This window comes from Streptomyces sp. NPDC002206 (assembly GCF_053593595.1).
Genome location: NZ_JBSFCW010000003.1, coordinates 1 through 114,658 on the forward strand (window position 1 = coordinate 1; position 114,658 = coordinate 114,658).

At 70.4% G+C, this 114,658-nt stretch carries 101 protein-coding genes, 1 pseudogene and 1 riboswitch (1 of these 103 cut by a window edge); of the genes and pseudogenes, 24 read left to right on the plus strand and 78 right to left on the minus strand.

The annotated features are described in order from the left end of the window. Nucleotides 1-130 precede the first annotated feature (130 nt). Nucleotides 131-1,630, minus strand: a complete 1,500-nt coding sequence (locus ACWCP8_RS08100; RefSeq protein ID WP_352266224.1) for an SCO1417 family MocR-like transcription factor — start codon at nt 1,628-1,630, stop codon at nt 131-133. A 102-nt stretch (nt 1,631-1,732) separates the two neighbouring features. Here ACWCP8_RS08100 and yczE point away from each other — a divergent pair, with 102 nt between their 5' ends. From yczE to ACWCP8_RS08120, 4 genes are all read left to right on the plus strand, one after another. Further along, complete coding sequence (gene yczE, locus ACWCP8_RS08105; protein ID WP_352266223.1) at nt 1,733-2,434, plus strand: membrane protein YczE; 702 nt, start codon at nt 1,733-1,735, stop codon at nt 2,432-2,434. Continuing rightward, entirely contained in the window at nt 2,431-3,195 is a 765-nt protein-coding gene (locus ACWCP8_RS08110; RefSeq protein ID WP_352266222.1) for a glycerophosphodiester phosphodiesterase family protein, read from the plus strand. Before yczE ends, ACWCP8_RS08110 begins: the two co-directional genes overlap by 4 nt. A 45-nt stretch (nt 3,196-3,240) precedes the next feature. Beyond that, nucleotides 3,241-4,617, plus strand: coding sequence for an MFS transporter (locus ACWCP8_RS08115; protein ID WP_382846002.1), 1,377 nt, complete (start codon nt 3,241-3,243; stop codon nt 4,615-4,617). A gap of 265 nt (nt 4,618-4,882) precedes the next feature. Then, nucleotides 4,883-5,257, plus strand: coding sequence for an RNA polymerase-binding protein RbpA (locus tag ACWCP8_RS08120; protein ID WP_007262928.1), 375 nt, complete (start codon nt 4,883-4,885; stop codon nt 5,255-5,257). A gap of 171 nt (nt 5,258-5,428) precedes the next feature. On the opposite strand, the gene fxsA is transcribed toward ACWCP8_RS08120, so the two are convergent. From fxsA to ACWCP8_RS08140, 4 genes are all read right to left on the minus strand, one after another. Beyond that, entirely contained in the window at nt 5,429-6,007 is a 579-nt protein-coding gene (gene fxsA / locus ACWCP8_RS08125; protein WP_352266220.1) for an FxsA family membrane protein, read from the minus strand. 56 nt (nt 6,008-6,063) lie between these two features. Then, nucleotides 6,064-6,831 (minus strand): polyprenol monophosphomannose synthase, encoded by a 768-nt coding sequence (locus tag ACWCP8_RS08130; RefSeq protein ID WP_352266219.1) that lies wholly within the window; start codon nt 6,829-6,831, stop codon nt 6,064-6,066. Between the two features lie 540 nt (nt 6,832-7,371). After that, on the minus strand, nt 7,372-9,018 hold the full coding sequence (locus ACWCP8_RS08135) for an amidohydrolase (protein ID WP_451114931.1): 1,647 nt from the start codon (nt 9,016-9,018) through the stop codon (nt 7,372-7,374). Between the two features lie 69 nt (nt 9,019-9,087). After that, on the minus strand, nt 9,088-9,528 hold the full coding sequence (locus ACWCP8_RS08140; protein ID WP_024493538.1) for an Lrp/AsnC family transcriptional regulator: 441 nt from the start codon (nt 9,526-9,528) through the stop codon (nt 9,088-9,090). 203 nt (nt 9,529-9,731) lie between these two features. Between ACWCP8_RS08140 and ACWCP8_RS08145 the strand changes: the two genes are divergently transcribed. After that, a complete protein-coding gene (locus ACWCP8_RS08145; protein ID WP_326602467.1) occupies nt 9,732-10,130 on the plus strand; it encodes a hypothetical protein in 399 nt (132 codons plus the stop codon). A gap of 450 nt (nt 10,131-10,580) precedes the next feature. Here ACWCP8_RS08145 and ACWCP8_RS08150 read toward each other — a convergent pair whose 3' ends face one another. Continuing rightward, nucleotides 10,581-11,753, minus strand: coding sequence for an acyl-CoA dehydrogenase family protein (locus tag ACWCP8_RS08150; protein ID WP_352266217.1), 1,173 nt, complete (start codon nt 11,751-11,753; stop codon nt 10,581-10,583). A gap of 244 nt (nt 11,754-11,997) precedes the next feature. On the opposite strand from ACWCP8_RS08150, the pseudogene ACWCP8_RS08155 reads away from it, so the two are divergent. Continuing rightward, a pseudogene (locus ACWCP8_RS08155) lies at nt 11,998-13,283 on the plus strand (glycoside hydrolase family 18 protein); the annotation flags it as partial. Nucleotides 13,284-13,358: 75 nt separating this feature from the next. Here the strand turns inward: ACWCP8_RS08155 and ACWCP8_RS08160 are convergent. Both ACWCP8_RS08160 and ACWCP8_RS08165 read right to left on the minus strand, forming a co-directional pair. Beyond that, complete coding sequence (locus ACWCP8_RS08160; RefSeq protein WP_451115325.1) at nt 13,359-13,508, minus strand: SCO1431 family membrane protein; 150 nt, start codon at nt 13,506-13,508, stop codon at nt 13,359-13,361. A 117-nt stretch (nt 13,509-13,625) separates the two neighbouring features. Next, nucleotides 13,626-14,996 (minus strand): peptidase C39 family protein, encoded by a 1,371-nt coding sequence (locus ACWCP8_RS08165; RefSeq protein ID WP_352266216.1) that lies wholly within the window; start codon nt 14,994-14,996, stop codon nt 13,626-13,628. A 174-nt stretch (nt 14,997-15,170) separates the two neighbouring features. Between ACWCP8_RS08165 and ACWCP8_RS08170 the strand changes: the two genes are divergently transcribed. Next, complete coding sequence (locus ACWCP8_RS08170) at nt 15,171-15,800, plus strand: uridine kinase family protein (protein WP_451114934.1); 630 nt, start codon at nt 15,171-15,173, stop codon at nt 15,798-15,800. A gap of 359 nt (nt 15,801-16,159) precedes the next feature. Further along, the gene (locus ACWCP8_RS08175) at nt 16,160-18,082 is read left to right on the plus strand and encodes an AAA family ATPase (protein WP_451115327.1); all 1,923 of its coding nucleotides are present in this window, start codon (nt 16,160-16,162) and stop codon (nt 18,080-18,082) included. 113 nt (nt 18,083-18,195) lie between these two features. Here ACWCP8_RS08175 and ACWCP8_RS08180 read toward each other — a convergent pair whose 3' ends face one another. The 10 genes from ACWCP8_RS08180 to ribD all read right to left on the minus strand — a co-directional run bounded on the left by ACWCP8_RS08180 (nt 18,196) and on the right by ribD (nt 26,772). After that, nucleotides 18,196-19,308, minus strand: coding sequence for a hemolysin family protein (locus tag ACWCP8_RS08180; RefSeq protein ID WP_451114936.1), 1,113 nt, complete (start codon nt 19,306-19,308; stop codon nt 18,196-18,198). Further along, complete coding sequence (locus tag ACWCP8_RS08185) at nt 19,305-20,675, minus strand: hemolysin family protein (protein WP_352266212.1); 1,371 nt, start codon at nt 20,673-20,675, stop codon at nt 19,305-19,307. Before ACWCP8_RS08185 ends, ACWCP8_RS08180 begins: the two co-directional genes overlap by 4 nt. Nucleotides 20,676-20,859: 184 nt before the next feature. Beyond that, nucleotides 20,860-21,324 (minus strand): PH domain-containing protein, encoded by a 465-nt coding sequence (locus ACWCP8_RS08190; protein WP_352266211.1) that lies wholly within the window; start codon nt 21,322-21,324, stop codon nt 20,860-20,862. A 58-nt stretch (nt 21,325-21,382) separates the two neighbouring features. Beyond that, nucleotides 21,383-22,231, minus strand: coding sequence for an ATP phosphoribosyltransferase (gene hisG, locus ACWCP8_RS08195; protein ID WP_451114939.1), 849 nt, complete (start codon nt 22,229-22,231; stop codon nt 21,383-21,385). A 72-nt stretch (nt 22,232-22,303) separates the two neighbouring features. Beyond that, entirely contained in the window at nt 22,304-22,576 is a 273-nt protein-coding gene (locus ACWCP8_RS08200; RefSeq protein WP_018524273.1) for a phosphoribosyl-ATP diphosphatase, read from the minus strand. A 35-nt stretch (nt 22,577-22,611) separates the two neighbouring features. Beyond that, nucleotides 22,612-23,097 carry a 6,7-dimethyl-8-ribityllumazine synthase gene (gene ribH / locus ACWCP8_RS08205; protein ID WP_030919009.1) on the minus strand — a complete coding sequence of 162 codons (486 nt, stop codon included), beginning with the start codon at nt 23,095-23,097 and terminating at the stop codon, nt 22,612-22,614. A gap of 29 nt (nt 23,098-23,126) precedes the next feature. Continuing rightward, a complete protein-coding gene (locus ACWCP8_RS08210; protein WP_352266209.1) occupies nt 23,127-24,425 on the minus strand; it encodes a bifunctional 3,4-dihydroxy-2-butanone-4-phosphate synthase/GTP cyclohydrolase II in 1,299 nt (432 codons plus the stop codon). Next, nucleotides 24,422-25,066 (minus strand): nicotinamide mononucleotide transporter family protein, encoded by a 645-nt coding sequence (locus tag ACWCP8_RS08215; RefSeq protein ID WP_352266208.1) that lies wholly within the window; start codon nt 25,064-25,066, stop codon nt 24,422-24,424. Before ACWCP8_RS08215 ends, ACWCP8_RS08210 begins: the two co-directional genes overlap by 4 nt. Next, nucleotides 25,063-25,671 (minus strand): riboflavin synthase, encoded by a 609-nt coding sequence (locus ACWCP8_RS08220; protein ID WP_352266207.1) that lies wholly within the window; start codon nt 25,669-25,671, stop codon nt 25,063-25,065. The genes ACWCP8_RS08215 and ACWCP8_RS08220 overlap by 4 nt, the downstream gene beginning before the upstream one ends. Next, entirely contained in the window at nt 25,672-26,772 is a 1,101-nt protein-coding gene (gene ribD / locus ACWCP8_RS08225) for a bifunctional diaminohydroxyphosphoribosylaminopyrimidine deaminase/5-amino-6-(5-phosphoribosylamino)uracil reductase RibD (RefSeq protein WP_451114942.1), read from the minus strand. It lies immediately after the preceding gene. Nucleotides 26,773-26,931: 159 nt separating this feature from the next. Beyond that, nucleotides 26,932-27,062, minus strand: a riboswitch (FMN riboswitch). Nucleotides 27,063-27,237: 175 nt separating this feature from the next. On the opposite strand from ribD, the gene ACWCP8_RS08230 reads away from it, so the two are divergent. Beyond that, complete coding sequence (locus ACWCP8_RS08230; protein WP_352266205.1) at nt 27,238-27,987, plus strand: SDR family oxidoreductase; 750 nt, start codon at nt 27,238-27,240, stop codon at nt 27,985-27,987. Here ACWCP8_RS08230 and ACWCP8_RS08235 read toward each other — a convergent pair. Then, nucleotides 27,956-29,161, minus strand: coding sequence for an ROK family protein (locus tag ACWCP8_RS08235; protein WP_451114944.1), 1,206 nt, complete (start codon nt 29,159-29,161; stop codon nt 27,956-27,958). The genes ACWCP8_RS08230 and ACWCP8_RS08235 overlap by 32 nt on opposite strands. 147 nt (nt 29,162-29,308) lie before the next feature. Here ACWCP8_RS08235 and ACWCP8_RS08240 point away from each other — a divergent pair, with 147 nt between their 5' ends. Then, nucleotides 29,309-30,538, plus strand: coding sequence for an MFS transporter (locus tag ACWCP8_RS08240; RefSeq protein ID WP_352266203.1), 1,230 nt, complete (start codon nt 29,309-29,311; stop codon nt 30,536-30,538). A 50-nt stretch (nt 30,539-30,588) separates the two neighbouring features. Here ACWCP8_RS08240 and ACWCP8_RS08245 read toward each other — a convergent pair whose 3' ends face one another. Then, nucleotides 30,589-31,884, minus strand: coding sequence for an alginate lyase family protein (locus ACWCP8_RS08245; RefSeq protein WP_451114946.1), 1,296 nt, complete (start codon nt 31,882-31,884; stop codon nt 30,589-30,591). 266 nt (nt 31,885-32,150) lie between these two features. Between ACWCP8_RS08245 and ACWCP8_RS08250 the strand changes: the two genes are divergently transcribed. From ACWCP8_RS08250 to ACWCP8_RS08260, 3 genes are all read left to right on the plus strand, one after another. Then, complete coding sequence (locus ACWCP8_RS08250) at nt 32,151-33,542, plus strand: uracil-xanthine permease family protein (RefSeq protein WP_352266201.1); 1,392 nt, start codon at nt 32,151-32,153, stop codon at nt 33,540-33,542. A 19-nt stretch (nt 33,543-33,561) separates the two neighbouring features. Further along, nucleotides 33,562-34,470, plus strand: coding sequence for a UTP--glucose-1-phosphate uridylyltransferase (locus tag ACWCP8_RS08255; RefSeq protein WP_352266200.1), 909 nt, complete (start codon nt 33,562-33,564; stop codon nt 34,468-34,470). A 151-nt stretch (nt 34,471-34,621) separates the two neighbouring features. Next, nucleotides 34,622-35,341: a DUF5995 family protein gene (locus tag ACWCP8_RS08260; protein WP_382832374.1), complete on the plus strand. Its 720-nt coding sequence runs from the start codon at nt 34,622-34,624 to the stop codon at nt 35,339-35,341. 106 nt (nt 35,342-35,447) lie between these two features. Here the strand turns inward: ACWCP8_RS08260 and ACWCP8_RS08265 are convergent, their stop codons facing one another. The 3 genes from ACWCP8_RS08265 to ACWCP8_RS08275 form a co-directional block, all read right to left on the minus strand. Further along, complete coding sequence (locus tag ACWCP8_RS08265) at nt 35,448-37,154, minus strand: flavin monoamine oxidase family protein (RefSeq protein WP_355995660.1); 1,707 nt, start codon at nt 37,152-37,154, stop codon at nt 35,448-35,450. A gap of 48 nt (nt 37,155-37,202) precedes the next feature. Next, nucleotides 37,203-38,000, minus strand: a complete 798-nt coding sequence (locus ACWCP8_RS08270; RefSeq protein WP_352266197.1) for a carbon-nitrogen hydrolase family protein — start codon at nt 37,998-38,000, stop codon at nt 37,203-37,205. A gap of 254 nt (nt 38,001-38,254) precedes the next feature. Beyond that, nucleotides 38,255-38,710, minus strand: coding sequence for an Lrp/AsnC family transcriptional regulator (locus ACWCP8_RS08275; RefSeq protein WP_266987999.1), 456 nt, complete (start codon nt 38,708-38,710; stop codon nt 38,255-38,257). A gap of 157 nt (nt 38,711-38,867) precedes the next feature. On the opposite strand from ACWCP8_RS08275, the gene ACWCP8_RS08280 reads away from it, so the two are divergent. After that, complete coding sequence (locus ACWCP8_RS08280) at nt 38,868-39,863, plus strand: GDSL-type esterase/lipase family protein (protein ID WP_451114950.1); 996 nt, start codon at nt 38,868-38,870, stop codon at nt 39,861-39,863. Nucleotides 39,864-39,957: 94 nt separating this feature from the next. On the opposite strand, the gene ACWCP8_RS08285 is transcribed toward ACWCP8_RS08280, so the two are convergent. Further along, nucleotides 39,958-41,424: a GuaB1 family IMP dehydrogenase-related protein gene (locus ACWCP8_RS08285; protein ID WP_352266195.1), complete on the minus strand. Its 1,467-nt coding sequence runs from the start codon at nt 41,422-41,424 to the stop codon at nt 39,958-39,960. A gap of 305 nt (nt 41,425-41,729) precedes the next feature. On the opposite strand from ACWCP8_RS08285, the gene ACWCP8_RS08290 reads away from it, so the two are divergent. Beyond that, the gene (locus ACWCP8_RS08290; protein WP_451114952.1) at nt 41,730-42,752 is read left to right on the plus strand and encodes a terpene synthase family protein; all 1,023 of its coding nucleotides are present in this window, start codon (nt 41,730-41,732) and stop codon (nt 42,750-42,752) included. A 107-nt stretch (nt 42,753-42,859) separates the two neighbouring features. Here the strand turns inward: ACWCP8_RS08290 and ACWCP8_RS08295 are convergent, their stop codons facing one another. From ACWCP8_RS08295 to fmt, 4 genes are all read right to left on the minus strand, one after another. Then, the gene (locus ACWCP8_RS08295; RefSeq protein ID WP_267008164.1) at nt 42,860-43,876 is read right to left on the minus strand and encodes a sugar-binding transcriptional regulator; all 1,017 of its coding nucleotides are present in this window, start codon (nt 43,874-43,876) and stop codon (nt 42,860-42,862) included. Between the two features lie 167 nt (nt 43,877-44,043). Next, on the minus strand, nt 44,044-44,727 hold the full coding sequence (rpe, locus tag ACWCP8_RS08300) for a ribulose-phosphate 3-epimerase (RefSeq protein ID WP_352266193.1): 684 nt from the start codon (nt 44,725-44,727) through the stop codon (nt 44,044-44,046). 322 nt (nt 44,728-45,049) lie between these two features. Beyond that, complete coding sequence (locus ACWCP8_RS08305; RefSeq protein ID WP_352266192.1) at nt 45,050-46,483, minus strand: RsmB/NOP family class I SAM-dependent RNA methyltransferase; 1,434 nt, start codon at nt 46,481-46,483, stop codon at nt 45,050-45,052. 145 nt (nt 46,484-46,628) lie between these two features. Then, nucleotides 46,629-47,561, minus strand: a complete 933-nt coding sequence (gene fmt, locus ACWCP8_RS08310) for a methionyl-tRNA formyltransferase (RefSeq protein WP_352266191.1) — start codon at nt 47,559-47,561, stop codon at nt 46,629-46,631. A 227-nt stretch (nt 47,562-47,788) separates the two neighbouring features. On the opposite strand from fmt, the gene ACWCP8_RS08315 reads away from it, so the two are divergent. Beyond that, nucleotides 47,789-48,337 carry a hypothetical protein gene (locus ACWCP8_RS08315; protein WP_352266190.1) on the plus strand — a complete coding sequence of 183 codons (549 nt, stop codon included), beginning with the start codon at nt 47,789-47,791 and terminating at the stop codon, nt 48,335-48,337. A 68-nt stretch (nt 48,338-48,405) separates the two neighbouring features. On the opposite strand, the gene ACWCP8_RS08320 is transcribed toward ACWCP8_RS08315, so the two are convergent. The 14 genes from ACWCP8_RS08320 to pyrR all read right to left on the minus strand — a co-directional run bounded on the left by ACWCP8_RS08320 (nt 48,406) and on the right by pyrR (nt 65,086). Next, nucleotides 48,406-50,550 (minus strand): primosomal protein N', encoded by a 2,145-nt coding sequence (locus tag ACWCP8_RS08320; RefSeq protein ID WP_451114955.1) that lies wholly within the window; start codon nt 50,548-50,550, stop codon nt 48,406-48,408. Nucleotides 50,551-50,688: 138 nt separating this feature from the next. Continuing rightward, entirely contained in the window at nt 50,689-51,897 is a 1,209-nt protein-coding gene (gene metK / locus ACWCP8_RS08325) for a methionine adenosyltransferase (RefSeq protein WP_352266188.1), read from the minus strand. 242 nt (nt 51,898-52,139) lie between these two features. Then, complete coding sequence (gene coaBC, locus ACWCP8_RS08330) at nt 52,140-53,342, minus strand: bifunctional phosphopantothenoylcysteine decarboxylase/phosphopantothenate--cysteine ligase CoaBC (RefSeq protein WP_352266187.1); 1,203 nt, start codon at nt 53,340-53,342, stop codon at nt 52,140-52,142. A gap of 144 nt (nt 53,343-53,486) precedes the next feature. Then, on the minus strand, nt 53,487-53,759 hold the full coding sequence (gene rpoZ, locus ACWCP8_RS08335) for a DNA-directed RNA polymerase subunit omega (protein ID WP_003970369.1): 273 nt from the start codon (nt 53,757-53,759) through the stop codon (nt 53,487-53,489). Between the two features lie 83 nt (nt 53,760-53,842). Then, on the minus strand, nt 53,843-54,460 hold the full coding sequence (gmk, locus tag ACWCP8_RS08340; RefSeq protein WP_326602506.1) for a guanylate kinase: 618 nt from the start codon (nt 54,458-54,460) through the stop codon (nt 53,843-53,845). A gap of 38 nt (nt 54,461-54,498) precedes the next feature. Continuing rightward, entirely contained in the window at nt 54,499-54,822 is a 324-nt protein-coding gene (locus ACWCP8_RS08345; protein WP_267006222.1) for an integration host factor, read from the minus strand. 244 nt (nt 54,823-55,066) lie between these two features. Then, on the minus strand, nt 55,067-55,906 hold the full coding sequence (pyrF, locus tag ACWCP8_RS08350) for an orotidine-5'-phosphate decarboxylase (protein WP_352266186.1): 840 nt from the start codon (nt 55,904-55,906) through the stop codon (nt 55,067-55,069). Further along, on the minus strand, nt 55,903-57,012 hold the full coding sequence (locus ACWCP8_RS08355; RefSeq protein WP_451114959.1) for a quinone-dependent dihydroorotate dehydrogenase: 1,110 nt from the start codon (nt 57,010-57,012) through the stop codon (nt 55,903-55,905). Before ACWCP8_RS08355 ends, pyrF begins: the two co-directional genes overlap by 4 nt. 65 nt (nt 57,013-57,077) lie before the next feature. Beyond that, nucleotides 57,078-60,386 carry a carbamoyl-phosphate synthase large subunit gene (gene carB, locus ACWCP8_RS08360; RefSeq protein ID WP_451114961.1) on the minus strand — a complete coding sequence of 1,103 codons (3,309 nt, stop codon included), beginning with the start codon at nt 60,384-60,386 and terminating at the stop codon, nt 57,078-57,080. Further along, nucleotides 60,379-61,521 carry a glutamine-hydrolyzing carbamoyl-phosphate synthase small subunit gene (carA, locus tag ACWCP8_RS08365; protein ID WP_352266183.1) on the minus strand — a complete coding sequence of 381 codons (1,143 nt, stop codon included), beginning with the start codon at nt 61,519-61,521 and terminating at the stop codon, nt 60,379-60,381. Before carA ends, carB begins: the two co-directional genes overlap by 8 nt. Then, on the minus strand, nt 61,518-62,099 hold the full coding sequence (locus ACWCP8_RS08370) for a PH-like domain-containing protein (protein WP_352266182.1): 582 nt from the start codon (nt 62,097-62,099) through the stop codon (nt 61,518-61,520). The genes carA and ACWCP8_RS08370 overlap by 4 nt, the downstream gene beginning before the upstream one ends. Beyond that, the gene (locus ACWCP8_RS08375; protein ID WP_352266181.1) at nt 62,096-63,382 is read right to left on the minus strand and encodes a dihydroorotase; all 1,287 of its coding nucleotides are present in this window, start codon (nt 63,380-63,382) and stop codon (nt 62,096-62,098) included. Before ACWCP8_RS08375 ends, ACWCP8_RS08370 begins: the two co-directional genes overlap by 4 nt. 2 nt (nt 63,383-63,384) lie before the next feature. Further along, on the minus strand, nt 63,385-64,410 hold the full coding sequence (locus ACWCP8_RS08380) for an aspartate carbamoyltransferase catalytic subunit (RefSeq protein WP_352266261.1): 1,026 nt from the start codon (nt 64,408-64,410) through the stop codon (nt 63,385-63,387). A 91-nt stretch (nt 64,411-64,501) separates the two neighbouring features. Further along, nucleotides 64,502-65,086, minus strand: a complete 585-nt coding sequence (gene pyrR, locus ACWCP8_RS08385; RefSeq protein ID WP_267006215.1) for a bifunctional pyr operon transcriptional regulator/uracil phosphoribosyltransferase PyrR — start codon at nt 65,084-65,086, stop codon at nt 64,502-64,504. A 197-nt stretch (nt 65,087-65,283) separates the two neighbouring features. Here pyrR and bldD point away from each other — a divergent pair, with 197 nt between their 5' ends. Continuing rightward, on the plus strand, nt 65,284-65,784 hold the full coding sequence (bldD, locus tag ACWCP8_RS08390; protein ID WP_014157378.1) for a transcriptional regulator BldD: 501 nt from the start codon (nt 65,284-65,286) through the stop codon (nt 65,782-65,784). Between the two features lie 461 nt (nt 65,785-66,245). Here the strand turns inward: bldD and nusB are convergent, their stop codons facing one another. From nusB to ACWCP8_RS08455, 13 genes are all read right to left on the minus strand, one after another. Beyond that, entirely contained in the window at nt 66,246-66,677 is a 432-nt protein-coding gene (gene nusB / locus ACWCP8_RS08395; RefSeq protein WP_267006214.1) for a transcription antitermination factor NusB, read from the minus strand. Nucleotides 66,678-66,679: 2 nt separating this feature from the next. Next, nucleotides 66,680-67,246 carry an elongation factor P gene (efp, locus tag ACWCP8_RS08400; RefSeq protein ID WP_030918902.1) on the minus strand — a complete coding sequence of 189 codons (567 nt, stop codon included), beginning with the start codon at nt 67,244-67,246 and terminating at the stop codon, nt 66,680-66,682. 49 nt (nt 67,247-67,295) lie between these two features. After that, nucleotides 67,296-68,402 carry an aminopeptidase P family protein gene (locus tag ACWCP8_RS08405; protein WP_352266180.1) on the minus strand — a complete coding sequence of 369 codons (1,107 nt, stop codon included), beginning with the start codon at nt 68,400-68,402 and terminating at the stop codon, nt 67,296-67,298. 110 nt (nt 68,403-68,512) lie between these two features. Further along, nucleotides 68,513-69,334 (minus strand): Pro-rich N-terminal domain-containing protein, encoded by an 822-nt coding sequence (locus ACWCP8_RS08410; RefSeq protein WP_382832403.1) that lies wholly within the window; start codon nt 69,332-69,334, stop codon nt 68,513-68,515. Nucleotides 69,335-69,458: 124 nt separating this feature from the next. Next, nucleotides 69,459-69,911 (minus strand): type II 3-dehydroquinate dehydratase, encoded by a 453-nt coding sequence (gene aroQ, locus ACWCP8_RS08415; protein WP_355995620.1) that lies wholly within the window; start codon nt 69,909-69,911, stop codon nt 69,459-69,461. After that, the gene (gene aroB, locus ACWCP8_RS08420) at nt 69,908-71,554 is read right to left on the minus strand and encodes a 3-dehydroquinate synthase (RefSeq protein ID WP_352266177.1); all 1,647 of its coding nucleotides are present in this window, start codon (nt 71,552-71,554) and stop codon (nt 69,908-69,910) included. Before aroB ends, aroQ begins: the two co-directional genes overlap by 4 nt. Next, nucleotides 71,551-72,735 carry a chorismate synthase gene (aroC, locus tag ACWCP8_RS08425; RefSeq protein WP_352266176.1) on the minus strand — a complete coding sequence of 395 codons (1,185 nt, stop codon included), beginning with the start codon at nt 72,733-72,735 and terminating at the stop codon, nt 71,551-71,553. Before aroC ends, aroB begins: the two co-directional genes overlap by 4 nt. A 149-nt stretch (nt 72,736-72,884) precedes the next feature. Continuing rightward, nucleotides 72,885-73,721, minus strand: a complete 837-nt coding sequence (locus tag ACWCP8_RS08430) for a shikimate dehydrogenase (RefSeq protein ID WP_451114966.1) — start codon at nt 73,719-73,721, stop codon at nt 72,885-72,887. Further along, nucleotides 73,708-75,501: an endolytic transglycosylase MltG gene (mltG, locus tag ACWCP8_RS08435; RefSeq protein WP_451114968.1), complete on the minus strand. Its 1,794-nt coding sequence runs from the start codon at nt 75,499-75,501 to the stop codon at nt 73,708-73,710. The genes ACWCP8_RS08430 and mltG overlap by 14 nt, the downstream gene beginning before the upstream one ends. Before the next feature lie 95 nt (nt 75,502-75,596). Then, nucleotides 75,597-76,061 (minus strand): Holliday junction resolvase RuvX, encoded by a 465-nt coding sequence (gene ruvX, locus ACWCP8_RS08440; RefSeq protein ID WP_451114970.1) that lies wholly within the window; start codon nt 76,059-76,061, stop codon nt 75,597-75,599. A gap of 17 nt (nt 76,062-76,078) precedes the next feature. After that, entirely contained in the window at nt 76,079-78,748 is a 2,670-nt protein-coding gene (gene alaS, locus ACWCP8_RS08445; protein WP_352266172.1) for an alanine--tRNA ligase, read from the minus strand. Further along, complete coding sequence (locus tag ACWCP8_RS08450; protein WP_352266171.1) at nt 78,748-79,116, minus strand: DUF6167 family protein; 369 nt, start codon at nt 79,114-79,116, stop codon at nt 78,748-78,750. The genes alaS and ACWCP8_RS08450 overlap by 1 nt, the downstream gene beginning before the upstream one ends. Before the next feature lie 7 nt (nt 79,117-79,123). After that, nucleotides 79,124-79,576 carry a DUF948 domain-containing protein gene (locus tag ACWCP8_RS08455; RefSeq protein ID WP_352266260.1) on the minus strand — a complete coding sequence of 151 codons (453 nt, stop codon included), beginning with the start codon at nt 79,574-79,576 and terminating at the stop codon, nt 79,124-79,126. Nucleotides 79,577-79,740: 164 nt separating this feature from the next. Between ACWCP8_RS08455 and ACWCP8_RS08460 the strand changes: the two genes are divergently transcribed. Next, nucleotides 79,741-81,954: an ATP-binding protein gene (locus ACWCP8_RS08460; RefSeq protein ID WP_352266170.1), complete on the plus strand. Its 2,214-nt coding sequence runs from the start codon at nt 79,741-79,743 to the stop codon at nt 81,952-81,954. Between the two features lie 17 nt (nt 81,955-81,971). Here ACWCP8_RS08460 and rpsD read toward each other — a convergent pair whose 3' ends face one another. Next, entirely contained in the window at nt 81,972-82,586 is a 615-nt protein-coding gene (gene rpsD / locus ACWCP8_RS08465) for a 30S ribosomal protein S4 (RefSeq protein ID WP_266987932.1), read from the minus strand. 188 nt (nt 82,587-82,774) lie between these two features. Between rpsD and ACWCP8_RS08470 the strand changes: the two genes are divergently transcribed. Then, a complete protein-coding gene (locus ACWCP8_RS08470; RefSeq protein WP_352266259.1) occupies nt 82,775-83,476 on the plus strand; it encodes a DUF2470 domain-containing protein in 702 nt (233 codons plus the stop codon). 30 nt (nt 83,477-83,506) lie between these two features. Here the strand turns inward: ACWCP8_RS08470 and ACWCP8_RS08475 are convergent, their stop codons facing one another. The 4 genes from ACWCP8_RS08475 to ACWCP8_RS08490 all read right to left on the minus strand — a co-directional run bounded on the left by ACWCP8_RS08475 (nt 83,507) and on the right by ACWCP8_RS08490 (nt 87,914). Further along, nucleotides 83,507-84,880: a replication-associated recombination protein A gene (locus ACWCP8_RS08475; protein WP_382832418.1), complete on the minus strand. Its 1,374-nt coding sequence runs from the start codon at nt 84,878-84,880 to the stop codon at nt 83,507-83,509. Nucleotides 84,881-84,946: 66 nt separating this feature from the next. Next, entirely contained in the window at nt 84,947-85,582 is a 636-nt protein-coding gene (locus tag ACWCP8_RS08480; protein ID WP_352266168.1) for a vitamin K epoxide reductase family protein, read from the minus strand. A 368-nt stretch (nt 85,583-85,950) separates the two neighbouring features. Further along, nucleotides 85,951-87,213 carry a histidine--tRNA ligase gene (gene hisS / locus ACWCP8_RS08485; RefSeq protein WP_352266167.1) on the minus strand — a complete coding sequence of 421 codons (1,263 nt, stop codon included), beginning with the start codon at nt 87,211-87,213 and terminating at the stop codon, nt 85,951-85,953. Nucleotides 87,214-87,227: 14 nt separating this feature from the next. Further along, the gene (locus ACWCP8_RS08490; RefSeq protein WP_267006199.1) at nt 87,228-87,914 is read right to left on the minus strand and encodes an MBL fold metallo-hydrolase; all 687 of its coding nucleotides are present in this window, start codon (nt 87,912-87,914) and stop codon (nt 87,228-87,230) included. Between the two features lie 159 nt (nt 87,915-88,073). Between ACWCP8_RS08490 and ACWCP8_RS08495 the strand changes: the two genes are divergently transcribed. Both ACWCP8_RS08495 and ACWCP8_RS08500 read left to right on the plus strand, forming a co-directional pair. Beyond that, entirely contained in the window at nt 88,074-88,865 is a 792-nt protein-coding gene (locus ACWCP8_RS08495; protein ID WP_451114975.1) for a peptidylprolyl isomerase, read from the plus strand. A gap of 203 nt (nt 88,866-89,068) precedes the next feature. After that, entirely contained in the window at nt 89,069-90,298 is a 1,230-nt protein-coding gene (locus ACWCP8_RS08500; RefSeq protein WP_267006197.1) for a DUF349 domain-containing protein, read from the plus strand. Nucleotides 90,299-90,374: 76 nt separating this feature from the next. Here ACWCP8_RS08500 and ACWCP8_RS08505 read toward each other — a convergent pair whose 3' ends face one another. The 15 genes from ACWCP8_RS08505 to pgsA all read right to left on the minus strand — a co-directional run bounded on the left by ACWCP8_RS08505 (nt 90,375) and on the right by pgsA (nt 105,897). Beyond that, on the minus strand, nt 90,375-92,942 hold the full coding sequence (locus tag ACWCP8_RS08505) for a RelA/SpoT family protein (protein WP_451114977.1): 2,568 nt from the start codon (nt 92,940-92,942) through the stop codon (nt 90,375-90,377). Between the two features lie 180 nt (nt 92,943-93,122). Beyond that, nucleotides 93,123-93,674 (minus strand): adenine phosphoribosyltransferase, encoded by a 552-nt coding sequence (locus ACWCP8_RS08510; protein ID WP_352266164.1) that lies wholly within the window; start codon nt 93,672-93,674, stop codon nt 93,123-93,125. Next, nucleotides 93,674-94,774: a protein translocase subunit SecF gene (gene secF, locus ACWCP8_RS08515; RefSeq protein WP_352266163.1), complete on the minus strand. Its 1,101-nt coding sequence runs from the start codon at nt 94,772-94,774 to the stop codon at nt 93,674-93,676. Before secF ends, ACWCP8_RS08510 begins: the two co-directional genes overlap by 1 nt. A 1-nt stretch (nt 94,775) precedes the next feature. Then, nucleotides 94,776-96,518: a protein translocase subunit SecD gene (gene secD / locus ACWCP8_RS08520; protein ID WP_355995581.1), complete on the minus strand. Its 1,743-nt coding sequence runs from the start codon at nt 96,516-96,518 to the stop codon at nt 94,776-94,778. Nucleotides 96,519-96,665: 147 nt separating this feature from the next. Continuing rightward, a complete protein-coding gene (gene yajC / locus ACWCP8_RS08525; RefSeq protein WP_352266161.1) occupies nt 96,666-97,163 on the minus strand; it encodes a preprotein translocase subunit YajC in 498 nt (165 codons plus the stop codon). Nucleotides 97,164-97,328: 165 nt separating this feature from the next. Next, nucleotides 97,329-98,390, minus strand: a complete 1,062-nt coding sequence (gene ruvB / locus ACWCP8_RS08530; RefSeq protein WP_451114980.1) for a Holliday junction branch migration DNA helicase RuvB — start codon at nt 98,388-98,390, stop codon at nt 97,329-97,331. A 71-nt stretch (nt 98,391-98,461) separates the two neighbouring features. Next, on the minus strand, nt 98,462-99,088 hold the full coding sequence (gene ruvA, locus ACWCP8_RS08535) for a Holliday junction branch migration protein RuvA (RefSeq protein ID WP_352266159.1): 627 nt from the start codon (nt 99,086-99,088) through the stop codon (nt 98,462-98,464). Continuing rightward, entirely contained in the window at nt 99,085-99,657 is a 573-nt protein-coding gene (gene ruvC, locus ACWCP8_RS08540; protein ID WP_352266158.1) for a crossover junction endodeoxyribonuclease RuvC, read from the minus strand. Before ruvC ends, ruvA begins: the two co-directional genes overlap by 4 nt. A 121-nt stretch (nt 99,658-99,778) precedes the next feature. Next, on the minus strand, nt 99,779-100,531 hold the full coding sequence (locus ACWCP8_RS08545) for a YebC/PmpR family DNA-binding transcriptional regulator (RefSeq protein ID WP_030918812.1): 753 nt from the start codon (nt 100,529-100,531) through the stop codon (nt 99,779-99,781). A 62-nt stretch (nt 100,532-100,593) separates the two neighbouring features. Further along, nucleotides 100,594-101,187 carry a pyridoxal 5'-phosphate synthase glutaminase subunit PdxT gene (gene pdxT / locus ACWCP8_RS08550; protein WP_451114983.1) on the minus strand — a complete coding sequence of 198 codons (594 nt, stop codon included), beginning with the start codon at nt 101,185-101,187 and terminating at the stop codon, nt 100,594-100,596. A gap of 6 nt (nt 101,188-101,193) precedes the next feature. Next, entirely contained in the window at nt 101,194-102,114 is a 921-nt protein-coding gene (pdxS, locus tag ACWCP8_RS08555; RefSeq protein ID WP_030968722.1) for a pyridoxal 5'-phosphate synthase lyase subunit PdxS, read from the minus strand. A gap of 261 nt (nt 102,115-102,375) precedes the next feature. After that, the gene (locus tag ACWCP8_RS08560) at nt 102,376-102,921 is read right to left on the minus strand and encodes a LemA family protein (protein WP_352266156.1); all 546 of its coding nucleotides are present in this window, start codon (nt 102,919-102,921) and stop codon (nt 102,376-102,378) included. A gap of 215 nt (nt 102,922-103,136) precedes the next feature. Continuing rightward, nucleotides 103,137-104,297, minus strand: a complete 1,161-nt coding sequence (locus ACWCP8_RS08565) for a glycosyltransferase family 4 protein (protein ID WP_355995569.1) — start codon at nt 104,295-104,297, stop codon at nt 103,137-103,139. Beyond that, nucleotides 104,294-105,229, minus strand: a complete 936-nt coding sequence (locus ACWCP8_RS08570) for a phosphatidylinositol mannoside acyltransferase (RefSeq protein WP_352266154.1) — start codon at nt 105,227-105,229, stop codon at nt 104,294-104,296. Before ACWCP8_RS08570 ends, ACWCP8_RS08565 begins: the two co-directional genes overlap by 4 nt. Next, nucleotides 105,226-105,897: a phosphatidylinositol phosphate synthase gene (gene pgsA, locus ACWCP8_RS08575; protein WP_352266153.1), complete on the minus strand. Its 672-nt coding sequence runs from the start codon at nt 105,895-105,897 to the stop codon at nt 105,226-105,228. The genes ACWCP8_RS08570 and pgsA overlap by 4 nt, the downstream gene beginning before the upstream one ends. A 267-nt stretch (nt 105,898-106,164) precedes the next feature. Here pgsA and ACWCP8_RS08580 point away from each other — a divergent pair, with 267 nt between their 5' ends. Beyond that, nucleotides 106,165-108,390, plus strand: a complete 2,226-nt coding sequence (locus ACWCP8_RS08580; protein WP_352266152.1) for an elongation factor G-like protein EF-G2 — start codon at nt 106,165-106,167, stop codon at nt 108,388-108,390. Between the two features lie 148 nt (nt 108,391-108,538). After that, entirely contained in the window at nt 108,539-110,209 is a 1,671-nt protein-coding gene (locus tag ACWCP8_RS08585; protein WP_451114986.1) for a hypothetical protein, read from the plus strand. Nucleotides 110,210-110,278: 69 nt separating this feature from the next. Here ACWCP8_RS08585 and ACWCP8_RS08590 read toward each other — a convergent pair whose 3' ends face one another. After that, nucleotides 110,279-110,839 (minus strand): HIT family protein, encoded by a 561-nt coding sequence (locus tag ACWCP8_RS08590; RefSeq protein WP_326602544.1) that lies wholly within the window; start codon nt 110,837-110,839, stop codon nt 110,279-110,281. A 66-nt stretch (nt 110,840-110,905) separates the two neighbouring features. Here ACWCP8_RS08590 and ACWCP8_RS08595 point away from each other — a divergent pair, with 66 nt between their 5' ends. Beyond that, nucleotides 110,906-111,583 (plus strand): potassium channel family protein, encoded by a 678-nt coding sequence (locus ACWCP8_RS08595; RefSeq protein ID WP_352266150.1) that lies wholly within the window; start codon nt 110,906-110,908, stop codon nt 111,581-111,583. Nucleotides 111,584-111,617: 34 nt separating this feature from the next. Here ACWCP8_RS08595 and thrS read toward each other — a convergent pair whose 3' ends face one another. Continuing rightward, on the minus strand, nt 111,618-113,594 hold the full coding sequence (gene thrS / locus ACWCP8_RS08600; RefSeq protein WP_352266149.1) for a threonine--tRNA ligase: 1,977 nt from the start codon (nt 113,592-113,594) through the stop codon (nt 111,618-111,620). Nucleotides 113,595-113,722: 128 nt separating this feature from the next. Then, nucleotides 113,723-114,658: the 3' portion of a hypothetical protein gene (locus tag ACWCP8_RS08605; protein ID WP_352266148.1), read on the minus strand. It continues 348 nt past the right edge of the window; the window shows 936 of its 1,284 coding nt (coding positions 349-1,284); its start codon lies beyond the right edge, outside the window; the stop codon is at nt 113,723-113,725.

Consider the following 114,658-nt stretch of genomic DNA (forward strand, 5'->3'; position numbering starts at 1 on the left):
GAACTCGATGTCGCGGAGATTCGACTTGTAGTGCCCCATGGGAAGGCTCCGTAATCAATAGCAGTGGCGCGCAGCGCCCCGGTCAAGGGGTGAGGTGTCGGCCGTGGCGGCGATCCGGCCGCCTCGGCGATCAGGCGACGAATGTCCTCGGCGCCTCCGCCCCCGCGCTCGCCCCCGACCCGACCAGCTGCGCCGCCGCCGCGAGCCGCGCCGCCGCCTCGTCCGCCACCGGCCCGCCGACCGTGAACGGCAGCCGTACGTACCCCTCGAAGGCGCCGTCGACACCGAACCGCGGGCCCGACGGCACCCGCACCCCCACGCGCTCGCCCGCCACGGCCAGCCGCGACCCCGAGAGTCCGCCCGTGCGCACCCAGAGCGTCAGCCCGCCGCGCGGCACCTCGAACTCCCACTCCGGCAGTTCCCGGCGCACCGCCGCGACCAGCGCGTCCCGGTTCTCCCGTGCCTGGCCGCGGCGGATCTCCACCGCTTCCTCCCAGCCCCCGGTACGCATCAGCCAGTTGATCGCGAGCTGCTCCAGTACGGGAGTGCCCATGTCGGCGTAGGCCCGGGCGGACACCAGACTGCGGATCACGTCGGGCGCGGCCCGCACCCAGCCGATCCGCATGCCGGCCCAGAAGGCCTTGCTGGCCGAGCCGACGGTGAGCACGGTGCTGCCCGCCGGATCGAAGGCGCAGACCCGGCGCGGCATCTCGACGTCGTCGTCCAGGTAGAGCTCGTTCATGGTCTCGTCGACGACCAGGACGGTCCCGGCGGAGCGGGCCGCGTCCACCAGGGCCCGGCGCTGGTTCTCGTCCGCGAGCGCGCCGGTGGGGTTGTGGAAGTCCGCCACGACGTAGGCGAGCCGGGGGGCCGCGTCCCGCAGCACGTGCCGCCAACGGTTCATGTCCCAGCCGCCGATCCCCTCCTCCATCGCCACCGGCACCAACCGGGCGCCGGCCTCCCGCATCAGCTGCAGGATGTTGGCGTACGACGGGGACTCCACCGCGATCCGCTCGCCGCGCCCCGCGAAGAGATGGCAGATGGCATCGATCGCACCCATCGCACCGGTGGTGACCATGATCTGTTCCGGCATGGTGGCGATGCCGCGCTCGGTGTAACGGTCGGCGATCATCTGCCGCAGCGCGGGCAGCCCCGCCGGGTAGTCGCCGTGGGTGTGCGCGTACGGCGGCAGTTCTTCCAGGGCGCCCTGAACGGCGCGGGTCAGCCAGGGTTCGGGCGCGGGCAGCGAGGCACAGCCCAGGTCGATCATCGAACCGAGCGACTCCGGGGGCAGCGGTTCGAGACCGCGGGCGGGCAGGGGATTACCCGCCGGCACGGCGGTCCAGCTCCCGGCGCCGCGGCGGGACTCCAGGAACCCCTCGGCCCGCAGCGCCTCGTAGGCGGCGGCGACGGTGGTGCGGCTGACGGACAGGCCGAGCGCCAGTTCACGCTCGGCGGGGAGCCGGGCGGCGACCGGCACCCGGCCCTCGAGGACGAGCAGCCGGATGCCGTCGGCGAGCGCGCGGTAGGCGGGCGGCCTGCGGGCGCCGGGGCCCATGGGCTTCTGCTGCTGGGCCTGGAGCTGCCGGGCGAGCTGCGCGGCACCGACGGCCGAAGTCCACTGCGCCATGAAAATCAGTCCACCTTCCTCGGATTGGCCATAGTTGGTAGCCAATACCTCGCCCCAGAGTGTCATGCGTCGGTCCACTGCCACCACACCAGGGAGCACATCTTGTCCAACACCGCCGTCCTGCGCGGGGCGCATCTCACACGTCGGCTGGTTCAGCTGTACGTCGGTCTGGCCCTGTACGGAGTGAGCTCGGCGCTCCTCGTCCGTGCCGGGCTCGGCCTCGAACCCTGGGGGGTGCTGCACCAGGGGCTCGCCGAGCGCACCGGGCTGTCCATCGGAGTCGTCGCGATCATCGTCGGCGCGGCGGTCCTGCTGCTGTGGATCCCGATGAGGCAGCGCCCCGGTCTCGGGACGGTCTCCAACGTCTTCGCCATCGGCCTCGCCATGGACGGCACGCTCGCCCTCGTCCCCGAGGTGCACGGCCTCGCCGGACGGATCGCGGTGATGGTCGCGGGGATCGTGCTCAACGGTGTCGCGACGGGGCTGTACATCGCGGCGCGGTTCGGCCCCGGTCCGCGCGACGGACTGATGACCGGACTGCACCGGCGCACCGGCCGCTCCATCCGGACGGTCCGTACGGCGATCGAGGTGGCGGTGGTGGCGACCGGCTTCGTGCTCGGCGGCTCCCTGGGAGTGGGCACGGTCCTCTACGCGCTCAGCATCGGCCCGCTCGCCCAGCTCTTCCTGCGCGTGTTCGCCATCCCCGGGGCGGATCCCGCCGACCGGACCGTCGCTCCCGCGCCGGAGTCCGGCACCACCGCCGTCACCGCACCGTCACCGGAGGAGGCCATACTTCCGCAGTGACCTCCCTACGCCACCCGTATCTGGACCATCCCGTGACGATCCCGTTCGCCCACCGCGGCGGAGCGGCGGACGGGATCGAGAACACGACGGCCGCGTTCCGCCGGGCCGCCGATGCCGGCTACCGGTACTTCGAGACCGATGTGCACACGACGGCGGACGGCCGTCTGGTCGCCTTCCACGACACCACCCTGGACCGGGTGACGGACGCCCGGGGCCGGATAGCCGACCTGCCGTGGAGCGAGGTGCGGCAGGCCCGGGTGGCGGGCCGCGAACCGCTTCCGCTGTTCGAGGAGTTGCTGGAGGAATTCCCCGACGCCCGCTGGAACGTGGACATCAAGGCCGAGCCGGCCCTGGTCCCGCTGATCGATCTGATCCGCCGGACGGATGCCTGGGACCGGGTGTGCGTCGGCTCGTTCTCGGAGACCCGGGTGGCCAGGGCGCACCGCCTCGCAGGCCCCCGGCTCGCCACCTCGTACGGTGTCCGCGGCGTCCTCGGCCTGCGCCTGCGCTCGTACGGCATACCGGCCGCACTGCGCGCCGGAGCGGTGTGCGCGCAGGTCCCGGAGAGCCAGAACGGGGTCAGGGTGGTCGACCGGCGCTTCGTCCGGGAGGCCCATGCGCGCGGACTCCAGGTCCATGTCTGGACGGTGAACGAACCGGAGCGGATGGCAGCGCTCCTCGATCTCGGTGTGGATGGCATCATGACCGATCACATCGAGACGCTGCGTACGGTGCTGAGCGAGCGGGGGGCCTGGGCCTGACGCCGGCCCGGCGGCGTCCCCACGGGGAGACACGAGGGGGTGCGGGTGAGCGCCGAGACCGCAGACACCGCTGAGCCGACGCCGGAACGCGCCACCGAGGGTGCCGACGCCGAGGGCCGCAGACGAGAACAACGCGGCTGGTACTTCTACGACTTCGCGTGCTCGGTCTACTCGACCAGCGTCCTCACGGTGTTCCTCGGCCCCTATCTGACGTCGATAGCCAAGGCCGCCGCGGACGCCGACGGTTTCGTGCACCCGCTCGGCATCCCGGTACGCGCCGGCTCGCTCTTTGCCTACGCGGTCTCGGTGTCCGTCGTCGTCGCGGTGGTGGTGATGCCGGTCGTGGGCGCCGCCGCCGACCGTACGGGCCGCAAGAAGCCGCTCCTCGCGGCCGCCGCGTATGTGGGCGCGGCCGCGACGACCGGGATGTTCTTCCTGGACGGCCACCGCTATCTGCTGGGTGCGTTCCTGCTGATCGTGGCGAACGCGTCGATCTCGGTGTCGATGGTGCTCTACAACGCATATCTGCCGCAGATCGCCGGGCCCGACGAACGCGACGCGGTCTCCTCACGCGGCTGGGCCTTCGGCTATACGTCGGGGGCGCTCGTCCTCGTCCTCAATCTGGTCCTCTACACGGGCCACGACTCGTTCGGCCTCTCCGAGTCCGACGCGGTGCGGATCTGTCTCGCCTCGGCGGGTGTCTGGTGGGGCGCGTTCACCCTCGTACCGCTGCGACGGCTGCGCGACCGGCGGGTGGTACCCGGCGGCGAGGGCGCGGTCGGCTCCGGCTGGCGGCAGCTGCGCGCCACTCTGCGTGACATGCGCCGGCACCCGCTCACGCTCTCCTTCCTCCTGGCCTATCTGGTCTACAACGACGGCATCCAGACGGTGATCTCGCAGGCTTCGGTGTTCGGCTCCGAGGAGCTCGGCCTCGACCAGACGACGCTGATCACCGCCGTGCTGCTGGTGCAGGTGCTCGCGGTGGCGGGGGCGCTGGGGATGGGCAGGCTGGCACGGGCGTACGGCGCGAAGCGCACGATCCTGGCCTCGCTCGTCGTCTGGACCCTGATCCTCGTCTCCGGCTACTTCCTGCCCTCGGACGCCCCGGTCTTCTTCTACGTACTGGCCTCGGCGATCGGCCTGGTGCTCGGCGGCAGCCAGGCGCTGTCGCGCTCGTTGTTCTCCCATCTGGTGCCGCGCGGCAAGGAGGCCGAGTACTTCTCCGCGTACGAGATGAGCGACCGCGGACTGAGCTGGCTGGGGCCACTGGTGTTCGGTCTCGCGTATCAGCTGACCGGCAGCTATCGGGATGCAATCATCTCGTTGGTGATTTTCTTCGTGACCGGTTCGGTACTGCTCGCGAGGGTGCCCGTACGGCAGGCCGTTGCGGCGGCAGGGAATCCTGTTCCGGAACGGATTTAGACGTTGAAGTGAAAGGCCGGTAGTGTACGCGTTTGGCCTGCCCGGAGGACCGTTACTGCGAGCGGAAGAAGCCAAACCGTTGGGTGACAACTTCTGCCAGATGTGACAAACCGGGCATTGGTGGGTACCCCAACCCTGAAAAAGCAGCGGCACGACGGGCGACGCATGACCGGCAACGGGAATCTTTACCGCCGACCGGACGTTGACCGGATGACGACGACAGCGACACCTGTCCTGTGGGCGACAAGCCCGGGAGGCACGATTCATGAGTGAGCGAGCTCTCCGCGGCACGCGACTCGTGGTTACCAGCTACGAGACGGACCGCGGCATCGATCTGGCCCCGCGCCAGGCGGTGGAGTACGCATGCCAGAACGGACATCGATTTGAGATGCCGTTCTCGGTAGAGGCGGAAATTCCGCCGGAGTGGGAGTGCAAGGCGTGCGGCGCCATGGCACTCCTGGTGGACGGGGATGGCCCCGAAGAGAAGAAGGGCAAGCCTGCGCGTACGCACTGGGACATGCTCATGGAGCGGCGCACACGCGAGGAGCTGGAGGAGGTGCTGGCCGAGAGGCTGGCGGTTCTGCGCTCCGGAGCCATGAACATTGCCGTGCATCCGCGGGACAGCAGGAAGTCTGCCTGACCGCGCAACACCGCACCTAGACAGAGCCGCGGGCCGTGGTACACCGAGTGTGTGCCACGGCCCGCGGCTCTGTCTGCCTTGAATTCTCCGGACGTGAACACCGGCACGGGCGGACAAGCCTGTCCGGGGCTGAAGGCAGCAGCTCGGCGCAGGCCGTGGGACGCGGCTGGGTCAGGGGGTCAGCGGCGGGCGGGGCTTCTCGTCCGGGTGGGAGTCGGTCTCGCGGATGACCTCGCCCTGGACGACCTTTCCGTCCGGGCGGTGGATCCGGGCCTGCTGGAACGCGTCGGAGAGGCTCCCCGGTGTCGCGATGCGCATCCGCCGCTCCATGGACACCTCCGCGCGCCTGCCGAGCATCGCCCGCACCGGCGGCACCAGCAGCAGAAGTCCCGCCACGTCCGAGATCAACCCCGGGATCATGATCAGCAGGCCGCCGAGCATCAGGAACCCGTTGCCCTTGCTGCCCGACGGGGCGGCGGGCGACGCGGCTGTGGCCCCCGGCTGCCCCGGCATCCGCTGGAGCGTCTCGGTGAGGTTGCGGAAGGCCCGGCGGCCGGCCGCCTTCATCACGACGGCCCCGAGCACGACGCCCCCGATCAGGAGCAGCAGCACGGTGAACCCGCCCGCGACGTCGGCCACCACGGTCAGCAGCCAGATCTCCAGCACCGCCCAGGCGGCGACGGCGAGAGGGATGAAAGTGCGGGCGCGCGAGCGCCGCGGGGCGGTCGGGGGCGGTGTGCCGGTCGTCATGGTCCCCAGTGTGCCTGGACGCACGTCCGAGCGGGATAAGCGGGATGTGAGGGCGATCAGGAGGGCTTGCGGCCCAGAACCCGGTTCGTGCGGGCGGTGATGCCCCACGCCGTGACCCGCCACAGCGCCTCGACGAGGATGTCGCGGCTCATCTTGGAGTCGCCGGTCTCGCGGTCCACGAAGGTGATCGGGACCTCGACCACGTGGTATCCGGCGTCGACGGCGCGACGGGCCAGGTCGACCTGGAAGCAGTAGCCCTGGGAGGCGACCTCGTCGAGGCCGATGCCCTGCAGGGTCTCCGCCCGGAAGGCCCGGTAGCCGCCGGTGACGTCCCGCGTCCGCAGCCCGAGCAGCAGCCGGGAGTACGTGCTGCCGCCCCGGGAGATCATTTCGCGGGACTTGGGCCAGTTGACCACGCGCCCGCCCGGCACCCAGCGGGACCCGAGCACCAGATCGGCGCCCTTGAGGGCGGTGAGCAGCCGGGGCAGCTCCTCGGGCTGGTGGGAGCCGTCGGCGTCCATCTCGACAAGGACGCCGTAGCCGTGCTCGATGCCCCAGCGGAAGCCCGCCAGGTATGCGGCACCGAGCCCTTCCTTGGCCTGCCGGTGCAGTACCCGGACCTGGCTGTCGGCGGCGGCGAGCTCGTCGGCGATCTTGCCGGTGCCGTCGGGGCTGTTGTCGTCGGCGACCAGGATGTCCGCGTCCGGCACTGCGGCGCGCACCCGGGTGACGATCGGCTTGATGTTCTCGGCCTCGTTGTAGGTCGGGATGATCACCAACGCTCTGCCGAGCGGGCCGTATCGCCTCTGACCGCCGTCGTTCACTTACTGCCCCTCACGTCCGTACGCAGGTGCACACCATATCGACCGCATCCGGGACCGAGGACCGACGCGGTGGGGAGGTATCGGGAGCCGGGCCGGACAGAAGGAGAGAAGTGCGGACAGAAGCTCGGACAGAAGTGCGGATCGGGGCCCGGCGTCCTTCGGGCCGACCTGGGTCCCGCTGGCTGCGGGTCGACCGAAAGCCGTTGTCTACTGAACGTCCGGGCCCCACCCGGGTCGCACCTGCCGTCCGGTTCGAACCTTCCCTCGCCCCCGAGGCGCGGGCGCTGAACCTGGCTGTCAGTGGTGGTGCACCGGTGCGGCACACCACCCCATGACCCAGCGGCGTTCGACGACTGCGTGGAGGTTCAACCGGTCGGACGTCCTGTGGTGGACTCGGCCGAACCTACCGGCCCGTGGGCGCATTCTGTCAATACCCGTCTGACCTGCAACGTTTACCGAACTCGCCTGGCCAGTACTGGAGATTCCCAGGTCGCGGGGAAGCGACGGCGCCTTCGATCGGCGGTACGAAATGTCCGGACGTCACCCGTTCGGCCTTACGTAGACAGTTTGTCCGAAGATCACGGTACGCAGGCAGACCGGAAGTTCACCGCCAGGGGTGAGGTCCGGCAGTCCGGGCGTCCCGGACCGTGGGTCCGTCGACCATCGGGCGACCCGGTCGTCCGGGGCCTGGACCACAAGCTCCTCGGTGCGCCAGACGGCGTAGTCGGCGGGTGCACCGGGCACCAGCGTGCCCGCGTCGTCGCGGCCGACGGCCCGCCAGCCGCCCCTGGTGTGCGCGGTGAATCCCGCCCGTACGGAGATCCGGTGCTCGGGCGAGCGGTGGAACGCGGCGGCCCGTACGGTCCCCCACGGGTCCAGCGGGGTCACCGGGCTGTCCGAGCCGAAGGCAAGGGGCACACCGGCCCGCAGGAGGCCCGCGTAGGGGTTCAGGGTGCGGGCCCGCTCGGCGCCGAGCCGCTGCGCGTACATGCCGTCCTCGCCACCCCAGGCCGCGTCGAAGGCGGGCTGAACGGAGGCGGTCAGACCCAGCTCCGCGAAGGCTGCGATGGTCTCGGGGGTGAGCATCTCGGCGTGCTCGACGCGGTGCCGGGCGGCCCGGATGCGCGCCAGGCCGAGCGTTTCGGAGGCGGCCCGGACTCCGGCCACCACGGCGGATACCGCGGCGTCACCGATGGCGTGGAAGCCGGCCTGCAGACCGGCCTCGGTGCAGGCGGTGACATGGGCGGCGATCTGCGCCGCGCCCAGGTGGGCGGTACCGGTCCGTCCGGCCGGACCGTCGGCGTACGGCTCGTGCAGGCACGCAGTGTGCGAGCCGAGGGAGCCGTCGACGAAGAGATCCCCGGCGGCGCCGATCGCGCCGAGTTCGCGGATCCGGCGGGCGTCCCTCTCGTCGCCCACCTGCTCGGCCCAGTAGCCGAAGACCCGCGGGCCCGGCCGCGCGGCGGCGAGCTTCAGCAGCCCGGTGAAGTCGTCCTCGTCGGAGATGTCGGGTCCGCCGCACTCATGGACGGTGCCGATGCCGAGCGAGGCGGCGTGGTCCAGGGCGGCGCGCTGGGCGTCGGCGCGCTGCTGCGGCGAGACCGCGTCGTGCGCGGCGGAACGCACCGCGTGGTGGGCGGCGCCGGTCAGCGGGGCGTCGGGGTGGTAGCCGGCCAGTGCGGTGACGTCGGGGACCAGATCGAGGAGGGCTGTGGTGACGACCGCGGAGTGCACATCGATCCGGGGCAGATAGACGGGCCGGCCACCGGCCGCCGCGTCGAGTTCGCCGCGCGACGGCGGCCGCTGCTCCGGCCAGCGGGTGGCGTCCCAGCCGTGGCCCAGGATTACCCGGTCGGCGGGGTGCGCGGCCGTGTGCGTACGTACGAGATCGAGGGCCTCGGCAAGGGTGCGGGCGCCCGAGAGGTCCAGACCGGTGAGGGCCAGGCCGGTCGATGTGGTGTGGACGTGCGCGTCGGTGAACGCCGGAGTGACCAGCGCCCCTTCGAGGTCGATCACTTCGTCGACGCCGCTCGCGAAGGCGTCGGCGGCCCCTTCGGAGCCCACCCAGGCGACATGACCGCGTTCGACGACCATGGCGGTGGCGAAGGGATCGGCGGGGCTATGGACGTCTCCACCGCGCAGCAGCACGGTGCGGTGTTCGCTCTGGGGGGCGGTGCTCTCGGTCATGACACCAGTCTCGCGCCTGCACGGAGCGGCGCGGTCCGCACCCCCCTCGGGTCCCGCGGCGGGCGTGTCTCAGATCTGCGGGGGCCGTGCCTCGTACGGAGTGGAGAGGACCACGGTGGTACGGGTGGAGACTCCGGCGAGCGAGCGGATCCGGGTGAGCAGGTGCTCCAGCTCCAGCGGGGTCGCGACCCGCACCTTGAGGATGTAGTTCTCGTCGCCCGCGACGCTGTGGCACGCCTCCAGCTCGGGCACGCCGGCGAGCCGCTCGGCGATGTCGTCCGGTGCGCTCGGGTCGAAGGGTTTCACCGAGATGAACGCGGTGAGGGGCAGCCCAACGGCCTCGGGGTCGACGACCGCGGCATAGCCCCGGATCACCCCGCGCTGCTCCAGCCTTCGGACACGCTGATGAACGGCCGAGGTGGACAGGCCGGTGGCCTTGCCCAGGTCGGTGTAGCTCATCCGCCCGTCCTTGACGAGCAACTCCACAATCTGACGGTCCAGCTCCTCCATGCGGTCAACCTATGGCCCCGGGTCCCTCCAGGCACAGTCGCAGGGGCTCCGAACAGGGCACCTGCACCGGGCATGTGACGAATGCCACAGGTTTACGGGTGGGTAGCCGGCGACCTCGCGGTTACGGCCGATGCGCGACGGGAAGTGCTTGCTGTGGTCGAGGCCGTGGCGCCTTGTCGGCCCACCCGAGGGGGAGACTATCCATGCAGAGCCTGAAGCTCACCGGACGTACCGAACCGGAGCCTGTTGAACCCGTCGAGGACTCCGCTCCCGACGCGTACGACACTTTTGAGATGTACCGGGTGATCTGCCCGGACTGTGCGCAGCCGATCGCACTGCTGGCCGACGAGGACGTGCTGCCGGAACACGCGCTGTGCCCGACCCCGTGGAACCCGTTCGTGCTCACGGTGTGCGCCGGAACCGGCCGCGGCGTCGCGCAGACGCGTCCCGCCGACGAGTCGCTCGAACTCCACGAGCAGGAGACGGCACTGCTGTTGACGCTCCCTCAGGGGCTCGACTGGCGGATGCAGCCCTTCTCGCACGCAGGTGGTGCCGGTTCGCGCCCGCTGCGGGTCCCGCAGATGCGCCGTAACGCGGCCTGACACGGTCCGCGACGCCGGCCGGCGGCACCTGACAGACACCTGCACTGCACCACGACGGCCGGACCGGCGTGGTGCGGGCAGCGTCGAGCCACGCCCGCGAGACAGGGGAACCTGGCGAACGGGCGCTCGAATCCACCCGGCAGTGACCCGGCCCCGCCCCACGGCGTTGGCCCGGCATGACGCTGCTGCATTCAACGGCCGGCCCCGGTCGCCGCCGTCTCGCCGCTCCGGCCTCCGAAGAATCGGTTCCGCGGCCCGGCTCCCAGCCGGCACCGAAGTCTGCGCCCGCACCTTCCCCGCCGCGCACGGTGCCGCATTCGACCGATCCGCCCATCTACCGGGCCATGCTGAGCCATTGGGAGTCCACCGGGCGGACCCTGCCGGGCCGCCATGACCAGGAGTGGAACCGGATCATGACGACGCCGGTGTGGTCGGACCGGCCGCTGCGGCTCAGCGCGTCTCGGGACCTGCGAGGTGGCGCGCGATGACCATGCGTTGAATCTGGTTGGTGCCCTCGACGATCTGCAGCACCTTCGCCTCCCGCATCAGCCGCTCGACGGGGAAGTCGAGGGTGTAGCCGTAGCCGCCGAGGACCTGGACGGCGTCGACGGTGACCCGCATGGCCGCGTCGGTGCAGAACAGCTTGGCCATGGCGGCCTGACGGGAGAACGGCCTGCCTGCGTCACGCAGCCTGGCCGCCTCCAGGTAGAGCGCGCGGCCCGCCTCGATCTGGGTGGCCATGTCGGCGAGCATGAACCGCAGTCCCTGGAAGTCCGCGATGGGACGGCCGAACTGCTGCCGCCCGGTGGCGTATCCGACGGCCTCGTTCAGGGCCGCCTGCGCGACACCGATGGCGCAGGCGGCGATACCGAGGCGCCCGGAGTCGAGCGCCGACAGGGCGATGGCGAAGCCCTGCCCCTCCTCACCGATCCGGCGCGCGTCGGGCACCCGTACGCCGTCGAAGTGCAGTTGGGCGGTGGGCGAGCCCTTCATGCCCATCTTCTTCTCGGGGAGGGCCGCGTTCAGCCCCTCGGCGTCGCCGGGGACCAGGAAGGCGGTGATGCCCCGGGCACCCTCGGCGCCGCTACGCGCCAGGACCGTGTAGAAATCGGCGATGCCGCCATGGGTGATCCATGCCTTGGTGCCGGTGATGACCCAGTCGCCGCCGTCCCGTACGGCCTTCGTACGGAGCGAGGCGGCATCGGAGCCCGAGGCGGGCTCCGAGAGGCAGTAGGCGCCCAGCAGGCCGCCTCCCAGCATCGCCGGCAGATGTTCCGCCTGCTGTTCCTTGGTGCCGTATCCGGCGAGGGCGTGGCAGGCGAGCGAGTGGACACTGACGCCGAGACCGACGGTGAGCCGGGCGGCCGCGAGTTCTTCGAGAACCTGGAGGTAGACCTCGTACGGCTGGTCTCCGCCGCCGTAGGCGGAGTCGTACGGCAGGCCGAGGAGTCCGGACTCGGAGAGCAGGGTGAAGACTTCGCGCGGGAACCGGCCGGCGTCCTCCTCCTCCGCCGCCCGTGGCGCGATCTCCCGCTGGACGATGTCGCGGACCAGCGCGACAAGCTGCCTGGACTCCTCGGTGGGCAGACGACGCTCCACCAACTGCGGGGCACGGTCGGACATGACGGCGCTCTCCTCCCTGTCGGGCGTTGCGGCGGTCGCGCGCGCGGGGTGTGAGCGGCGCCGCCGGGGAATTCCGGGCCGGGGCCCGGACAAGCACTACTACCCAGCCGATGCTGCCCTCCCGGATTACGAGAGTTGCTGGCCAGCGGCTGTGGCGGGTCGAGTATGCCCGATCGGACGGTATCCGTCACCGGGTGCCGGAGCGTGCGGCCGGGCGCCCGTGCGGGGCCGGGTTGCCATCGCAATGGTCCGAACCATTGACCCAACTGGTCTAGTCCATCCACGGCTCCACCCACGCTGGCCTTATCGCATTCATGCCAATTCTGAGAACATCGAGTCCTCGGGCTCGGCCGACAGGCTGACACACATCAACTACGCCTTCGGCAACGTCACCGGCGGCAAGTGCGCGGTCGGCGACAGCTACGCCGACTACGAGAAGGCGTACACCGCCGACCAGTCGGTCGACGGCGTCGCCGACACCTGGGACCAGCCGCTGCGCGGCAGCTTCAACCAGCTGCGCAAGCTGAAGAAGCTGCACCCGAATCTGAAGGTCATCTGGTCGTTCGGCGGCTGGACCTGGTCCGGCGGTTTCGGTGAGGCGGCGAAGAACCCGGCCGCATTCGCCCAGTCGTGCACGACCTGGCGGAGGACCCCCGCTGGGCCGATGTCTTCGACGGCATCGACATCGACTGGGAGTACCCCAACGCCTGCGGTCTGACGCGTAAATACCAACCGGCGTGGGCAAAACTGCAGGTAGCTGACCAGCTGACCTCCGCCTCCTGCGTTGCCGCCCCCGCGATGCAGTGTTGATCAAGGGCCACGGGGTGCTCGGCGCGCCCATTTACCTGCCCCACGGCGGTCGGCGAAGCCGCCCTGGATCGCTGACCTGCGACACCAGCGGCCATGACGCCTACGGCGACGTGCTGGCGGCGCTGCGCGCCAAGTTCGGCACGGGCAACCTGGTCACCTCGGCCATCACCACCGACGGCTCGGCCGGCGGCAAGCTCGAAACCGTCGACTACGGAGGCGCCGCGCAGTACGTCGACCGGTACAACCCGATGACGTACGACTTCTTCGGCGCCTGGGGCGCGCAGGGCCCGACGGCCCCGCACTCCCCCGCTGACCTCGTACACCGGTATTCCGAAGGAGGGCTACACCGGCGACGCCGCCGTCACCGAGCTCAAGGCCCTCGGCGTCCCCGCCTCGAAGCTGCTGCTCGGGATCGGCTTCTACGGCCGCGGCTGGACGGGTGTCGCGCAGGACGCGCCGGGCGGTACGGCGACCGGGCCGGCCACGGGTACGTACGAGGCGGGCATCGAGGACTACAAGGTCCTCAAGGCCGGCTGCCCGGCGACCGGCACCGTGGCCGGCACGGCGTACGCGCACTGCGGGACCAACTGGTGGAGCTACGACACCCCGGCCACCATCGCCACGAAGATGGACTACAAGAACCAGCAGGGCTCGGGAGGCACGTTCTTCTGGGAGTTGAGCGGTGACACCGCCAACGGCGAGCTGATCAAGGCGATCAACCAGCCGCAACCGTGCGATCCCAAGGGGCGGGGAGCCCGAGAGGCTTCCCGCCCCGTACCGCCGACGCCCGGCTTCTCACATGAGGCCGGCCTGGGTGACGAACATGGCGATGAGGACGACGAGCGTCCAGCCCAGGACGTTCTCCAGCAGCTTGGACCGGTCCTCGGGACCTCCGGTCCGCGCGCGGCGGCGGGCAGTGACGGTGGCTGCGGTGGTCGCGGTCATGGCATCTCGCTCGGTCGTCCGGCAGTCAACGTCCCCCCGTGACCCGTCCAGGGTGTCAGTCGGCCAGGCCCCCGGGGTAGATGACATCGGTCACTGCCCCGGGAGCGCCGGACCGCGTCAGCGGATGCCGACGGCTGCCAGAGCCCGCTGCTGGGCGGGCGTCGGATGCGCCGGGAAGTAGAGGTAGCAGACGCCGCCTGTGCCGGACACCACTTTGCCGCTCGCGTTGTAGCGCTTGGTGCGGAGCCAGATCGTCTCCCACTCGTGCCGCTTGTAGATCCGGCGGACGGCCTCGTCGCTCGGCGAGGCCGGGTCGTTGGCGATCACATCACCGTCCGCCGTGAACCCGATCACGGTCATGAGGTGGCCGGAGGTCCCGTACCCGGCCCCGGTCAGCTCCTCCTTGAGGAAGGACTGCGACGTTATGGCCGGGATGCCGGCCCGGATCAGCGTCTCCAGGTCGGTCAGCGAGCTCAGCCGCGTCACGACCGCGCTCATGTCGTCGTACGTGGCGGCATAGGCGGCGTTGAACGGCCAGTTGCCGCAGCCCTCGTACTGGTAGTCGTACGTGAAGCGGGCCGCATGGCAGACCTGCGGGTCGGCGAGGCCCGGCTTCACCCAGGCCAGGTCCTCGGCGGTGGGCCTGCGCCCCCAGTACTCGATGATCATCTGCGAGGAGGTGGGGCTGCACCACGCCTCGCCGCCGTTGTCGTACTCCGGGTACTGGCCCGCGTGCACGCTCTGCGAGTAGCGCGGCACCGGCAGCTCCCGGGCGAGGCCGGAGGCGCTGGGCTCCACGGTGAAGCGGTCGGGGATGTCCGAGGCCATCGCGCCGAGCCGCCACACGGTCGGGGTGAGGCTGCTGCCCGGGGTGCGGTACAGGGTGAGTCGCAGCTCGTACGAGACCAGCCGCAGCCCGCTCGCCGCATCGTCCACCGAGAAGGTGTCGGTCCAGATGGAGCTCTTGCCGTCGGTCTGGTCGTCGACGGAGGTGCGGCGGATGTCGCCGTCGCCCGCCGCCCAGCGGCCCATCACGTACCAGGGAGTGTCGGTGCCGTCCGAGTAGCGGCCGCTCAGCTCGATCTGGATCCAGGTGCCTGCCGGGGTGTCCGCGTTCCAGGATGCGATGACCTCGGTCGCCGGGACCGCGGACCGGTGCCGGGGCGAGGTCCAGGTCGCGTACTCCCAGGTGGCGGTGTTCCCGGTGTGCGGGTCGGTGTAGTCGGTACGCCCCCGGGGGTCGCCGATCACCAGACCGGGCCTGCGTCCCGCGACGGCGCGCGTCCCGGCGCCGCAGCCGCTGCGCCAGTCGGTGTACGTACTCCAGGAGTGGTTGTCCACGAGGGAAGCGGCCGCCGCAGCCGCGTCGGGCGGGGCAGCAGCCGGGATCGCGGCGGCTGCGGAGCCGGCGGACGACGCCGTACCGGCGGCGGCCGCCACCGCGAGCGCGGCGGTCAGCACAGTTCTGCGTGAGGTCGGTCGGTTCATGGGCGAAACCCCCGGTGGTAAGCGGAATGGGGCTGCGGGTGCACGACAGTGCGCCAACTATTGCGGGTCGCAGCCGGATTGGGCCAGCAAATCGCAGTGCGCCGCCGAACCAATATTGGTCTGGTCCACTGGCGTGACCTGCGGTTGCTCCCGACCGGCTCGTAGGCTGGCCACATGAACGACCTCTCGCGCCACGCCTCCCGGCTGCGCACCCTGGCGCCGTCCTGCGGACCGGTCCGGCTGATCGGCGTCGACGGCCATGCAGGATCGGGCAAGAGCACCCTCGCGTCCCGCCTCTCGGCCGCGCTCGGCGACGCGCCCGTGCTGCAGCTGGACGATCTGGCCACGCACGAGGAGCTGTTCGCCTGGGTGGACCGGCTGCGCGAGCAGGTGATCGGGCCGCTGTCGCGCGGCGAGAGCGCGCGCTATGCGCCGTACGACTGGACCGCTCGGCACTTCGGCCCGCCACGCACTCTGGAACCCGCGCCGGTGGTTCTGATCGAAGGGGTGGGGGCAGGTCGCCGTGCGCTGCGTCCGCATCTCGCACGGCTGTGGTGGATGGAGCTCGGCCCCGCAGCGTCGTGGGAGCGGGGCCGGCGCCGGGACGGACCCGCGCTTTCGGCGTTCTGGGACGGGTGGACCGCGGCCGAGGCAGAACATTTCGCCGCCGATCCCTCGCGTCCCTACGCGGATGCCCTGGTACGCCAGTTGCCTGTGGGGTACGAGTGGCTGGAGGGGCCCCGCGCGACAGCAGGAGCGAACCATTCCGTCACCCACCGTGATCCTCCCGCGGCGACGTACTGAGCAGTCGGAAATCGGCCCGGAAGTGCCTCAACTGTGCTTGACCCGGGGGCGGTACAGGTCTTACGTTCTCAATGTGCGGCTTTTCGGAGCCCCCACAGAGACGAAGCCCCCGGTTGTTCCCCCGTGATCGGGGGCTTCGTTCTGCCCTCGCACCCCTTTTCGCGCTGCTGTACACAACCTCCCGCTTACCCTCGGTCACGGTCTCCGTTCCGCCTGCGGCGCTCTTAGTCGCGCACTCCCTGCGCAGGTACGATGCCTTTCGGTGCGGTCAATTCCCTTCCGTGGCAGAGTGGTTCAGCGCGCCTCGACGGGCGGTCGTGCGGCGGGAGATCCTGGGGGCACGGCTTGTGGGGGACCTGATGGACATCGGCACGCAGGGCGCACAGGCCCCGGCCGACCTCGCCTGGCTGCGCGGCGTGGACGCCTACACGATGGGCGCCTACCCGCAGGCCGAGGAGGAGTTCAGAACAGCGGTGCGTCTGGATCCCGGCATGGCGGACGCCTGGCTCGGCCTCCATGCCCTGCGCATCGACACCACAACCGCACTGCTGCGTATGCACCGGCATCGCGACCGGTTCGGCGAACAGCGCACCCGCCATCGGCGCACGCTCAACTCCTGGTACTGGCTGGGCTGGTGGGTGCAACCGGTGCTGGAGAGCCCACGCGACCTGCTGCTCGCGCACGCGTCGCACTGGCTGGACGGGCGTCATGTCGCCGAGCTGGACCGGGCGTTGGCCGGACTGCCGCCGGTGGACACGGACCCGCAGGTGCGGTTCCTGCACGCCTGCCGGTCCTATCTGGTCAAGGACTGGGAACAGCTCGTACGCAACACCGAGCAGCTGGTCGACGATCCGCTGCTCGGCATCGAGGCAGGGCTCTTCGGCGGGATGGCGCGGGTGCGGCTGGAGATGTACGGGCAGGCCGAGCCGCTGCTCTCCACGGCACTGATGCGCTGCCGCAGCGAACAGCCGCAGCGCAAGGAACTGCGCTACTGGCTGGCCCGCGCGCACGAGGGCACCGGCCGCAGCGCGGCCGCACTGCCGCTCTACCGGGCGGTGCACCGGATCGACCCGGCGTTCATGGACACCTCGGCGCGGCTCGCCGCCATCGCGGACTATGACGGGCTCGAAGGCACCGACGACGCGTCAGGTCTCGCCTCCGTGTCGCTGACCGGGATCGGCATGGACGGCACGGTCGCGGAGGCGCAGCAGGACAGCGACTCGCTGCTCGGCACCGATCTGGTGGACGGCCGGGAGCTGCGGCCCGGCGGCGAACAGCAGAACCTGCCGGGTGTCGGCGGGCTGCCTCCCGCCGACGGGACGGGGGCACGGGAGAAGACGGCGGTGCCCGGTCAGTCGTCGTCCCAGCCGTTCCCGGCGGGGCCCAGCGATCCGGTGCTGCTCGCCGAGGCGCTGGCGGAACTGGAGCGGATGGTCGGCCTCGAACCCGTCAAGCGCCAGGTCAAGGCGTTGTCCGCGCAGCTGAACATGGCGCGGCTGCGGGCCGGCGAGGGGCTCTTGGTCCAGCCTCCCAAGCGTCACTTCATCTTCTCGGGGCCGTCCGGGACCGGGAAGACCACGGTGGCCCGGATCCTGGGCCGGGTCTTCTACGCACTGGGGCTGCTCGGCGGGGACCACCTCGTCGAGGCCCAGCGTTCCGATCTGGTCGGCGAGTTCCTCGGCCAGACCGCGGTCAAGGCCAATGAGCTGATCGACTCGGCGCTCGGCGGAGTGTTGTTCGTCGACGAGGCGTACAGCCTCTCCAACTCCGGCTACAGCAAGGGTGACGCGTACGGGGATGAGGCACTGCAGGTGCTCCTCAAGCGGGCCGAGGACAACCGGGACCATCTCGTCGTCATCCTCGCGGGCTACCCCGAGGGCATGGACCGGCTGCTGGCCACCAACCCCGGTCTCTCCTCCCGCTTCACCACTCGGGTGGACTTCCCCAGCTACCGGCCGCTGGAACTCACCTCGATCGGCAAGGTGCTGGCCGCCGACAACGACGACGTGTGGGACGAGGAGTCCCTGGAGGAGCTGCGGTCGATCAGCGGCCATGTCGTCGACCAGGGCTGGATCGACGAGCTGGGCAACGGGCGGTTTCTGCGCACGCTGTACGAGAAGAGCTGCGCGTACCGGGATCTGCGGCTGTCCGGGTACGCGGCGGTACCCACGCGCGACGATCTGGCGACGCTGCGGCTGCCGGATCTGATGCAGGCGTACGGCGAGGTCCTGTCCGGCCGGGGGCCGGTGGACCGGGGGCCGCAGGAACCTCCGGGGCTGTGACGGGGTGGTGGGGCGGGTTGCAGGCACCGGGCCCGCCCGGCGGCCGGTGTGACCTCGAACGCCGGACGGGCCCGGATGTGGCTCCCGTCCGGCGATGAGGCCGCACCTGGTTGTCAGGTTCGCGCCGCCAGTGGGTGGAGTTCGTCCACGCCGGGCCCCGCTGCTGCGGCCTCCACCGTCCGGCGGGGTACCGAGACCCGGTGCGCCGGATCGCGCACCTCGCCCACCAGCATTTCCAGGACGTCCTCCATCGCGACGAGCCCCAGCACCCGGCCCGACGCGTCGGCCACCTGGGCAAGGTGGGTGGCCGCGCGGCGCATCACCGTCAGCGCGTCGTCCAGGGGGAGCTCCGCCCGGAGCGTCGCCATCGGGCGCCAGACGTGTTGCGGAACGGCCCGTTCGCCGTCCTCCAGATCGAGGACGTCCTTGACGTGCAGGTAGCCCATGAACGGGCCGCCGCCCTCCGCGCAGACCGGGAAGCGTGAGTAGCCGGTCCGTACGGTCAGTTCCTCGATCCGGTGCGGGGTGACCGAGGGGTCCACGGTCACCAGGGAGGCCCGGTCGAGCAGTACATCGGTGACCGGCCTGCTGCCCAGCTCCAGCGCGTCCTCCAGCCGCTCCTGCGCCTCCGGTTCGAGCAGTCCGGCCTGTCCGGAGTCCTCGACGAGCCGGTTGAGCTGCTCGCTGGTGAAGACGGCCTCGACCTCGTCCTTGGGTTCGACGCCGAACAGCCGGAGCACCAGCCGGGCGCAGGCGCCCAGTGCCGCGGTGACCGGGCGGCAGAGCCGGGCGAAGCCGACCAGGCCGGGGCTGAGCCACATCGAGGTCTTCCCCGGAGCCGCCATGGCCAGGTTCTTCGGGACCATCTCGCCGATGACGAGGTGGAGGAAGACCACGAAGACGAGCGCCAGGACGTAGCCGAGCGGGTGGACGAGGCCCTCGGGCAGGTGCGCCGCGTGGAAGACCGGCTCCAGCAGATGGGCGACGGTAGGTTCGGCGACGGCACCGAGGGTCAGTGAGCAGATGGTGATGCCGAACTGCGCGGCGGCCATCATCTGCGGCAGGTTCTCCAGGCCGTAGAGCACCTGACGGGCCCTGGTCGATCCGGCCGCCGCGAGGGGTTCGATCTGGCTGCGGCGTACGGAGACGAGTGCGAACTCGGCACCCACGAAGAAACCGTTCGCCAGCACGAGGAGCCCGGCGAAGAGCAACTGGACGACGCTCATCGTGCGGCCTCCAGGACACCGCGTTCCGCCGACGGTGCGTCGACAGCTTCCGGCACATCGGCGATGCGTACGAAGCGAACCTGTTCGGCGCGGTAGTGACCGACCTGACGGACCGAGATCCGCCAGCCCGGCAGTTCGGCCCGGTCACCGGGGGCAGGGATCCGTCCGAGGAGATCGGCAACCAGTCCGGCCACCGTCTCGTACGGTCCTTCCGGCACGTCAAGGCCTATCCGGCGCAGGGTGAGGACCCGGCAGCTGCCTTCGGCGTCCCAGGCGGGACGGCCGTCCTCCGGGGCGGCGACGGCCAGTTCGGGCCGGTCGGCGCCCTCCGCGTCGTGCTCGTCCCTGACCTCGCCGACCAGTTCCTCGATGATGTCCTCGAGCGTGACGACACCGGCGGTGCCGCCGTACTCGTCGACCACGACGGCGATGGGCTGCTCCTTGCGCAGGCGTTGGAGCAGCTGTTCGACGGGGAGGGTCTCGGGGACGAGGAGGGGCGGTACGGCGATCCGCCCTGCCGGGGTGCGCAGCCGCTCCTGGGCGGGTACGGCGAGCGCGTCCTTGAGGTGGATCATGCCGACGACCTCGTCGATCCGGTCCCGGTAGACCGGGAAGCGGGAGAGGCCGGTGGCGCGGGTGAGGTTGAGGACGTCCGCCGCGGTCGCGGTCGACTGCAGGGCACTGACCCTCACACGCGGGGTCATGACGTGCTGTGCGGTGAGTCCGGCGAGCGACAGGGTCCGTACGAAGAGATCCGCGGTGTCCTGTTCGAGGGTGCCGGCCTCGGCGGAGTGCCGGGCCAGGGAGACCAGTTCACCGGGGGTGCGGGCGGAGGCCAGCTCGTCGGTGGGTTCGACGCCGAGCAGCCGCACCAGCCGGTTGGCGACGGTGTTCAGCAGGGTGATCACCGGCCGCAGCGCACTGGCGAAGCGGTGCTGGGGGCCGGCGACGAACCGGGCGACCTGGAGCGGCCGGGAGACTGCCCAGTTCTTCGGTACGAGCTCGCCGATCACCATCTGGACGGCGGAGGCGAACAGCATCCCGATCACCACACTGACGCCGGGTACGGCCCCGTCGGGGAGTCCGGTCGCGGTGAGCGGTCCGGCCAGCAGCTCGGCGAGGGCCGGCTCGGCGAGCATGCCGACGACCAGTGAGGTGATGGTGATACCGAGCTGGGTGCCGGAGAGCTGGAAGGAGAGCTCGCGCAGGGCGTCGACGACGGTACGGGCCCGCCGGTCGCCCGCGGCGGCGGCGCGCTCGGCGTCCGGCCGGTCCACCGTGACAAGCCCGAACTCGGCTGCCACGAAGAATCCGTTGGCGAGGATGAGAAGGAATGCCGCACTGAGAAGCAGCAAGGGGGTGGTCATGCCGCCGCCTCCTGGGATGGGGCGGCGCAGGTACTACCGGACGATCCGTCCATTGCTGGAGGGAGTCACTCCTTGGGTCGAAGGAAAACCCCGCCGGCCTCAGGGGCTCTCTGTGCGGGGCGGGGCGCACAGGGCGCCACCGCCCTCCAGAGTAATCAAGAAGTGGCCGAACGGGGCAGGGGGCTCAGCCGTTGTTCGTACCCGTGCCGTGATTCTCGGCGAGGGCGCGGAGCGTACCGGCGTCGCGAATGGCCTGTTCCTTGGCGATTCCGGGCTGGATGCCGAGGGCGGGCATGCTGGTCCCGTCGCTGAGATCGAGGAAGACCCACGGGTCGCCGGCGCGCAGGTTGACGCGGAGGATCTCCGCCCAGGACAGCCGTCGGGTGCGGGTGAGATTGACCACGGTCACCCCGTGGTCGTCGGCGACGACCTTGGGGCGGCTGAGCAGCGCCAGGACGGCGAAGAAGAGCAGCGCGGTGAAGATGAAGCTGACCCGCTCCCCCGGGCTCAGCTGCTCCAGGCTCATCGCGATGACGGTGATGACGACGAACATCGCCGCCCCCACGGTCAGCAGGACCAACCGGGTACGGGTCGGCCGGAAGGTGACCGGGAGAGTGGGGAGTTCGGGCCGGGGTGCGGGGGCGGACATGGTGTTCTTCTGTCTTCCGGTGGGTCTGGCTGCCGGTGGGTCGCTGGCTGTCCGGCCGTCAGAGGCGGCAGGCGTGGATGGCCGTCGTGAGGATGGCGCGGGCGCCGAGCTCGTACAGGTCGTCCATGATCCGCTGGGCCTCCTTGGCGGCGACCATGGAGCGGACGGCGACCCAGCCCTCGTGGTGCAGCGGGGAGATGGTCGGCGACTCCAGGCCCGGGGTGAGGGCGACCGCGCGCTCCAGGTGCTCGACGCGGCAGTCGTAGTCCATCATCACGTAGCTGCGGGCGACCAGGACGCCCTGCAGGCGGCGGAGGAACTGCTGCACCTTGGGGTCGTCCTGGGGGGCACCCGTACGGCGGACGACGACGGCCTCCGACTTCATGATCGGCTCGCCGATCACTTCGAGTCCGGCGTTGCGCAGGCTGGTGCCGGTCTCCACCACATCGGCGATGACCTGGGCGACCCCGAGCTCGATGGCGGTCTCGACCGCGCCGTCGAGGTGGACGACGGCCGCGGTGACGCCCACGTCGGCGAGGTGCTTGGCGACGATGCCCTCGTAGGAGGTGGCGATCGTCATGCCGTCGAAGTCCTGCGGGCCGTGGGCCGTGCCGGGCTTGGTGGCGTAACGGAAGGTGGAGCGTGCGAAGCCGAGCTGGAGGATCTCCTCGGCATCGGCCCCGGAGTCCAGCAGCAGGTCGCGGCCGGTGATGCCGATGTCGAGACGGCCGGAGCTGACGTAGATCGCGATGTCGCGCGGCCGCAGGTAGAAGAACTCGACCTCGTTCTCGGGGTCGACGAGGACGAGTTCCTTCGACTCCTTGCGCTGCTGGTAGCCGGCCTCATGGAGCATCGCCATCGCAGGCCCGGAGAGTGAACCCTTGTTGGGGACGGCGATGCGCAGCATGAGGTCAGGTTTCCTTTGCGAGGAGGGAGTCTTGTGCGGACGTGCGGATGCAGGGGTGTGCGGCGGTCCTGCTCAGAGGTGTGCGTAGACGTCATCGAGGGAGATTCCGCGGGCGACCATCATCACCTGGACGTGGTACAGCAGCTGCGAGATCTCCTCGGCGGCGGCGTCCTTGCTCTCGTGCTCGGCGGCCATCCAGACTTCGGCGGCCTCCTCGACGACCTTCTTGCCGATGGCATGGACTCCCTTGTCCACCAGCTCGGCGGTGCGGGAGGTCGAGGGGTCGCCGTTGGCGGCCTTGAGCTGCAGCTCGGCGAAGAGCTCTTCGAAGGTTTTGTTCGCCATGATGGTTCTTAGAGTACGGGGTACCGCCCCCTCGCTCAGCGCCAGGGCTCGCTGACGGTGCGCAGCGTGGCAGCAGTGGCGACGGCCGCGGTGACCGCTTCGTGACCCTTGTCCTCGTTGGACCCTTCGAGGCCGGCCCGGTCGAGCGCCTGCTCCTCGGTGTCACAGGTCAGTACGCCGAAGCCGACCGGGACTCCGGTGTCGACGGCGACCTGGGTGAGGCCGTTGGTGACGCCGTGGGACACGTACTCGAAGTGGGGCGTGCCGCCGCGGATGATTACGCCGAGGGCGACGATCGCGTCGTAGCCGCGGCCGGCCAGCACCTTGGCGACGACCGGGAGCTCGAAGCTGCCGGGGACCCGGAGCAGCGTCGGCTCGTCGATGCCGAGGTCGTGCAGGGCACGCAGTGCGCCGTCGACGAGGCCGTCCATGACCTTCTCGTGCCACTGGGCGGCGATCACCGCCACTCGCAGGTCACCGCAGTTGCGTACGGACAGTTCGGGTGCGCCCTTGCCGCTCATGTTTCTCCTACCGCTCGTTTCCGTGGTCGTTACTGGTTGCCGCAGGTCGACACCGAGGCGGTGTCGAGCCAGGGCAGGTCGTGTCCCATGCGGTCCCGCTTGGTGCGCAGGTACCGCAGGTTGTGCTCGCCGGCCTGGACGGGCATCGGCTCGCGGCCGGTGATCGCGAGGCCGTGCCGCAGGAGCGCGGCGGTCTTGTCGGGGTTGTTGGTCATCAGCCGGACGCCGTGGACGCCGAGGTCCTTGAGAATCTGGGCGCCTGCCCCGTAGTCCCGGGCGTCGGCGGGCAGGCCCAGCTCCAGGTTGGCGTCGAGGGTGTCGACACCGTGCTCCTGGAGTTCGTACGCCCGCAGCTTGGAGAGCAGGCCGATGCCGCGGCCCTCGTGGCCGCGGAGATAGACGACGACGCCACGGCCCTCGTCGGTGATGCGCGCCATGGCCGCGTGCAGCTGGGGGCCGCAGTCGCAGCGCTGGGACTGGAAGATGTCGCCGGTCAGGCACTCGGAGTGGACCCGGACGAGAATGTCGTCGCCGTCACCGAGGTCGCCGTGGACGAGCGCGACATGCTCGACGCCGTCGACCGTGGAGCGGTAGCCGTACGCGGTGAACTCGCCGAACGACGTCGGCAGCCGGACCTCCGCCTCGCGGCGGACGGTCGGCTCGGAGGAGCGGCGGTAGGCGATCAGGTCCTCGATCGAGATGATCGTGAGGCCGTGCTTGCGGGCGAACGGCACCAGCTCGGGCAGACGCAGCATCACCCCGTCCTCGCCGGCGATCTCGACGATCGCACCGGCGGGCCGCAGCCCGGCGAGCCGGGCCAGGTCGACGGCGGCCTCGGTGTGGCCGTTGCGGACGAGTACACCGCCGGACCGGGCGCGGAGCGGGAAGATATGACCGGGGCGCACGAAGTCGGCGGGGCCCGCCTGTCCGCCCGCCAGCATCCGGAGCGTGGTGGCCCGGTCGGCGGCGGAGATGCCGGTGGTCACGCCGTGCGCCGCGGAGGCGTCGACCGAGACGGTGAACGCCGTGCGCATCGACTCGGTGTTGTGCGTGACCATCTGCGGCAGTTCGAGCCGCTCCAGTTCGTCGTTCTCCATCGGCGCGCAGATCAGGCCGCGGCATTCGCTCATCATGAAGGCGACGATCTCGGGCGTGGCCATCTCGGCCGCGATGACGAGGTCGCCCTCGTTCTCCCGGTCCTCGTCGTCGACGACGACGACGGGGCGTCCGGCCGCGATGTCGCGGATCGCCTGCTCGACGGGGTCGAGGGAGAGGTCCTCGACGACGCTGTCGTGTTCCGGGTGCAACCAGGTGGGCTGGGCAGTCATGCCGTGGCTCCTTCCAGAGCGGGTGTCCGCGTACGCAGCCACCAGTCGCGCATGCCCCACAGGACGAGGGCGCCGTAAATGACGTAGACGAAGCCGGAGAAGGCGAAGCCGTTGGCGAAGTTCAGCGGCACACCGACCAGGTCGACCAGCAGCCAGGCGAACCAGAACTCGACCATGCCGCGCGCCTGGGCGTACATCGCGACGACCGTGCCGACGAAGATGTACGCGTCGGGCCACGGGTCCCACGACAGCGTCGGGAACACGGTGAACAGCCCGCCGACGGCGAGGGTGCCGAGGGCGGCGCCGCCGACCAGGAAGGCCCGCTCGCGCCAGCTGGCGAACCGTACGGCGATGGAGCCGTCCTGGGCCTGCTGCTTGCCGCGGTTCCACGACCACCAGCCCCACGCGGCCACGACGATCACCACCAGCTGCTTGCCCGCGCTCCCCGAGAGGTGAGCGGAGGCGAAGGCGGCCAGCAGGATCAGGCCGGAGACCAGCTGGGCGGGCCAGGTCCATATGGAGCGGCGCCAGCCGAGCGCGAGGGCGGCCAGTCCGACCGTGTTGCCGATCATGTCGGACCACTTGATGTGCTGGCCGAACAGGGTGAAGGCCTCCGAGTTGAGCCAGCCGACGGCGCTCACTTCGTGTCCTCCCGGTCCCGGCCGCCGAGCAGCCGCTCGACGTACTTCGCGATGACGTCCACCTCGAGGTTGACCGGGTCGCCGGACTCCTTGATGCCGAGCGTGGTCAGGGCGAGGGTGGTGGGGATGAGGCTGATGGTGAAGTAGTCGGGTCCGGCGTCGACGACGGTCAGGCTCACGCCGTCGACGGTGATCGAGCCCTTCTCCACCACGTACCGGGTCAGCTCCGCCGGGAGGGAGATCTTCACGATCTCCCAGTTCTCGGAGATCTTGCGCTCGAGGATGCGGCCCGTGCCGTCGACATGCCCCTGGACGATGTGCCCGCCGAGCCTGCCGCCGACCGCCATGGGGCGCTCCAGGTTGACCCGGGAGCCGGTCTCCAGTGCGCCGAGGCTGGACCGGTTCAGGGTCTCGGCCATCACATCGGCGGTGAACTCTCCGTCGCCGAGGTCGACGACGGTGAGGCAGACGCCGTTGACGGCGATGGAGTCGCCGTGCTTGGCGCCTTCGGTGACTACGGGACCGCGCAGGCGGAATCGGGAGGCGTCGCCGAGCTTCTCGACGGCGGTGACCTCACCCAGTTCTTCGACAATTCCGGTGAACACTCAGTTTCCCTTCCGGGCAGGGCCGGGGACGGCGGTGATGCGCAGATCGGGACCGATGCGTACGGTCTCGGTCACGTCGAGGCGCAACGCCTGGGCGATGGTGGAGATTCCGGCCTCGGCGAGGGCCGCGGGGCCGGCGCCGAGGAGCACGGGGGCGAGATAGCCGACGACCTTGTCGACCGTTCCCGCCGCGACGAAGGCCCCGGCCAGGGTCGGGCCGCCTTCGAGAAGTACGGAGCGGACGCCGCGCGAGTGCAGGGCGGCGAGCAGGGCGTGGATGTCCAGGCCGGGGCCGGTGGCGGCACGCGGCAGCCGCAGCACGGTCCCCTCGGGGAGATGGCCGGTGTCGGCGTCCTCGGCGACCGCGACCAGGGTGGGCGCCGTGTCGTCGAGGACCCGGGCGCCGGGGCGCACCGCCGTGGCGCCGGTGTCGACGACCACGCGCAGCGGCTGTACGGCGCCTTCGATGCCTCGGACACCGAGCTGGGGGTCGTCGGTACGGGCGGTGCCGGAGCCGACCACGACGGCGTCGGCCTCGGCGCGCAGCCGGTGGACGTCGGCGCGCGACTCGGGAGAGGTGATCCAGCGGCTGGTGGCGTCGGCGGCGGCGATCCGGCCGTCGAGCGTCGCGGCGTACTTCCACAGGACGTACGGACGGCCGAGTCGCACCGAGGTCAGCCACGCGGCGTTGCCCGCCTCGGCCTCGTCGGCGAGGAGCCCCTGTTCCGCCTTGATCCCGGCTGCGCGGAGGGTGTCCGCACCTCCGGTGGCCTGCGGGGTCGGGTCGGCCACCGCGTACACGACACGGCTGACGCCGGCCTCGATCAGTGCCTGGGCGCAGGGGCCGGTGCGACCGGTGTGGTTACAGGGCTCGAGAGTGACGTACGCGGTGCTGCCGCGGGCCTTCTCACCTGCTGCGCGCAGGGCGTGGATCTCGGCGTGCGGCCCTCCGGCGCGCTGGTGGAAGCCTTCACCGGCCGGACGTCCCTCGGCGTCGAGAATCACGCATCCGACGACCGGGTTGGGGCTGGTGGAGCCGAGTCCGCGGGCGGCGAGCGTGATCGCTCGGCCCATGGCGGCGCTGTCGGCTGCGGTGTCCACCGGGTCCTCCTGCCTCTTCGGGCACGGACTCCGGGGCCTGTCGATGACGACAGATGAAGCGGAACGCGACAGGGAACGCCGAAACCGAAGACACGGACGCGGGTCTTCCGGAAACCCGGAAAACGCATCCGCCGACGGCGGCGTACCTGTGACGGCCCGCCGCGCACTGCCTCCCATCCGGACTTTAACCGTCGGTCCAGGAATCTCACCTGGTCAACCGGCCGCTGGATGCGGACGGGTCGCGGACTATAACCGCCGGTTCGGAATTGCACCGACCCCGGAGTGCGCTGCTGCTGTTACAGGATCAGTGTGCCACGCCTGCCCATGGGCCATGCGGACGAGAGGTGTGGAGTGGCTCACAAGGGGCCCCGGGCGGGTTCGCGGCGAGCTCACGGACGGACGCACGGACTGGCGCACGAGCGGGTTCGAGGGCTGCCCGTTCGCCGTCTCTGACAGGCTGGATCCATGACGACGATTCTGGTGACCGGCGGAACCGGAACCCTCGGACGAGAGGTGACGGACCGGCTGCGCACCGGCGGGCACGAAGTCCGGGTGCTGAGCCGGCGTTCACAGCCGTATGCCGTCGATCTGCGCGACGGTGCGGGCCTGGACGCGGCGGTCGACGGCGTGGACACGATCGTGCACTGCGCCACGACGCCGCGCGGTGGCGACGACACGGCGGCCGGACATCTCATCGAGGCCGCGAAGCGGGCCGGTGTCCCCCATCTGGTCCATATCTCGATCGTCGGCGTGGACCGGGTGCCGCTCGGTTACTACCAGGTCAAGCGGCAGGTCGAGCAGATGGTCGAGGAGTCGGGGCTCGGCTGGACGATCCTGCGGTCCACCCAGTTCCACGACCTGGTCCTGCGCATCCTCGCCGCAGCGGCCCGACTGCCCGTGATGCCGCTGCCGGCCGGGGTACGGCTGCAGTCCATCGATACCGGTGAAGTCGCGGACCGGCTGGCCGAGTTGGCGGTGGCCGGTCCGGCCGGGCGGGTGCCGGAGATGGGCGGGCCCGAGGTCCGGGAGCTGCCGGAGCTGGCCCGGGCCTATCTCCGGGCGACCGGGAAACGGCGGCCGCTGGTGCCCGTACCACTGGCCGGAAAGGCGTATGCCGGCTACCGGCGGGGCGGGCATCTGACTCCCCGACGGGCCGTCGGGAAGGTCACGTTCGAGGAGTTCCTCACGGAGCGCTGCCGCCGCCGCCCGCGGTAAACAGCTCGTCCTGAGCCGCATCGCGCGCGGCGAGCAGCGCGCCGCGGAGCACCGCGGAGCCGCCCAGCAGGCCCGCTCTGACCTCCGTCCGCAGCGGGGACATCATGGCCAGCCGCTCCTCGACCCGGGACGCCAGCGCTTCGCCGCCCGCGTGACCGACCTCGCCGGCGAGGACCACACAGCCGGGGTCGATGACCGAGGCGACGGCGGCGGCGCCCACCGCGAGGCGGTCGGCGAGGGCCGAGAGGAATGCCTCGCTCTCCCCTTCGCCGGCCAGGGCGGCCCGTACGGCGAACGCGGCAGCCGGCTCCTGCTCCCCGGAACTCATCCGCGTACGCACGTCGATGCCGTGCCGCAGGGCCAGTTCGCACACCGGCGCCGCGCCCACCAGGGAGTGGAACCCGCCGTCGCAGTTGACCGCGGAGGGGATCCCCACCGTGCCCGGCACAGGCAGGAAGCCGATCTCACCCGCACCGCCGGAGGCTCCGCGGCGCAGCTTGCCGTCCAGCATGACGGCGGCGCCGATGCCGTGGCCGAGCCAGAGCAGGACGAAGGTGTCGCGATCCTGGGCCGCACCGAGACGGTGTTCGGCGACGGCGGCCAGGTTGGTCTCGTTCTCGACGAGCACGGTCGCGGGCAGCCGCTGCTGGAGCACCCGGACGAGGCGACGGTGCCAGGCGGGCAGGCCGGTGGTGTCGCGGAGCTCGCCGGTGACCGGGTCGATCAGGCCGGGGGCGCCGATGCCGACGCTGTGCAGCGGAGCGGCGCCTGCCTCGCGCGCGGTGCCCTCCAGCAGTGCGGCAGCCTGTTCCGCGGCAATTTCGGTGCCGGTGTCGCTGCCGATCGGCAGGGTGGCCTCGGCGAGCGTGACGCCGAGGAGATCGGCGACGACGACGGCGACGCTGTCGGTGCGCACGTCGAGGGCGGCGAGGTGGGCGCGGTCCGCGACGATCCCGTACAGCCGGGCGTTGGGGCCGCGCCGCTCGGCGCCGCTCTCGCCGACGACCTGGATCAGGCCGGCCCCCTGCAACCGCTCCACCAGATCGGCGACGGTGGGGCGGGAGAGTCCGGTCAAGGTCTTGAGCTGGGTGGCCGTCAGCGGGCCGTCCTCCTGGAGCAGCCGAAGGGCGAGCCGGTCGTTGATGACCCGGGCGGTGCTCGGTGATGCGGGCATGCCGGGATCCTTCCAGATCACTGCCGCACGGGGGGGCCATGACGGCCTATTTATCAGGCAGGGTTCCTGATAGTTTACTCCTCGCACCGTGAGGACGGGCGCGGGGGTCGACCGCGACAGAGAATTCCCAGGGGAGGGCACGGCGGCATGACGACGGAATCCACACGGACGACGGTCTTCGGCACGGAGCAGGTGAGGCGGGCCAGGTTCGCGATCGCCGCGGTCTTCGCCGTGCACGGTGCGGTGACCGGCAGCTTCGCCACCCGTGTGCCCTGGATCCAGGACCACGCCGGGGTCGGTGCGGGACAGTTGGGGATCGCCCTGGCCTTCCCGGCGATCGGCGCCTCGCTCGCCATGCCGCTGGCCGGTGCGATCAGCCATCGCTTCGGCGCCAGAACCGCGCTGCGCGGGCTGCTGGCGCTGTGGACGCTTGCGCTGACGCTGCCCTCGCTGGCACCGAACCTGCTGACGCTGTGCGCGGCGCTCTTCGTGTTCGGGGCGTCGGCCGGCATGTCGGACGTGGCCATGAACGCCCTCGGCGTCGAGGTGGAGAACCGTCTCGACAAGTCGATCATGTCCGGGCTGCACGGCATGTGGAGCGTGGGCGCCCTGATCGGTTCGGCGGCGGGCACCGTGGCCGCCCATATCGGCACTGACGCCCGGCTGCACCATGTACTCGCCGCTCTCGTGCTCACCGCGCTCGGCCTGATCGCCTGCCAGGGCGTACTGGATCTGCGCAGCGAGCCGGACGAGGAACCGCCACCGCGGTTCACCCTGCCGCCCAGGTCGGCGCTGGTCATCGGTGCGGTGGGGTTCTGCGCGGTGTTCGCCGAGGGAGCCAGCCTGGACTGGTCGGCGGTCTACCTCCGGGACATCATGGACAGTTCTGCCGGGCTCGCGGCCGCGTCCACGACGGCGTTCGCACTGACGATGGCCGTGGCCCGGATCGCCGGCGACAAGGTCGTCGACCGGTTCGGTGCGGTCAGGACCGTGCGGGTGGGCGGAGTGCTGGCAACCGTCGGGGGTGTACTGGTGGTCGTCGCGCCGGGCGCGGTTCCGGCGATGTGCGGTTTCGGGCTGCTGGGCCTCGGTGTCGCCGTGGTCGTACCCCTCGCGTTCGCGGCGGCGGGGCGCAGCGGGCCGAACCCGAGCCAGGCGATCGCGGGCGTCGCCACGATCACGTACACCTCGGGGCTGATCGCCCCGTCGGCGATCGGTTCGCTGGCCGAGGCGACCTCGCTGGTCGTGTCGTTCGGCCTGGTGACGGTGTTGGCGTTCGGTCTGGTGCTGGGGGCCGGGGTGCTGCGGGCGGGCGACCGTCAGGTCGCGGCGAAGGCGGTCGGCGCACCGGAGGCGGCGGCCGAGCCTCGGGCCTGAAGGGCTCGTTGCGCGGGCGGGGCTCCGGGGGGAGCCCCGCCCGCCGATGTTCAGCCGGCGATCGAGTCCAGCTGCTCCGCTGCGGGCCGCAGCGCCCAGAGGTCGCCGCCGGGCGGCGTCTCCAGTTGCGGTACGGCGGCCTGCGCCTGCCGGTCACCGGCGTCGGCGGCAGCGTGCACGATGTCACTGGCCGCGTACCGGTAGAACTCCAGCTCCGGGTGCGGCCAGGGGGCCGCCCCGGTCGCGGCGGGCAGCAGATAGTCGACCGCCTTGAACAGGCTCTGCCCTTGCGGCCCTTGGTACGCCCATAGGTCCACACCGACCTGCTTGCCGATCGCGGCGAGCCGCGTGTAGGCGACCAGGTCGAAGGTCGAGTAGTGCCAGCTGCGGGTGCGCGCCAGCTCCTGCGGCTGGGTGCCGTCGGCGGCGATCTGCGGGTCGATCCGCAGCGCACGCGCGTCAAGGACGACCTTGCGGGCGAGGTCCTTGTCACCTGTGGCGAGGGCGAGTCCGCCGATCTGCATGTCCTGGAAGGTGCCGTGGTTGTTATGGGCGGCCGATTCCTGCTTGCCGAAGTCCGAGTTGACCAGCCAGTCCAGGAACGAGGTGTTCCAGGCCCGCATGCCGGTCCGGTCGCTCTTCGACCAGCCGGGCGCACCCGTGTCGAGGAGGGCGATGGCATCCAGGACCGAGGTGTACTGCTGGGAGAAGTCGATGATGCCGATGGCCCGCCCGTCGTACTTGCAGGGGATGAACTGCCCGTGGTTCAGGTTGGGGTTCATCCGGGTCGCGGGGTCCAGGAACCAGGTGCGCAGGATGTCCGAGGCGTGCTCGGCGTACTGCTCCCGGCCCGTGTAGTACCAGGCGAGGCTGAGCGTGGTGACCGAGTTGAAGACCTTGCCGATGTCGGGGCGGTCGGTTCCTGTGTCGACCTCGGGGTTGCGTTCACCGTCGCGCTGGACGTACGGACAGCCCCACGGGTTCTCCGCGGTCTTCGGCTGCGAGGGCCACCAGTACGGGGCCTGGCTCAGGTAGTCGTGCGGGTCCCCGCTCGGTGCGGGCTTCGGCTTGTCGACGACCGTCCAGGGGCCCTGGTCCAGCCAGCTGTCCGCCTTCACGGTCAGCGCGTCGACGGCCGCGCGCAGAGCCCGGTCGCCGTGGTCGAGCCGTAGCTTGGTCTGCTGAACACGGTGGCCGTCGATGACCACGGTCCTCGGCACCCGGGGCGGCGGGCGGTGACCGTGGGCGGTGGCGGCTGCGGAGGAGGCGGCCGGCACCAGGACGGCGGTCAGGGCAACGACGGTGGTGAGCAGGGCTCCGAGACGCCGACGAGGTCTTTCGCTCATCGAGCACTCCCCTCATGAATCAGATATCTGAATGATGTTCACGAGCACGACCGTGTGAGCGTAGAGCCGCCTGTTCGGAGTGACAATGCTTCGCACATGATTCATGGATGAGACCCTCGGGCGGGGCTCGCGCAGCGGAGCCCGGACACGGGCCGACGCCGCTCCGGCATTACCATGGCGCTGATCTTCTCCGCGGTGGCGCCGGGCCGTACGAACACAGCACCGGGCACCGCACGGACCCACACACGGACACACAGGGAGCGACCATGGGCGGCCTCGGCGTGCGCTGGACCTTGCACGGCGACGGAAAGACCCCCGCACCGGGGGCCGTGGTCCGGCCCGATGAGCGGCTCTCCTGGCCCCGTACGTTCGGGCTCGGCGCCCAGCACGTGGTTGCGATGTTCGGCGCTTCGTTCGTCGCCCCGGTGCTCATGGGGCTGGACCCGAACCTCGCGATCATGATGTCCGGTGTCGCGACGGCCATCTTCCTGCTCGCCACGCGCGGCCGGGTGCCCAGCTATCTCGGCTGTTCGCTCTCCTTCGTGGGCGTGGCCGCGACGATCCGGGCCAGTGGCGGGGACAGTGCCGTCGTCACCGGGGCGGTCTTCGTCGTCGGCGTGGCGCTCTTCCTCGCGGGTCTCGCGGTGCAGCGCTTCGGGGCCCGGATCATCCACGCGGCGATGCCGCCCGTGGTCACCGGCGCCGTCGTCATGCTCATCGGCTTCAACCTGGCGCCGGTCACCGCATCGACGTACTGGCCGCAGGACCAGTGGACCGCGCTGCTCGTCATGCTCTTCACCGGTATGGCCGTGGTGTGCCTGCGCGGATTCTTCTCGCGCATCGCGATCTTCCTCGGTCTGGTCTTCGGCTATGCGCTGTCCTGGGTGCTGGACCGGGTCTTCGGCAAGATCCATTCACCGGCGGGCGGCGCCGAGGCGGTCGACCACTGGCGGCTCGACCTGTCGGGCGTCGCCAAGGCCGACTGGATCGGGCTGCCGTCCTTCCACGCCCCGAGCTTCGATTGGTCGGCGATCCTGGTCGCACTGCCGGTGGTGATCGCGCTGATCGCGGAGAACGCGGGGCACGTCAAGGCCGTGGGCGAGATGACCGGTGACTCGCTCGACGACAAGCTCGGCACCGCCATCGCGGCGGACGGCGCAGCCTCCATGCTCTCCACCGCCGTGGGTGGCCCGCCCAACACCACGTACTCCGAGAACATCGGCGTCATGGCCGCGACCCGCGTCTACTCCACCGCCGCATACTGGGCCGCCGCCTGCTTCGCCCTGCTGTTCGGGCTCTGCCCCAAGTTCGGCGCGGTCGTCGCCGCGATCCCGGGCGGGGTCCTCGGCGGCATCACCGTCATCCTGTACGGGATGATCGGCCTGCTGGGCGCCCAGATCTGGATGAGCGGCAACGTCGACCTCCGCAACCCGCTGAATCTGGTGCCGGCCGCCGCAGGCATCATCATCGGTGTCGGCGGGGTCAGCCTGAAGGTCACCGACGACTTCGAGCTGAGCGGGATCGCGCTCGGCACCATCGTCGTGATCACCGGCTACCACGTGCTGCGGGCCTTCGCCCCGGCCCATCTGAAGCCGCAGGAGCCCCTGCTGGACGCGGGCACGTCCACGTACGACGACACGAAGCCGCCCACGCAGTAGCCCCTTCCGGGAGGAACTCATGTCCACCACCATCCACAGGGCAGTCATCCCCGCTGCGGGCCTCGGCTCCCGCCTTCTCCCGCTCACGAAGGCGACGCCGAAGGAGATGCTGCCGGTCGGTGACAAGCCGGTGATCGAACACACCGTGCGCGAACTCGTGGCCTCGGGCATCACGGACATCACCATCGTCGTCTCGGGCGGCAAGGGACTGATCCAGGACCACTTCCGGCCCAACCCCACGCTCGTCGCCCAGCTCCGCGCGGACGGCAGGACCGCATACGCGGACGCCGTGGAGGAAGTCGGAGAACTGTCCCGGCTCGGGCACATCACCTACCTCGACCAGCACGGCCCGTACGGCAACGGAACCCCCGTCCTCAACGCGGCGCGGAACTTCGGTGACGAGCCGATGCTGGTCCTGTGGCCCGATGACGTCTTCGTCGCCGGGACTCCGCGTGCGCAGCAGCTGATCAAGGCGTACGAGGCGACGAGTTGCCCCGTACTCGCTCTGATGCCGATGAACCCCGCCGACTCCCACCGCTACGGCGTGCCCGTCGTCAAGGAGAACCTGAACGACGGGCTGCTGCGCATCACCGGCCTCGTCGAGAAGCCGAAGCCGCAGGACGCCCCGTCGGCGTACGCGGCCATCGGCGGATACGTCGTGACCCCCGGCATCGTCGACGAGCTGCGCCGGCAGACGGAACGCTGGTACGAACACCGCACCGGCGAGGTCTACCTGACCGACGCGATCAACGCCTACGCGGGCAGCCGCGCCGTGTACGGGCAGGTCATCGAGGGCAAGTGGTACGACACCGGCAACCCGCTGGCCTATCTCACCGCCCAGTTCGCCGCCGCGCTCGCCGACCCGGAGTACGGCCCCCATCTGCGCAGGCTCGCGCAGGGAATCGGCGACCCGACGCCTTCGGCCTGACCACGGACCTCCGCGCTCACCCCTCCGAAACCCTCCGAAACGACCCGGGGCCGGCCTCCGGGGCACCGATGGCTCTGCCGCCGTTCCCCCGTTCCGATGAACCCGCGGCCCGTCGCCGCCACGGCGGGCCCACGGCTGGGACGCTGCCCCCATGGCGCAGTTCAAGCAGATGGAGCAGTTCGCGGGCCGGGCCGGTCCCGTCGCCGCGCCGCCCGATGTCACTTCGGTGCTCGGGCGGATGCGTGACCTTCAGTCCTCCTGGCCGCCGGTGGACGGGGTGGCGGTCTTCAACCGGGTCTATCTGACAGTCACCGAGACCGTCGACCGGCAGATCACCGAAGGCGCGTTCCCCGACCGGGTGGCCGCGGCCGCCCTGGACGTGCAGTTCGCGGAGCGCTATCTCGCGGCCGTCGACGCAGCGTCGGCGGGGCACCGGCCGCCCGACTGCTGGCGCCCGCTGTTCCAGTACCGGCACCATCCCGGCGTACGGCCGCTGCAGTTCGCGATGGCGGGGATCAACGCACACATCGGCCACGATCTGGCGCTCGCAATCGTGGACACCTGCCGCACGCTGCACTGCGCTCCGCCGGACCTGCAGGAGGAGTTCGACCAGGTGGGCGATCTCCTCGCGATGCTGGAGGAGCAGATCCGGGAGGATCTGATGCCGGGACCCGATCTGCTGGAGGTCGCGGATCCGCTGACCCATCTGCTGGGGTCATGGAGTCTGGACCGGGCCCGCGAGGCGGCCTGGTCGGCGGCCCGGGTGCTGTGGCGGCTGCGTGATCTGCCGGTGCTCGCCGAGGAGTTCCGGCAGCGGATGGACGCGGGTGCGGGTCTGGTGGGGCGCTGTCTGCTCACTCCGTGCCGCTGACCGCAGGCCCCTGCGAAGGCGACCGCACCGCGGCGGTGGCGCATCCGGTGCGCCATCTGTCGCCCGGGGCCGGCAGCGCAGCGACTGCCGGCCCGCGTAACGCCGGTCAGTCCTCCGGGAGTTCGACCGGAGCGATGTCGTCGAAGACGTCACCGGGGCCGGGGTTCGTCGCATCCGTGGCGCCGCCGAACTGGGTCATCACACCCCAGACGGCGTTGAGCGCGGTCTGCACGGCGCCCTCGGCCCATCCGGCCGTCCAGGAGATGTCGTCGCCCGCGAGGAAGAGTCCGCGCTTGTCGGCGGGCAGCCGGTCCTGCATGAAGTGGGTGAACAACCGCCGCTGATAGCGGTAGTGGCCCGGCAGGTTGGCCTTGAACGCGCCCATGAAGTAGGGCTCGTTCTCCCAGGAGACCGTCACCGGGTTGCCGATGATGTGCTTCCTGATGTCGACGTCCGGGTAGATCTCGCCGAGCGACTTCAGCATGACCTCCATGCGCTCGTTCGGGGAGAGCGGCAGCCACTTCAGGCTGTCGTCGCACCAGGTGTACGAGAGGCAGATGACGGCCGGCTTGTCGGGCCCGTCGTCGAGGAGGTAGGTACCCCGGGTCATCCGGTCGGTGAGCGTCATCGACATGACGTCCCGGCCCGTGGGAACCCCCCTGCCGTCGACGGCCTTGTCCAGCCAGAACGGCCGGTCGACAGGAACGAACAGCTTCGACGACTCCATGTAGTGGGTGCGCTCCATCGCCGTCCAGTGGTCGATGGGGAACAGCGCGTCGTCGCAGTCGATCTTGGAGAGCAGCAGCCAGGACTGGCCGGTGAAGATCGCCGCCCGGAAGGTGCGGATGTCGCCGGTCGCGTCGGTGACGGTGATCCGGTTCCCGGCGGTGCGGTGCAGCCGGGTCACGGCGGGGCGGGGCTCGCCGTCGTGCAGCGAGGACAGCGACGTGCCGAGCGGCCAGTGCACGATCTTCTGCGGCTCGCGCTCCCAGAGCCGCAGCGGGAGCTGCTGGCTGCCGCCGACGATGCCGCGGTGATGGTCGTCGGCCTCGGTGTAGACGACCCGCAGGATCTCCAGGATGGAGTTGGGGAAGTCGGTGTCCCAGCCGCCGGTACCGAAGCCGACCTGGCCGAAGATCTCGCGGTGCCGGAACGACTTGAAGGCGTCGGAGGCGCAGAGGAAGCCGTAGAAGGTCTGGTTGTCGAACTTCTCGACGAGCTTCGCCCAGATCTCCCGGATGCGTGGGACGTCGCGCTCGCGCATCGCCCGGTTCATGTCGGAGAAGTCGGCGCCCTCCTCCAGACAGGCGTTCCAGGCGTCCATCACATCGCGGTAGACCTGCGGCAGATCGGCGATGGTCTCCGCGTAGTGCGACTCGCCCTTGAGGTCGACGACGGTCGACGGGGTGGCGGGGGAAAGCGGGTTGGGGAACGGCTCGGTCCGCAGGCCCACCAGGTCGATGTAGTGCTGCAGCGCCGTGGACGTCGGCGGGAAGCGCATCGCGCCCATCTCGGCGGTCAGCGAGGGGTCGCAGCCGTCGAAACCGACGGTACGCAGCCGCCCGCCGATCTGGTCCGCCTCGTAGACGACGGGCTTGAGGCCCATCTTCATCAGTTCGTACGCGGCCACGATGCCGGAGAGCCCGCCACCGATGACGGCGACCTCGGTGCCGTGCTCGGTCGCCGGTATCTGGCCGAGCCCCGCGGGGTGGGCCAGGAAGTCGTCGTAGGCGTAGGGGAAGTCCGGCCCGAACATGGTGATCGGCGGCTGCGCGTCGGTGTGCTGGACGGCGTTGGGCACCGTGGACGTCATGGGGTACGGACTCCTTGCACGGGAAAGAGGAAGCGGGAGGGCCTGGACTCAGACGAGGGAGCCGTACAGACCGGGGCGGCGGTCGTGCAGATAAGGGTTGGCGGCGCGGGACGCACTCAGGAACTCCGGGTCGACCTCGCCGATCACCAGCTCCTCGCCTCGTCCGGCGCGGGTGCGGACCGTGCCGTCGGGGCCGGCCAGACAGCTCAGCCCGACGAACTCGAACTCGCCTTCCGGGCCGGTCCTGTTGACGTACGCGACATACATCTGGCTCTCGAAGGCGCGGACCGGCACGAGGGACTCTGGGACGAACTGGAAGGGGTGCATCATCGCGGTCGGCACCAGGAGCAGGTCGGTGGCGGCGAGGGCGTGCGCCCGTACGTTCTCCGGGAACTCGACGTCGTAACAGATCATGATCCCGATGCGTACGCCGTCCAGTTCGGCCTGGACGACGGGCTGCTCGCCGGGGGTGAACCACTGCTGCTCGAAGCAGCCGAACAGGTGGGTCTTGCGGTAGTTGGCGAGCCGGGTGCCGTCCGGACCGATCAACTGCGCCGCGTTGAAGATCAGCTCGTCCGCGCGCTCCGGGTAGCCGTACAGGACCGCGAGCCCGTGCCGCACGGCGATGTCGGCGACGGCCCGCGCGGAGGCGCCGTCGGCGGGCTCGGCCAGCCGGGGCACGTCGTCGCCGATGGCGTATCCGGTGAGGAACAGTTCGGGGCAGACCAGCAGCCGGGCCCCGGCCGCTGCCGCGCGGCCGGCGGCCTCGTCGAGCACCTTGATGTTCTCGGCCACCGAGCCCGGACGTCCGGAGCTCTGGAGCAGGGCGGTGCGCAACGGCGGCATGGCAGACCTCGGGCGGTGCGGGCTGAGCGGGGACGTATTAGACGGTACGGGCCGGGATTCCGGCCGGACAAGGCGCGAGCGTTGCGCGCCGACCGTCGATCCATTGCGCAATCCACCGCTGCGGCGGTGATTCGTTGCGTGGAGTGTCGTTGCAGGTCAGAGGGGTGATATCGGTCTCGCCGAGGACCACCTGCCCAGGTGCGTGTCCGCGGCCCCGACAGGACGGGCCGGAGGGCCGCCGCCCGCCTGTGTGATCAGCCCGGAGTCCCCGAGGAGTACCGCCGCAACAGCGGCGACAACACCAGCACCGACTTGGTGCGCTCCACATAGGGCTCGCCCGCGATCCGCTCCAGCACCTGCTCGAAATGGCGCATGTCTGCGGCGAAGACCTGGACGATCGCATCCGCCTCCCCGGTGACCGTGGAGGCTGACGCGATCTCCGGATAGCGCGCCAGACCGCTCTTGATCGCCTCCGGGGAGGTGTTGCGGCTGCAGTAGATCTCGATGAATCCCTCGGTCTCCCAGCCGAGCGCCGCCGGGTCCACCCGTACGGTGAAGCCGGTGATGGCCCCCTCCGCGCGCAACCGGTCGACGCGGCGCTTCACCGCGGGCGCGGAGAGGCCGATGATCGCGCCGATGTCGGCGTAGGAGCGGCGGGCGTCCTCGGCAAGGGCGTGGACGATGCGTTCGTCGAGATCGTTCAGTCGCACTTCAGGTGGATCACTTCTCTGCGATGGGCGTTCGGGGACGGCGGCACACCGTGCCGCACCCGAAGTAGAACACGCGGTGACGGACGGGGCCGTACGGACGTCGGGGCGACGCGGCGGGGTAAGGGTGCAGTGCGCACCCCTATCGAACGGAGACCCGATGACCTGGCTCGACCCCGACCTCTTTCTCCGCGGTGTGGCCTGGCGGGACGGTGTGCGTGCGGTGCGGGCCGACCCGGCCGATCGGGCGCGACTGCCGTGGGACACCGGGGCGCGGGCGCTGCTGCCCATCGGGGTACGGCTGGAGTTCCTGGCACCGGGTGCGCGTGCGGTGGAGATCCGCTACCGCGCCGCGGTGCCCGACCCGGCGGACGCGCTGCACGACCTCGCCCACGTGTTCGCACTCTGGCAGGGCGACCGGTGCGTGGCGGAGATCTTCGCGGAGCCCGCCGAGGAGTCGGTCGCCGTGCTCGAACTCCCGCCCGGGGAAGGCCCGTTCACCGTTCATCCGCCGCAGGGGCAGTCCCCCCTGATCCTCGGCGTGCGGGCGGCGGGCGGCACGCTGCTGCCCGCGCCGGAGCAGCCGCGGTGGGTGGTGCACGGCGACTCGATCACCGAGGGCTGGTGGTCCACGCGCCCCGCCCACGCGTGGCCCGCGGTGGCCGGCCGCGCGCTCGGGCTGGACCCGGTCAATCTGGGGTACGCGGGGGCGGCGCGCGGGGAGCTGTGTGTCGCCGAGCAGATCGCGGCGCTCCCGGCCGACGTACTGACGCTGGCGTTCGGTACGAACTGCTGGTCACGAGTGCCGTTCTCGGCACCACTGCTGTACGAGACGGTGCGCGCGTTCATCACACTGGTGCGCGCGGGCCACCCCGGGACACCGTTGCTGCTCGTCTCACCACTCCTGTGCCCGGGAGCCGAGGACACCCCGAATGCCCTCGGGGCCACTCTGCGCGAGCTGCGGACGGCGATGGAGGAGGCCGGTGCCGACCTGGTCCGCGCGGGCGACTCCCGGCTGTCCGTGCTGCCGGGACGCGATGTCCTCGGGCCGGAGCATCTGGCGGACGGCCTGCACCCCGACGACGCCGGCCACGCCCGTCTGGCGGCGGCCGTCACGGAGGCGCTCGCCCCGTACGTATCCGCGTCGGCCTGCTGAGCGGCGTTCTCCCCCGCCGACGGAAGGAGTCCGGGCCGCCGACGCGGCCCGGACTCCTTCCTCGTTGCCTCCCGGCGCCGCCGGGAGCGCGTGACTAGCTCCAGCTGGCGTGCAGCGCCTTGCCCTCGGCGTAACCGGCGGCGCTCTGCACACCGACGACCGCCTTTTCGGCGAACTCCTCCAGGGACGCCGCACCGGCGTACGTGCACGAGGAGCGGACGCCCGCGATGATCGAGTCGATCAGGTCCTCGACGCCGGGACGGGCCGGGTCCAGGAACATCCGCGAGGTGGAGATGCCCTCCTCGAAGAGCGCCTTGCGGGCCCGGTCGTACGCCGACTCGTCCGACGTGCGGTTCTTCACGGCGCGCGCGGACGCCATGCCGAAGGACTCCTTGTAGTAGCGCCCGTCGGCAGACTGCTGGAGGTCGCCCGGCGACTCGTACGTACCGGCGAACCAGGAGCCGATCATCACGTTGGACGCGCCCGCGGCGAGCGCCATGGCGACGTCGCGCGGGTGACGGACGCCGCCGTCCGCCCAGACGTGCTTGCCGTACTTCTTCGCCTCGGCGGCGCACTCCAGCACCGCGGAGAACTGGGGCCGCCCGACACCGGTCATCATCCGGGTGGTGCACATGGCGCCGGGGCCGACACCGACCTTGATGATGTCCGCGCCGGCCTCGATGAGATCGCGCACGCCCTCGGCGGCGACGATGTTGCCGGCCACGATCGGCACCTGCGGGTCGAGCGCACGGACCGCACGGACCGCGCTGATCATGGATTCCTGGTGGCCGTGCGCGGTGTCCACGACGAGGGTGTCGACGCCTGCGTCGAGGAGCTGCTTGGCCTTGCCCGCGACATCGCCGTTGATCCCGACGGCAGCGGCGATCCGCAGCTTGCCGTCGGCGTCGGTGGCCGGGGTGTAGAGGGTGGCGCGGAGCGCGGCCTTGCGGGTGAGGATGCCGACGAGCCGGCCGTCCGCGTCGACCGCGGGGGCGAGCTTGCGGTGGGCGCCGTCGAGCTTGTTGAAAGCGTCGCGCGGATCGATGTCCGCGTCGAGCAGCACCAGGTCCTTGGACATGACCTCGGAGAGCTGGGTGAAGCGGTCGACACCGGTCAGGTCGTGGTCGGTGACGACGCCGACGGGCCGCTGCTCGTCGTCGACGACGACGCCGGCGCCGTGCGCGCGCTTCGGCAGCAGGGACAGGGCGTCGGCGACGGTCTGACCCGGGGTCAGCATGATCGGCGTGTCGAGCACGAGGTGGCGCGTCTTGACCCAGGAGATGACGTCGGTGACGACGTCGATCGGGATGTCCTGGGGGATGACGACCAGCCCGCCGCGGCGGGCCATCGTTTCGGCCATCCGGCGGCCCGCGATCGCCGTCATATTGGCGACGACGAGCGGGATGGTGGTGCCGGTGCCGTCCGGCGAGGAGAGGTCGACCCCCTGGCGGGAACCGACCGCTGAGCGGCCCGGAACCATGAAGACATCGTCGTACGTGAGGTCGTACGGGACCGAGGGGGACTCTGTGTAGCGACCGGTGCCGGGCTCAAGAAAACGCATAAGGCTCATTTTTTCATACGAAACCGCGCAGGTCGCTGCCCTGAAGACACAGCAAACGACTCCCGCGTTCGTGCGTTCCTACAAGGGCCGCGTGCGGGAGTCCCGGGCAAGTGGAACCTGCCTTACCCACAGACACTACCCGACCAGCTTTCAACCATTCGCGATCATCTTCCCTGGACCTGATAACAAGGGGTCAGGTAGCTTCAAACGCGCAGGTCCCGCGGGTCGCAACCAGGTCCCGAGGAACAGGCGGAACGGCCCCGACTTCCGTCACACGTACGACCGGAGAGGATCCAGACCCGCCCGTGGAGAACGAACTGCCGGACATCTACTGCCCGTTCCCCCAGCAGACGAACCCGCACGTCGCGCATACCCGTGCACACCTCGACAGCTGGACGCGCAGCACCGGTCTGGTACACCGGGATTCAGCCAGGGAGCGCTTCGAGCAAGCCGACTTCGGCGCGTTCGTCGGCATGGTGTATCCGACCGCGAACGCCGAGAATCTCGATCTCGTCGCCGACTGGTTCGTCTGGCTGTTTCTCGTCGACGACCAGCTCGACGACGGCCATCTCGGCCGCAGCCCGGCCCGGGTGCGCGACGTGGTGGCGCTGATGCGCGCGGTGGTCCAGGGCACCGGCGTCGGCCCGCTGCCGGACGAGGAGCTGCCGGCCGCGGTGGTCGCCCTGGTCGACCTGTGGGAACGGACGACGCCGAACGCGGCCGCGCACTGGCTGCGACGGTTCGCCTGGCACCTGATCACGTACCTCACCACGGCCGCCACCTGGGAGGCGGGGAACCGGGCGAACGGTGTCGTGCCGTCCGAGGAGACGTACATCGCCAAGCGGCGGCACACCGGCGCCATACATGTCTGCATGGACCTGATAGAGATCGTGGCCGGTATCGAGGCACCCGAGTCGATCCACAACGACCCCCGGTTCATCGTCGCTCTCGAAGCCTCGTGCAATGTCGTGTGCTGGGCCAATGACGTGTACTCGTACGAGAAGGAACAGGTCCTCGGCGAGATCCACAACCTCGTCCACCTGGTCCGGCACCACCGCGGATACGGCAAGCAGCAGGCGCTCGAGCACGTCTGCGCGGAGATCGCCAGGGAGACGGAGCGCTTCCTGACCGCCGAGGCCGAGCTGGTGACGGCCTACCCGCTGCTGTCCGGGATGCTCGTCCCGTACCTGAACGGGATGCGGAGCTGGATGCGCGGCAATCTGGACTGGTCACGGCAGACGCCGCGCTACAACCCGGCGGACGTCAGCCAGTACAAGGAGCCGCAGCAGTACCTGGAGTCAACGGTCCTGGGCGTACGGCAGGACTGACCCCGGAGCGCATCGCATCGGCCACCGGGCGGGGCGTGGAGCCCGTCCGGCGGCCGAGGCGCGGTGGCCCCGCCGGGCGGCCCGTCCAGGACGCCGCCCGGTCCCGCTCAGACCCCGTCCGGGTCGGCCCGCTCCAGTGCGGGACGCCGCGGCGCCGCGGACTCCGTCAGCAGATATTCCGCGGCTGATGTGTCCGTCACCAGGCTGGTGACCAGACCGGACCGCAGGACCGCCCCGATCGCCGCCGCCTTGCGCTGGCCGCCCGCGATCGCCACCACCTCGGGGATCCGCCGCAGCCGGTCCGCCTCGACGGTGATGCACCGCTCGCCCAGGTCGCGGCCGACCCGGCGCCCCTCCGTGTCGAAGAGGTGCGCGGACATCTCGGCGGCGACGCCGAGCGACGCGTAGTGCTCCCGCTCCTCGTCGGTCAGCATGTCGTGGACGGTGGAGATACCCGGCTCCCAGGAGCCGATGGAGACCGCGGCGACCGTCACCTTGTCGAAGTACTCGAAGGCGCGGGCGATGCCGGTCTGGTGGCGCAGCGCGGCGGCCGTGGCCGGGTCGGGCAGCAGCATCGGCGCATAGATCGGGTGGGCCTCGCCACCGGAGACCTGGGCGGCCCGCCGGACCGCCTCGACCGAACCGCGCTCGGCGGTCCCCGCGTCGTACACCCCGGTGAGCTGCACGACCGTGCACGGCGGCAGCCGGTCGAGGGCCGCCGCCATGTGGATGGTGGACCGGCCCCAGGCCAGGCCCAGGACATCGCCTTCGTTCACCAGTTCGCCGAGAAGATCGGCCGCGACCTCACCCAGGTTCTCCGGGTCCGGGGCGTCGTCCTGCTCCTCCGCGGGAGACTCGACGACGACCGCGTGCCGCAGCCCGTAGCGGGCCCGCAGCGCGTCGGAACGCTCCGCGTCCAGCTCTGCGGGGACCCGGATCTCGATCCGTACGAGGTCACGCTCGAGCGCCGTCTCCAGGACCCGGGCCACCTTGAAGCGGCTGACGCCGAACTCCTCGGCGATCTGGATCTTCGACTTTCCCTCGAGGTAGAAGCGGCGGGCCATGGCCGCCGCCTGCACCAGCTCCGCGGGCCCCATCCGCAGGGCGGACCGTCCCGCCGACATAGCAGACACCGCGATCTCCTCACTGCTGTTCACACGCTCGATACGCCGTTCATCCTGTCAGATCCGGCGATCCTTGATCGGTCCCGTCGGACCGCGTTCATCTGACCTTGGCCGGGCCGACCGGCAACCGGGCCCAACCGTCGTCACTGCCGACGTCGCCGCCGGCTTCAGTGGTTGCACGCCCAGGCCGCCGAGGCGATCGTCCCGTCCGCCCTGGCACGCAGGGCGCGTACCGCCTCGGCCGGGTCCTGGGCCCCGTACACCGCGGAACCGGCGACAAAGACGTCCGCACCGGCCTCGGCACACCGCTCGATGGTGGACTCCGAGACCCCGCCGTCGACCTGGAGCCACAGCTCCAGACCGTGCTTGGAGATCAGCTCACGGGTACGGCGGATCTTCGGCAGCATGATGTCCAGGAAGGCCTGGCCGCCGAAGCCCGGCTCCACCGTCATGATCAACAGCATGTCGAGCTCGGGGAGCAGGTCCTCGTACGGCTCGATCGGCGTCGCGGGCTTGAGCGCCATGGAGGCGCGGGCGCCCTTGGCCCGGATCTCCCGCGCCAGCCGTACCGGCGCTGCCGCGGCCTCCGCATGGAAGGTGACCGAGCCGGCCCCCGCCTCGACGTACTGCGGCGCCCAGCGGTCCGGGTCGTCGATCATCAGGTGGCAGTCCAGCGGAGTGTCCGTGGCCCGGCTGAGCGATTCCACGATGGGCACGCCGAGGGTCAGGTTGGGCACAAAGTGGTTGTCCATGACATCGACATGAAGCCAGTCGGCGCCTTCGACGGCCTTCGCCTCCTCGGCGAGGCGAGCGAAGTCGGCGGACAGGATGCTCGGGTTGATCTGGGCCATGTGCCAAGCCTGCCATGTTCCGCGGCACTTCCCCGCCCGAGTGCGGGCCAAAGCCTCACGGGATCATTACAGTTCGCGAAATCCAAGGGTTTCGGCTGCCCGATCCGGGCGATTCGGCCCGCGTCGGCCCGATCGGCAGCGGTACAGGCCGTGCGGCGGCGGCCTTCTCCCGGCACCGCACACCGCAGGGGCGAGGGTTTCGTTCCGCAATTTCGTTACGCGCGGTTCCGGACACCGGCTGCGGGCGCTCGGAATGGACATTCCGCCACCGGCCGCACGCGGCACAGGTCACCGCACCGCGTGAGGCCGGCGGTACCGGGCGTTACGCGGTACGCCGCAGCAGAGCCAGATACATCGCGTCCGTGCCGTGCAGATGCGGCCACAGCTGGATGTCGGGTCCGTCGCCCAGCGCGGGCACACCGGGCATCAGCGGGCGCGCGTCCACCCACTCCGCCTCGACCGGCTGACCGCCGCGCCCCTTCAGCACGTCCTCGACGACCACTCGGGTCTCCGCGAGATGCGGCGAGCAGGTCGCGTAACCGACGATGCCGCCGACCCGCACGGCCTTCAATGCCTCCCGCAGCAGGCCCCGTTGCAGCGGCGCGAAGCTCTCCAGGTCCTCCGCGCGGCGGCGCCAGCGGGACTCCGGTCGCCGGCGCAGCGCGCCGAGGCCGGAGCACGGGACGTCCATCAGGACCCGGTCGAAGCTGTCGGGCTGCCACGGCGGGCGGGTGCCGTCGGCGGTGATGACCTGGTACGGGCCGGGGTTGCCTGCCAGCGCGCGCTCGACGAGCCGGGCCCGGTGCGGCTGCTTCTCGGCTGCGAGCAGGGCAGCGCCGCGTTCGGCGGCGAGGGCGGCGAGCAGCGCGGCCTTACCGCCCGGCCCGGCGCAGCCGTCGAGCCACCGGGTGTCACTGCCGTCCACCGGCGCGTTGGCGAGGGCCGTGGCCACCAGCTGGCTGCCCTCGTCCTGGACTCCGGCACGGCCTTCCTGCACGGCGGCCAGGGCGCCGGGCTCGCCGCCCTCGGCCATCCGTACGGCATAGGGCGACCAGCGGCCGGGCAGCCCGTTCTCGTCGCCGAGGGCCGTGAACAGCTCATCGGTGGTGGAACGGCCGGGGCGGGCGACGAGGGTGACCTCGGGCCGTTCGTTGTCGGCTTCGAGGAGATCCTCGATCCCGGCGCGGCCGCCGCCCAGCGCGTCCCAGAGGGCCGAGACGATCCACCGCGGGTGCGAGTGCACGACGGCGAGGTGGTCCTCGGCGTCCTCGTCGTACGACGGGGCGACACGCGCCACCCAGCCGTCGAGGTCGTCCGCGGCAACCTTCCGCAGCACGGCGTTGACGAACTTCGCCCGTCCCTCGCCGAGCACCACCCGGGCCAGCTCCACACTGGCGGAGACCGCGGCGTGGGTGGGGATACGCGTGCCGAGCAGCTGGTGGACGCCCATGTTCAGCACGTCGAGGACCGGCGGGTCGACCTCGCGCAGCGGCCGGTCGATGCAGGACGCGACGATCGCGTCGTACGTGCCCTGGCGCCGCAGCGTCCCGTAGACCAGCTCGGTCGCCAGCGCCGCGTCCCTGGCGTCGAAGTCGCCCTTGGCGCGTGCCTTCTTCAGCAGCGGGGGCAGGACGAGGTTGGCGTACGCATCGCGTTCGTCGACAGCCCTGAGGGCTTCGAAGGCGAGGAACCGGACCGGGTCCTTCTGGGGCCGGCGATGCGGCTTGGCGGGACGGCGACGCTGCTGGTCGTTCACGTGAAAGGTGCTCCGCTGATGGTGAGGGGGCGAACCCTCCCAGCCTACGTCGCCGTCGGATCAAGCCCGTCCGGCGATCGAGGACAGGACCGGCGACCGGACGGCCTGTCCGGCGACCCCGCCGGACAATGCCGCCGGACAGGGCTCAGACCCCGATCAGCTCCCCCAGGGCGATCCGCACCCCGCGCGCCCAGTCCGCGGCCCGCATCGGCTTCTTGCCCTGGGGCTGGACCCAGAGCAGCTCGACGGCGTGCGATCCGGTGCCGACGTACACATTGTTCTTGGACGCGGACAGCTCGCCGGGCGCCAGGTCGGCGCGGTCCAGGACGGGCACGGCCTGGATCAGCTTGAGGCGTTCCCCCCGGAAGAGCGTCCACGCCCCGGGGGCGGGGGTGCAGCCGCGCACCACCCGGTCGACCCGCAGCGCGGGCGCCGACCACTGCACCTGGGCGTCCTCGACGGTGATCTTCGGTGCGAGGGTGACGCCCTCCTCCGGCTGCGGCACGGCGTGCAGGGTGCCGTCCTCGATGCCGTCCATGGTCGCGGCGAGCAGCCCGGAGCCGGCAAAGGCGAGCCGGGTGAGCAGATCGCCGCTGGTGTCGGTGGGCCGTACCTCCTCGGTGAGGACGCCGTACACCGGCCCGGAGTCGAGTCCCTCCTCGATCAGGAAGGTCGAGGCACCGGTGACCTCGTCCCCGGCCATCACCGCGTGCTGCACGGGGGCCGCGCCACGCCAGGCCGGGAGCAGCGAGAAGTGCAGATTGACCCAGCCGCGGGCGGGAATGTCGAGCGCGGTCTTGGGCAGCAGCGCCCCGTAGGCGACGACCGGGCAGCAGTCCGGGGCGATCTCCCGCAGCCGCGCGAGGAAGTCCTCGTCGCGCAGCCGGGCGGGCTTCAGCACCTCGATCCCGGCTTCCTCGGCGCGCTCCGCGACGGGGCTGGCGACCAGTCGACGGCCGCGTCCGGCGGGAGCGTCGGGGCGGGTGACGACGGCGGCCACTTCGTGCCGGCCGGAGGAGATCAGGGCGTCCAGGGCGGGTACGGCTACCTCGGGGGTGCCTGCGAAGACGAGCTTCATGGGTGGCTGACTGCCTCTCAGGCCGAAACGTACGGTGACGAGCAACGCACCAGTCTAGGCGGCAACAGAGCGGGGGCGTACGCACGACCGTGCGCCCCGCGCATATGCGCGTACGCCCCTGAAGCGTGACCACAGCCCCGGGTGACGCGTTGGTCAAGAGAGATTGACCGAAGCGGGCCGCCAGGTGCGGTCCGGCCCCTTTCAACGCCGGTTCGAGAGGCTTCTTCATGGCCGACCACGCAACCCACGACGCCCAAGCGCGGGCCAGCCTGCATCTGTTGGTGCGGGACATCGAGCGGGTCCGGCGGCAGGTGGACGCACTGCGCACGCTCACGGCCCAACTGGGCAACGTCTACCGTCCGCGCCGCTCCGGCCCGTCCACGGGCTTCGTCGTCTACGGCAGGGCCCCGGCCCCCACCGTCAGGCTGGCCCAGGAACTGCGGGACAGCGTCGAAACCCTGGTGACGGCGGCAGTGGACTTCGACCGCTCGCTGGGCTTCTCCTGGGACGCGGTGGGCTCCGCACTCGGAGTCACCAAGCAGGCGGTCCATCGCCGCTACGGCGCCCGCCGGAACACCCCGCAGCCGGGGGCGGCGGAGGTGGCCGCGGAGACCGCGGGGACACGTCCCCTGCCCGTGACACCCGGGTCCGGCGCGTCGTCGGTACTGCCCGCCGTACCCGCGGCCCGCTCGATGCCTCCCCAGCCCTCGGCGGACCGCCCGTCCCTGCGCGAGGACCTGCGCCCCGGCGTCTTCCCCGGCCCGCGCAACGGCTGACCGAACCCCCTCTGCCCCGCCGTGCCCGACGCACGAGGGGCAGTCGTATGTGACTTGCGCACGTCCGGTCAGCCGATGTCCGGGGGATCGATCCTGATCCGTACCGGATCGCCGTTCCCCCGGGCCATCCGCGCCGCCTGCGCCGTCTTCAGAGCGGCGGCGAGTGCGGCGCCGCTGCCCGGCGGCACCCGGAGCAATGCCCGCTCCCAGCTCTCCCCCACCGGCGCGTCCCACGGTCTGCGCGGTCTGCCGGGTTCGGTGCGCGGCACCGGGACCGGGCCGAGTACCTCCGCATCCGGCGGCAGTTCCGCGGCGGCGAGGAAGGCGGCGAGCGCCTCCGGCGGGCCGGTCACCGAGGCCATCCGGGATACCGGCGGGAAGCCCAGCTCGGCGCGTTCCGCCAGCTCGCGGCGGGCGTGGCCGACCGGGTCCCAGCGCACCAGCGCCTGGACCGGCCGCAGCGTCGGTTCGGCGACGATCACCACCGTGCCGCCTTCCTGCTGCCCCCGTACCAGTGAGGCCGCGGCGGTCCAGCGGCGCAGCGCCTCCTCGCCGGCCCTCAGGTCGGGGCGCCCGACCATCGCCCAGCCGTCGAGCAGCAGCGCGGCCGCGTAGCCGCCGTCGGCGACGGGCTCCGCGCCGGGGGTGCTGACCACCAGCGCGGGCACATCGGGCACGGAGTCCAGGATGTGGTCGCGCCCGGACGTGCGCACCGGCACGGCGGGGAACGCCCGGCCGAGCTCCTCTGCGGTCCGGCGGGCGCCGACGATCCGGGCCCGCAGCCGGTTGGCGCCGCAGGCGACACAGTGCCAGGCGGTTTCGGCCCGACCGCACCAGGCGCAGTTGAGATCCCGCTGGTCCGGTGCCTCCAGCGGTCCCGCGCAGTGACGGCACCGGGCGGGCTCGCGGCAGCGCTCGCAGGCCAGCCGGGGTGCGTACCCACGACGCGGCACCTGCACCAGCACCGGTCCACTGCGCAGCCCGTCCCGCACGGTCTGCCAGGCCAGGCTGGGCAGCCGCGCCGCCCGGGCCGCCCCGTCCCGGGCCAGCTCGCCGTCGCCGACGGTACGGATCAGCGGCGCCGCGATCCGCAGCTGTTCCCGGTCCGCGCGCAGCGGCAGCGCCCAGCCGCTCTCCACCAGCTGGGCGGCCTCCACCGTGCAGTTCGTCCCGCCGAGCAGGAACGCGCACCGGCCGTGCGCGGCCCGCAGCTCCAGAACCTCCCGGACATGCGGGAACGGGGCGTTGTCGTCGCTGTGGCTGGAGTCGCCGTCGTCCCACACGGCGACCAGGCCCAGATCCGCGACCGGTGCGAACATGGCGGCCCGCGTCCCGACCACCGCGCGCACGGATCCGCGCCGCACGGCGAGCCACTCCCGGTACCGCTTCTCGGGCCCGGAGTCGGCGGTCAGCAGCGCATGGCGGCCCGCCCCCAGCAGCTCCGTGAGCGCGGCGTCCACCCGCCCGGCACTGCGCCCGTCCGGTACGACGACGAGCGCACCCCGCCCGGAGACGAGGGTCGCGGCGACCGCCCTGGCGATCTCCTGCGACCAGTGCGGGCCCGGCAGCGCGGTCCATACGGCCCTGGGCGCCCCGCCCTCGGCCAGCGCCCGCAGGAACGCGGGCCCCTGCTCGTACCGCTCCCAGCTCCCGGCCGACGGCGCCGGAGGCGGCGGCAGCGGTTCCGGCGACGGCTTGGACTCGGCCCGTCCGTTCCTGGGCGGCACGGCGAGCTGCAGCACATCGGCGAGACTGCCCGCGTACCGGTCGGCCACCGCACGGGACAGGGCGAGGAGCTCGGGTCCGAGCACCGGCTCGGGCGATACGACATAGGCGAGCGCGGCGAGCGCCCCCGGGTAGTCCGACTCGGCACGCCGTTCGATGAGGAACCCGTCGATCAGCCCGCCGCCCTCACGGCGCCCGCCGCGGACATTGCGCCCCCCGGCCCCGAACCGCACCCGAACCCGCACACCGGGCTGCGCCTCGGCGTCGAGCTCTTCCGGCACGGCGTAGTCGAAGTACTGGTCGAGGTGGAGCACACCCTTGTTGACCAGCACCCGGGCGACGGGCAGCTCCTTGGCGAGTGCGGCCCCCCGCCAGGTCCGCGGCTTGGCCCGCGGCACGTTCGCCTTCCGTACGGTCTCCCGAATGAGCGCAAGCTGCTCCGGCGCCCCACCCTCGGGCTCCACGGACTGCTCGTTGTCGCTGCTCACAGCCAAATTCCTACCAGACACCACTGACAGCGGCCCCTGCCCGGGACCGCTCTCCCCGGCCGGTCGGGGCCGCACGCGCCGGGGCCCGGACACCGCGTGCGGCGTCCGGGCCCCGGCGTACGGGCGAGAGCGGCAGGCTTACAGCCCGGCCGCCTTGCGCAGTGCTTCCACGCGGTCGGTGCGCTCCCAGGTGAAGTCGGGAAGCTCGCGGCCGAAGTGGCCGTACGCCGCGGTCTGGGCGTAGATCGGACGCAGCAGGTCGAGGTCGCGGATGATCGCGGCCGGGCGGAGGTCGAAGACCTCGCCGATGGCGTGCTCGATCTTCTCGGTCTCGATCGCGGCGGTGCCGAACGTCTCGACGAACAGGCCGACCGGCTCGGCCTTGCCGATCGCGTACGCCACCTGCACCTCGCAGCGCGCCGCGAGGCCCGCTGCGACGACGTTCTTGGCGACCCAGCGCATCGCGTACGCCGCCGAGCGGTCCACCTTCGACGGGTCCTTGCCCGAGAAGGCACCGCCGCCGTGGCGGGCCATGCCGCCGTAGGTGTCGATGATGATCTTGCGGCCGGTCAGACCGGCGTCGCCCATCGGGCCGCCGATCTCGAAGCGGCCGGTCGGGTTCACCAGCAGCCGGTAACCGTCGGTGTCCAGCTTGATGCCGTCCTCGATCAGCTGCGCGAGGACGTGCTCGACGACGAATTCGCGGATGTCGGGGGCGAGCAGCGAGTCGAGGTCGATGTCGCTGGCGTGCTGCGAGGAGACGACGACCGTGTCGAGACGGACGGCCTTGTCGCCGTCGTACTCGATGGTGACCTGCGTCTTGCCGTCGGGACGCAGGTAGGGGATGGTCCCGTTCTTGCGGACCTCGGACAGCCGGCGCGAGAGGCGGTGCGCCACGTAGATCGGGAGCGGCATGAGCTCCGGGGTCTCGTCGCAGGCGTAGCCGAACATCAGGCCCTGGTCGCCCGCGCCCTGCTTGTCGAGCTCGTCCTCGTCGCCCTCGACACGCTTCTCGTACGCCGTGTCGACGCCCTGCGCGATGTCCGCGGACTGTGCGCCGATGGACACCGAGACGCCGCAGGAGGCGCCGTCGAAGCCCTTTTTGGAGGAGTCGTAACCGATCTCCAGGATCTTGTTGCGCACCAGCGTCGGGATGTCGGCGTAGGCCTTGGTCGTGACCTCACCCGCGACATGCACCAGACCGGTGGTGATCAAGGTCTCGACGGCGACGCGCGAAGTCGGGTCCTCGCGCAGGAGGGCGTCGAGAATGGTGTCGCTGATCTGGTCAGCGATCTTGTCGGGGTGACCCTCGGTGACAGATTCCGAGGTGAAGAGACGGCGGGACACATCGCTCCCTGGGGTTGCAGCGGCTGCTGGCTGATCATTGGCGGACTTCCGGGAGCTGCGCCCGACACGGTCCGCGACCCAGTTTATCGGTCGCTATCGGTTGTCGGACAACGTGTCTCGCCTTTTGGAAGTTCTGTGACGTGCGGCACTGCTTGCTGCGGTACGACAATCACTCCCCAAAGAAGCCCTGTATGCCCATTTTTAAGGGATTTTGGGCTCCAGAGAGGGGAGAAACGGGGAATTCACACGAAACGTGCCGACACAAGATCCCAGATCGTGTCGGCGAGTCCTTCCTTGGGGCCGTAGGGCACGGGGGTCTCGCCGCCGTCGGCCGCGAGCACCACCGCTTCGTTCTCCTCGGAACCGAAGGTCTTGCGCTCCCCCACCTCATTGACGACAAGGAGATCGCAGCCCTTGCGGCGGAGCTTCTCCCGGCCGTTGGCGAGGACGTTGTCGGTCTCGGCGGCGAAGCCGACGACGATCTGGCCCGGCGTGGCCCGCTCGGCGGAGACCTCGGCGAGGATGTCGGGATTGCGTACGAGCGTGATCGGGGCGGGCTCCTGGCCGTCCTTCTTCTTGATCTTCCCCTGGGCGTACTCGGCCGGGCGGAAGTCGGCGACCGCGGCCGCCATCACCACGACATCGGCGTCGGACGCGGCCTTCAGCACGGCTTCTCGCAGCTGCACCGCGGTGCCGACCCGCACGACATCGGCGCCGGACGGGTCGGGCATTCCGGTGTTGGCCTCGATGAGGGTGACGCGGGCGCCGCGGGCGACCGCGGTGCGGGCGAGCGCGTACCCCTGCTTGCCGGAGGAGCGGTTGCCGAGGTAGCGGACCGGGTCGAGCGGCTCCCGGGTACCGCCCGCGCTGATCACCACGTGGCGGCCCGCCAGATCGGGTTCGACGGGCCCGCGGGCCAGCACCCGGCGGCAGACCTCGAAGATCTCGCCGGGGTCGGGCAGCCGGCCCTTGCCGGTGTCGACGCCGGTGAGTCGGCCGACGGCCGGCTCGATGACGACGGCGCCGCGCCGGCGGAGCGTGGCGACGTTCTCCTGCGTGGCGGGGTGCTCCCACATCTCGGTGTGCATGGCGGGCGCGAAGACCACCGGACAGCGGGCGGTGAGGAGCGTGTTGGTAAGGAGGTCGTCGGCGAGGCCGTGGGCGGCCTTGGCCAGCATGTCGGCGGTGGCGGGGGCGACCACGACGAGGTCGGCGCCCTGGCCGATGCGCACGTGCGGCACCTCGTGGACGTCGTTCCACACCTCGGTCGACACGGGGTGACCGGAGAGCGCCGACCAGGTCGCGGCGCCCACGAAGTTCAGCGCCGACCCGGTCGGGACGACGCGTACGTCATGACCGGACTCGGTCAGCCGCCGCAGCAGCTCACACGCCTTGTAGGCGGCGATGCCCCCGCTGACCCCCAGAACGACCTTCGGCTTCTCCACTGCGTCTCCCCGCACTCGGGTACGTACTCGGATACGTACACCCCCATGCTGCCTCACGGCGTCCGAGCGGCTCCCACAGCCCCGGACACACCACAGGCCCGGCAGTGGTGACCGCCGGGCCTGTGGTGAAGGTGCAATTCCTGCTTACTGCGCGGGGCCTTCGATGGCCTCGGAGGTCAGCAGGCCCGCGTTGATCTCGCGGAGCGCGATCGACAGCGGCTTCTCGTGCACGTGCGTGTCGACGAGCGGACCGACGTACTCGAGGAGGCCCTCGCCGAGCTGCGAGTAGTACGCATTGATCTGGCGCGCGCGCTTGGCGGCGTAGATCACAAGGCTGTACTTCGAGTCGGTGGCCTCGAGGAGCTCATCAATCGGCGGGTTGATGATGCCCTCGGGCGTGGTGATGGAAGAGGACACTCTCTGCCTTCCGAAGGGGGTAAAAATCAAAGAGATCTTTGACAGTGCGGGTTCCGCCGGGGTGGCGATCCGGGTCGGCTGCGTCAGTCGCTGCTCTCACGGCGGGCGGAAGTCTGCAACATCAAGGCTAGCAGCTCGCGTGCCACGTCCTCGACGGAGGTGTTGACCAGCGTCGTATCGAACTCGGATTCGGCGGCGAGTTCGACCTTCGCGGCGGCGAGCCGTCGCTCGATGACGTCCGGCGCCTCGGTTCCGCGGCCGGTGAGCCGGCGCACCAGCTCGTCCCAGCTGGGCGGGGCGAGGAAGACCAGCCTCGCGTCGGGCATCGACTGACGGACCAGTCGCGCCCCCTGGAGATCGATCTCCAGGAGGACCGGTTCGCCCGCCTCCAGGCGTTCGAGCACGGCCCGGCGCGGTGTGCCGTAGCGGTTGCCGGCGAACTCGGCCCACTCGAGCAGCTCGCCGTTGGCGATCAGCTTGTCGAACTCGTCGTTGTCCACGAAAAAGTAGTGGACGCCGTTGCGCTCGCCGGGGCGCGGCCGACGGGTCGTCGCCGACACCGAGAGCCAGACCTCTGGGTGGACCTTGCGCATATGAGCGACGACCGTGCTCTTGCCGACCCCGGAGGGGCCGGAGAGCACGGTCAGCCGCGGACGTACGTCCGGGGGTACGGGGGACGTCCCCCGGGATGTTGCAGCCATGGAGCGATTATCCCCGTTCTCAGGGGTGCCTGAGAACGTCAGACGGGAGAGCCGCCGAACTCTCGCTCCAGGGAAGCAATCTGGTTGGAGCCGAGACCCCGGACCCGGCGGCTCTCGGAGATCCCGAGCCGCTCCATGATCTGCTTGGCGCGGACCTTGCCCACGCCGGGCAGGGACTCGAGAAGGGCGGAGACCTTCATCTTGCCGATGACGTCGTTCTCCTGGCCCTGCTTGATGACCTCGTGGAGGGAAGCGCCGGAGTGCTTGAGTCGATTCTTGACCTCGGCCCGCTCCCGGCGAGCCGCGGCGGCCTTTTCGAGCGCGGCTGCGCGCTGTTCAGGGGTAAGGGGCGGAAGAGCCACGCCTACGTCACCTCGGATGTCGATCTGTCGGATACGGACCGGTGAGGAACTTAATCGCCCCACACCTGGTGAGCAACGAACAACCTGTGCACGTTGGCTCTCGACGGAGACTAGCGGCCAAGGCCGCCCGAGTCAGCGAGAACAGACGAAAAGTCCTGGTCAGCCTTAGCCGACCAGGGCATTTCAGGCATAACTACCGAGATTTTTGGTCAGGATTCCGCCAACACGCTTTTACGTGGCATCGTCAGCTTGCCGGGACGGCCGCGCGGACCTCGTCCGTGAGCCGATCGGCGGCTTCGCGCAGCCCGGACGCGTCGGGTCCGTGGCGCAGCACGCCCCGGCTCACGCTCGGCAGCACATTGCCCACCGCGGCGCCGAAGACGCCCGGGAGATCGGCGGGGGTGGCGCCCTGCGCACCGATGCCGGGGGCCAGCAGCGGTCCGTTGACCGCCAGGTTCACCCCCGCATCGCCGAGTGTGGCGCCGATCACCGCACCGACCGAGCCGAGCGGCGTGGCGCCCTCGTTCTCGGCGGCCACGTGGTCGAGCATCAGCTGGGCCAGCGACCGGCCGTCGGCGGCGGTGGCGCGCTGCACCTCGGCGCCCTCCGGGTTGGAGGTGAGGCCGAGGACGAAGACGCCCGAACCGGAGAGGACGGCCGCGTCGAGCGCCGGTCGCAGCGAACCGAAGCCGAGGTACGGCGAGACGGTGAGCGCGTCCGAGAAGAGCGGCGAGCCCTCGTCCAGGTAGGTCGCCGCGTAGGCGCCCATGGTGGAGCCGATGTCGCCGCGCTTGGCGTCCATCAGGACGAGCGCCCCGGCCGCCCGCGACTCCTCTACGGCCTTCTCCAGGACGGCGATGCCGCGCGATCCGAACCGCTCGAAGAACGCGGACTGCGGCTTGAGGACGGCGACCCGGTCGGCCAGCGCCTCGACGACCGTACGGGTGAACCGCTCCAGGCCCGCGATGTCGTCGTTCAGGCCCCAGGCGGTGAGCAGCGAGGCGTGCGGGTCGATGCCGACGCAGAGCGGCCCGCGGGTGTCCATGGCGCGGCGCAGCCGCGCGCCGAAGGGTTCAATGGTCACTTCATGACCTTCCGGGTCTCGGCGCCGACGGCCTCGGCGAGGGTGGCGAACGGGGAGGCTGCGAGGCGCGCGGCCAGGCCCTTGTGGATCGCGCGGGCGTAGAACGGGCCCTCGTAGATGAAGGCGCTGTAGCCCTGGACGAGGGTGGCGCCGGCGAGGATGCGCTGCCAGGCGTCCTCGGCGGTCTCGATGCCGCCGACCCCCACGAGGGTGATCTCGTCGCCGACGCGCGCGTAGAGCCGCTGCAGGACCTCCAGGGAACGCGCCTTCAGGGGCGCGCCGGAGAGTCCGCCGGTCTCCTCGACCAGCGACGGCGAGGACTTCAGCCCGAGGCCCTCGCGGGCGATGGTGGTGTTGGTGGCGATGATGCCGTCCAGGCCCAGCTCGACCGCGAGGTCGGCGACCGCGTCGACGTCCTCGTCCGCGAGATCAGGGGCGATCTTGACGAGGAGCGGGACCCGGCGGTCGGTGACGGTCCGGTCGGCCGCCTCGCGCACGGCGGTGAGCAGCGGGCGCAGGGCTTCGGTGGCCTGGAGGTTGCGCAGGCCGGGCGTGTTGGGCGAGGAGACGTTGACGACGAGGTAGTCGGCGTGGCGGGCGAGCCGTTCGGTCGACTTCACGTAGTCGCCGACGGCTTCTGCCTCCGGCACGACCTTGGTCTTGCCGATGTTGACGCCGACCGTGGTCCGGAAGACCGGGTTGCGGGTGGCCAGGCGCTCGGCCACGGCCGCGGAGCCCTCGTTGTTGAAGCCCATGCGGTTGATCAGCGCGCGGTCCGCCACAAGGCGGAAGAGGCGCTTCTTGGGATTGCCGGGCTGCGGCTCGCCGGTGACCGTACCGATCTCGATGTGGTCGAAGCCGAGCATCGACATGCCGTCGATCGCGACGGCGTTCTTGTCGAAGCCTGCGGCGAGGCCGAACGGGCCGTGCATGCGCAGGCCGAGGGCCTCGGTGCGCAGCTCCTTGTAGCGGGGGGCGAGCGCCGCTGCGACGAACGTACGCAGCACGGGGATGCGGGCCGCGAGACGGATCCACCGGAAGGCCAGGTAGTGGGCCTGCTCCGGGTCCATCCGCTTGAAGACCAGCTGGAAGAAGAACTTGTACATCGGGGTGTCCTCGGTGTCCTCACAGAGAGGGGGACACCGCTTCCGGTGTCCCCCTGCTGGGCCTGCTAGTCGCGCGCCGCGGTCAGATGTTCCGCGTGTTCCTGGAGGGAACGTACGCCGACGTCTCCGTGGTTGAGTGCGTCGATGCCCTGGACGGCGGCGGCGAGCGCCTGGACCGTCGTGAGGCACGGCACGGACCGGGCGACGGCCGCGGTACGGATCTCGTAGCCGTCGAGCCGGCCGCCCGTTCCGTACGGCGTGTTGACGATCAGGTCGACCTCGCCGTCGTGGATGAGCTGGACGATGGTCCTCTCGCCCTGCGGTCCGACGCCCTCGGACTGCTTGCGCACGACCGTGGCGTGGATGCCGTTGCGCTTGAGCACCTCGGCGGTGCCGGAGGTGGCCAGCAGCTCGAAGCCGTGGGCGACCAGCTCGCGCGCCGGGAAGATCATCGAGCGCTTGTCGCGGTTGGCGACGGAGATGAACGCGCGGCCCTTGGTGGGCAGCGGCCCGTACGCGCCGGCCTGCGACTTGGCGTACGCCGTGCCGAAGACCGAGTCGATGCCCATGACCTCACCGGTGGAGCGCATCTCCGGGCCGAGGACGGTGTCGACACCGCGGCCGTGGATGTCGCGGAACCGCGACCACGGCATGACGGCTTCCTTGACCGAGATCGGCGCGTCGAGCGGCAGGGTGCCGCCGTCGCCGTTCTTCGGCAGCAGACCCTCCTCGCGCAGCTCGGCGATGGTCGCGCCCAGCGAGATGCGGGCGGCGGCCTTGGCGAGCGGGACCGCGGTCGCCTTCGAGGTGAAGGGGACGGTTCGCGAGGCGCGCGGGTTGGCCTCCAGGACGTACAGGATGTCGCCGGAGAGCGCGAACTGGATGTTGATCAGTCCGCGGACCCCGACGCCCTTGGCGATGCCCTCGGTGGAGGCCCGAAGCCGCTTGATGTCGTAGCCGCCGAGGGTGATCGGGGGCAGCGCGCAGGCGGAGTCGCCGGAGTGGATGCCGGCCTCCTCGATGTGCTCCATGACGCCGCCGAGGTAGAGCTCGGTGCCGTCGTACAGCGCGTCGACGTCGATCTCGATGGCGTCGTCGAGGAAGCGGTCGACCAGGACCGGCCGGGTGGGGCTGATCTCGGTGGACTCGGCGATGTACGAGGACAGCCGCGTCTCGTCGTACACGATCTCCATGCCGCGGCCGCCGAGCACGTACGACGGGCGTACGAGGACCGGGTAGCCGATCTCGTCGGCGATGGCCTTGGCCTCGGAGAAGGTGGTGGCGGTGCCGTGCTTGGGGGCCGGGAGCCCGGCCTCGGCCAGGACGCGGCCGAAGGCGCCGCGGTCCTCGGCGGCATGGATCGCCTCCGGCGAGGTGCCGACGATCGGCACGCCGTTGTCCTTGAGCGCCTGCGACAGGCCCAGCGGGGTCTGGCCGCCGAGCTGGACGATGACACCGGCGATCGGGCCCGCGAGGGACTCGGCGTGCACGATCTCCAGCACGTCCTCGAGCGTCAGCGGCTCGAAGTACAGGCGGTCGGAGGTGTCGTAGTCGGTGGAGACCGTCTCCGGGTTGCAGTTGACCATCACGGTCTCGTAGCCGGCGTCGCTCAGCGCGAAGGAGGCGTGGACGCAGGAGTAGTCGAACTCGATGCCCTGGCCGATGCGGTTGGGGCCCGAGCCGAGGATGATCACCGCGGGCTTGGTGCGGGTCGCGACCTCGCTCTCCTCGTCGTACGAGGAGTAGAAGTACGGCGTGTTCGCGGCGAACTCGGCGGCGCAGGTGTCGACCGTCTTGTAGACCGGGCGGATGCCGAGCGCGTGCCGCACCTCGCGGACGACGTCCTCGCGCAGATCGCGGATCTCGGCGATCTGGGCGTCGGAGAAGCCGTGCCGCTTGGCCTCGGCGAGCAGCTCGGGGTCGAGCTTGTCGGCGGCGGCCAGCTCGTCGGCGATCTCCTTGATCAGGAACAGCTGGTCGACGAACCAGGGGTCGATCTTCGTGGCGTCGAAGACCTCTTCCTGGGTGGCGCCGGCCCGGATCGCCTGCATGACGGTGTTGATACGGCCGTCGGTCGGCCGGACCGCCTCGGCCAGCAGCTCGGCCTTGTCGCCGGTCTCGCCGATGAAGGTGAACTGCGAGCCCTTCTTCTCCAGGGAGCGCAGCGCCTTCTGCAGCGCCTCGGTGAAGTTGCGGCCGATCGCCATGGCCTCGCCCACCGACTTCATGGTGGTGGTGAGGGTGGAGTCGGCGGACGGGAACTTCTCGAACGCGAACCGCGGGGCCTTGACCACGACGTAGTCGAGCGTCGGCTCGAAGGAGGCCGGGGTCTTCTCGGTGATGTCGTTGGGGATCTCGTCGAGCGTGTAGCCGACGGCCAGCTTGGCGGCGATCTTGGCGATCGGGAAGCCGGTGGCCTTCGACGCCAGCGCCGAGGAGCGGGAGACGCGCGGGTTCATCTCGATCACGATGACGCGGCCGTCGGTCGGATCGATGGCGAACTGGATGTTGCAGCCGCCGGTGTCGACGCCGACCTCGCGGATGATCGCGATGCCGATGTCGCGCAGCCGCTGGTACTCGCGGTCGGTGAGCGTCATCGCCGGGGCCACGGTGATCGAGTCACCCGTGTGGACGCCCATCGGGTCGAAGTTCTCGATGGAGCAGACGACCACGACGTTGTCGTGCTTGTCGCGCATCAGCTCCAGCTCGTACTCCTTCCAGCCGAGGATGGACTCCTCCAGGAGCACCTCGGTGGTCGGGGAGAGCGTGAGGCCCTGACCGGCGATCCGGCGCAGCTCCTCCTCGTCGTGCGCGAAGCCGGAGCCGGCGCCGCCCATGGTGAAGGAGGGGCGGACGACGACGGGGTAGCCGCCGAGCGTCTCGACGCCCTTGAGGACGTCGTCCATCGAGTGGCAGATGACGGAGCGGGCGGACTCGCCGTGGCCGATCTTGGCGTTGACGGCTTCGACGACGCCCTTGAAGAGGTCCCGGTCCTCGCCCTTGTTGATGGCCTCGACATTGGCGCCGATGAGCTCGACGCCGTACTTCTCCAGGACACCCTTCTCGTGCATGGAGATCGCGGTGTTGAGCGCGGTCTGGCCGCCCAGCGTCGGGAGCAGCGCGTCGGGGCGCTCCTTGGCGATGATCTTCTCGACGAACTCGGGGGTGATCGGCTCGACGTACGTGGCGTCGGCGATCTCCGGGTCGGTCATGATCGTCGCCGGGTTGGAGTTCACCAGGATGACGCGCAGGCCCTCGGCCTTGAGGACGCGGCAGGCCTGGGTGCCGGAATAGTCGAACTCGGCGGCCTGTCCGATGACGATCGGGCCGGAGCCGATGACCAGGACGGACTGGATATCGGAGCGCTTAGGCACGCTGGCCCTCCATCAGGGATACGAAACGGTCGAAGAGGTAAGCGGCGTCGTGCGGGCCGGCGGCTGCCTCGGGGTGGTACTGGACGCTGAAGGCCGGCCGGTCGAGGAGTTGCAGTCCCTCGACGACCTGGTCGTTCAGGCAGACGTGGGAGACCTCGGCGCGGCCGAACTTCGTGTCGGACACCTTGTCCAGCGGAGCGTCGACGGCGAAGCCGTGGTTGTGAGCGGTGACCTCGACCTTGCCGGTCGTTCGGTCCTGCACCGGCTGGTTGATGCCGCGGTGGCCGTACTTCAGCTTGTAGGTGCCGAAGCCGAGGGCACGACCCAGGATCTGGTTGCCGAAGCAGATGCCGAAGAGCGGCGTCTTCCGCTCCAGGACGCCCTGCATGACGGAGACCGGGTGGTCGGCGGTGGCCGGGTCGCCGGGGCCGTTGGAGAAGAAGACCCCGTCGGGCTCGACCGCGTACACCTCGTCGAGGGTGGCGGTGGCGGGCAGGACGTGCACCTCGATGCCGCGCTCGGCCATCCGGTGCGGGGTCATGCCCTTGATGCCGAGGTCGATCGCGGCGACGGTGAACTTCTTCGTGCCGATCGCGGGGACGACGTACGTCTCCTTGGTCGCGACCTCGGCGGAGAGGTCGGCGCCCACCATCTCGGGGGCTTCCTTGACGCGGGCCAGCAGCGTGGCCTCGTCGGCGACGGCGTCACCGGAGAAGATGCCGACGCGCATGGCACCGCGCTCGCGCAGGTGGCGGGTGAGGGCGCGGGTGTCGATGCCGCTGATGCCGACGACGCCCTGGCGCTCCAGCTCCTCGTCGAGCGAGCGCTGCGAGCGCCAGTTGGAGGGCAGCCGCGCGGGGTCGCGCACCACGTATCCGGCGACCCAGATCCGCTGCGACTCGGGGTCCTCGTCGTTCACACCGGTGTTGCCGACGTGTGGGGCAGTCATCACGACGACCTGGCGGTGGTACGACGGGTCGGTCAGCGTCTCCTGGTAGCCCGTCATGCCGGTGGAGAACACCGCCTCGCCGAAGGTCTCCCCCACGGCCCCATAGGCGCGGCCGCGGAAGGCGCGGCCGTCCTCCAGGACGAGTACGGCGGGAACCCTGGAGGCTCCCCGGGTGGAGGTCGTCATCGCGCGATGCCTTCCGTAGTGCTGTCGGTGAGGTGGTGGATGGCGTCGACCCAGGCCGGGTGTTCGGCCGAGTGGTCGGAGCGGAAGCCGGAGTCGATCAGCGTGTCGCCGAGCGCCCAGGTGATGATCAGCAGGCCGCCCTCGGGGAGGACCTTGCCCGCGATGCCCTTGTCGAGCCGGGCGTCACGCAGCTGCGCTGCCGGGACGAAGAAGTCGGCCGCCCCGGGGCGTACGACGTCGAGACCCTGTTCGGTCAGTGTGAGCTCGACGCGGCTGCGGGTGCCGAGGCCGTGGGCGACGATCCGGTCGAGCCACTGCCCGGCGGTCGTCGAGGCGTGGTAGCGGCCGGTCATCGTCAGCAGGGGTGGCTGTGCCGCGTACCCGTCCGGCGTGGCGGGCAGCTCCGGCAGGTCCGACTGCAGGCTTCCCCGCCACTTCCATCCCTGGCGCATCAGCCAGTAGACGAAGGCGATGAAGACGACGAGTCCGATCACCCAGCTGATGCGGGCGGACAGGTCGGTCACGTCCGCCGACTTCTGCTCGGCGGCCAGCTGGTACAGGGGGGTGAGTGATGTCACGCGAGCTTCCCGTCGACGACCGTGGCACGGCCCCGCAGGAACGTGTGGGTGACGCGACCCGGCAGCTCGCGCCCCTCGTACGGGGTGTTGCGGCTGCGGGAGGCGAAGCCCGCGGGGTCCACGACTCCACGGTATGCCGGATCGACCAGCGTGAGGTTGGCAGGCTCACCGGCCGAGACGGGACGGCCGTGTCCTTCCAGGCGACCGATGGCCGCGGGGCGGACGGACATCCGGTCCGCGACACCCGACCAGTCGAGCAGACCGGTCTCGACCATCGTCTGCTGGACGACCGAGAGCGCCGTCTCCAGGCCCACCATGCCCATGGCGGCCGCGGCCCACTCGCAGTCCTTGTCCTCGCGCGGGTGCGGGGCGTGGTCGGTGGCGACGCAGTCGATCGTGCCGTCGGCGAGCGCCTCGCGCAGGGCCATCACATCGGCCTCGGTACGCAGCGGCGGGTTCACCTTGTAGACCGGGTTGTACGACCGTACGAGTTCGTCGGTGAGGAGCAGGTGGTGCGGGGTGACCTCGGCGGTGACGTTCCAGCCCTTGGACTTGGCCCAGCGGACGATCTCGACGGAGCCGGCGGTCGACAGGTGGCAGATGTGCACCCGGGAGTCGACGTGGGCGGCGAGGAGGACATCGCGGGCGATGATCGACTCCTCGGCGACGGCAGGCCAGCCTCCGAGGCCGAGCTCGGCCGAGACGATGCCCTCGTTCATCTGGGCGCCCTCGGTGAGGCGGGGCTCCTGGGCGTGCTGGGCGACGACACCGTCGAACGCCTTCACGTACTCCAGCGCGCGCCGCATGATCACGGCGTCGTCGACGCACTTGCCGTCGTCGGAGAAGACTTTCACTCCGGCGGCCGAATCGTGCATGGCGCCGAGCTCGGCGAGGTGCTTGCCCTCCAGGCCGACGGTGACGGCGCCGATCGGCTGCACGTCGCAGTAGCCGGACTCCTTGCCGAGCCGCCAGACCTGCTCGACGACGCCGGCGGTGTCGGCGACGGGGAACGTGTTGGCCATGGCGTGCACGGCGGTGAAGCCGCCGACTGCCGCGGCCTTGGTGCCGGTGAGGACGGTCTCGGAGTCCTCACGGCCGGGCTCGCGCAGGTGGGTGTGGAGGTCGACCAGCCCGGGGAGCAGGATCTGTCCCTCGGCCTCGACCACCACGGCGTCACCGGCATCGATACCGGTACCGACCTGTGCAATGGTCTCGCCGTCGATCAGGACGTCCTGCGGCTCGCCACCGAGGACCTTCGCGCCGCGAATAAGGATCTTGCTCATGGTTACTTGTTCTCCTCGGAATCGGCAGGGCGCGCAGCGCTTCGATCAAGGGTGGCGGCGGGCGACGGGTGGGAGGGTGCGGCGGGCTCGGAGCCGCCCAGCAGCAGATACAGGACCGCCATGCGGATCGAGACGCCGTTGGCGACCTGCTCGACGACCGTGCACCGGTCGGAGTCGGCGACCTCGGCGGTGATCTCCATGCCGCGGACCATCGGGCCGGGGTGCATGACGATGGCGTGCCCGGGCATCTTCGCCATGCGCTCGCCGTCCAGGCCGTAGCGGCGTGAGTACTCGCGCTCGGTCGGGAAGTACGCGGCGTTCATCCGTTCACGCTGCACACGCAGCATCATCACCGCGTCGGACTTCGGCAGCACCTCGTCGAGGCTGTAGCTGACGTCGCACGGCCACTGCTCGACACCGACCGGGACCAGGGTCGGCGGGGCCACCAGCGTGACGTGGGCGCCGAGGGTGTTCAGCAGGTGCACGTTGGAGCGGGCGACCCGGCTGTGCAGGATGTCGCCGACGATCGTGATCCGTCGTCCTTCCAGGTCCCGGCCGAGCCCGGCATCGGCTCCGACCAGCCTGCGGCGCATGGTGAAGGCGTCCAGGAGCGCCTGGGTGGGGTGCTCGTGCGTGCCGTCACCGGCGTTGACGACGGCACCGTCGATCCAGCCGGAGGTGGCGAGGCGGTACGGGGCGCCGGAGGCACCGTGCCGGATGACGACGGCGTCCGCGCCCATCGCCTCCAGGGTCAGCGCGGTGTCCTTGAGCGACTCGCCCTTGGAGACGGACGAGCCCTTCGCGGAGAAGTTGATGACATCGGCGGAGAGGCGCTTGGCGGCGGCCTCGAAGGAGATGCGGGTACGCGTCGAGTCCTCGAAGAAGAGGTTGACGACGGTGCGGCCGCGCAGGGTCGGGAGCTTCTTGATCGGCCGGTCGGCGACGCGGGCCATCTCCTCGGCGGTGTCGAGGATCAGCACGGCGTCGTCGCGGGTGAGGTCGGCGGCCGAGATGAGGTGACGCTTCATCTGGGTGTTCTCCGGGTGGCTGGAGGGTTCAGGCATGCGGGCGTGCGGAAGCAGTCGTACGACCGGATGTCGGCCGTACGGGTGAGTGCAGCTACTGCGCGCCCGCCGGGGCGGTCTGCTGGACACCGAGCAGCACGGCGTCGCGGCCGTCCTCCTCGGCGAGCTGGACCTTGACCGTCTCCCGCAGCGACGTGGGGAGGTTCTTGCCGACGTAATCGGCGCGGATCGGGAGTTCGCGGTGGCCACGGTCGACAAGGACCGCGAGTTGCACCGCGCGGGGGCGGCCGATGTCGCCGAGCGCGTCGAGCGCGGCGCGGATCGTACGGCCGGAGAAGAGCACATCGTCCACCAGGACGACCAGCCGGCCCTCGATGCCCTCGCCGGGGATCTCGGTGCGGGCCAGGGCGCGCGCCGGGCGCAGTCGCAGGTCGTCGCGGTACATGGTGATGTCGAGGGAGCCGACCGGCACCTTCCGGCCGGTGATCTCTTCGAGCTTGTCGGCCAGCCGACGGGCGAGGAAGACGCCGCGTGTCGGGATGCCGAGGAGCACCACGTCGTCGGCGCCCTTGGCGCGTTCGACGATTTCGTGGGCGATTCGAGTCAGAACTCGGGCGATGTCGGGAGCCTCGAGAACGGGGCGTGCCGCATTGCCGGTGGCTTCGTGCTGTGCGTCCATAAGAAACGGACCTCCTTCTCCGCCTCACTGGACGGACCTTAAAGGACGTCGAAATTTGCTTCATCAACGTTACCAGGCCTTGCGCGGAGCCTTGGTCACAACCCCGGGAGGTGCCGGTGCGGACCACTCGGCTTGACGCATCCAAGTAACGCTGCGTAACCTCACAGTGAGTTACCAGACTTCGTCCGGGGAGCCTTATGTCCAGCGAATACGCAAAACAGCTCGGGGCCAAGCTCCGCGCAATCCGCACCCAGCAGGGCCTCTCCCTCCACGGCGTGGAGGAGAAGTCCCAGGGCCGCTGGAAGGCCGTCGTGGTCGGTTCGTACGAGCGCGGCGACCGTGCCGTGACCGTACAGCGTCTCGCCGAGCTGGCGGACTTCTACGGTGTCCCGGTGCAGGAGCTTCTGCCCGGCACGACGCCCGGCGGGGCCGCCGAGCCGCCGCCCAAGCTTGTCCTGGACCTGGAGCGCCTCGCCCACGTCCCGCCGGAGAAGGCCGGACCGCTGCAGCGCTATGCGGCGACGATCCAGAGCCAGCGCGGTGACTACAACGGCAAGGTGCTCTCGATCCGCCAGGACGACCTGCGCACGCTGGCCGTGATCTACGACCAGTCGCCGTCCGTGCTCACCGAGCAGCTGATCAGCTGGGGCGTCCTGGACGCGGACGCGCGCCGCGCGGTCGCCCACGACGAGGGCTGACGTGCGGGTCTGAAGCCGCGAAGAAACGTAACGCCGGGTTGACCGGGTCCCCATTCGGGCCCCGGCATCCCGGCGTTTTTTGCTGCCCGGGTCCGGGGCGAGGGTTCCGTCCTCGATCGCCGGACGGGCTCGAGTGCGTACCGGCACGTTCGCCCGCCCCTGCGGGGACTCCGTTCCCCTGAACGGCCCCACCCCTGCATCCCTTGCGCCCTACCCCCGGACGAACGAATCGCCGCAGACGCGCGACGGCCGGTCGGGCCCCGGAGTGGCCCCGGGCCACCCACCACCGCACCACGGGCGGCGCGACCCCGTACCGGGGCCGGCGCACCCATCAAGCCCGTCCGGCGATCGAGGACAGGGACGCCCCGGGCCGCTGCACCGGACTCCACCCAGGGGTCGCACGCCGAAGGGCCCACGGTCGCACGACCGTGGGCCCTTCGTGGGCTGAACGCCGCCGGAAGCTACGACTCCCGGCGAAGGTTCGGCTTGAGGTCCTTGAAGCGGGCCAGCAGCCCGTTCACGAAGGACGGGGAGTCATCGGTGGAGAACTCCTTGGCGAGCTGGACCGCCTCATCGATCACCACCGCGTCCGGCGTCCCGTCCACCCAGATCAGCTCGTACGCACCGAGCCGCAGGATGTTCCGGTCGACGACCGGCATGCGGTCGATCTCCCAGTCCACGGCGTAGGTGATGATGAGGTCGTCGATCCGGTCGGCGTACTGCGCGTACCCCTCGACGAGCTCCATCGTGTACTCGGTGACCGGCGGCTGACGGGTATCGGACCGCGAGTGCCGCACCCAGTCCGCGAGGACCGTCTGCACGGACTCACCGCGCTGGTCGGCCTCGAAGAGGATCTGGAAGGCTCGCTTGCGGGCCGTGTTCCGAGCAGCCACGGTTAGCTGTTCACCCGGCCGAGGTAGTCGCCCGTGCGGGTGTCGACCTTGATCTTCTCACCCGTGGTGATGAAGAGCGGGACGCCGATCTCGTAACCGGTCTCCAGCGTGGCGGGCTTGGTGCCACCGGTGGAGCGGTCGCCCTGGACGCCCGGGTCGGTGTGCTGGATGGTCAGCTCGACGGCGGCCGGCAGCTCGACGTAGAGCACCTCGCCCTCGTGCTGGGCGACGGAGGCGGTGAAGCCCTCGATCAGGAAGTTGGCGGCGTCGCCGACAGCCTTGCGGTCGACCATGAGCTGGTCGTACGTGTCCATGTCCATGAAGACGAAGTACTCGCCGTCCATGTACGAGAACTGCATGTCGCGGCGGTCAATGGTGGCCGTCTCGACCTTCACGCCGGCGTTGAACGTCTTGTCGACGACCTTGCCGGACAGCACGTTCTTGAGCTTGGTGCGCACGAAAGCCGGGCCCTTGCCGGGCTTGACGTGCTGGAACTCGACGACGGACCAGAGCTGGCCTCCGTCGAGCTTGAGCACCAGGCCGTTCTTGAGGTCGTTCGTGGAAGCCACGGTTGCGGAATCTCCTGGACTGAAGCTGGTGGACAACCAAGGATGCGCGCTAGAGCGCGAGCAGCTCCTTGGTCGTAATGGTGAGTAGCTCGGGTCCGCCGTCCGCCTCGGGGCGCACGACGAGCGTGTCATCGATCCGGACCCCGCCCCGGCCCGGGAGGTGAACCCCCGGTTCGACGGTGACCGGCACACAAGCGTCCAGTTTACCCATGGCTGCCGGTGCCAGCTGCGGGTCCTCGTCGATTTCGAGCCCCACCCCGTGCCCGGTCGAGGGTGCGAGGCCGTCACCGTGGCCCGCGGAGTTCAGGAGATGACGGGCCGCGCGGTCCACATCGCGGTACGCGGCGCCGGGCACCAGGGCCTCGCGCCCGGCCCGCTGAGCGGCGAAAACCAGGTCGTAGAGGTCGATCTGCCAGGCGGCCGGAGCGGTCCCGATGACAAATGTACGACCGATCTCGCACCGGTAGCCACGATAGTTCGCGCCGAGGCAGACGGAGAGGAAATCTCCCTCCTCGACCCGCCGGTCGGAGGGCCGGTGACGGCCCTGGCCCGAGTTGGGTCCGGTGGCGACGGAGGTCGAGAAAGCCGGCCCGTCGGCGCCGTGGTCCACCAGCCGCCGTTCCAGTTCCAGTGCGAGATGCCGTTCGGTGCGACCGACGAGGATCGATTCGAGGAGTTCGCCGAGCGCCTGGTCGGTGATCTCGGCGGCGATCCGCAGGCAGGCGATCTCCTCCTCGTCCTTGACGATGCGCAGCTGCTCGACCGTGGCGCCGAGGTCGGCCAGCCGGAGCCGCGGGGCGACCGCGCGCATGGCCCGGTGGCGGGCGACCGTCAGATCGTGTTCCTCCACGGCGAGCGATTCCGCGCCGGACGAGGTGGCCAGATCGGCGGCTGCGACCACCGGGTCGCCGTCGGTGGCGGGCAGCAGGGCCACCCGCAGCTCGTCGTCGGTGCGCCCCTGGACGGGATCGCCGGTCGGCGCTCGGGGGCAGACCAGGACGTCCTCGTCGGGGCCGAGCAGCAGCACGGCACCCGGGGGCGCCCCGCCCGCGAGGTAGCGGACGTTGGCGGGGCGGGAGACCAGAGCGGCCGCGGATCCGACGGCGGCGCACCGGTCCCGCAGCAGCGCGCGGCGGACGGTGTACACCTCTGACATGCCACGAGCCTACGAGCGGGAGCGCCGGGCTGCCCGGTCAGCGCATCCGACCGGGGACCGCAGCAGGCCGGGGCCCCCTCAGGTGTGCGGAACCGGGACCCGCCGGGCCGTCACCATGCGGGCGGGCTGGCTAGGGAGCGGGCGAGTATGTCGTCGAGGACGCGGGCCGTGGTCTCCACGTCGTAGGTCGAGTTGTCGATGATCGGCAGTCCCGAGCCGTACCAGCCCGCCATCCTGCCGTGGATCCGGGCGACCTCCTCGTCCGACAGCCGGCGATTACCGCTGCGGGCGGCGTTGCGCTCCAGCACGATCTCCAGGCCCGGGAGGAGCACCACGGGCAGCAGCCCCGGGCCCACATGGCGCTTCCAGCCGCCGAGGCCCACGACCGGGCGGTCGGGGAAGACCGCGTCGTCGAGGATGCAGGAGATGCCGTTGGCCAGGAAATTGCGGGCCGCGAAGCCGCAGGTGCGGCGGGCCAGTCGGTACTGGGCCTCCGAGTGGTCGTTCCACCCGGCCTGCGGGTCGGCGAAGCCGGAGCAGACCCATTCGCGGACGTCGTCGAGGCTGACGTGCGCCGTGGGGACCCGGCGACGGCTGGCCCACAGCTTGGCCACGGTGGTCTTGCCCGCACCCGCCGGACCGATCAGGAGGACGGCGAGCGTCGCCGTGCCCGTGCCGGGCTCGGCGGGTGGTGCGGGCAGCGGGACGGGGCCGCCGGGTGGCAGCTGAATGTGCCCGGTGGTCTCCCGGGAGACGGGCGCGGGGGCGTGATGCGGGGCGGGCCCGGTCCACCCCTGGCCCTGGGGTGCGGGCGGTGGCGGCGGCCCCGGCGGACCGGGGTGTCCGGGGTGCTGGGCCTGGTGCGTCCAGCCGGCAGGTCCGTTTCCGGGTCCTTGGGGCGGCGGCAGCGGGGCCCCCACTGCGTGCTGCATCCGGTGCCACTCCGTCTCGTACAGGCAACTGGCGCTGGTGGAACGGCAACCGTACCGTCCCCGGCCGCCACAGAGGCAACGGTCGGGGACGGGACGGAGTGCCCGTCGGCCGGTCGGCCGTCCGTTACGCGCCCTGCCAGTCCGTCAGTTCGTCCGCGAGGGCGCGGAGCGCGAGCCGGTAGGAGCCGATGCCGAATCCGGCCACGGTCCCCGTGGCGACCGGCGCGACGACGGAGTTGTGGCGGAATTCCTCCCGTGCGTACGGGTTCGAGATGTGCACCTCGATCAGCGGGGCGGTGCGCTGCGCGGCCGCGTCCCGCATTCCGTACGAGTAGTGGGTGAACGCTCCCGGGTTGAGAACGACCGGAATTGAACCGTCCGCTGCCTCGTGCAGCCAGCGGATCAGCTCGCCCTCGTCGTTGGTCTCCCGGACGTCGACGTCGAAGCCGAGCTCCTTGCCCAGCGCCCGGCAGGTCTCGACGAGCCCGGCGTACGACGTCGCTCCATAGATATCGGGCTCGCGGGATCCGAGGCGGCCGAGGTTCGGCCCGTTGAGCACGAAGACCCTGCGGGTCACGCCGACACCTCCCCGTACGCGGCGAGCAGCACGGCCGGGTCGGGGCCCTCCAGGACGGTGGGCTTGCCCAGGCCGTCGAGGACGACGAAGCGGAGCAGGTCGCCGCGGGACTTCTTGTCGACCTTCATGTTCTCCAGCAGCTTGGGCCACTGGTCACCGCGGTAGGTGAGCGGCAGTCCGACCGACTCCAGGATCGCCCGGTGCCGGTCGGCGGTGGCGTCGTCGAGGCGGCCGGCGAGCCGGCCGAGCTCCGCGGCGAAGACCATCCCGATGGAGACGGCCGCGCCGTGGCGCCACTTGTAGCGCTCGTTCTTCTCGATGGCGTGGCCGAGGGTGTGGCCGTAGTTGAGGATCTCGCGCAGACCGGACTCCTTGAGGTCGCTGGAGACGACCTCGGCCTTGACCCGGATGGAGCGCTCGATCAGCTCGGCGGTGTGCGGTCCGGCGGGCGTACGGGCACCTTCCGGGTCCGACTCGATCAGGTCGAGGATCGCGGGGTCGGCGATGAAACCGGCCTTGATGATCTCGGCCATGCCGCTGACGTAGTCGTGCACGGGCAGCGAGTCGAGGGAGGCGAGGTCGCAGAGCACCCCGGCCGGCGGGTGGAAGGCGCCGACGAGGTTCTTGCCCTCGGCGGTGTTGATGCCCGTCTTGCCGCCGACGGCCGCGTCGACCATGGCGAGCACCGTCGTCGGTACGGCGATCCAGCGCACCCCGCGCAGCCAGGTCGCCGCGACGAACCCGGCCACATCCGTGGTGGCGCCGCCACCGACGCCGACGATCACATCGGTGCGGGTGAAGCCGGTCTGGCCGAGCGCCTTCCAGCAGTACGCCGCGACCTCGACGGTCTTGGCCTCCTCGGCGTTCGGCAGCTGGATCGCGATGGCCTCGTACCCCTGGTCGGCGAGGTCCTGACGGACCGCCTCGCCGGTCTCGGCGAGCGCCTCGGGGTGCAGGACCGCGACCCGCTGGGCGCGGTCGCCGATGAGCGACGGCAGCTCGCCGAGCAGCTGCCGGCCGATCAGCACCTCGTACGGGTCGGTGCCCGCACTGCCGGCGATCTGGATGCGCGTGGGTCCCTGGTCCGTCATGTGTGTGTTCTCCCGGCCGGGCGCCGCGGGGTCGCCCGCGCGCTCCGGCAGTTCCAGTGCGTCGAGGACCGCTTGGGCGACCTCTTCGGGGGTGCGCCCGTCGGTGGCGACGGTCGCCCTGGCCACCTCGGTGTAGAGATGGCGGCGGGCGTCCATCAGCTCACGCCACTGCCGGCGCGGGTTGACGGCGAGCAGCGGGCGCGCGGTGTTCAGCCCGACCCGCTTGACGGCCTCGTCGACGTCCATCGAGAGGTAGACGACCGCGTGGTCGGCGAGCAGGGTGCGGGTCGTCTCGTCCAGCACGGCTCCGCCGCCGAGCGAGAGGACGCCCGTGTGTTCGGCGACCGCGGCGCGTACCGCCTCTCGCTCCAGCTCGCGGAAGTGTTCCTCGCCCTCGTCGTAGAAGATCTCGGAGATCGGCTTGCCCGCCGTGGCCACGACGTCCGCGTCGGTGTCCCGGTAGGTGGTGCCGAGCCGGTCGGCGAGGAGCTCACCGACCGTGGACTTGCCGACGCCCATCGGGCCGACGAGGACGATCAGCGGGCCGCTCATCGGATCTGGAGGTGGTCGAGGTACGACTGGACGTTGCGGTGGGTCTCGGGGACGCTGTCGCCGCCGAACTTCTCCGCGACGGCGTCGGCCAGGACCAGCGCGACCATCGCCTCGGCGACGATCCCGGCGGCCGGCACGGCACAGACGTCGGAGCGCTGGTGGTGCGCCTTGGCGGGCTCCCCGGTGACGACATCGACGGTGGCCAGCGCGCGGGGCACGGTCGCGATGGGCTTCATCGCGGCGCGTACCCGCAGCAGCTCTCCGGTGGTCAGACCGCCCTCGGTGCCGCCGGAACGACCGGTGGCGCGCTTGATGCCGTCCTCGGTGACCAGGATCTCGTCGTGCGCCTTCGAGCCGGGGACCCGGGCCAGGTCGAAGCCGTCGCCGACCTCGACACCCTTGATGGCCTGAATACCCATGAGGGCGGCGGCGAGGCGGGCGTCGAGGCGCCGGTCCCAGTGCACATGCGAGCCGAGGCCGACCGGCACGCCGTACGCGAGCACCTCGACCACACCGCCGAGGGTGTCGCCGTCCTTGTGGGCCTGGTCGATCTCGGCGACCATTTCCTTGCTCGCGGCGGCGTCGAGGCAGCGCACCGGGTCGGCGTCGAGCTTCTCGACGTCGGCGGGCGTGGGGTAGACACCGTAGGGAGCCTTGGCCGCGGCCAGTTCGACGACGTGGCTGACGATCTCGATGCCCGCGGTCTCCTTGAGGTACGACCGCGCGACGGCGCCGAGCGCCACCCGGGCCGCGGTCTCCCGGGCGCTGGCGCGCTCCAGGATCGGCCGGGCCTCGTCGAAGCCGTACTTCTGCATCCCCGCGAGGTCGGCGTGGCCGGGGCGGGGACGGGTCAGCGGGGCGTTACGGGCCAGCTCGGCCAGCTCGTCGGGGTCGACCGGGTCGGCCGACATGACCTGCTCCCACTTGGGCCATTCGGTGTTGCCCACCATCACGGCGACCGGGGAGCCCATGGTGAGCCCGTGGCGCACCCCGCCGAGGAAGGTGACCTCGTCCTTCTCGAACTTCATGCGAGCGCCGCGGCCATAGCCGAGCCGCCGCCGGGCCAGTGCGTCCGCCACCATCTCCGTGGTGATCGGGACACCGGCGGGAAGACCCTCCAGCGTCGCCACCAGTGCGGGGCCGTGCGACTCCCCTGCGGTCAGCCAGCGCAACCTGCTCAACGGTGCTCCTCATGCTCGCGCCTGAAACTGCAACGGCGCGACCGGGTGCGCGGCCCTGGCCCGCCACCATTGATCCTCCCACGCCCGGGCCCCCGGCCCGCCCGCCGGTCCAGCTGACGGACGGATCGGTGCTTCCTCGGTGCCTGGTGTCAGCGGGCGGCGAGTGCCGCTTCACCGGCCTGCCGCATGGCCGCGAGAGGGGCGGGCGAGCAACCCGTCATCCGCTCGACCTGGAGGACAGCCTGGTGCACCAGAAGATCCAGACCTCCGACGACTGCGCCGCCCCTGGCCGACCAGGCTGCGGCAAGTCCGGTCGGCCAGGGCTCGTACAGCACATCGAACAGCGTGCCGGGAGCCGCCGGCACCGCACCGGTGAGCGCGTCCGTGGTGCCGGCCGGCGTGGTGGCGATCACCAGGGGTGCGCGCAGCGCCTGCTCCGCGTCCGCCCAGTCGGCGATCCGTACGTCGACCCCGAGCCGCTCGCCCCAGCCGCGCATCTCGTCGCCGCGCCCGCGGCTGCGTACGTATGCCGTGACCGGACCCGTGCAGATCTCCGACAGCGCGGCGAGCGCGGAGGACGCGGTGGCTCCGGCGCCGAGGACGGCGGCCGAGTCGGTCTTCTCGACGCCGCGCTCACGCAGCGCGGCGATCATGCCGGGGATGTCGGTGTTGTCACCGACGCGACGGCCGTCCTCGGTGAAGACCACGGTGTTGACGGCCTCGACGGAGGACGCGGTCCCGCTGACCGAGTCCAGCAGCGGGATGATCGCGCGCTTCAGCGGCATCGTCAGCGAGAGCCCGGCCCAGGAGGCGTCGAGTCCCTCGATGAAGCCGGGGAGCCCCGCCTCGTCCACGTCGAAACGGTCGTACGACCAGTGGGCGAGACCGAGTTCGGTGTACGCGGCCCGGTGAAGGACCGGGGAGAGCGAGTGGGCGATGGGCGAGCCGAGGACGGCCGCCCGGTGGCGCCCGTCAGTCAATGGCATCGAACTTTTCCTTGAGCTTCAGGAACTCGTCGTACGTCTTGGCGAACTCGGTCTTGTGCTGCCCGTCGGTTGCCACGAAGTAGACCCAGCCGTCCTTCGTCGGATGCAGGGCAGCAGCAAGCGCCTCATTGCCCGGGTTACCGATGGGCCCAGGGGTGAGGCCACGCTGGGTGTACGTGTTGTACGGATCCTGATTCTTACGGATCTCGGCCACGGTGATATTGATCTTGCTTTGATTCTTCAGGTAATTGTAGGACGAGTCGAACTGCAGCAACTGATTCGTCTGCGTGTTGCTCGGCTTGAGACGGTTGTAGATCACTTCTGCCATCTTGCGGAAGTCATCGTGCGTCTTACCCTCGGCCTGAACGAGACTGGCCGCCGTGATGACCTGCCACGGACCGTCCAGGTTGTACTTCTTGGCCGTTCCCTCGAGGTCGACCTTGTCGTACTCCTCGTTGGCCCGGGAGACCATCTCCTTCAGGACGGCCTCCGGCTTCATGCCCTTGGTGACCGAGTACGCCGCCGGGTAGAGGAAGCCCTCCAGCGGGTCCTTGAGCTTCTTGTGCCCCTTTGCCCAGGACGGCAGCCCGAGACTCCCTGCCTTTGCTTCCGCCACGTCCCCGGTTGTGCCGGTCTTGATGCCGAGCCGGTTGTCGATCAAGGCATACACTCTGCTGTTCCGGGTGCCCTCCGGGATCACCAGCAGATTCTGGCTCTTCGGGTCGAGCATCATCTTCACGGCCTCGGCCGCGGACATGTGCCCGTGGAGGACGTAGACGCCCGCCTGGATCGATTTCCCCTTGGGGTTCTCGGTCTGCGCTGCAACGAAGGCGTCGACGCTCTTGACGACGCCCTTCTCCTTGAGGATGTTGCCGATCTCGTTGCCGAGGGCGAGCTTCGGGATCTCCACCTCGACGCTGCCGGAGCCCGTGCCCGTGTAGTCGGGTGCCGCGCCGAATTGTTCCTGCCAGTACGTGTAGCCGAAGTAGGCCGCGCCGCCGAGACCGCCGGCGAGGACCAGGGAGACGACGAGGCAGGCGCAGCCGTTGCGGCTCTTCTTCTTGCCCTTGCCGCGGCGTTCGCTGTCGCCGCCCCTGCGCGACTCACTCGGGTCGTCGTCGTACTCGTCATCGTCGTCACGGGGGCGCCGGACATCGCGGTCGTCGTCGACGCCCGTGAAGAAGGGGTGCGTCTCCTCCTCGGGCTCGTCCGGGTCCCAGTCGGGGTTACGCGGTGGAGCCTGTCCGGGCGCCCCCTCGCGCCGGCCCGGGGGCTGCGGCGGCGGGTACGCCTCGGGAGTGCCGTAGGGGTCGTGCGATGCGCCGTAGCCACCCGGCCGGTTCCCGTACGCGTCCTGCGGATTGCCGTCGTACGGCGGCATCGCCGCAGGCTGCTGACCGGTGTCCCAGCCACCGTTGTACTGCTGGTGCTGCTGAGCCTGCTGGGCGTACGGGTCATGCGGCTGCTGCGGCTGCTGCGGCTGCGCATACGGGTCCTGGGCGTACGGGTCGTGCGGCTGCTGCTGCGGCTGCCGCTGCTGCGCATACGGGTCCTGCCCGTACGGGTCCTGCGGCGAGCCGTACTGCTGGTGCTGCTGATGCTGGGGGTACATCTGCTGCGGCTGCTGCTGGGGATAGGGGTCCTGCGGATAGGACTGCTGCGGGCCGCCGAACTGGCTCTGGCCGTGGGCAGCCTGCTGGCCATCCCATCCCTGGTCCCCGTAGAGGGGATCCTCGGGATGCCACGGTTCGGAGCCGGGGCCCCGGCCATACTCAGTCATCGATCCCCTAGAGCCGCGAGACGAACTTCCGCCTCTTTGCTGTGCGGTATTTGTTCGAACACCGCCGCATCGCGCGGAACGTTACCGTATCGCGATCAGACAACCACTTCGACGCCCTCGCCCGGAGCTTTACCTGACGCCCGCTCCGACTCCAGAGCGTTCTGGAGGATCACCACAGCGGCAGCCTGGTCGATGACAGACCGGCCCTTCTTGGACTTCACACCCGAGGCGCGCAGCCCCTGGCTCGCCGTCACTGTGGTCATCCTCTCGTCCACCAATCGCACCGGAATGGGTGCGGCCGAGCGGGCGACCTCCTGGGCGAAGACCCGGACCTTGGCCGCGGCGGGCCCTTCACCGCCGCCCAGGGATCTGGGCAGACCGATGATGATCTCGATGGGCTCGTACTCCTCGACGATCTGCCCCAGCCGCCGGTGGGCGGCCGGGACGTCGCGTCCCGGCACGGTCTCCACCGGTGTGGCGAGGATCCCGTCGGGGTCGCACGAGGCGACCCCGATCCGGGCATCTCCGACGTCGATCGCGAGGCGACGTCCACGGCGCATCTGCGTCACCTCCGCCGTCACGCCGTCTCGGCGACGAGGCGTTCGACAGCGGCGATGGCCTCGCCGATCGCGGCGGGATTCTGGCCGCCGCCCTGGGCGACGTCCGGCTTGCCGCCGCCACCGCCGCCGAGGGTCTTGGCAGCCGTACGGACCAGGTCGCCGGCCTTGAGGCCGCGTTCGCGGGCGGCCTCGTTGGTGGCGATGACAGTCAGCGGGCGGCCGTTGGCCGTGGTGAACAGCGCCACGACGGCCGGACGGCCGCCCTGGATGCGGCCCCGGACGTCGAGGACCAGCCTGCGCAGGTCGTCGGCGGACGTCCCGTCCGGCACCTGTCCGGTGACCAGGGCGACACCGCGTACGTCCTTGGCGGAGTCGGCGAGTCCGCCGGCGGCCTGGAGGACCTTCTCCGCGCGGAACTTCTCGATCTCCTTCTCGGCGTCCTTCAGCTTGCCGAGCATGGCGGAGACCTTCTCCGGAAGCTCCTCGGGGCGCCCCTTGACCAGCTCCTGGAGCTGGGCGACGACCGTGTGCTCCTTGGCCAGGAAGTTGTACGCGTCGACGCCGACGAGGGCCTCGATACGACGCACGCCGGAGCCGATGGACGACTCGCCGAGCAGCTTCACCAGGCCCAGCTGGGCGGTGTTGTGGACGTGCGTACCGCCGCACAGCTCCTTGGAGAAGTCGCCGATGGTGACGACCCGGACGCGCTCGCCGTACTTCTCGCCGAACTCGGCGATGGCGCCCTGCTTCTTGGCCTCGTCGATCGACATGACCTCGGCCTGGACGTCGAGCTCCCGGGAGAGGACCTCGTTGATCTTCTGCTCGACGTCGGTGAGGACCGTGCCGGGAACGGCCGCGGGCGAACCGAAGTCGAAGCGGAAGCGGCCCGGCGAGTTCTCCGAACCGGCCTGGGCGGCCGTCGGGCCGAGGGCGTCACGCAGCGCCTGGTGCGTGAGGTGCGTGGCGCTGTGGGCGCGGGCGATGGCGCGGCGGCGGGTGGTGTCGATGGCGGCGTAGGCGGTGGCGCCGACCGTCACCTCGCCGACCTGAACCGTGCCCTTGTGGACGGAGACGCCGGGGACCGGCTGCTGGACGTCGCGCACCTGGATGACGGCGCCGTTGTCGAGCCGGATCCGGCCCTGGTCGGCGAGCTGGCCACCGCCCTCGGCGTAGAACGGCGTGCGGTCGAGGACGACCTCGACCTCGTCGCCCTCGGTGGCGGCGGGCGAGGAGATCCCGTTGACGAGGAGGCCGACGATCGTCGACTCGCCCTCGGTGGAGGTGTAGCCGGTGAACTCGGTGGAGCCCGACTTGTCGGCCACCTCGCGGTAGGCGGACAGGTCGGCATGGCCGGTCTTCTTGGCCTTGGCGTCGGCCTTCGCGCGGTCCCGCTGCTCCTTCATCAGGCGGCGGAAGCCGTCCTCGTCCACGGCGAGGCCCTGTTCGGCGGCCATCTCCAGGGTGAGGTCGATCGGGAAGCCCCAGGTGTCGTGGAGCAGGAACGCCTTGTCGCCGGCGAGGACCTTGCCGCCGGCGGCCTTGGTCTCGGTGACCGCGGTGTCGAGGATGTTGGTGCCGCCCTTGAGGGCCTTCAGGAAGGCGGCCTCTTCGGCGAGGGCGACGGTCTCGATGCGCTTGCGGTCGGTGCTCAGCTCCGGGTACTGCTGGCCCATCGACTTGATGACCGTGTCGACGAGCTCGGCGACAACCGGGCCGGTGGCGCCGAGGAGGCGCATGTTGCGGACGGCGCGGCGCATGATGCGGCGCAGGACGTAGCCGCGGCCCTCGTTGCCGGGGGTGACACCGTCGCCGATGAGCATGACGGACGTACGCATGTGGTCGGTGACGACGCGGAGCGAGACGTCGGAGGTGTGGTTCTCGCCGTAGCGCACCCCGGTCAGCTCGGTGGCCTTCTCGATGACGGCCATCGAGGTGTCGATCTCGTACAGGTTCTGCACGTCCTGCAGGATCATCGCGAGGCGCTCGAGGCCGAGGCCGGTGTCGATGTTCTTGGACGGCAGGTCACCGAGGATCGGGAAGTCCTCCTTGCCGTCGCCGGCGCCCCGCTCGTACTGCATGAAGACCAGGTTCCAGATCTCCACGTAACGCTCGTCGTTGACGGCCGGGCCGCCCTCGACGCCGAACTCGGGGCCGCGGTCGTAGTTGATCTCGGAGCAGGGTCCGCACGGACCGGGGACGCCCATGGACCAGAAGTTGTCCTTCTTGCCCAGACGCTGGATGCGTTCGGCCGGGACGCCGATCTTGTCGCGCCAGATCTGCTCGGCCTCGTCGTCGTCGAGGTAGACCGTGATCCACAGCCGCTCGGGGTCGAGACCGAAGCCGCCCTCCGCCACGGAGGTGGTGAGAGCCTCCCAGGCGTAGCTGATGGCGCCTTCCTTGAAGTAGTCGCCGAACGAGAAGTTGCCGCACATCTGGAAGAAGGTGCCGTGCCGGGTGGTCTTGCCGACCTCTTCGATGTCGGGCGTACGCACACACTTCTGCACGCTGGTGACGCGCGGGGCGGGCGGCTTGACCTCGCCGAGGAAGTACGGCTTGAAGGGGACCATGCCCGCGGGGACCAGCAGCAGAGTCGGGTCGTCCGCGATGAGCGACGCCGAAGGCACGACGGTGTGCCCGCGCTCCTCGAAGAAGCTCAGCCAGCGGCGACGAATTTCAGCCGACTCCATCAGTGGTCCTCATTCCGGTTGTACGAGTTGTCGTTGTACGAGTTGTAGGGGAGCTTGCGGTGGGCGCTGGCGTCTGCGGCCGGGGCGGGCTCGGCCGCTTCGACCGCGAACTGACGCTGTACCGGGAGCTCGGGGTCGACCGGTGCCTGCAGGCCCAGCGCCTCCCCCAGCTCGGCCTCGCGCCGGACCATGCCGTCGCGGACGTCGAGAGCGAAGTCCTTGAGCTTGTGACCTCCCTCGATCGCCTTGTCGGCGGCGCGCGCCGCGAGGCTCTCGGGGGTCAGCTGCTTGAGCTTCCGATTGACCTTGGTGGTGGCCCAGACACCGGCGGCTGCGCCGGCGGTGAACCAGAACGTACGGCGGAACATCGCTGCGTCAGTCCTTCGATCCGCGGGAGCTTCTGCCGCCGCGCTTCTTGGCCCTCGCGGACGGCACCGTACGGCCGACGATCACCGTGCGACGCGACGCCGCCCGGCGGGCCGGCTCGGCTTCCGGAGAGGTCCGGCGGCCGAGGGCCTGCCGCACTCCGTAACCGAACGCGGCCACCTTGACCAGTGGTCCGCCGAAGGTGGATGCGACGGTGGTGGAGAGCGCCGAGGCGTTGGAGGTGACCTCCTGGACGTCCGTCGCGATCGCGTCGACCTTGTCGAGCTGGGTCTGCGCGGAGCGCACCGTCGCGGAGGCGTCGGCGAGCAGCGGAACGGCCTGCTCGGTCACTTCCGCCACGAGCTTGGTGGTTGCCCTGAGCGTCTGGGCCAGCCTCACCAGGACGACGGCGAGGAACGAGACCAGGATCGCCCAGAAGACGGCCACCAGGATCCCGGCCACCTCTCCACCGGACACGTTGCACCGCTCTCTGGCTTGTCGAATCGTCGTCTCCCGACCCTATCGCGCCGGGGGGCGCGCCCCCTACCGCATTAGGGATGGGGGGAACGGGAGTTGCACAAAGGAGATTGTACGGAGAGCTGCCACGCCAGTACTCTGCGTGTTTCATGCGACGCTCCCAGCGCCCCTCCCCCGACGATTCCCCCGACGCTCCGAGCCCCGGCACCACGGCCCGCGGCAATCTCCCGGCGGAACTGAACCGATTCGTGGGACGTGACGAGGAGCTGGCAGACCTGAGCCGTCTGCTGACGGAATCGAGACTGGTCACCGTGGTCGGGGTAGGTGGCGTGGGGAAGACCCGGTGTGCCACCCGGGCCGCAGCTCTCCTGGAGAAACGGTACTGCGACGGGGTCTGGCTGGTGGAGCTGTCCACCGTCCACGACTCCGGACTGCTGGAACATGCCGTGATCGACGCGCTGGGACTCACCGATCACACCAGCCGCCCGCCCCGCACGACGCTCCTCGAACATCTCACCGAACGCCGGCTCCTGCTGGTGATCGACGGCTTCGAGCATCTTGTCGACGCCTGCGCCGAGTTGGTCTGCGCGCTGCTGCGCAGGGCCCCGCAGCTGCGGGTGCTGGCCGCCGGACGGCAGCCCCTGGAGCTGGACGGCGAGGTCACCTATCCGCTCGCGCCGATGGCCGACGAGGACGCGATGACGCTGTTCGCGGAACGGGCCACGGCGGTGCGCCCGGAGTTCCGGCTGACGGAGGACAACCACGGATCGGCGCGGGAGCTGTGCCGTCGGCTGGACGGGATCCCGCTCGCGCTGGAACTGGCCGCCGGACGGCTGCGCGCCCTGTCCACGGAACAGGTGCTGCAGCGTCTGGACGACCGCTTCCGGCTGCTGACCGGTGCCAGCCGCAGCGCACCGGCGCGCCACCAGACGCTCCGTACGGCCATCGGCTGGAGCCATGAACTGTGTGCCCCGGAACAACGGCTGCTGTGGGCGCGGCTGTCGGTCTTCGCTGGGCAGTTCGATCTGGAGGCCGTCGAGTACGTCTGCGGCAGCCCCGAGCTGCCGGCCGAGTCGGTGCTCGATGTGCTGACGGGGCTGCTCGCGCAGTCCGTGGTGCTGCGGGAGGACTCGGTGGTGGGCACCCGCTACCGGATGCTGGACACCGTGCGCGAGTACGGTGCCGAGTGGCTGGCCGCCACCGGCGACACGGACCGGTTACGACGGCGCCACCGGGACTGGTTCCTGGGGCTCGCCACCTGGTGCGAGCTCGACTGGTTCGGCCCACGGCAGGGCGAGGTCGCGGCCCGGGCCGAGAGCGAGCTGCCCAATCTGCGCCGGGCGATGGAGTGTTCGCTGGAGTGCCCGGACGAGGCCCATCTCGCGCAGTACCTGGCGGGCACGCTCTGGTTCCTCTGGGTCGGCTGCGGGCGCCTCTCGGAGGGGCGGCACTGGCTGAACCACGTACTGGAGGAGGAGACGCCGTACGAACCCTCCCGGCTCAAGGCGCTGTGGGTGCTCGGGTACGTGGCCGTGCTGCAGGGGGACGCGGCCGGGGCGATCTCCGCGTTGCACGAGTGCCGGGACGAGGCGGACCGGACCGGTGACGCGACGGCCCAGGCCTACGCGGTGCACCGCACGGGCTGCCTGGCCCTCGTCACGGACGACATGGCCCGCGCGGAGGAGCTGCTGCAGGACGCGCTGGTGCGCTACCGGGACCTCGGCGAGATGAACAGCAATGTGCTGATGGCCCAGATCGAACTGGCGATGGCGGTCGGGTTCCGCGGGGACCTGGAGGCCGCGGCGGAGATCTGCCAGGAGGTCAAGGAGGTCTGCGAGGACCACGGGGAGCGGTGGGCACTCTCGTACGCGCTCTATGTGCTGGCCTACGCGCAGCTGCAGCAGGGGCGGCCGGAGTGCGCCCGGGAGCTGCTCCGGGAGTCCCTGGCGATCGGCCACGCCTTCCATGACCTGCTCGGGTCCGTCCTCGCCATGGAACTGCTGGCACTGGTCACGGCGGTCGAGGGGGATGCGGCGGAGGCGGCGGTGCTGCAGGGGGCCGCCGAGCGGTTCTGGCCGTCGGTGGGGCTGCCGCTGTTCGGTTCGGCGTACTACGGGAGGCCGCGGGCGGAGTGCGAGCGGCTGGCGCGGCGGGAGCTGGGCGACGCGCGGTACGAATCGGGTCGGCGGGCGGGTGCGCAGCTGGATCCGGACGCGGCGGTGGCACGGGCGCTGGCGTGCCGGCCCGTGGACCGTCCGGGCGTGAAGGGACAGCGGCGTGGTCCCGTACCGGCCCCGGACGGCAGAACGCGGAAGCCCGCCGCCTCCCCGACTTCGGGGAGGGGCGGGCCTGAGCGCTGGTGAGAGCGGCTACGCCTGGATCAGCGGGCGTAGTACTCGACGACGAGCTGCTCGTCGCAGATCACCGGGATCTCCTTGCGGTTCGGGTCCCGGTCCAGGCGGAAGGCCAGGGCCTTCAGGTTCACCTGCAGGTAGCGCGGGGTCTCGCCGTCGAGGGCGTAACCACCCTCGCGGGCCACCTGGAAGGGGTGCTTGTCGCGGCTGCGCTCGCGGACCATCACGATGTTGTCGGGACGGACGCGGAAGGACGGCTTGTCGACCTTGCGGCCGTCGACCTCGATGTGGCCGTGGACGACCATCTGGCGGGCCTGGTAGATCGTGCGGGCGATGCCCGAACGCAGGACCAGCGCGTCGAGACGGCGCTCGAGCTCGACGACGAGCGCCTCGCCCGTCTTGCCCTCGGCCTTCTTGGCGCGGTCGTAGGCGCGCGCCATCTGGCGCTCGCTGATGTCGTACTGGGCGCGCAGACGCTGCTTCTCGAGCAGACGGACCTTGTAGTCCGAGTTCTGCTTGCGGCCACGGCCGTGCTCGCCCGGCGGGTAGGGGCGGGCCTCGAAGTACTTGACGGCCTTCGGCGTCAGGGCGATGCCGAGCGCACGAGACTTCTTGACCTTGGGACGCGACTGATTAGGCACGTTCTCCAGACCTCCGTTGTGGGTTAGGTTAGGCTCACCTTACTCAAGGAGATCGCATGTCTCGCCCTGGGAACACCACACACGTCACGGACAGCACTGACAGCGTCGACGCCATCGAGGGCGTCGATACGACGGAGGACCGATCAGATCGTGGTCAGCCGCGTCCCAGCGGGCTTGAAAACACTCGGATGCCGTCAGCAGCCGAGCGCACACGAACTCTCGTACAGAGTACCTGTTCGGCGGTACTGCTCATCCCCGGGCTGACCACGGCCGGTTTCGACCAGCTGGTGCCGCTGGATCGCAGCGTAGGACCCGAGGGCGATCTGTTCCTCGAATTCCCCGCCGATTCCCCGGCCGTACGGGCTGCCACGCGCGCTCAGGACGACGAGCTGACCGCAGTGCTGGAGATCACGGACGTCGCACCGGTCTCCGTACCGCACCGCATCCGTGGCCGCGGGTGGATCTCCGGATGGCTCACCTCCGTACCGGGAATGTCCGGGCCCGGACGGATGATGCTGCGGCTGGAGACCGGTGAGGCGTGCGTCGACGATCTGTGGGGCGCCCAGGACGTCGAGCCGGAGGAATTCCGGGATGCCGCCGCCGACCCGCTCATCGCCCACGAGGCGGAGCTGCTGCAGCATCTGCACGCGGCGCACGGCGAACAGGTGGCGCTGCTGTGCGGGCTGCTGGGCGAGCGGGCGGACGACAGCTGCGCGGCCCACCGGCCCTCGGTCGTGCCGGTCGCGCTCGACCGGCACGGCCTGCGGGTGCGCTTCTGCGAGGCCGACGGGCGGTGCTTCGACGCACGCTTCGAATTCCCCGAGCCGGTGCGCGACGTCACCGAACTGCGCCACGCGATGCACACACTGTTCGAAGCGGCCGCACGCTGAACGGGTGCCCAGCCGTCCGGAGGAGCAGCTTTACGTGTCCGTGGCGTCGTCGGAGCCACCGCGGCCCAGCCGGTCGCGGACCCGGTCCACCACATCCGCATACCGCGCCTCGGCGCCGTACCGCGTGGGCCGGTAGTAGCGCTTGTCGCCGACCGCGTCCGGGGCGTACTGCTGGGCTGCGATCCCGCCGGGGACATCGTGCGGATAGACGTAGCCCTGGGCATGGCCCAGCTTGGCGGCCCCCTTGTAGTGGCCGTCGCGCAGATGAGCCGGGACCGGGCCTGCCAGGCCGTTGCGCACATCCGCCTGGGCGGCGGAGATCGCCAGCGTCGCCGCATTGGACTTGGGGGCGAGCGCCAGCGCGATCGTGGCATGGCTGAGGGTGAGCGCCGCCTCCGGGAAGCCGATCATGGCGACGGCCTGGGCGGCGGCGACCGCTATGGGCAGCGCCGTCGGGTCGGCGAGGCCGATGTCCTCGCTGGCGGAGATCATCAGCCGCCGGGCGATGAACCGCGGGTCCTCCCCCGCCTCGATCATCCGGGCCAGATAGTGCAGCGCCGCGTCCACGTCGGAGCCTCGGATCGACTTGATCAGCGCGCTCGCCACGTCGTAGTGCTGGTCGCCGTCCCGGTCGTACTTCACGGCTGCCCGGTCGACGGTCGCCTCGACCGTCTGGAGGGTGACCTCCTTCTCCTGCATGGCGAGGGCCGCACCGGCCGCCGCCTCCAGAGCCGTCAGCGCGCGGCGCGCGTCACCGCCCGCGATGCGCAGCAGATGGGCCTCGGCGTCCTCGGGCAGTGTGACCGCGCCGCCGAGGCCGCGCTCGGCGGTCAGGGCGCGGCGCATCAGGGCGCGCAGATCGTCGTCGGTGAGCGATTCGAGGGTCAGGAGCAGCGAGCGCGACAGGAGCGGCGAGATGATCGAGAAGTACGGGTTCTCGGTCGTCGCGGCGATGAGCGTCACCCAGCGGTTCTCCACGGCCGGCAGCAGTGAGTCCTGCTGGGCCTTGGAGAAGCGGTGGATCTCGTCGAGGAAGAGGACGGTCTCCTTGCCGTAGCCACCGGTGGCGCGGCGGGCGCCCTCGATGACGGCCCGTACTTCCTTGACCCCCGCGGTGATCGCGGAGAGCTCGACGAAGCGCTTGTTGGTGGCCTTGCTGACCACGTACGCCAGGGTCGTCTTGCCGATGCCGGGCGGGCCCCAGAGGATCACCGACGACGGGCCGGCAGGCCCGCCGCTCCCTTCGCCGACGAGGCGGCGCAGCGGCGAGCCCGGCTTCAGCAGATGCTGCTGGCCGACGACCTCGTCAAGGCTACGAGGGCGCATCCGGACAGCGAGGGGGCTGCTGGACGGGTCCTTCTCCTGGCGGTCTTCGGCGGCTGCGGTAAAGAGGTCGGGCTCCACGTTTTGAAGCCTATGTCACGGCACTGACAGCCCGGCCGGGCCGGTGCCCGCTCCCGACGCGGACGGTCAGCTGGTCCAGAAGTCCCACCAGCGGGTCAGGATCAGCATGCCGATGATGCCGACCCAGAGGACCGGCGGCACCCAGTGGAACTCCGTCAGTCCGTTGCGCAGCCAGTTCGGCGCGGGCACGATCCGGTGCTTGATGTTGTGCGTGGTGACGTAGCAGAACATGAAGATCGTGGCGACCCAGGCCAGGCAGCACCACAGGCAGAGCGAGTTGATGTTGTACAGCGACTGGTACTGCAGCCAGGTGCAGAAGCCGACGCCGAACAGTGTGCCCGCGTTGAGGCCGAGCCAGTACCAGCTGCGGAAGCGGGCCCCGGCGAGCAGGGCCAGGCCGATGCCGATGACGACGGAGTAGGTGACGAGTCCCAGCATCGGGTTCGGGAACCCGAAGGCGGACGCCTGCTCGCTCTTCATGATGTTGCCGCACGAGACCACGGGGTTGAGGCTGCAGCCCGGTGTGAAGCTGGGGTCCTCGAGCAGCTTGAACTTGTCGATCGTGATGACCCAGGAGGCGAGGAGAGCGGCGGCACCGGTGATCACCAGCAGCAGTGCGAACGCGCGACTGCCGCCGATGGTCCTCTTCCGGCCGTCCTCGTCCTGCTCCGAGGAGGGATGGTCAACCGCTGCAGTCGTCATATCGCCGTTCCATCAGTGAGTGGCCATGCTGGGCATGGTCATTGTGCCGCACCACCTCGTCTGCCATCCGTTCGATGGACATAAAGGTGTACCGAGAGACGCACACGCGGGCGGCAGGGAACGCGCGGCATTCGCGAGCAACTCCTGACCATGACCGAACCGGCGGGGGCTGTACGGGGGCTGCCCAGGCATTACGGACGGCGGGCGGCCACGACGGCGCCCCGCCCCGGCTTCCCCCGCACACCGCCGTCTTCCCGGTTCGGTCTCGTCCGCCAGGATGAACCGGCTCCCGCGGAGTTGACGGCACGGGGGCGGTGACGCACTGTGCCCGCCCGGCGAACGGGGCGGGCACAGTCGGAGCCGGTGGATCAGGCCAGCTTCTGCTGGACCTCGGCGACCAGCGCGTCGAGCGCGACCGCCTGCTGCTCGCCCGACTCCATGTCCTTCAGTTGGACCACGCCCTCGGCGAGATCACGCTCGCCCGCGACGACGGTGAAGCGGGCGCCGGACCGGTTGGCGCTCTTCATCGCGCCCTTGAGACCGCGGCCGCCGAACGCGAAGTCGGCGGCGACGCCCACTCGGCGCAACTCCGTCACCTTGGCGAACAGCACCCGGCGGGCCTCCTCGCCGAGCGGCACCGCGAAGACGCTGGTGGACGAGGGCAGTTCGAGCTCGACGCCCTCGGCCTCCAGTGCGAGCACCGTACGGTCCACGCCGAGCGCCCAGCCGACCGACGGGAGCGCCGGGCCGCCGATCATCTCGGACAGGCCGTCGTAGCGGCCGCCGCCGCCGACCGCGGACTGCGAGCCCAGTCCGTCGTGGACGAACTCGAAGGTGGTGCGGGTGTAGTAGTCGAGGCCGCGGACGAGCTTCTCGTCGTCCTCGTACACCACACCCGCCGCGGTCAGCAGATCGCGGACCTCCTCGTGGTACGCCTTGCACGCGTCGCACAGGTAGTCACGCAGGACCGGTGCGCCGACGAGCTGCTTCTGCACCTCGGGGCGCTTGTCGTCGAGGACCCGCAGCGGGTTGAGGTCGATGCGGCGGCGGGTGTCGTCGTCCAGGTCGAGCTCGCGCAGGAACTCCTGGAGCGCGTCCCGGTAGACGGGACGGCACTCCTTGTCGCCCAGCGAGTTCAGCAGGATCCGGAAATTCCGCAGGCCCAGCGTGCGGTACGCCTGGTCGGCCAGGATGATCAGCTCGGCGTCCAGTGCCGGGTCCTCGGCACCGATCGCCTCGGCACCGACCTGCGAGAAGTGCCGGTAGCGACCCTTCTGCGGACGCTCGTAGCGGTAGTACGAGCCGGAGTACCAGAGCTTGACCGGCAGGTTGCCGAGCTTGTGGAGGTTGGCCTCCAGCGCGGCACGCAGCACCGACGCGGTGCCCTCGGGGCGCAGCGCCAGCTCGGAGCCGCCCTTCGTGGTGAGGGTGTACATCTCCTTGCTCACGATGTCGGTGGACTCACCGACTCCGCGCGAGAAGAGCGCGACGTCCTCGAAGCCGGGCGTCTCGATGTAGCCGTAGCCGGAGTTCTTCAGCGGTGCGGAGAGCGCCTCGCGCACCGCGAGGTACTTCGCGGAGTCGGGCGGGGTCAGGTCGTACGTGCCCTTGGGGGCCTTGAAGGTGCTCACGGTTCTAACTCTCGTCACATTCCTCGTCGGGGCGCGGCCAGCCCGTGCAGATACGGGTTCGAGGCGCGCTCGCGGCCGATGGTCGTCTGGGGGCCGTGGCCGGACAGCACCACGGTCGAGTCGTCGAGCGGCAGGCACACACGGGCCAGCGACTCGAGCAGCTCGGCGTGGTCGCCGCCGGGCAGGTCGGTGCGTCCGACGGAGCCGGCGAAGAGCAGGTCGCCCGAGAAGAGGACCTGCGGAACATCCGCGGCCTCGGGCATCCTGAACGTCACCGACCCCTTGGTATGACCGGGCGCATGCGCGACACCGAACTCCAGACCGGCCAGCAACAGCTGGGCACCGTCGGTCAGCTCCTTGACGTCGTCCGGCTCCCCCACCGTCAGCTCGCCCATGAGCGGCATCCCGATGGAGCGGCCGAGGGCCTTCTCCGGGTCGCTCATCATGTACCGGTCCTCGGGGTGGATCCAGGCGGGGACATCGTGCGCGCCGCACACCGGGACGACCGAGGCGACATGGTCGATGTGCCCGTGGGTGAGCACTACGGCGACGGGCTTCAGCCGATGCTTCTTCAGCGCATCCTCGACTCCCTGGGTGGCCTGGTGGCCGGGGTCGATGATCACGCACTCCTCACCGGCGGCGGGGGCGACCACATAGCAATTGGTCCCCCAGGCCCCGGCGGGGAACCCGGCAATGAGCACGATCGTCCTTAATGGTCGTCCGACGGAGGGGTGCGGCCGACTGCGGCTGAGAAGGTCGCGGCAGTTCAGAGCCTACCGGCGCTCCTCATTCCACAGCTAACCCATATACGGTACGGGGCAACCCAGGCCCGATCACACGACGTACAAGGAGATCACCCGGTGGTCAGCAGCGATCAGCGGCGGCGGCAGCTCGCCAGGGAGAAGTTCGAGCGGCAGCAGCAGCGCCGGGAGGAGGCCCGCCGCAGGACCAGGCGACTCACCGTCGTCATCGCGTCCGCGCTGGCCGTGGTGGCGGTCGTCGGAGTCACCGCGTTCGTCTCCCTCGGCGGCGACGACAAGGACAAGAACGACACGGCGTCGAGCACCAGCCCGTCCCCCTCGCCCTCGCCCTCGGCGAGCAAGAGCAGTGCGCCCGAGCCCGCGATGAAGATCGACAAGAAGTCGAAGTACACGATGTCGCTCAAGACGAGCCAGGGCGACATCGCGTTCACGATGGACGCGGCGAAAACCCCGCACACGACGAACTCGTTCAAGTCGCTCGCGGACAAGGGCTTCTTCGACGGTACAAAGTGTCACCGGCTCACCACGCAGGGCATTTTCGTCCTGCAGTGCGGTGACCCCAAGGGCGACGGCACGGGCGGCCCGGGCTACACCATCCCGGACGAGAACCTGACCGCGCTGGGCAAGGCGGGCAAGGACGGCACGGTGACGTACCCGGCGGGCACGGTGGCGATGGCCAACACCGGTCAGGCGCACACCGGCGGCAGCCAGTTCTTCCTGGTCTACAAGGACAGCAAACTGCCGCCGAGCTACACGCCGTTCGGCACGATGGACGCCGCCTCACTGAAGGCCGTGAAGGCGGTCGGGACCGCCGGTGTCACCGGTGGCGCGGCCGACGGTGCCCCGAAGAAGGCCGTCACCATCTCGAAGGCGGCCGTCGACAAGGCCTGAGCCGACCGGGGCGGCCGGCCCGGCGAGCCCGGTCCGGCCGTCGGGGTGCGGGCCGAAGAATTCGGCCGCGCTGAGTGCGGACAGCCGGGCGGCCGGTCGCCTAGATTGGCGTTGTGCAGGGCGGGCGCGCAGCCCGCCCCAGGAAACTGTGGACGATGCCAGGGGGGCGAACCCTCTCACAGGCATCAGGTGGAGGAGGCGCTGTGAGCAGCGACCCGTGGGGCCGCGTCGACGAGACGGGCACCGTGTACGTGCGTACAGCCGATGGCGAGCAGGTCGTCGGATCGTGGCAGGCCGGCTCACCCGAGGAGGCTCTGGCCTACTTCGAGCGCAAGTACGAGGGCATCGTGGTCGAGATCGGCCTCCTCGAACGGCGGGTGAAGACCACCGACCTGTCGGCGAAGGACGCAACGACCGCCATCGAGCATCTACGTCAGCAGGTCGACGAGCATCACGCGGTCGGTGACCTCGACGCGTTGCGGAAGCGCCTTGACGCGCTGGTCGCGACGGTCGAGTCCCGCCGCGAGGAGCGCAAGGTCCAGAAGGCGAAGCAGACCGACGAGGCGAAGCACGCCAAGGAGGCGCTGGTTGTCGAGGCCGAGGAGCTGGCGCAGAGCGAGCAGTGGCGCTCCGCGGGCGAGCGGCTGCGGGCGCTCGTCGACACGTGGAAGGGCCTGCCGCGGCTCGACCGCAAGTCGGATGACGAGCTGTGGCACCGCTTCTCGCACGCGCGCTCGGCCTTCTCCAAGCGCCGCAAGGCGCACTTCGCCTCGCTGGACGCCCAGCGCGAGGAGGCCCGCAAGGCCAAGGAGAAGCTGGTCGTCGAGGCCGAGGCGCTGTCCGGTTCCACCGACTGGGGGACGACGGCCGCGCGCTACCGCGATCTGATGACGGAGTGGAAGGCGGCGGGCCGCGCCCAGCGGGAGGCGGAGGACGATCTGTGGAACCGCTTCCGCGGTGCGCAGGACGTCTTCTTCGCCGCCCGCAGCGAGGTATTCGCCGAGCGGGACGCCGAGCAGGGCGAGAACCTCAAGCTGAAGGAGGAGCTCGCGGTCGAGGCCGAGAAGCTGGTGCCGGTGAAGGACCTGAAGGCGGCCAGGGCCGCGTTCCGTGCCATCAACGAGCGCTGGGAGGCCATCGGCCATGTGCCGCGTGACGCCCGCCCGAAGATCGAGGGGCGGATGCAGGCGGTGGAGCGGGCGCTCCAGGAGGCCGAGGAGTCCGAGTGGCGCCGGACGAACCCGGAGGCGCGTGCGCGCGCCGAGGGTCTGACCGGTCAGCTGCAGGCTGCCGTGGACAAGCTGCGTACGCAGATCGACACGGCACGCGCCGCGGGCAACAACGCCCGGGCCGACAAGCTGGCCCGTGAGCTGGAGGGCCGCCAGGCACTGCTGGACCAGGCGCTGAAGGGCCTGGAGGAGTTCGGCGGCTAGCAGGGACACCGCACACCAGGAAGGGGCTCCCGTACGTGACGTACGGGAGCCCCTTCCTGGTGCGTGCGGGGTGCGCTTACGGCCTGCGGGCCGAGGTCACGCGGTAGACGTCGTAGACGCCCTCCACGCCCCGCACAGCCTTCAGGACGTGTCCGAGGTGCTTCGGGTCGCCCATCTCGAAGGTGAAGCGCGAGGTGGCCACCCGGTCCCGCGAGGTCTGCACGGCCGCGGACAGGATGTTGACGTGCTGGTCGGACAGGACGCGTGTGACGTCCGAGAGCAGCCGCGACCGGTCCAGTGCCTCGACCTGGATGGCGACCAGGAAGACCGAGGACTGGGTGGGTGCCCATTCGACCTCGAGGATCCGCTCCGGCTGCTGCGACAGCGAGTCGACGTTGACGCAGTCGGCGCGGTGCACGGAGACGCCGCTGCCGCGGGTGACGAAGCCGATGATCGGGTCGCCGGGTACGGGCGTACAGCAGCGGGCCAGTTTGACCCAGACGTCCTCGACGCCCTTGACGACCACACCCGGGTCGGCGTTGGAGCGGCGCTTGTGGCGGCTGCGGGACGGCGGCGTGCTCTCCGCGAGATCCTCGTTGGCGGCGTCCTCCCCGCCGAGCGCCTGCACCAGCTTCTGCACGACGCCTGCGGCCGCGACATGGCCCTCGCCGATCGCCGCATACAGTGACGAGATGTCGGGGTAGCGCATCTCGTGGGCGAGCGTGACCAGCGAGTCCCCGGTCAGGATCCGCTGGATCGGCAGGTTCTGCTTGCGCATGGCACGCGCGATGGCGTCCTTGCCCTGCTCGATCGCCTCGTCGCGGCGCTCCTTGGAGAACCAGGCGCGGATCTTGTTCCGGGCGCGCGGCGACTTGACGAAGCCGAGCCAGTCCCGGGACGGTCCCGCGCCGGACGCCTTGGAGGTGAAGACCTCCACCAGGTCGCCGTTGTCGAGGGTCGATTCGAGCGGTACGAGCCGCCCGTTGACCCGTGCTCCTATGGTCCGGTGGCCGACCTCCGTGTGCACGGCGTACGCGAAGTCGACCGGTGTCGCACCCGCGGGGAGCGCTATGACGTCGCCCTTGGGCGTGAAGACGAAGACCTCGTTGCGGGAGAGGTCGAAGCGCAGCGAGTCCAGGAACTCGCTGGGGTCCTCGGTCTCCTTCTGCCAGTCCAGGAGCTGGCGCAGCCACGCCATGTCGTTGACGGTGTCCTGGCCGCGGCCGGTGTTCTTCGGTACGTCGGTACGGACCTTGGAGGCGCCCGCGACGGCCTCCTGCTTGTACTTCCAGTGCGCGGCAATGCCGTACTCGGCGCGGCGGTGCATGTCGAACGTGCGGATCTGCAGCTCGACGGGCTTGCCGCTGGGACCGATCACCGTGGTGTGCAGCGACTGGTACATGTTGAACTTGGGCATCGCGATGTAGTCCTTGAACCGGCCGGGGACCGGATTCCATCGCGCGTGCACGGTGCCGAGTGCCGCATAACAGTCGCGAACGGTGTCGACGAGGACGCGGATGCCCACCAGGTCGTAGATCTCGGCGAAGTCCCGGCCCCGCACGATCATCTTCTGGTAGACGCTGTAGTAGTGCTTCGGGCGTCCGGTGACGGTGGCCTTGATCCGGGCGGCGCGCAGGTCGGCCTGGACCTCGTCGGTCACTATGGCGAGGTACTCGTCGCGCTTGGGCGCCCGCTCGGCGACGAGACGGACGATCTCGTCGTACATCTTGGGGTAGAGGATCGCGAAGGCGAGGTCCTCCAGTTCCCACTTGATGGTGTTCATGCCCAGCCGGTGTGCCAGCGGCGCGTAGATCTCCAGCGTCTCGCGGGCCTTTTTCTCCTGCTTCTCCCGCTTGAGATAGCGCATGGTGCGCATGTTGTGCAGCCGGTCGGCGAGCTTGATGACGAGGACCCGAGGGTCCTTGGCCATGGCGACGACCATCTTGCGTACGGTCTCGGCCTGCGCGGCCTCGCCGAACTTGACCTTGTCGAGCTTGGTCACGCCGTCGACGAGCAGCGCGACCTGGTCGCCGAAGTCGCGACGCAGCGTGTCGAGGCCGTACTCGGTGTCCTCGACCGTGTCGTGCAGCAGGCCCGCCATCAGCGTCGCCGGGTCCATGCCGAGTTCGGCGAGGATCGTCGTGACGGCGAGCGGGTGCGTGATGTACGGGTCGCCGCTCTTGCGCTTCTGGCCGCGGTGCCAGCGCTCGGCGACCTGGTAGGCGCGCTCGATCTGACGCAGCGTGGACGTCTCGATCTTGGGGTCGTTGCTGCGGACAGCACGCAGCAGCGGTTCGAGGACCGGGTTGTACGGGCTGGAGCGCTGCACCCCGAGCCGGGCGAGCCTGGCCCGTACCCGGTTGGAGGAGCCGCCGGAACGAGCCACGGCGCCGGCCGGAGCCACGGGCTTGACGGCGGGCTTGGCCGGGGGCTTCGGGGCTGTCGGCGCCGGCGAGGCCGCGGCCGGCCGGCCGGCGGCGGACCCGTTCGTCTTGATGGGCGCCTGCGCCGGGCTGCGCACAGGTTCGGGGGCCGGGGGCTTCGGCTTCTCCTTCGCCACGGGCTGCTTCTTCTCGGGCGTGGCTGGGACCGCCGCGGGCTTGTCGGGCTGCGGGGCGGCGACTGGCTGGGCCTCGTCTGGCAAGAGCGCTCCTCGTGCGGATCCGGACACCCGGAAAGGCCATCGTATCGACCCTGCGGCCGGAGCTCCCCCGGGGACGGTGGGACCTTTCACAACGCGGGACGGGCACCCGGCTGTTCCCGGGTGCCCGTCCTGTGTGTGCGGGTGTGCCGTCCGCGTACGGTCCGCTACCGCGGGCGACGCTCAGATCGTGATCAGAGCCTCCAGCGGGGCACCTGCGAGCCCCTGCTCCAACCGGACCCGGCCGGCGAGGAAGCCGAGCTCCATGAGGACCGCGACGCCCGCGACCTGGGCACCGGCCCGCCGGATCAGCTCCAGCGAGGCCTCTGCGGTGCCGCCGGTGGCGAGGACGTCGTCGATCACCATGATCCGGTCGTCGGGGGCGAGGTCCTCGGCGTGGATCTCGATCTCCGCGGTGCCGTACTCCAGCTCGTACGCCTGGCTGAGCGTGGCTCCGGGCAGCTTCCCGGCCTTGCGGACGGGTACGAAACCGAGCCCGGCCCGGACCGCGACCGGCGCGGCCAGGATGAAGCCGCGCGCCTCCAGACCGACGATCTTCGTGGCGCCGTGCCGGACGCACAGCTCCGCGAGGGAGTCGGTGAGAGCCGTGAACGCCACCGGGTCCGCAAGCAGCGGGGTGATGTCCTTGAACATCACACCCGGCTTCGGGTAGTCCGCCACATCACGGATCCGGCTGAGCAGCAGTTCCCTGATGCTCTCGGTGGTGCTGGTCATCAGCGCTTCCCCGGGGTCCGGCCGTGGCCCCTGGGCTGCTGGCGCTGGCCGACCACCGCAGCGGTGGGTGCGGCGTCCACGGGGACGTCGTCGTCGTACGACTGCTCGTCCTCGGCTGACTCGCCCTTGGCGGCGGCTGCCGCGCGCTTGGCGAGGATCCGCTTCTTCAGGGCCTTCATCTGCGGCTCGCGTTCCTTGAGGTCGGCGACCAGCGGGGTGGCGATGAAGATCGAGGAATACGCACCGGCGGCGAGGCCGACGAAGAGCGACAGCGAGATGTCGTTCAGCATGCCTGCGCCGAGGACACCGCCACCGATGAACAGCAGACCGGCGACCGGCAGCAGCGCCACGACGGTGGTGTTGATGGAACGGACCAGCGTGCCGTTGATCGAGCGGTTGGCGATCTCGCTGTACGTCCAGCGGGTCTGCTTGGTGATCCCCTTCGTGCCCTCCTTGAGGCTGTCGAAGACGACGACCGTGTCGTACAAGGAGTAACCGAGGATGGTCAGCAGACCGATCACGGTGCCCGGGGTGACCTCGAAGCCGACCAGGGCGTAGATCCCGACCGTGATGGTGATGTCGTGGATCAGCGCGACGAGGGCCGCGATGGCCATGCGCCACTCGAACGCGATGGCCAGGTAGATCACCACGAGGATCATGAAGACGCCGAGGCCGGTCCAGGCCTTGTTGGCGATCTGCTCACCCCAGCTGGGGCCGACCAGGTCGGCGTTGATCTTCTCCTCGGGGACCTTGAGGTCCTTGGCGAGCTCCGTCTTGATCGCGTCCGACTTCGCCAGGTCGACTTCGGTGATCTGAATACGCAGACCGCCGTTGCCGAGCTTCTGGACGATCGCCTGGTGTCCGGAGGCGGAGACCGCGGACTCCTCCGCCTGGGCGACCGTGGAGCTGGTCGACGGAGTGGTGAAGACCGCACCACCCTTGAACTCGATCCCCATGTTGAGACCGCCGACCGCCAGGGCGACCACGGCCGTGATGGTGATCAGGATCGAGACGCCGTACCAGATCTTGCGCTTGCCGATGAAGTCGTAAGCGACCTCGCCGCGGTAGAGCCGGGAGCCGAGACTGCCGAGTCGCGACATCTCACGCCTCCTTCGGGTCGGTGGGGGCGTTGACACGACGCGTGCGGCGCAGCGGCGGCTTGGCGCCGAGCCGCTTCGGGTCCAGGCCGGACCACGGGTGACCGCCGGAGAAGAACTTCGTACGGGCCATCAGCGTCATGACGGGCTTGGTGAAGAGGAACACCACGACCACGTCGAGCAGGGTGGTGAGACCCAGCGTGAAGGCGAATCCCTGGACCTTGCCGACGGTGACGATGAAGAGCACCGCGGCGGCGAGGAACGACACGAAGTCGGAGACCAGGATGGTGCGCCGGGCGCGCGGCCAGGCACGCTCGACGGCCGGACGCAGCGTGCGGCCGTCGCGGATCTCGTCCCGGATGCGTTCGAAGTACACGATGAACGAGTCCGCGGTGATACCGATCGCCACGATGGCACCACAGACGGCGGGGAGGTTCAGCGCGAAGCCGATGGCCGGGCCGAGCAGCGACATGAGCGTGTAGGTCAGGACGCCGGAGACCAGAAGGCTCAGGAGCGCGATGAACGCAAGGCCGCGGTAGTAGGCCACCAGGTAGATGACGACCAGGGCCAGACCGATCGCACCGGCGATCAGGCCCGCCTGGAGCTGCTCACCGCCGAGCGCGGCGGTGACGGTGGTGACCGTGTCCTCGTCGAAGGACAGCGGGAGCGCACCGTACGACAGCACGTTCGCCAGGTCCTGGGCGGACTGCTGGGTGAAGCTGCCGGAGATCTCGGCGCTGCCGCTGAGCGTCTCGTTCACCTGGGGCGCGGAGACGACCTCGCCGTCGAGCGCGATGGCGAACTGGTTCATCGGCGACTGCTGCTGGGAGAGCTTGGAGGTGATCTGCTGGAACTTCTTCGAGCCCTTGTCGGTGAAGTCCATCTGCACGATCCACATGCCGCGCTGCTGGTCGATCGTGGCCTTGGCGCTGTCCACGTCCGTACCGGAGACCTCGGCCGGGCCGAGGACGTACTTGGCGTCACCCTCAGAGCTGCACGCGATCGTGGTGTCGGTGGGCTTCGCGTTGGCACCGGCCTTCGCACGGCCGGCCTTGGTGGAGCAGTCCAGAGCGGCGAACCGCTTCTGGAGCTCGGCGGTGGCCGGGTCGACCGAGGCCGAGGGGCTCGCGGACGCCTTCGGCGTGCCGGAGGCGCTGGCGCTGGGGCTGGGCGACGTGTCCTTCGTCAGGGCGCCGGTGACCGCGCGGCCCTGGGTGGTGGCGCCGGCCGACGGGGTGGCCTTCGAACCGGACGCCGTCTCCTTGTCGCTGGGCGACGCGCTCGGCTTGGCCGAACCGGATGCCGAGGGGCTGGCGGCGTCGGTGGGCGTCGCCTGGCCTGCGGTTACGGTGAGCACGGGCCGGAAGTAGAGCTGGGCGGTCGTGCCGACCTGTTCCCGGGCCTGCTTCGAGTTCGTCCCCTTGGGGATGTTGACGATGATGTTGTCCCGGCCCTGGGTCTGGACCTCGGCCTCCGAGACACCCAGACCATTGACACGGCGTTCGATGATGCTGACCGCGGTGTCCATGTTGGTCGGGTTGATCGCGTCAGGCTTGCCGGGCTGGCTCTTCGCCTTGAGCGTGATCGACGTGCCGCCCGCCAGGTCGATACCCAGCCGAGGCGTGGTGTGACCGGACAAGAACATCCCGCCGGTGAGCGCGACCATGGCGATCAGGATCAGAGCCAGGGCACGCCCCGGCCTGCCCTGACCGCCGGACGGCCCTCGGCCCTTCTTCGGTGCTGCCACCTTCTCGTTTCTCCCTGTCCAACCGCCCCGCGCCGGGTACGCGCCCGAGCGGCCACGAAGTGTTGTGGGGACCTGCCCCCGCAGAAGACCGCACGTTCCGGGGGATGCCGGACGCCGGTAGGCTCACAGCATCCCCCGATTCATGCCCTACTTCGCGTCGGCCTCGCCGTCGGCCTTCTCATCGGCCTTGACGTCCTTCGACTCGACCTTCGGCTCGACGTCGTCGGCCTTCTTGCCCAGGTCGATCTTGGCGTTGTCCGAGGAGTCTTCGTCCGCGTCGGCCTCGACGGGCTCGTCGGAACCGGCCGCCTCGGTCAGCGAGGAGGCGTCGTCCGGCACGATCGCGCCGTCGATGTCGTCGCCGTCACCGTGGACGATCCGGTTGTACTCCGCGTCGTCGAGGACGGCGCCGATGGCGTTCTTGGCGTAGATGGCGTGGACGCCGGGTGCGACCTCAAGGACAACCGTGTCGTCGTGCAGCTCCTTGACGGTGGCGTACATGCCCCCGATCGTCCGGACGCCGGTGCCGGGCTGCATGTCGTTGCGCATCTGCGCGGCGGCAGCCTGCTTCTTCTTGGCGGACCGGGTCATCAGGAACATGGCCCCGATGAGCACGATGAAGGGGAGGAGAGTCACGGGATTCACGGGACGAGTTTCCTTCGCACGACCGCGCTGAAATGCGGCCTGATCTACGGGGGTGGGTACGCCGTCCTGTACGGACGGCATCGGCGGAGTCTAAGCGAGTCCGCATCGATGGAACAACGCCCAGCATGGCACCGTGGTTCCTGATCTGGGCCAACCTGTGACGCATCACGCCCCAAAAAGACCCTGTTGTCCTTTTCCGTCATGGGACGGGGGGACGAGACCCAGATGGGTCCAGGCCGCCGGGGTGGCGACCCGGCCCCTCGGCGTCCTGGCCAGCAGACCTTCCCGTACCAGGAAGGGCTCCGCGACCTCCTCGACCGTCTCGCGCTCCTCCCCCACGGCCACTGCGAGGGTGGACAGGCCGACCGGGCCGCCGCCGAAGAGCTTCAGCAGCGCACCGAGCACCGCCCGGTCCAGCCGGTCCAGGCCCCTGGCGTCGACCTCGTACACCTTGAGTGCCGCGGCGGCGACGGTGCGGTCGATCCAGCCGTCCGCCTTGACCTGGGCGTAGTCGCGGACGCGGCGCAGCAGCCGGTTGGCGATACGGGGCGTACCGCGGGAGCGGCCGGCGATCTCGGCAGCACCCTCGGCGTCTATCGCGACGTCGAGCAGGCGGGCCGAGCGGTGGATGACGCGTTCCAGTTCGGCGGGGGCGTAGAACTCCATGTGGCCGGTGAAGCCGAAGCGGTCGCGCAGCGGGGGCGGCAGGAGTCCGGCCCGGGTGGTGGCGCCGACCAGGGTGAAGGGCGGCAGCTCCAGCGGGATGGCGGTGGCGCCGGGGCCCTTGCCGACGATGACGTCGACCCGGAAGTCCTCCATGGCCATATAGAGCATCTCTTCGGCGGGCCGTGACATGCGGTGGATCTCGTCGAGGAAGAGGACCTCGCCCTCCTGGAGGGAGGAGAGGATCGCGGCGAGATCGCCCGCGTGCTGGATGGCGGGGCCGGAGGTGATCCGGATCGGGGCCTCCATCTCGGCGGCGATGATCATGGAGAGGGTGGTCTTGCCGAGGCCGGGGGCACCGGAGAGCAGGACGTGGTCGGCGGTGGCGCCGCGGGCGCGGGCCGCCTTCAGGACCAGGTCGAGCTGTTCGCGCACCTTCTCCTGGCCGACGAACTCGTCGAGGTCCTTCGGCCGCAGGGCGGCTTCGACCGCGGTGTCCTCGCCGTCCGCGCCTGCGTCGACGAGGCGCTCGTCGGTGTCGGGTCCGGTGTCGTCCCAGTTCATTCGGTCAGTCCCGCCTCGGGTGTTTCGGTGCCGGGCCGTGCGATGCCCGTGCGTCGGGGTGTCGCGTCCGGTCAGCGTGCGCGGTTGAGCGTCTGCAGTGCGGCGCGCAGCAGTTGCGGCACGGGCGGCTGGGCGCCCTCGGCGAGGGCGGCCTCGGCCTGCGGGGCAACGGCGGAGACCGCTTCGTCGGCCTCACGGCTCGCGTAGCCGAGGCCGATCAGGGCGGCCTGCAGCTGGTCGCGCCAGGAGGAGGTGACGGCGGTGCCGATGCCCTGCCGGCCGATGTGGGCACCGACGGGCTCGCCGAGCCTGTCCTTCAGATCGAGCAGGAGTTTCTGCGCGCCCTTCTTACCGATGCCGGGGACAGCGGTGAGCGCCTTCTCGTCGCCGGCGGAGACGGCGAGGCGCAGGGCGTCCGGGCTGTGCACGGCCAGCATCGCCTGGGCGAGCCTCGGGCCGACGCCGCTGGCGGTCTGCAGGAGCTCGAAGACCTGCCGCTGGTCGTCGTCGGCGAAGCCGTAGAGCGTCAGCGAGTCCTCCCGCACGACGAGCGAGGTGGCCAGCCTGGCCTCCTGGCCGATCCGCAGGTCGGCAAGCGTGTGGGGGCTGCACTGGACGGCCATGCCGATGCCACCGACCTCGATCACGGCCGTGGTCGGGGCGAGTGCGGCGACGGGGCCGCTGACGAAGGCGATCATCGGGGGACCTTCCGGACGGGAACTGCGGGGGTACGGGGAACGCGTGGGGTGCGGGCCGCGGCAGCAGCCGCATGTGCCTGCTGGAGGCGGTTGACGGCCGGGGCCCGCCATATGTGGCAGATGGCGAGGGCCAGCGCGTCGGCGGCGTCGGCCGGCTTCGGCGGGGCGTCGAGCCTCAGCAGCCGAGTGACCATCGCGCCGACCTGTGCCTTGTCGGCGCGGCCGCTGCCGGTGACGGCGGCCTTGACCTCACTGGGGGTGTGCAGGGCGACGGGGATGCCGCGACGGGAGGCGCAGAGCATGGCGACTGCACTGGCCTGGGCGGTGCCCATCACCGTACGGACGTTGTGCTGGCTGAACACCCGCTCCACGGCGACGAATTCGGGACGGTGTTCGTCGAGCCACTCCTCGATGCCTCGCTCGATGGCGATCAGCCGGTGGCCGAGCTCCGCATCGGCCGGGGTGCGCACGACGCCGACCCCGAGCATCTTCAGAGGGCGGCCCGCGACGCCTTCGACGACGCCGACGCCGCACCGGGTCAGCCCCGGGTCCACGCCCAGTACCCGCATGAAGCGCCCCCTCTGCCGATCGGTCAACTGTTCCCGCAGGCTATCGGCTCGCACTGACAATGCGACGGGCCGACGGGGTGTGTCCCCGCCGGCCCGTGCTGAAGGCTGTGCTGAGTGCGCCTCAGGCGTCGACCTTCTCCATGACCTCGTCCGAGACGTCGAAGTTGGCGAAGACGTTCTGCACGTCGTCGCTGTCCTCCAGCGCGTCGATCAGCTTGAAGATCTTGCGTGCGCCCTCTTCGTCCAGCTCGACCTGCATGGTGGGCAGGAAGTTGGCCTCGGCGGAGTCGTAGTCGATGCCGGCCTGCTGGAGCGCGGTACGGACCGCGACCATGTCGGTGGCCTCGCTGACGACCTCGTAGGACTCACCGAGGTCGTTGACCTCCTCGGCGCCCGCGTCGAGCACCGCACCGAGGACGTCGTCCTCGGTCAGCTCACCCTTGGGGACGATGACGACGCCCTTGCGGTTGAAGAGGTACGAGACCGAACCCGGGTCGGCCATCGAGCCGCCGTTGCGGGTCATCGCGACCCGTACGTCGGAGGCGGCACGGTTGCGGTTGTCGGTGAGGCACTCGATGAGCACCGCGACACCGTTCGGGCCGTAACCCTCGTACATGATCGTCTGATAGTCGACGCCGCCCGCTTCGAGACCGCCACCGCGCTTGACCGCGGAGTCGATGTTCTTGTTCGGGACGGAGCTCTTCTTGGCCTTCTGGATCGCGTCGACGAGGGTCGGGTTGCCCTCGGGGTCCACACCGCCGGTGCGGGCCGCGACCTCGATGTTCTTGATCAGCTTCGCGAAGAGCTTGCCGCGCTTGGCGTCAATCACGGCCTTCTTGTGCTTCGTCGTAGCCCATTTAGAGTGGCCGGACATCTGCCTGTCTCCTTCGCGTCACCAATTTCTTAACGAACCCGAGAGATCCTACCGGGATCGAGTCAGTTGACTGTGCGCACCATGTCGACGAAGAGCGCGTGAACTCGGTGGTCCCCGGTCAGTTCCGGGTGAAATGACGTCGCCAGGGCGTTTCCCTGCCGTACGGCGACGATGTGACCGCCGTGCTCGGCCACGACCTGGGCCTGTGCGCCGACCGACTCCACCCAGGGGGCCCGGATGAAGACGCCCTCGACCGGACCGCCGTCGATTCCGGTGACCTCGACGGCCGCCTCGAAGGACTCGTTCTGCCGCCCGAAGGCGTTGCGGCGCACAATCATGTCGATGCCGCCGACGGTCTCCTGGCCCGAACGCGGGTCGAGGATCTTGTCCGCCAGCAGGATCATTCCCGCGCAGGTGCCGTAGACCGGCATTCCGGCGCGTACCCGCTCGCGCAGCGGTTCCATCATGCCGAACAGGACGGCCAGCTTGGACATGGTGGTGGACTCGCCGCCGGGGATGACGAGACCGTCCACCTCGGCGAGCTCCTCGGGGCGCCGGATCGGCCTGGCCAGGGCATCAGCCGAGGCCAGGGCGATCAGGTGCTCCCGTACGTCGCCCTGGAGAGCCAGGACTCCGATCACAGGGGTGTCGCTCATCAGTGACTACCAGCCGCGGTTGGCGTAGCGCTCGGTCTCGGGCAGCGTGTCGCAGTTGATGCCGACCATGGCCTCGCCCAGGTTGCGGGAGGCGTCCGCGATGATCTTCGGGTCGTCGTAGAAGGTGGTGGCCTTCACGATGGCGGCGGCGCGCTTGGCCGGGTCGCCGGACTTGAAGATGCCGGAGCCGACGAAGACGCCCTCGGCGCCGAGCTGGCGCATCAGCGCGGCGTCGGCCGGGGTGGCGACGCCACCTGCGGAGAACAGGACGACGGGCAGCTTGCCGAGCTCGGCGACCTCCTTGACCAGCTCGTACGGGGCGCGGAGCTCCTTGGCTGCGGCGTACAGCTCGTTGTTGTCGTAGCCGCGCAGCCGGGCGATCTCGTTCTTGATCTGGCGCAGGTGGCGGACCGCCTCGACGACGTTGCCGGTGCCGGCCTCGCCCTTCGAGCGGATCATGGCCGCACCCTCGGCGATGCGTCGCAGCGCCTCGCCCAGGTTGGTGGCGCCGCAGACGAACGGCGTGGTGAAGGCGAACTTGTCGCTGTGGTTGACCTCGTCGGCCGGGGTGAGGACCTCGGACTCGTCGATGTAGTCGACGCCGAGGGACTGGAGGACCTGGGCCTCGACGAAGTGGCCGATACGTGACTTCGCCATCACCGGGATGGAGACGGCCTCGATGATCTCTTCGATCATGTTCGGGTCGGACATCCGGGCCACTCCGCCGTCCTTGCGGATGTCGGCGGGCACCCGCTCGAGGGCCATGACGGCCACGGCGCCCGCGTCCTCGGCGATCTTCGCCTGCTCGGCGTTGACGACGTCCATGATCACGCCGCCCTTGAGCTGCTCGGCCATGCCGCGCTTGACGCGCGCGGTGCCGGTCGCCGGGGAGTCGGTGGACTGCGGGGTGGTGGGAAGCGTGGACACGGATCGACCTCACTCGGAGAAAAAGATGCTGATAGTGCTCGTTGGTGCTCTGCTGAGCAAACTCCTCGGAACCAGTCCACAGCAAGGGCCAATGGCAGGCCGGTGGATCGTTTTGGCGGCGTACGACCGTGTACGGGACGAACGGCGCGCCTTGCGGCGGAGAGGGGTGTGGACCCGCTCAGCACGGGTGGCAGGCCTGTGCGGGACGGCTGTACGGGGCGAGGCGGCCGCGTACGGGGCCCGGTGACGGCCGTTCACATGTCAGCTGACCGGGCGGTCCGCCAGCGCGACCGGCGGCTCATCGTCCATCTCGAAGGCCAAGGGGAACGGCGCGTGTCCGGCCAGCCGGAACCAGCGCACCGTGCGGTGCCTGCGCAGCGCACGCGCCGCGCGCACCGCGTCGTTGTGAAACCGCCGCGCCATCGGGACCCGCCGCACGGCCGCGGCCAGCTCGGACGCGGCCTCCTCGCCGCCGGGGATCTCCTTCACGGCCTCCACCTGGGCCGGCTCGCCGAACACCGCCCGCAGCGCGGTGCTGAGCTCGCTCTCCGCGACCTCGCGGTGCTCCTCCTCCGACTGCCGGGCCGCGTGCGCGGCCTCGTACAGCACGATGGACGCGGCCGGGTCGAGGACACCGGACGTGGCCAGTTCCTGGGTGACCGAGGCACGGCGCAGCAGTTGTGCGTCGAGGGCGGCGCGGGCGGCGTCGATCCGCGTGTGCAGCCGGTCCAGTCGTCCGGCGGTCCAGCTGAGGTACAGGCCGATCGCGACGAGCGCGACGGCGATCCAGATGAGGGTTTCGGTCACGGGCCGCAAGGCTACCGTCGGGGGCGCGCGGCCCGGCCCTGCGGCCCCCGCCGCTGCCCGGGAAGCAGCCCCGGCCCCTGGTCCTCAATCGCGCCGGCCGGGCCCGGGACGGACGGGACCGAGGTGCCCGGGCCTGAGCTCCACGGCCCCGAGCCGGACCGCACGAAGCCCCGGACCGCCCCGGTCCGGCCGGCACGAAGCCGGAGCGTCCGGCCTCAGGGACGGGCCAGCCCGAACCGGGCCCGCAGCCCCGTGCGTTCGTCCGTCGCCACCGATGCGGCCCCGTCCGTCACCGTCTCGTACACCGCGAGGATGTCCGCCGCCACCGTCGACCAGTCGAACCGCCGCACATGCGCGCGGCCCCGTTCGCTCAGCTCCGCGCGCCGCGCAGGATCGCCCAGCAGCCGGATCGCCGCCGCCGCAAGCGCGTCCGCGTCCTCGTTGGCGAACAGCTCACCCGCCGCGCCCAGGTCCAGCACCTGGGCGAACGCATCCAGATCGCTGGCGAGGACCGGTGCGCCCGCCGACATCGCCTCGACCAGAATGATCCCGAAGCTCTCGCCGCCCGTGTTGGGGGCCACGTAGACATCGACACTGCGCAGCAGCCGTGCCTTGTCCTCGTCGCTCACCATGCCGAGGAATTCGACGCGCTCGCGCATCTCCTCGGGCAGCGAGGCGACGGCCTCCTCCTCGTCGCCCCGGCCCGCCACCAGCAGCCTGGTGTCCGGGCGGGCGGCGAGGATCGCGGGCAGTGCCCTCATCAGGACGGGCAGGCCCTTGCGCGGCTCGTCGATGCGCCCGATGAAGCCGATCGTCCCGCCCTGCCATTCGGGCCTGGGCTCGGCCTTGTCGAAGAAGCCGACATCGACCCCGTTCGGAATGACCACCGCGTCACCGCCGAGGTGCTCGACCAGGGTCCGGCGCGCGTACTCGCTCACCGCGATGCGCGCGCTGATCTTCTCCAGCGCGGGCTGCAGGATCGGGTACGCGGCGATCATCGCCCGGGAGCGCGGGTTGGAGGTGTGGAACGTTGCGACGATCGGCCCCTGTGCGGCCCAGCAGGTGAGCAGCCCCAGCGACGGCGAGGTCGGCTCATGAATGTGGATCACGTCGAAGGTGCCGTCGTGCAGCCAGCGGCGCACCCGCGCAGCGGAGAGGAATCCGAAGTTCAGCCGGGCGACGGAGCCGTTGTACGGGACGGGCACGGCCCGGCCCGCCGACACCACGTACGGCGGCAGCGGCGTCTCGTCGTCGGCGGGGGCCAGCACCGACACCTGGTGACCGAGGCGGATCAGGTGCTCGGCCAGGTCGCGGATGTGGAACTGCACACCGCCCGGTACGTCCCAGGAGTACGGGCAGACGATGCCGATCTTCACGGCTGCTCCTCCCTGGGCTCGAGGTCGGCGAGCCAGAGCCGCTGCAGCATGTGCCAGTCCTCCGGGTGCTCCGCGATTCCGGTGGCGAAGGCATCGGCCAGCGCCTGTGTCATCACAGACGTCTTCTCGGTACGCGTACCTGACCCGGGCACCTCGACGGCCGGGTGGATCCGCGCCTTCATCACCGGAGTCCCGTCGTACCGGAGGGTCACGGGCAGCAGCAGCGCACCGGTCTGCTGGGCCAGCAACGCGGGACCGGCGGGCATCCGTGCCGTGTCGCCGAAGAACGTCACCTCGACACCGGACGCGGACAGATCGCGGTCGGAGACCAGGCAGACCAGGCCGCCGTCGCGCAGTCGCCGTGCCAGGGTGCCGAAGGCGGACCCGCCGGTGTGCGGCAGGACCTCCATGCCGAGCCCCTCGCGGTAGGCGACGAACCGGTCGTACAGCGATTCGGGCTTCAGCCGCTCGGCGACCGTGGTGAACGGCACCTTCATATCGGTGGTGACCCAGGCCCCGGCCAGGTCCCAGTTGGCCAGGTGGGGCAGGGCGAGGATCACGCCGCGTCCGGCAACGAGACCGTCGGTCAGCCGGTGGGCGTCCGTCACGTCTATGCCGGCCTTGATCCGCTCCGGGCTCCACGTCGGCAGACGGAACGACTCCATCCAGTAGCGCATGTACGAACGCATCCCGGCCCTGGAGAGCTCGGCGAGGCGGGCCGGGCTCGCGTCCGGCACCACCCTCGCCAGGTTCGACTCCAGCCGCAGCACACTCTTGCCGCGCCGCTTCCACACCTGGTCGGCGAGGGTACGGAAGAGGGCCTGCGCGACCGGTTCGGGGAGCTTCTTGACCGCGCCCCAGCCGAGCCCGTACAGGCCGTCGGTCAGCCGGTCCTTGAGCCCCGGCTTCGACTCCCCCTGGGCGCCGCTCACTGTGCGGCCTCGCTCCCCCGGTCCGCCGCCGCGGCGGCCGCGTCGGCCTCCGCGGACTCGCGGCGCACGGTCACCACCCGCTGCACGAGCGTCACCAGACTGCCGACGGCGACGATCCACAGCGCGATCGGCAGCAGGATGTCGATCCCCGGCACACCGAACTTGTGGAGCCCGGCCAGCCCGGCCGCCACCAACGAGATCACCAGGCGCTCGGCACGCTCGACCAGACCGTTGACCGCGACCGGCAGCCCGATCGACTCGCCGCGGGCCTTCGTGTACGAGACCACCTGGCCGCTCGCCAGGCAGAAGATCGCCACGGCGCACAGCACGTTGTCGTCGCCGTTGCCCGCGTACCAGAGCGCGAATCCGCCGAAGATCGCCCCGTCGGCGACCCGGTCCAGGGTCGAGTCCAGGAACGCGCCCCAACGGCTGGAGATACCGGCCTGCCGGGCCATGTTTCCGTCGATGAGGTCGGAGAAGACGAAGATCGTGATGACGATCGTGCCCCAGAAGAACTCCCCCATGGGGAAGAAGACCAGCGCGCCCGCCATCACTCCGGCCGTACCGATGAGCGTGACCGCGTCAGGGCTCACACCGAGACGGAGCAGCAGTGCGGCGAACGGTGTGAGGACACGCGTAAAAAATGCACGCGCGTACTTGTTCAGCATGGCCTTCCCGAGGGGTCGGTGGGCCGTGCGGCCCCTTCGGCCACCGGCTGGCCCATCGTAGTCACCCGTGCAGGGGTCCAACCTCCGGGCACCCGTCCAGGTGCGTCGGCGTACGACGTATGGACGCAGGCCGACCTGAGTGGAAAGCTCGAATTACCGCGGGCGTCGCCGAAGCCGCCGCGGCGGCTCCTCGGGCCCGCGCCCCTCATCTCCCCTCAACGCGCCAGGCAAGCTCCCCGCACAGCGCACTCCACCGGGAGGCACATCATGGGCGACAAGGCACACGCACACACCGGGGCCGCCGGCAGAGCAGCAACGGCCGACCGGCCCTCCTCCATACGGAATGTGGTGCTGGTCGGCCACAGCGGTTCAGGCAAGACCACCCTCGTCGAAGCCCTCGCACAGACCGCCGGAGCGGTCAACCGGGCCGGCCGGGTCGAAGACGGCGGGACGATCTCCGACTACGACGAGATCGAACACCGCCAGCAACGCTCCGTACAGCTCTCCGTGGTCCCCGTCGAATGGGGCGGGTACAAGATCAATTTGTTGGACACCCCCGGATACGCCGACTTCGTCGGGGAACTCAGGGCCGGTCTGCGGGCAGCGGACGCGGCCCTCTTCGTTGTCTCGGCGGCGCAGGAGGCCGACGCCGTGGTGGGCACCACCCGCGCCGTGTGGGAGGAGTGCGCCGCCGTCGGCATGCCGCGCGCGATCGTCGTCACCCACCTCGACACCGCGCGCACCTCCTTCGACGGGATGACCCGGGTCTGCGGAGAGATCTTCGGCGGCGACGACCCCGACGCCGTACTGCCGCTCTATCTCCCGGTGCTCGGCGCCGAGGGCCCGGACGGGCACGCCCCGCTGACCGGACTCACCGGACTCCTCTCGCAGCGGATCTTCGACTACTCCAGCGGCGAGCGGAAGGCGACCCCGCCCGCCGACGAGCAGCAGACACCGCTCCAGGACGCCCGCAGCCGGCTGATCGAAGGGATCATCGCCGAGAGCGAGGACGAGACCCTGATGGACCGCTACCTCGGCGGCGAGGACATCGACATCAAGAGCCTCATCGACGACTTGGAGCGCGCCGTCGCCCGCGGCACCTTCCACCCCGTCCTCACCGCGGCACCCGCCACCGACGGCGCCCGCCAGGGCATCGGCACCGTCGAACTACTCGACCTGATCACGGGCGGCTTCCCGACCCCGCTGGAGCGCCCGCTGCCCGCCGTCACGACCCCGCAGGGCGCCCTGCGCCCCGCCCCGGCCTGCGACCCCGAAGGACCGCTGGTCGCCGAGGTGGTCAAGACGGCCTCCGACCCGTATGTCGGACGCGTCTCGCTCGTCCGCGTCTTCTCCGGCACCCTGCGCCCCGACGAAACCGTCCATGTCCTCGGCCACGGCCTCACCGACCCAGGCCACGAACCCCGTCCCTTCCATGACGCGGAGGTCCGGGTCGGCGCGCTCTCCGCCCCGTTCGGCAAGCAGCAGCGCGCCCTGACCAGCTGCATCGCCGGGGATCTGGCCTGCGTCGCCAAACTGGGCAGCGCCGAGACCGGGGACACCCTCTCGGCCACGGACGATCCGCTGCTGATGGAGCCCTGGACCATGCCCGATCCGCTGCTGCCGCTCGCCATCGAGGCGCACAGCAAGGCGGACGAGGACAAGCTCTCCCAGGGGCTCGCACGGCTCGTCGCCGAGGACCCGACCATGCGCCTCGAACAGAACCAGGACACGCATCAGGTGGTCCTGTGGTGCCTCGGCGAAGCCCATCAGGACGTGGCCCTGGACCGGCTGCGCACCCGGTACGGGGTTCAGGTCGACTCCGTACCGCACCGGGTGCCCCTGCGCGAGACGTTCGCCGGCCCGTCGACCGGCCGCGGCCGGCACGTCAAGCAGTCCGGAGGCCACGGCCAGTACGCCATCTGCGAGATCGACGTGGAGCCGCTGCCCCCCGGTTCGGGCATCGAATTCGTCGACAAGGTGGTCGGTGGGGCGGTACCGCGCCAGTTCATCCCGTCCGTGGAGAAGGGCGTACGCGCCCAGGCAGCCCGCGGAGTGGCGGCCGGCCATCCCCTGGTCGACGTCCGGATCACCCTGCGGGACGGGAAGGCGCACTCCGTGGACTCGTCCGACGCCGCGTTCCAGGCGGCAGGCGCACTGGCGCTGCGGGAGGCGGCCGCGGACACCCGTATCCAGCTCCTCGAACCCGTCTCCGAGGTCCAGGTCCTGATCCCCGACGACTATGTGGGGCCGGTGATGAGCGATCTTTCGGGGCGGCGCGGGCGGGTGGTCGGCACCGAGCAGTCGGGGCCGGGACGCACCCTCGTGCGGGCCGAAGTGCCGGAGCTGGAGATCGGCCGGTACGCAATCGACCTGCGCTCGCTGTCACACGGCACCGGCCGCTTCGACCGGTCGTACGCCCGGCACGAACCGATGCCCCCACAGCTCGCGGACCGCATCCGCGAAGAGCAGGAAAGCACCTCGAACGGTACATAGTTGGCACCGCTGCCCGCCCTTGTCCACAAGGGCGGGCAGCGCGTTGATCCGGACGATACGCTGTGGTCCCAGCTCAGAAGGTGTGCCGGGCACGGCAGTTGGGAAAACAGCCGCAGGAGCAGATCCTTGGCGGCAAGTGGGGGCGACAGTGGCCAACGACGGATTCGATTTCTCTCCCGGAGCGCAGATCCCGCTCCAGGGGGCGGCCGGACAGGCGGTGGCGACGAACGCCCTGGCCTCCGCCGCATACCGCGACAGCCCGGTGGACGACATCCTCAAGGCCAACAGCGAGTGGCACAAGTCCAAGATCGAAGAGGGCCGGTCCAAGCTCTTCAAGAGCAAATACTTCGCCCCCAACCTCGGCGAGGCCTTCTCCCGCGCCGTGCAGGAACGAATGCTGGGCGGCGCCCGCAAGGCCCTCATCCAATCCTTCGGCACCGACCCGCAGACCGTCGTCGAGCACTGCCTGTCCGCGACCCGGCTCCGCAAGGCCAGGGACACCAAACTGACCCTGGTCACCGTGGTCTTCGGCTTCCTCTTCCTGCCCGGACTGCTCCTGTGGGTGCTTGCGTTCCGCCTCCGTGACGGCCTGGGCGCCACCAAGGACAAGGCCCTCAGCGCCCTCGGCATCGCTCTGCTCCCCCTCATCGGCATCGCGGCCCTGTTCTTCCTGATCAAACTGCCGGCCACCGGACTCCTCGCGCTGTACCTGCGCGCCATGATCGTCGCCCCCGTCATCGGCTGGCTGATCGCCAAGCGGATCGCCGAAACCTCCGCCAAGGACATGCGCGCCCGCTGGGAAGGGCTGCTCTCCGGCGGCGGTGTCATTGCCAAGATCCCCGAGGCCGTACCGAAGAACCCGAACGAGACCGCCCGCGAGGCGCTCCGCCAGGGCCTGGAGAAGCTGGCGGCCGAGCAGCAGTCCAACTCCGTCTTCTACGCCGGCCCCAAGGGCATCCTCGGCATGGGAACCCGCTGGGGCAGCTGGCAGCTCGCCGAGGAGCTCGTCTCCAAGGATCCCGGCAAGGAATTCCACCGGTTCCGCAGCTGGGACCTCATTCGCGTCATCCACGACCAGCTCAAGATGCTGGAACGCGGCCCGCTGCACACCGGCGGCTTCCCCACGCCGTCGGTCACTCACTGGGTCGTCTCGCCCGTCGGCGAGAACGCCGACGAGGTCTCCCGCCCGGACGGCGAGGACGTCGCCACCTTCCAGATCAAGCCGCACGAGATACAGCGGATCTGCAACCACCAGCAGTTCGGCAGCGGCGACCGGCACTACCTGGGCGTCCAGTTCACCCTCTGGGACGGCCAGCTGGTGATCACCATGATGATCACTGTCACGGTGCTCCACGAAACGCTGCGGATCGAGGTCACCGGGCACGCCCTGGGTCCCGTCCATTCGCTCTTCACGAGCAAGCCGAAAACCAAGGAGAAGACGGTCAACAAGACGGTCAGGTTCTGGGAGACCCGCAAGGTCATGCTCCCGCTGGTGGAGCCCAAGGAGGTCGTCCGCCTGGCCCTGCGTGCCCCCTTCACCTGGTACCCGCCGCTGCTCGACTACCTGGGCGGCAAGATCACTCTCCCGGAGCCGTTCGGCCTGCGCCACGCCTGGGCCGAGAAGCCGTGGCGCCACCGCTTCATGGCGGACGACGCGATCCGCGCCGCGACCCCCGTCCTGCGGGCCGTGCACACCGCGGCGCTCCGCGTCCTCGACGAGAACGGCGTCGACACGGAGCGCTTCGACAACCGTTCCATGATTCTCAGCGGCTTCGTGCAGGATCCGACGCCGAAGAAGGCTGACGTGTACGACGCATAGAGGTGCGGCGGGTACGCGTGTGGGGTGCCCCGGAGTGGTCCGGGACACCCCACACGGGTGCCGCTCGACTCAGGCCGCGGGCCAGGCGTCGGCCAGCATCTTCCGGGTGTCGGCCAGCAGCTGCGGCAGCACCTTCGTATGACCCACCACCGGCATGAAGTTCGTGTCGCCACCCCAGCGCGGCACCAGGTGCTGATGCAGATGGGCGGCGATGCCCGCGCCCGCCACCGCTCCCTGGTTCATCCCGATGTTGAAGCCGTGCGCCCCCGAGGCCGCCCGCAGCGCCGACATCGCGCGCTTGGTGAAGTCGGCCAGCTCAAGCGTCTCCGGACCGTCCAGCTCCGTGTAGTCGGCGACATGCCGGTACGGCACCACCATGAGGTGGCCGCCGTTGTACGGATACAGATTGAGCACGGCGTAGACCTTCTCGCCGCGCGCCACGACGAGTCCGTCCTCGTCCGACTTCGCCGGGATCGCACAGAACGGACAGCCGTCGCCGGCCTCCGGGCCGGTCGGCTTGTTCTCACCCTGGATGTACGCCATCCGGTGAGGCGTCCACAGGCGCTGGAACGCGTCGGGCGTTCCCACTCCGATCTGCTGCTCCGGCTCAGTCGTCATGCCGATCAGCATATTGCTTCACTCCCGCCGCGCGTGTCGCCGGGGCCGCACCGGTCGGCGGACGGCGATGCTGAGGCGATGAGCGACCAGCCCACGGACTCCACCCCTCTGCGGTTCAGTCGCTGGGAGCAGCGCACGGAAGTACCGCTCTTCGTCGCGTCGCTGGTCTTCCTCATCGGGTACGCGGGCCGGGTCCTCGCCCCGCACGACGCCCAGCCCTGGCACGGCATCGCCCTGATCCTGGTCTGTTGCACCTGGCTGTTCTTCGCCGTGGACTACGTCGTACGGATCCGGCTCAGCGGCCAGGGCCTGCGGTTCCTGCGCACCCACTGGCTGGACACGGTGGTGCTGGTGCTTCCACTGCTGCGGCCACTGCGGCTGATCCGGCTCTACACGGCCCTCCAGCGGCGAAGGGAGCAGCCACGGCTGAGTCTGTACGCCCGGGTGATCGCCTACGCCGGTATGACCGCCCTGCTGCTCGGATTCTCGGCCGCGCTGGCCGTGTACCACCAGGAGCACGATGCTCCGGGCGCCACGATCCGTACGTTCGGCGACGCGGTGTGGTGGGCGTGCGAGACGCTCACCACCGTGGGGTACGGCGACGCGGTCCCGGTCACGGCGGGCGGCCGGACCGTCGCGGCCGGGCTGATGGTCTGCGGTCTGGCGCTGCTGGGGGCAGTGACGGGTTCGTTCTCGTCGTGGCTGGTGCAGGTGTTCAGCCGGGAGGACGAGAAGGGGCCCACGCAGAGCGGCTAGCGCTGCGTGGACCCCTGGAGCCCCTCTCGGCCGGTCAGACCTGGACGCGGTCCTCGACGGCCTTCTGGATCTTGGCGATGGCCTCGTCGACCGGGATGCCGTTCTCCTGCGATCCGTCGCGGTAGCGGAAGGAGACGGCGCCGTTGGCCATGTCCTCGTCGCCCGCGATGATCATGAAGGGCACCTTGGCCTTCTGCTGGTTGCGGATCTTCTTCTGCATGCGGTCGGACGAGGCGTCCACCTCGACCCGCAGCCCCTTCTTCCTGGCCGCCGCCGCGAACTCCTGGAGGTACGGGATGTGCGCGTCACCGATCGGGATGCCGACCGCCTGGACCGGGGCCAGCCACACCGGGAACGCACCCGCGTAGTGCTCCAGCAGCACGGCGAAGAACCGCTCGATGGAGCCGAACAGGGCGCGGTGGATCATGACCGGGCGCTGCTTGGTCCCGTCGGGGCCGGTGTACTCCAGGTCGAAGCGCTCCGGCAGGTTGAAGTCGAGCTGCACGGTCGACATCTGCCAGGTGCGGCCGATGGCGTCCTTGCACTGGACCGAGATCTTCGGGCCGTAGAACGCGGCGCCGCCCGGGTCGGGGACCAGGGGCAGGCCCTGCTTCTCGGCCACCTGACGCAGCGTCTCGGTGGCCTCTTCCCAGATCTCGTCCGAGCCGACGAACTTCTCCGGGTCCTTGGTGGAGAGCTCCAGGTAGAAGTCGGTCAGACCGTAGTCGCGCAGCAGGTTCAGGACGAAGGTGAGCGTCTTGTCGAGCTCCTCCGCCATCTGCTCCTTGGTGCAGTAGATGTGCGCGTCGTCCTGCGTGAAGCCGCGCGAACGGGTCAGCCCGTGCACCACACCCGACTTCTCGTAGCGGTACACCGTGCCGAACTCGAAGAGACGCAGCGGAAGTTCACGGTAGGAGCGGCCGCGCGCGTCGAAGATCAGGTTGTGCATGGGGCAGTTCATCGGCTTGAGGTAGTAGTCCACCCCGTCGTCGAGCTGCATGGGCGGGTACATGCCTTCGGCGTACCAGTCCAGGTGGCCGGACTTCTCGAAGAGCTTGCCCTTGGTGGCGTGCGGCGAGTAGACGAACTCGTAGCCCTCCTCCTCGTGCCGCTTGCGCGAGTAGTCCTCCATGGCCCGGCGGACGATGCCGCCCTTGGGGTGGAAGACGGCGAGGCCGGGGCCGATCTCGTCGGGGAAGGAGAAGAGGTCCAGCTCGTTGCCGAGCTTGCGGTGGTCGCGCTTGGCGGCCTCCTCCAGGAACTCCAGGTGCGCCTTGAGCTCGTCCTTGGTGGGCCAGGCCGTGCCGTAGATGCGCTGGAGCATCGGGTTCTTCTCGCTGCCCCGCCAGTACGCCGCGGCGTTCCGCATCAGCTTGAACGCCGGGATGTTCCGGGTGGTCGGCAGGTGCGGACCGCGGCAGAGGTCCTTCCAGCACAGGTCACCGGTCTTGGCGTCCAGGTTGTCGTAGATGGTCAGCTCGCCGCCGCCCACCTCGACATCCGCGCCGTCGTCCGTGGAGGCGGCACCCTTGATACCGATGAGCTCCAGTTTGTACGGCTCGTCGGCCAGCTCCTCGCGGGCGGCCTCGTCGGTGACGACCCGGCGGGAGAACCGCTGTCCCCGCTTCTGGATCTCCTGCATCTTCTTCTCGATGGCCTTGAGGTCCTCGGGCGTGAACGGCTTCTCGACGTCGAAGTCGTAGTAGAAGCCGTCCTTCACCGGCGGGCCGATGCCGAGCTTGGCCTCGGGGAAGAGCTCCTGCACGGCCTGCGCCATGACGTGCGCGGTGGAGTGCCGGAGGATGTTCAGGCCGTCCTCCGAGGAGATCTCGACGGGCTCGACGACCTCGCCGTCGGCGATGACGTACGCGAGGTCCTTCAGCTCACCGGCGACCCGGGCGGCAACGACGGTGCGCTCGCCGGGGAAGAGCTCGGCAGCCGTAGTGCCCGTCGTCACCACGCGCTCTTCCCGCTCGGAATCGCGTTGGATGATCACACGGACGTCTGACACCGGTCTCTCCTGACTGAAGGGGGGTGCGCGCCCTGTTCCACTGCGCACGCAAGACGAATCGTACCGAGCCGATGGCCCCCTTAGCGAAAGGGTCGGCTCCGGCCGCACGCCTGCCCGGCTCGGTGCGCCTATTCGCCTGTGCAGGCCTCCTCGAAGAAGTCGAGATTCTCCTGGAGCGACTTCATCAGCCGGTCCCGTTCCGCCTCGTCGACCTGTACGGGCACCACCTGCGAGGCCCGGGTCAGCCGCCGGAAGCCGTCCCGGCTCTCCAGCCGTCCCTCCACCCGGATCGGCAGCCCGACGAGATGGGCGTGGCCGGCGATCCGGTACGCCTCCTCGTCGAGCTCCAGCCGTACGTGCGGAACCTCGGCGCCCGCCAGGACCCGCAGCCGTACGACTCCGGCGCCGCGCGGCCCCGAGCGGCGCATCCGGACGACGGCCCCGGTGATCCGTACGTTGACGGCGGGTTCGTCCTCGATGTAGCGGGCGCCGGCCAGCCGCAGGGCGGGCAGGTCGCCGGGTGAGAACTCGACCGGTTCGGGACGGGCCGGGCAGCCTTCGGGGGTCCCTGCGGCGGGTGCCCAGGCGAGGGAGATCCTCGTCCCCTCCGAGCCGCGGACCAGGGCGATGACGGCCTGGGTCAGCTCCCGGCTGACACCGGCCTCGACAGCGCCGTCGAAGGCTTCCATGCCCCCGGTGGCGCGCTGGAAGTCGACGGCCTCGCGGGTGGCGTGCAGGGCGTGGTAGAGCCGTACGGAGACGGCGCGGCCCGGTTCGACGGGGAGATACGCGGTGAGGTCGCGGCCACCCGGTGCGGGTCCGACGAGGATGCCTTCGAGCGCGGCGAGGGCCCGGCGACGGTGGCGTGCGCCGTGGAAGCCGGTGCGCCCCCGCACGGCGAGCGCCCCGGCGAGAAGGATCTGCCGGGCCGCGGCGCGCAGCTGTTCGGCGCCGCTCCAGCTGGCCGCTCCGGCGGCGCCCGCGGCCCCGACCGCACCGTCGGGGACGTCGCGCCACCAGCGGATCTCGTCGCTGGGCACGGCGAGGGAGACCAGGACGTCACG

Bases quoted from the DNA above. Each gene is read 5' to 3' on its own strand.
- ACWCP8_RS08100 (WP_352266224.1), bottom strand. From the start codon at position 1,630: ATGGCGCAGTGGACTTCGGCCGTCGGTGCCGCGCAGCTCGCCCGGCAG.
- ACWCP8_RS08120 (WP_007262928.1), top strand. From the start codon at position 4,883: ATGAGTGAGCGAGCTCTCCGCGGCACGCGACTCGTGGTTACCAGCTAC.
- fxsA (WP_352266220.1), bottom strand. From the start codon at position 6,007: ATGACGACCGGCACACCGCCCCCGACCGCCCCGCGGCGCTCGCGCGCC.
- ACWCP8_RS08135 (WP_451114931.1), bottom strand. From the start codon at position 9,018: ATGACCGAGAGCACCGCCCCCCAGAGCGAACACCGCACCGTGCTGCTG.
- ACWCP8_RS08140 (WP_024493538.1), bottom strand. From the start codon at position 9,528: ATGGAGGAGCTGGACCGTCAGATTGTGGAGTTGCTCGTCAAGGACGGG.
- ACWCP8_RS08145 (WP_326602467.1), top strand. From the start codon at position 9,732: ATGCAGAGCCTGAAGCTCACCGGACGTACCGAACCGGAGCCTGTTGAA.
- ACWCP8_RS08150 (WP_352266217.1), bottom strand. From the start codon at position 11,753: ATGTCCGACCGTGCCCCGCAGTTGGTGGAGCGTCGTCTGCCCACCGAG.
- ACWCP8_RS08160 (WP_451115325.1), bottom strand. From the start codon at position 13,508: ATGACCGCGACCACCGCAGCCACCGTCACTGCCCGCCGCCGCGCGCGG.
- ACWCP8_RS08165 (WP_352266216.1), bottom strand. From the start codon at position 14,996: ATGAACCGACCGACCTCACGCAGAACTGTGCTGACCGCCGCGCTCGCG.
- ACWCP8_RS08170 (WP_451114934.1), top strand. From the start codon at position 15,171: ATGAACGACCTCTCGCGCCACGCCTCCCGGCTGCGCACCCTGGCGCCG.
- ACWCP8_RS08175 (WP_451115327.1), top strand. From the start codon at position 16,160: ATGGACATCGGCACGCAGGGCGCACAGGCCCCGGCCGACCTCGCCTGG.
- ACWCP8_RS08180 (WP_451114936.1), bottom strand. From the start codon at position 19,308: ATGAGCGTCGTCCAGTTGCTCTTCGCCGGGCTCCTCGTGCTGGCGAAC.
- ACWCP8_RS08185 (WP_352266212.1), bottom strand. From the start codon at position 20,675: ATGACCACCCCCTTGCTGCTTCTCAGTGCGGCATTCCTTCTCATCCTC.
- ACWCP8_RS08190 (WP_352266211.1), bottom strand. From the start codon at position 21,324: ATGTCCGCCCCCGCACCCCGGCCCGAACTCCCCACTCTCCCGGTCACC.
- hisG (WP_451114939.1), bottom strand. From the start codon at position 22,231: ATGCTGCGCATCGCCGTCCCCAACAAGGGTTCACTCTCCGGGCCTGCG.
- ACWCP8_RS08200 (WP_018524273.1), bottom strand. From the start codon at position 22,576: ATGGCGAACAAAACCTTCGAAGAGCTCTTCGCCGAGCTGCAGCTCAAG.
- ribH (WP_030919009.1), bottom strand. From the start codon at position 23,097: ATGAGCGGCAAGGGCGCACCCGAACTGTCCGTACGCAACTGCGGTGAC.
- ACWCP8_RS08210 (WP_352266209.1), bottom strand. From the start codon at position 24,425: ATGACTGCCCAGCCCACCTGGTTGCACCCGGAACACGACAGCGTCGTC.
- ACWCP8_RS08230 (WP_352266205.1), top strand. From the start codon at position 27,238: ATGACGACGATTCTGGTGACCGGCGGAACCGGAACCCTCGGACGAGAG.
- ACWCP8_RS08235 (WP_451114944.1), bottom strand. From the start codon at position 29,161: ATGCCCGCATCACCGAGCACCGCCCGGGTCATCAACGACCGGCTCGCC.
- ACWCP8_RS08240 (WP_352266203.1), top strand. From the start codon at position 29,309: ATGACGACGGAATCCACACGGACGACGGTCTTCGGCACGGAGCAGGTG.
- ACWCP8_RS08245 (WP_451114946.1), bottom strand. From the start codon at position 31,884: ATGAGCGAAAGACCTCGTCGGCGTCTCGGAGCCCTGCTCACCACCGTC.
- ACWCP8_RS08250 (WP_352266201.1), top strand. From the start codon at position 32,151: ATGGGCGGCCTCGGCGTGCGCTGGACCTTGCACGGCGACGGAAAGACC.
- ACWCP8_RS08255 (WP_352266200.1), top strand. From the start codon at position 33,562: ATGTCCACCACCATCCACAGGGCAGTCATCCCCGCTGCGGGCCTCGGC.
- ACWCP8_RS08260 (WP_382832374.1), top strand. From the start codon at position 34,622: ATGGCGCAGTTCAAGCAGATGGAGCAGTTCGCGGGCCGGGCCGGTCCC.
- ACWCP8_RS08265 (WP_355995660.1), bottom strand. From the start codon at position 37,154: ATGACGTCCACGGTGCCCAACGCCGTCCAGCACACCGACGCGCAGCCG.
- ACWCP8_RS08270 (WP_352266197.1), bottom strand. From the start codon at position 38,000: ATGCCGCCGTTGCGCACCGCCCTGCTCCAGAGCTCCGGACGTCCGGGC.
- ACWCP8_RS08280 (WP_451114950.1), top strand. From the start codon at position 38,868: ATGACCTGGCTCGACCCCGACCTCTTTCTCCGCGGTGTGGCCTGGCGG.
- ACWCP8_RS08285 (WP_352266195.1), bottom strand. From the start codon at position 41,424: ATGCGTTTTCTTGAGCCCGGCACCGGTCGCTACACAGAGTCCCCCTCG.
- ACWCP8_RS08295 (WP_267008164.1), bottom strand. From the start codon at position 43,876: ATGTCGGCGGGACGGTCCGCCCTGCGGATGGGGCCCGCGGAGCTGGTG.
- rpe (WP_352266193.1), bottom strand. From the start codon at position 44,727: ATGGCCCAGATCAACCCGAGCATCCTGTCCGCCGACTTCGCTCGCCTC.
- fmt (WP_352266191.1), bottom strand. From the start codon at position 47,561: ATGAAGCTCGTCTTCGCAGGCACCCCCGAGGTAGCCGTACCCGCCCTG.
- ACWCP8_RS08315 (WP_352266190.1), top strand. From the start codon at position 47,789: ATGGCCGACCACGCAACCCACGACGCCCAAGCGCGGGCCAGCCTGCAT.
- gmk (WP_326602506.1), bottom strand. From the start codon at position 54,460: ATGGCTGCAACATCCCGGGGGACGTCCCCCGTACCCCCGGACGTACGT.
- ACWCP8_RS08355 (WP_451114959.1), bottom strand. From the start codon at position 57,012: ATGTACAAGTTCTTCTTCCAGCTGGTCTTCAAGCGGATGGACCCGGAG.
- carA (WP_352266183.1), bottom strand. From the start codon at position 61,521: ATGACGACCTCCACCCGGGGAGCCTCCAGGGTTCCCGCCGTACTCGTC.
- ACWCP8_RS08375 (WP_352266181.1), bottom strand. From the start codon at position 63,382: ATGAGCAAGATCCTTATTCGCGGCGCGAAGGTCCTCGGTGGCGAGCCG.
- ACWCP8_RS08380 (WP_352266261.1), bottom strand. From the start codon at position 64,410: ATGAAGCGTCACCTCATCTCGGCCGCCGACCTCACCCGCGACGACGCC.
- pyrR (WP_267006215.1), bottom strand. From the start codon at position 65,086: ATGGACGCACAGCACGAAGCCACCGGCAATGCGGCACGCCCCGTTCTC.
- bldD (WP_014157378.1), top strand. From the start codon at position 65,284: ATGTCCAGCGAATACGCAAAACAGCTCGGGGCCAAGCTCCGCGCAATC.
- ACWCP8_RS08405 (WP_352266180.1), bottom strand. From the start codon at position 68,402: ATGTCAGAGGTGTACACCGTCCGCCGCGCGCTGCTGCGGGACCGGTGC.
- ACWCP8_RS08410 (WP_382832403.1), bottom strand. From the start codon at position 69,334: ATGCAGCACGCAGTGGGGGCCCCGCTGCCGCCGCCCCAAGGACCCGGA.
- aroB (WP_352266177.1), bottom strand. From the start codon at position 71,554: ATGAGCGGCCCGCTGATCGTCCTCGTCGGCCCGATGGGCGTCGGCAAG.
- ACWCP8_RS08430 (WP_451114966.1), bottom strand. From the start codon at position 73,721: ATGCCATTGACTGACGGGCGCCACCGGGCGGCCGTCCTCGGCTCGCCC.
- mltG (WP_451114968.1), bottom strand. From the start codon at position 75,501: ATGACTGAGTATGGCCGGGGCCCCGGCTCCGAACCGTGGCATCCCGAG.
- ruvX (WP_451114970.1), bottom strand. From the start codon at position 76,061: ATGCGCCGTGGACGTCGCCTCGCGATCGACGTCGGAGATGCCCGGATC.
- alaS (WP_352266172.1), bottom strand. From the start codon at position 78,748: ATGGAGTCGGCTGAAATTCGTCGCCGCTGGCTGAGCTTCTTCGAGGAG.
- ACWCP8_RS08450 (WP_352266171.1), bottom strand. From the start codon at position 79,116: ATGTTCCGCCGTACGTTCTGGTTCACCGCCGGCGCAGCCGCCGGTGTC.
- ACWCP8_RS08460 (WP_352266170.1), top strand. From the start codon at position 79,741: ATGCGACGCTCCCAGCGCCCCTCCCCCGACGATTCCCCCGACGCTCCG.
- ACWCP8_RS08470 (WP_352266259.1), top strand. From the start codon at position 82,775: ATGCCGTCAGCAGCCGAGCGCACACGAACTCTCGTACAGAGTACCTGT.
- ACWCP8_RS08480 (WP_352266168.1), bottom strand. From the start codon at position 85,582: ATGACGACTGCAGCGGTTGACCATCCCTCCTCGGAGCAGGACGAGGAC.
- ACWCP8_RS08510 (WP_352266164.1), bottom strand. From the start codon at position 93,674: ATGACCAGCACCACCGAGAGCATCAGGGAACTGCTGCTCAGCCGGATC.
- secF (WP_352266163.1), bottom strand. From the start codon at position 94,774: ATGTCGCGACTCGGCAGTCTCGGCTCCCGGCTCTACCGCGGCGAGGTC.
- ruvB (WP_451114980.1), bottom strand. From the start codon at position 98,390: ATGAACTGGGACGACACCGGACCCGACACCGACGAGCGCCTCGTCGAC.
- ruvA (WP_352266159.1), bottom strand. From the start codon at position 99,088: ATGATCGCCTTCGTCAGCGGCCCCGTCGCCGCACTCGCCCCGACCACG.
- ruvC (WP_352266158.1), bottom strand. From the start codon at position 99,657: ATGCGGGTACTGGGCGTGGACCCGGGGCTGACCCGGTGCGGCGTCGGC.
- ACWCP8_RS08545 (WP_030918812.1), bottom strand. From the start codon at position 100,531: ATGTCCGGCCACTCTAAATGGGCTACGACGAAGCACAAGAAGGCCGTG.
- pdxT (WP_451114983.1), bottom strand. From the start codon at position 101,187: ATGAGCGACACCCCTGTGATCGGAGTCCTGGCTCTCCAGGGCGACGTA.
- pgsA (WP_352266153.1), bottom strand. From the start codon at position 105,897: ATGCTGAACAAGTACGCGCGTGCATTTTTTACGCGTGTCCTCACACCG.
- ACWCP8_RS08580 (WP_352266152.1), top strand. From the start codon at position 106,165: ATGGGCGACAAGGCACACGCACACACCGGGGCCGCCGGCAGAGCAGCA.
- ACWCP8_RS08590 (WP_326602544.1), bottom strand. From the start codon at position 110,839: ATGCTGATCGGCATGACGACTGAGCCGGAGCAGCAGATCGGAGTGGGA.
- ACWCP8_RS08595 (WP_352266150.1), top strand. From the start codon at position 110,906: ATGAGCGACCAGCCCACGGACTCCACCCCTCTGCGGTTCAGTCGCTGG.